Source organism: Sulfuriferula sp. AH1 (assembly GCF_002162035.1).
GTDB lineage: Bacteria > Pseudomonadota > Gammaproteobacteria > Burkholderiales > Sulfuriferulaceae > Sulfuriferula.
Genome location: NZ_CP021138.1, coordinates 1,712,464 through 1,827,806 on the forward strand (window position 1 = coordinate 1,712,464; position 115,343 = coordinate 1,827,806).

At 51.8% G+C, this 115,343-nt stretch carries 104 protein-coding genes, 2 tRNA genes and 9 pseudogenes (2 of these 115 only partly in view); 46 read left to right on the forward strand and 69 right to left on the reverse strand.

What is annotated here, in order from left to right; genetic code table 11:
- From CAP31_RS08755 to CAP31_RS08765, 3 genes are all read left to right on the forward strand, one after another.
- Positions 1-882: the 3' portion of an aspartate kinase gene (locus tag CAP31_RS08755; protein WP_087447187.1), read on the forward strand. Its footprint begins 345 nt before the window's first position; the window shows 882 of its 1,227 coding nt (coding positions 346-1,227); its start codon lies beyond the left edge, outside the window; its stop codon occupies positions 880-882.
- Between the two features lie 67 nt (positions 883-949).
- A tRNA-Ser gene (locus CAP31_RS08760) sits at positions 950-1,042 on the forward strand.
- 76 nt (positions 1,043-1,118) lie between these two features.
- Positions 1,119-1,195: transfer RNA gene (locus tag CAP31_RS08765), tRNA-Arg, on the forward strand.
- 207 nt (positions 1,196-1,402) lie between these two features.
- On the opposite strand, the gene CAP31_RS08770 is transcribed toward CAP31_RS08765, so the two are convergent.
- Both CAP31_RS08770 and CAP31_RS14905 read right to left on the reverse strand, forming a co-directional pair.
- A complete protein-coding gene (locus tag CAP31_RS08770) occupies positions 1,403-1,999 on the reverse strand; it encodes an ATP-binding protein (protein ID WP_157662716.1) in 597 nt (198 codons plus the stop codon).
- Positions 2,000-2,169: 170 nt separating this feature from the next.
- Positions 2,170-2,517, reverse strand: coding sequence for a hypothetical protein (locus CAP31_RS14905; RefSeq protein WP_087447189.1), 348 nt, complete (start codon positions 2,515-2,517; stop codon positions 2,170-2,172).
- A gap of 121 nt (positions 2,518-2,638) precedes the next feature.
- Between CAP31_RS14905 and CAP31_RS15160 the strand changes: the two genes are divergently transcribed.
- On the forward strand, positions 2,639-2,767 hold the full coding sequence (locus tag CAP31_RS15160; protein WP_255377098.1) for a hypothetical protein: 129 nt from the start codon (positions 2,639-2,641) through the stop codon (positions 2,765-2,767).
- Between the two features lie 73 nt (positions 2,768-2,840).
- Here CAP31_RS15160 and CAP31_RS08780 read toward each other — a convergent pair whose 3' ends face one another.
- The 3 genes and pseudogenes from CAP31_RS08780 to CAP31_RS08795 all read right to left on the reverse strand — a co-directional run bounded on the left by CAP31_RS08780 (position 2,841) and on the right by CAP31_RS08795 (position 7,470).
- Positions 2,841-4,589, reverse strand: a complete 1,749-nt coding sequence (locus CAP31_RS08780; RefSeq protein ID WP_087447190.1) for a DUF1998 domain-containing protein — start codon at positions 4,587-4,589, stop codon at positions 2,841-2,843.
- 531 nt (positions 4,590-5,120) lie between these two features.
- A pseudogene (locus tag CAP31_RS08785) lies at positions 5,121-6,271 on the reverse strand (IS3 family transposase); the annotation flags it as partial.
- 26 nt (positions 6,272-6,297) lie between these two features.
- Positions 6,298-7,470 carry a helicase-related protein gene (locus tag CAP31_RS08795; RefSeq protein WP_223247224.1) on the reverse strand — a complete coding sequence of 391 codons (1,173 nt, stop codon included), beginning with the start codon at positions 7,468-7,470 and terminating at the stop codon, positions 6,298-6,300.
- Positions 7,471-7,607: 137 nt separating this feature from the next.
- On the opposite strand from CAP31_RS08795, the pseudogene CAP31_RS08805 reads away from it, so the two are divergent.
- A pseudogene (locus CAP31_RS08805) lies at positions 7,608-8,758 on the forward strand (IS3 family transposase); the annotation flags it as partial.
- A 159-nt stretch (positions 8,759-8,917) separates the two neighbouring features.
- Here CAP31_RS08805 and CAP31_RS08810 read toward each other — a convergent pair.
- The 7 genes from CAP31_RS08810 to CAP31_RS08840 all read right to left on the reverse strand — a co-directional run bounded on the left by CAP31_RS08810 (position 8,918) and on the right by CAP31_RS08840 (position 19,860).
- Positions 8,918-9,946, reverse strand: coding sequence for an STY4851/ECs_5259 family protein (locus CAP31_RS08810; protein ID WP_087447194.1), 1,029 nt, complete (start codon positions 9,944-9,946; stop codon positions 8,918-8,920).
- 35 nt (positions 9,947-9,981) lie between these two features.
- Entirely contained in the window at positions 9,982-10,725 is a 744-nt protein-coding gene (locus tag CAP31_RS08815; protein ID WP_157662717.1) for a hypothetical protein, read from the reverse strand.
- A gap of 371 nt (positions 10,726-11,096) precedes the next feature.
- Positions 11,097-12,098, reverse strand: a complete 1,002-nt coding sequence (locus CAP31_RS08820; RefSeq protein ID WP_223247225.1) for a DUF3644 domain-containing protein — start codon at positions 12,096-12,098, stop codon at positions 11,097-11,099.
- Positions 12,073-13,239 carry a restriction endonuclease subunit S gene (locus CAP31_RS08825; protein ID WP_087447197.1) on the reverse strand — a complete coding sequence of 389 codons (1,167 nt, stop codon included), beginning with the start codon at positions 13,237-13,239 and terminating at the stop codon, positions 12,073-12,075. The genes CAP31_RS08820 and CAP31_RS08825 overlap by 26 nt, the downstream gene beginning before the upstream one ends.
- Entirely contained in the window at positions 13,236-14,786 is a 1,551-nt protein-coding gene (locus CAP31_RS08830) for a class I SAM-dependent DNA methyltransferase (protein ID WP_087447198.1), read from the reverse strand. The genes CAP31_RS08825 and CAP31_RS08830 overlap by 4 nt, the downstream gene beginning before the upstream one ends.
- 70 nt (positions 14,787-14,856) lie before the next feature.
- Complete coding sequence (locus CAP31_RS08835) at positions 14,857-18,291, reverse strand: DEAD/DEAH box helicase family protein (protein ID WP_223247226.1); 3,435 nt, start codon at positions 18,289-18,291, stop codon at positions 14,857-14,859.
- Between the two features lie 63 nt (positions 18,292-18,354).
- Positions 18,355-19,860 carry a sigma-54-dependent Fis family transcriptional regulator gene (locus CAP31_RS08840; protein WP_087447200.1) on the reverse strand — a complete coding sequence of 502 codons (1,506 nt, stop codon included), beginning with the start codon at positions 19,858-19,860 and terminating at the stop codon, positions 18,355-18,357.
- Between the two features lie 408 nt (positions 19,861-20,268).
- Here CAP31_RS08840 and CAP31_RS08845 point away from each other — a divergent pair, with 408 nt between their 5' ends.
- The 3 genes from CAP31_RS08845 (at position 20,269) to CAP31_RS08855 (ending at position 23,443) form a co-directional block, all read left to right on the forward strand.
- Positions 20,269-20,481 (forward strand): hypothetical protein, encoded by a 213-nt coding sequence (locus tag CAP31_RS08845; RefSeq protein WP_223247227.1) that lies wholly within the window; start codon positions 20,269-20,271, stop codon positions 20,479-20,481.
- 923 nt (positions 20,482-21,404) lie between these two features.
- Positions 21,405-21,629: a hypothetical protein gene (locus tag CAP31_RS08850; RefSeq protein ID WP_087447202.1), complete on the forward strand. Its 225-nt coding sequence runs from the start codon at positions 21,405-21,407 to the stop codon at positions 21,627-21,629.
- A 221-nt stretch (positions 21,630-21,850) separates the two neighbouring features.
- Positions 21,851-23,443, forward strand: a complete 1,593-nt coding sequence (locus CAP31_RS08855; protein WP_087447203.1) for an AAA family ATPase — start codon at positions 21,851-21,853, stop codon at positions 23,441-23,443.
- A 564-nt stretch (positions 23,444-24,007) separates the two neighbouring features.
- On the opposite strand, the gene CAP31_RS08860 is transcribed toward CAP31_RS08855, so the two are convergent.
- The 9 genes from CAP31_RS08860 to CAP31_RS08900 form a co-directional block, all read right to left on the reverse strand.
- The gene (locus CAP31_RS08860) at positions 24,008-24,307 is read right to left on the reverse strand and encodes an ATP-binding protein (protein WP_369802387.1); all 300 of its coding nucleotides are present in this window, start codon (positions 24,305-24,307) and stop codon (positions 24,008-24,010) included.
- 229 nt (positions 24,308-24,536) lie between these two features.
- Positions 24,537-26,189, reverse strand: a complete 1,653-nt coding sequence (locus tag CAP31_RS15240) for a methyl-accepting chemotaxis protein (protein WP_087447204.1) — start codon at positions 26,187-26,189, stop codon at positions 24,537-24,539.
- Between the two features lie 573 nt (positions 26,190-26,762).
- A complete protein-coding gene (gene cysG, locus CAP31_RS08870; protein WP_087447205.1) occupies positions 26,763-28,175 on the reverse strand; it encodes a siroheme synthase CysG in 1,413 nt (470 codons plus the stop codon).
- A gap of 34 nt (positions 28,176-28,209) precedes the next feature.
- Entirely contained in the window at positions 28,210-28,536 is a 327-nt protein-coding gene (gene fdxA, locus CAP31_RS08875) for a ferredoxin FdxA (protein ID WP_087447206.1), read from the reverse strand.
- Positions 28,537-28,647: 111 nt separating this feature from the next.
- Positions 28,648-29,961, reverse strand: a complete 1,314-nt coding sequence (cysN, locus tag CAP31_RS08880) for a sulfate adenylyltransferase subunit CysN (RefSeq protein WP_087447207.1) — start codon at positions 29,959-29,961, stop codon at positions 28,648-28,650.
- The gene (gene cysD, locus CAP31_RS08885) at positions 29,961-30,866 is read right to left on the reverse strand and encodes a sulfate adenylyltransferase subunit CysD (RefSeq protein WP_087447208.1); all 906 of its coding nucleotides are present in this window, start codon (positions 30,864-30,866) and stop codon (positions 29,961-29,963) included. Before cysD ends, cysN begins: the two co-directional genes overlap by 1 nt.
- 31 nt (positions 30,867-30,897) lie before the next feature.
- The gene (locus CAP31_RS08890) at positions 30,898-31,629 is read right to left on the reverse strand and encodes a phosphoadenylyl-sulfate reductase (protein ID WP_087447209.1); all 732 of its coding nucleotides are present in this window, start codon (positions 31,627-31,629) and stop codon (positions 30,898-30,900) included.
- Complete coding sequence (locus tag CAP31_RS08895) at positions 31,626-33,953, reverse strand: sulfurtransferase TusA family protein (protein WP_087447210.1); 2,328 nt, start codon at positions 33,951-33,953, stop codon at positions 31,626-31,628. The genes CAP31_RS08890 and CAP31_RS08895 overlap by 4 nt, the downstream gene beginning before the upstream one ends.
- 33 nt (positions 33,954-33,986) lie before the next feature.
- Positions 33,987-34,763, reverse strand: coding sequence for a sulfite exporter TauE/SafE family protein (locus CAP31_RS08900; protein ID WP_087447211.1), 777 nt, complete (start codon positions 34,761-34,763; stop codon positions 33,987-33,989).
- Between the two features lie 103 nt (positions 34,764-34,866).
- Between CAP31_RS08900 and cysB the strand changes: the two genes are divergently transcribed.
- Entirely contained in the window at positions 34,867-35,787 is a 921-nt protein-coding gene (gene cysB, locus CAP31_RS08905; RefSeq protein ID WP_087447212.1) for an HTH-type transcriptional regulator CysB, read from the forward strand.
- A gap of 294 nt (positions 35,788-36,081) precedes the next feature.
- Here the strand turns inward: cysB and CAP31_RS08910 are convergent, their stop codons facing one another.
- From CAP31_RS08910 to CAP31_RS08935, 6 genes are all read right to left on the reverse strand, one after another.
- Positions 36,082-36,834: a ThiF family adenylyltransferase gene (locus CAP31_RS08910; RefSeq protein WP_087447213.1), complete on the reverse strand. Its 753-nt coding sequence runs from the start codon at positions 36,832-36,834 to the stop codon at positions 36,082-36,084.
- Positions 36,835-37,078: 244 nt separating this feature from the next.
- A complete protein-coding gene (locus CAP31_RS08915; protein ID WP_157662718.1) occupies positions 37,079-37,231 on the reverse strand; it encodes a hypothetical protein in 153 nt (50 codons plus the stop codon).
- Positions 37,232-37,785: 554 nt separating this feature from the next.
- Positions 37,786-38,118 (reverse strand): c-type cytochrome, encoded by a 333-nt coding sequence (locus CAP31_RS08920; protein WP_087447215.1) that lies wholly within the window; start codon positions 38,116-38,118, stop codon positions 37,786-37,788.
- Between the two features lie 232 nt (positions 38,119-38,350).
- Positions 38,351-39,445 carry a porin gene (locus tag CAP31_RS08925; RefSeq protein ID WP_223247228.1) on the reverse strand — a complete coding sequence of 365 codons (1,095 nt, stop codon included), beginning with the start codon at positions 39,443-39,445 and terminating at the stop codon, positions 38,351-38,353.
- A 182-nt stretch (positions 39,446-39,627) separates the two neighbouring features.
- On the reverse strand, positions 39,628-42,111 hold the full coding sequence (locus CAP31_RS08930; RefSeq protein WP_087447216.1) for an arsenate reductase (azurin) large subunit: 2,484 nt from the start codon (positions 42,109-42,111) through the stop codon (positions 39,628-39,630).
- A 17-nt stretch (positions 42,112-42,128) separates the two neighbouring features.
- Positions 42,129-42,650: an arsenate reductase (azurin) small subunit gene (locus tag CAP31_RS08935; RefSeq protein WP_087447217.1), complete on the reverse strand. Its 522-nt coding sequence runs from the start codon at positions 42,648-42,650 to the stop codon at positions 42,129-42,131.
- Between the two features lie 320 nt (positions 42,651-42,970).
- Here CAP31_RS08935 and CAP31_RS08940 point away from each other — a divergent pair, with 320 nt between their 5' ends.
- The 25 genes and pseudogenes from CAP31_RS08940 to CAP31_RS09065 all read left to right on the forward strand — a co-directional run bounded on the left by CAP31_RS08940 (position 42,971) and on the right by CAP31_RS09065 (position 67,337).
- The gene (locus CAP31_RS08940) at positions 42,971-43,777 is read left to right on the forward strand and encodes a PhnD/SsuA/transferrin family substrate-binding protein (protein ID WP_223247229.1); all 807 of its coding nucleotides are present in this window, start codon (positions 42,971-42,973) and stop codon (positions 43,775-43,777) included.
- Positions 43,778-43,780: 3 nt separating this feature from the next.
- Positions 43,781-45,214 (forward strand): HAMP domain-containing sensor histidine kinase, encoded by a 1,434-nt coding sequence (locus tag CAP31_RS08945; RefSeq protein ID WP_087447219.1) that lies wholly within the window; start codon positions 43,781-43,783, stop codon positions 45,212-45,214.
- Between the two features lie 119 nt (positions 45,215-45,333).
- Positions 45,334-46,686, forward strand: coding sequence for a sigma-54 dependent transcriptional regulator (locus tag CAP31_RS08950; RefSeq protein ID WP_087447220.1), 1,353 nt, complete (start codon positions 45,334-45,336; stop codon positions 46,684-46,686).
- A gap of 999 nt (positions 46,687-47,685) precedes the next feature.
- On the forward strand, positions 47,686-47,949 hold the full coding sequence (locus tag CAP31_RS08955) for a DUF2282 domain-containing protein (RefSeq protein WP_087448333.1): 264 nt from the start codon (positions 47,686-47,688) through the stop codon (positions 47,947-47,949).
- A 2-nt stretch (positions 47,950-47,951) separates the two neighbouring features.
- Positions 47,952-48,803 (forward strand): DUF692 domain-containing protein, encoded by an 852-nt coding sequence (locus CAP31_RS08960; RefSeq protein ID WP_087447221.1) that lies wholly within the window; start codon positions 47,952-47,954, stop codon positions 48,801-48,803.
- Positions 48,787-49,560: a DUF2063 domain-containing protein gene (locus tag CAP31_RS08965; RefSeq protein ID WP_157662719.1), complete on the forward strand. Its 774-nt coding sequence runs from the start codon at positions 48,787-48,789 to the stop codon at positions 49,558-49,560. Before CAP31_RS08960 ends, CAP31_RS08965 begins: the two co-directional genes overlap by 17 nt.
- 72 nt (positions 49,561-49,632) lie before the next feature.
- Positions 49,633-50,064, forward strand: a complete 432-nt coding sequence (locus tag CAP31_RS08970) for a heavy metal-responsive transcriptional regulator (protein ID WP_087448334.1) — start codon at positions 49,633-49,635, stop codon at positions 50,062-50,064.
- Positions 50,057-50,314, forward strand: a complete 258-nt coding sequence (locus CAP31_RS08975) for a thioredoxin family protein (RefSeq protein ID WP_087447223.1) — start codon at positions 50,057-50,059, stop codon at positions 50,312-50,314. Before CAP31_RS08970 ends, CAP31_RS08975 begins: the two co-directional genes overlap by 8 nt.
- A gap of 54 nt (positions 50,315-50,368) precedes the next feature.
- A complete protein-coding gene (locus CAP31_RS08980) occupies positions 50,369-50,983 on the forward strand; it encodes a hypothetical protein (RefSeq protein WP_087447224.1) in 615 nt (204 codons plus the stop codon).
- 1 nt (position 50,984) lies between these two features.
- Complete coding sequence (locus tag CAP31_RS08985) at positions 50,985-51,680, forward strand: cytochrome c biogenesis CcdA family protein (protein ID WP_087447225.1); 696 nt, start codon at positions 50,985-50,987, stop codon at positions 51,678-51,680.
- Positions 51,681-51,724: 44 nt separating this feature from the next.
- The gene (locus tag CAP31_RS08990; RefSeq protein ID WP_087447226.1) at positions 51,725-52,150 is read left to right on the forward strand and encodes a DsrE family protein; all 426 of its coding nucleotides are present in this window, start codon (positions 51,725-51,727) and stop codon (positions 52,148-52,150) included.
- 93 nt (positions 52,151-52,243) lie between these two features.
- Positions 52,244-52,828: a thioredoxin fold domain-containing protein gene (locus CAP31_RS08995; protein ID WP_087447227.1), complete on the forward strand. Its 585-nt coding sequence runs from the start codon at positions 52,244-52,246 to the stop codon at positions 52,826-52,828.
- Positions 52,829-52,974: 146 nt separating this feature from the next.
- Entirely contained in the window at positions 52,975-54,264 is a 1,290-nt protein-coding gene (locus CAP31_RS09000; protein WP_189836606.1) for a TolC family protein, read from the forward strand.
- Positions 54,261-55,412 (forward strand): efflux RND transporter periplasmic adaptor subunit, encoded by a 1,152-nt coding sequence (locus tag CAP31_RS09005; RefSeq protein WP_087447229.1) that lies wholly within the window; start codon positions 54,261-54,263, stop codon positions 55,410-55,412. Before CAP31_RS09000 ends, CAP31_RS09005 begins: the two co-directional genes overlap by 4 nt.
- A gap of 3 nt (positions 55,413-55,415) precedes the next feature.
- Entirely contained in the window at positions 55,416-58,508 is a 3,093-nt protein-coding gene (locus tag CAP31_RS09010; protein WP_087447230.1) for an efflux RND transporter permease subunit, read from the forward strand.
- 1,065 nt (positions 58,509-59,573) lie between these two features.
- A pseudogene (locus CAP31_RS15305) lies at positions 59,574-60,131 on the forward strand (PstA family ABC transporter permease); the annotation flags it as partial.
- A gap of 109 nt (positions 60,132-60,240) precedes the next feature.
- Positions 60,241-60,612 carry a helix-turn-helix transcriptional regulator gene (locus tag CAP31_RS09025; RefSeq protein ID WP_087447233.1) on the forward strand — a complete coding sequence of 124 codons (372 nt, stop codon included), beginning with the start codon at positions 60,241-60,243 and terminating at the stop codon, positions 60,610-60,612.
- Positions 60,613-60,616: 4 nt separating this feature from the next.
- Complete coding sequence (locus tag CAP31_RS09030) at positions 60,617-61,096, forward strand: arsenate reductase ArsC (protein ID WP_087447234.1); 480 nt, start codon at positions 60,617-60,619, stop codon at positions 61,094-61,096.
- An 86-nt stretch (positions 61,097-61,182) separates the two neighbouring features.
- Positions 61,183-61,557, forward strand: a complete 375-nt coding sequence (gene arsD / locus CAP31_RS09035; protein ID WP_087447235.1) for an arsenite efflux transporter metallochaperone ArsD — start codon at positions 61,183-61,185, stop codon at positions 61,555-61,557.
- 39 nt (positions 61,558-61,596) lie between these two features.
- Complete coding sequence (arsA, locus tag CAP31_RS09040; RefSeq protein WP_157662720.1) at positions 61,597-63,402, forward strand: arsenical pump-driving ATPase; 1,806 nt, start codon at positions 61,597-61,599, stop codon at positions 63,400-63,402.
- Positions 63,399-64,811, forward strand: a complete 1,413-nt coding sequence (locus tag CAP31_RS09045; protein WP_087447237.1) for an FAD-dependent oxidoreductase — start codon at positions 63,399-63,401, stop codon at positions 64,809-64,811. Before arsA ends, CAP31_RS09045 begins: the two co-directional genes overlap by 4 nt.
- Entirely contained in the window at positions 64,808-65,290 is a 483-nt protein-coding gene (locus CAP31_RS09050) for a CBS domain-containing protein (RefSeq protein WP_087447238.1), read from the forward strand. Before CAP31_RS09045 ends, CAP31_RS09050 begins: the two co-directional genes overlap by 4 nt.
- A gap of 4 nt (positions 65,291-65,294) precedes the next feature.
- Positions 65,295-66,581, forward strand: coding sequence for an arsenic transporter (locus tag CAP31_RS09055; RefSeq protein ID WP_087447239.1), 1,287 nt, complete (start codon positions 65,295-65,297; stop codon positions 66,579-66,581).
- A gap of 33 nt (positions 66,582-66,614) precedes the next feature.
- A complete protein-coding gene (locus CAP31_RS09060; RefSeq protein ID WP_087447240.1) occupies positions 66,615-67,046 on the forward strand; it encodes a hypothetical protein in 432 nt (143 codons plus the stop codon).
- Between the two features lie 93 nt (positions 67,047-67,139).
- Positions 67,140-67,337, forward strand: coding sequence for a hypothetical protein (locus CAP31_RS09065; protein ID WP_087447241.1), 198 nt, complete (start codon positions 67,140-67,142; stop codon positions 67,335-67,337).
- 18 nt (positions 67,338-67,355) lie between these two features.
- On the opposite strand, the gene CAP31_RS09070 is transcribed toward CAP31_RS09065, so the two are convergent.
- The 8 genes and pseudogenes from CAP31_RS09070 to moaA all read right to left on the reverse strand — a co-directional run bounded on the left by CAP31_RS09070 (position 67,356) and on the right by moaA (position 71,140).
- The gene (locus tag CAP31_RS09070; RefSeq protein WP_087447242.1) at positions 67,356-67,721 is read right to left on the reverse strand and encodes a PhoU domain-containing protein; all 366 of its coding nucleotides are present in this window, start codon (positions 67,719-67,721) and stop codon (positions 67,356-67,358) included.
- Positions 67,663-67,884, reverse strand: coding sequence for a DUF1289 domain-containing protein (locus tag CAP31_RS15310; RefSeq protein ID WP_087448335.1), 222 nt, complete (start codon positions 67,882-67,884; stop codon positions 67,663-67,665). The genes CAP31_RS09070 and CAP31_RS15310 overlap by 59 nt, the downstream gene beginning before the upstream one ends.
- 208 nt (positions 67,885-68,092) lie before the next feature.
- Positions 68,093-68,206: pseudogene (locus tag CAP31_RS14830) on the reverse strand (Sec-independent protein translocase subunit TatC); the annotation flags it as partial.
- A complete protein-coding gene (gene tatB, locus CAP31_RS09080) occupies positions 68,203-68,634 on the reverse strand; it encodes a Sec-independent protein translocase protein TatB (protein ID WP_087447243.1) in 432 nt (143 codons plus the stop codon). The pseudogene CAP31_RS14830 and the gene tatB, both read right to left, overlap by 4 nt.
- Positions 68,635-68,657: 23 nt before the next feature.
- Positions 68,658-68,870, reverse strand: coding sequence for a Sec-independent protein translocase subunit TatA (gene tatA / locus CAP31_RS09085; RefSeq protein ID WP_087447244.1), 213 nt, complete (start codon positions 68,868-68,870; stop codon positions 68,658-68,660).
- 195 nt (positions 68,871-69,065) lie between these two features.
- Entirely contained in the window at positions 69,066-69,509 is a 444-nt protein-coding gene (locus tag CAP31_RS09090; protein WP_157662723.1) for a phosphate-starvation-inducible PsiE family protein, read from the reverse strand.
- A gap of 74 nt (positions 69,510-69,583) precedes the next feature.
- A complete protein-coding gene (gene moaC, locus CAP31_RS09095) occupies positions 69,584-70,099 on the reverse strand; it encodes a cyclic pyranopterin monophosphate synthase MoaC (RefSeq protein ID WP_087447246.1) in 516 nt (171 codons plus the stop codon).
- 45 nt (positions 70,100-70,144) lie between these two features.
- Positions 70,145-71,140 carry a GTP 3',8-cyclase MoaA gene (gene moaA, locus CAP31_RS09100; protein ID WP_223247230.1) on the reverse strand — a complete coding sequence of 332 codons (996 nt, stop codon included), beginning with the start codon at positions 71,138-71,140 and terminating at the stop codon, positions 70,145-70,147.
- Between the two features lie 881 nt (positions 71,141-72,021).
- Between moaA and mobB the strand changes: the two genes are divergently transcribed.
- The 5 genes from mobB to mobA all read left to right on the forward strand — a co-directional run bounded on the left by mobB (position 72,022) and on the right by mobA (position 75,332).
- A complete protein-coding gene (mobB, locus tag CAP31_RS09105) occupies positions 72,022-72,516 on the forward strand; it encodes a molybdopterin-guanine dinucleotide biosynthesis protein B (RefSeq protein ID WP_087448337.1) in 495 nt (164 codons plus the stop codon).
- Positions 72,513-73,754, forward strand: a complete 1,242-nt coding sequence (gene glp, locus CAP31_RS09110) for a gephyrin-like molybdotransferase Glp (RefSeq protein WP_369802389.1) — start codon at positions 72,513-72,515, stop codon at positions 73,752-73,754. Before mobB ends, glp begins: the two co-directional genes overlap by 4 nt.
- A complete protein-coding gene (gene moaD / locus CAP31_RS09115; RefSeq protein WP_087448339.1) occupies positions 73,754-74,008 on the forward strand; it encodes a molybdopterin converting factor subunit 1 in 255 nt (84 codons plus the stop codon). The genes glp and moaD overlap by 1 nt, the downstream gene beginning before the upstream one ends.
- A gap of 1 nt (position 74,009) precedes the next feature.
- Complete coding sequence (gene moaE / locus CAP31_RS09120; RefSeq protein ID WP_087447247.1) at positions 74,010-74,459, forward strand: molybdopterin synthase catalytic subunit MoaE; 450 nt, start codon at positions 74,010-74,012, stop codon at positions 74,457-74,459.
- 291 nt (positions 74,460-74,750) lie between these two features.
- Entirely contained in the window at positions 74,751-75,332 is a 582-nt protein-coding gene (gene mobA / locus CAP31_RS09125) for a molybdenum cofactor guanylyltransferase MobA (RefSeq protein WP_087447248.1), read from the forward strand.
- A 491-nt stretch (positions 75,333-75,823) separates the two neighbouring features.
- Here the strand turns inward: mobA and CAP31_RS09130 are convergent.
- The 7 genes and pseudogenes from CAP31_RS09130 to CAP31_RS09160 form a co-directional block, all read right to left on the reverse strand.
- Positions 75,824-76,974, reverse strand: a pseudogene (locus CAP31_RS09130) (IS3 family transposase); the annotation flags it as partial.
- A gap of 141 nt (positions 76,975-77,115) precedes the next feature.
- On the reverse strand, positions 77,116-77,817 hold the full coding sequence (locus CAP31_RS09140) for a sulfite exporter TauE/SafE family protein (RefSeq protein ID WP_223247231.1): 702 nt from the start codon (positions 77,815-77,817) through the stop codon (positions 77,116-77,118).
- Positions 77,818-77,962: 145 nt separating this feature from the next.
- A complete protein-coding gene (locus CAP31_RS15165) occupies positions 77,963-78,094 on the reverse strand; it encodes a hypothetical protein (RefSeq protein WP_255377100.1) in 132 nt (43 codons plus the stop codon).
- A gap of 45 nt (positions 78,095-78,139) precedes the next feature.
- Entirely contained in the window at positions 78,140-78,268 is a 129-nt protein-coding gene (locus CAP31_RS15170) for a hypothetical protein (protein ID WP_255377101.1), read from the reverse strand.
- Positions 78,269-78,364: 96 nt separating this feature from the next.
- Entirely contained in the window at positions 78,365-78,814 is a 450-nt protein-coding gene (locus tag CAP31_RS09150; protein ID WP_087447250.1) for an arsenate reductase ArsC, read from the reverse strand.
- Positions 78,815-78,916: 102 nt separating this feature from the next.
- Positions 78,917-79,699: a sulfurtransferase gene (locus CAP31_RS09155; RefSeq protein ID WP_255377103.1), complete on the reverse strand. Its 783-nt coding sequence runs from the start codon at positions 79,697-79,699 to the stop codon at positions 78,917-78,919.
- A gap of 444 nt (positions 79,700-80,143) precedes the next feature.
- On the reverse strand, positions 80,144-81,103 hold the full coding sequence (locus CAP31_RS09160; protein ID WP_087447251.1) for an IS5 family transposase: 960 nt from the start codon (positions 81,101-81,103) through the stop codon (positions 80,144-80,146).
- A 335-nt stretch (positions 81,104-81,438) separates the two neighbouring features.
- Here CAP31_RS09160 and CAP31_RS09165 point away from each other — a divergent pair, with 335 nt between their 5' ends.
- The gene (locus CAP31_RS09165) at positions 81,439-81,657 is read left to right on the forward strand and encodes a hypothetical protein (protein WP_087447252.1); all 219 of its coding nucleotides are present in this window, start codon (positions 81,439-81,441) and stop codon (positions 81,655-81,657) included.
- Positions 81,658-81,923: 266 nt separating this feature from the next.
- Here the strand turns inward: CAP31_RS09165 and CAP31_RS09170 are convergent, their stop codons facing one another.
- The 4 genes from CAP31_RS09170 to CAP31_RS09185 form a co-directional block, all read right to left on the reverse strand.
- On the reverse strand, positions 81,924-84,884 hold the full coding sequence (locus CAP31_RS09170; protein WP_087447253.1) for a relaxase/mobilization nuclease domain-containing protein: 2,961 nt from the start codon (positions 84,882-84,884) through the stop codon (positions 81,924-81,926).
- A 30-nt stretch (positions 84,885-84,914) separates the two neighbouring features.
- The gene (locus CAP31_RS09175) at positions 84,915-85,241 is read right to left on the reverse strand and encodes a hypothetical protein (protein WP_087447254.1); all 327 of its coding nucleotides are present in this window, start codon (positions 85,239-85,241) and stop codon (positions 84,915-84,917) included.
- Positions 85,225-85,884, reverse strand: coding sequence for a relaxase/mobilization nuclease domain-containing protein (locus tag CAP31_RS09180; RefSeq protein ID WP_087447255.1), 660 nt, complete (start codon positions 85,882-85,884; stop codon positions 85,225-85,227). The genes CAP31_RS09175 and CAP31_RS09180 overlap by 17 nt, the downstream gene beginning before the upstream one ends.
- A 90-nt stretch (positions 85,885-85,974) precedes the next feature.
- On the reverse strand, positions 85,975-86,259 hold the full coding sequence (locus tag CAP31_RS09185) for an AlpA family transcriptional regulator (RefSeq protein WP_223247232.1): 285 nt from the start codon (positions 86,257-86,259) through the stop codon (positions 85,975-85,977).
- A 189-nt stretch (positions 86,260-86,448) separates the two neighbouring features.
- On the opposite strand from CAP31_RS09185, the gene CAP31_RS09190 reads away from it, so the two are divergent.
- On the forward strand, positions 86,449-87,387 hold the full coding sequence (locus CAP31_RS09190; protein WP_087447256.1) for a hypothetical protein: 939 nt from the start codon (positions 86,449-86,451) through the stop codon (positions 87,385-87,387).
- Here the strand turns inward: CAP31_RS09190 and CAP31_RS09195 are convergent.
- On the reverse strand, positions 87,384-88,661 hold the full coding sequence (locus CAP31_RS09195) for an integrase arm-type DNA-binding domain-containing protein (RefSeq protein ID WP_087447257.1): 1,278 nt from the start codon (positions 88,659-88,661) through the stop codon (positions 87,384-87,386). The two genes, CAP31_RS09190 and CAP31_RS09195, sit on opposite strands and share 4 nt — an antisense overlap.
- 521 nt (positions 88,662-89,182) lie before the next feature.
- On the opposite strand from CAP31_RS09195, the pseudogene CAP31_RS15315 reads away from it, so the two are divergent.
- The 3 genes and pseudogenes from CAP31_RS15315 (at position 89,183) to CAP31_RS09210 (ending at position 95,821) form a co-directional block, all read left to right on the forward strand.
- A pseudogene (locus tag CAP31_RS15315) lies at positions 89,183-90,107 on the forward strand (helix-turn-helix transcriptional regulator).
- A 23-nt stretch (positions 90,108-90,130) separates the two neighbouring features.
- Positions 90,131-95,593, forward strand: coding sequence for a DUF4011 domain-containing protein (locus CAP31_RS09205; protein ID WP_087447258.1), 5,463 nt, complete (start codon positions 90,131-90,133; stop codon positions 95,591-95,593).
- A 48-nt stretch (positions 95,594-95,641) separates the two neighbouring features.
- A complete protein-coding gene (locus tag CAP31_RS09210) occupies positions 95,642-95,821 on the forward strand; it encodes a DUF262 domain-containing protein (RefSeq protein ID WP_223247236.1) in 180 nt (59 codons plus the stop codon).
- A 39-nt stretch (positions 95,822-95,860) separates the two neighbouring features.
- Here the strand turns inward: CAP31_RS09210 and CAP31_RS09215 are convergent.
- The 19 genes and pseudogenes from CAP31_RS09215 to phnF all read right to left on the reverse strand — a co-directional run.
- Positions 95,861-96,439 (reverse strand): annotated as a pseudogene (locus tag CAP31_RS09215) (integrase core domain-containing protein); the annotation flags it as partial.
- A gap of 87 nt (positions 96,440-96,526) precedes the next feature.
- Positions 96,527-97,315, reverse strand: a complete 789-nt coding sequence (istB, locus tag CAP31_RS09220) for an IS21-like element helper ATPase IstB (RefSeq protein ID WP_087446196.1) — start codon at positions 97,313-97,315, stop codon at positions 96,527-96,529.
- Positions 97,312-98,406: pseudogene (gene istA / locus CAP31_RS09225) on the reverse strand (IS21 family transposase). The gene istB and the pseudogene istA overlap by 4 nt, the downstream one beginning before the upstream one ends.
- 87 nt (positions 98,407-98,493) lie before the next feature.
- Positions 98,494-98,961: pseudogene (locus CAP31_RS09230) on the reverse strand (helix-turn-helix domain-containing protein); the annotation flags it as partial.
- A 179-nt stretch (positions 98,962-99,140) separates the two neighbouring features.
- Entirely contained in the window at positions 99,141-100,001 is an 861-nt protein-coding gene (locus tag CAP31_RS09240) for a DMT family transporter (RefSeq protein WP_087447260.1), read from the reverse strand.
- Positions 99,998-100,759 (reverse strand): phosphonate metabolism protein PhnP, encoded by a 762-nt coding sequence (phnP, locus tag CAP31_RS09245; protein WP_087447261.1) that lies wholly within the window; start codon positions 100,757-100,759, stop codon positions 99,998-100,000. Before phnP ends, CAP31_RS09240 begins: the two co-directional genes overlap by 4 nt.
- Entirely contained in the window at positions 100,750-101,331 is a 582-nt protein-coding gene (gene phnN / locus CAP31_RS09250) for a phosphonate metabolism protein/1,5-bisphosphokinase (PRPP-forming) PhnN (RefSeq protein ID WP_087447262.1), read from the reverse strand. The genes phnP and phnN overlap by 10 nt, the downstream gene beginning before the upstream one ends.
- On the reverse strand, positions 101,321-102,481 hold the full coding sequence (locus tag CAP31_RS09255; RefSeq protein ID WP_087447263.1) for an alpha-D-ribose 1-methylphosphonate 5-triphosphate diphosphatase: 1,161 nt from the start codon (positions 102,479-102,481) through the stop codon (positions 101,321-101,323). The genes phnN and CAP31_RS09255 overlap by 11 nt, the downstream gene beginning before the upstream one ends.
- Position 102,482: 1 nt before the next feature.
- A complete protein-coding gene (gene phnL / locus CAP31_RS09260) occupies positions 102,483-103,199 on the reverse strand; it encodes a phosphonate C-P lyase system protein PhnL (protein WP_087447264.1) in 717 nt (238 codons plus the stop codon).
- A 7-nt stretch (positions 103,200-103,206) separates the two neighbouring features.
- Positions 103,207-104,040 (reverse strand): ATP-binding cassette domain-containing protein, encoded by an 834-nt coding sequence (locus CAP31_RS09265; RefSeq protein WP_087447265.1) that lies wholly within the window; start codon positions 104,038-104,040, stop codon positions 103,207-103,209.
- Positions 104,037-104,930: an alpha-D-ribose 1-methylphosphonate 5-phosphate C-P-lyase PhnJ gene (locus CAP31_RS09270; RefSeq protein WP_087447266.1), complete on the reverse strand. Its 894-nt coding sequence runs from the start codon at positions 104,928-104,930 to the stop codon at positions 104,037-104,039. Before CAP31_RS09270 ends, CAP31_RS09265 begins: the two co-directional genes overlap by 4 nt.
- Positions 104,927-106,033, reverse strand: a complete 1,107-nt coding sequence (locus tag CAP31_RS09275) for a carbon-phosphorus lyase complex subunit PhnI (RefSeq protein WP_087447267.1) — start codon at positions 106,031-106,033, stop codon at positions 104,927-104,929. Before CAP31_RS09275 ends, CAP31_RS09270 begins: the two co-directional genes overlap by 4 nt.
- Positions 106,030-106,620: a phosphonate C-P lyase system protein PhnH gene (phnH, locus tag CAP31_RS09280; RefSeq protein ID WP_087447268.1), complete on the reverse strand. Its 591-nt coding sequence runs from the start codon at positions 106,618-106,620 to the stop codon at positions 106,030-106,032. The genes CAP31_RS09275 and phnH overlap by 4 nt, the downstream gene beginning before the upstream one ends.
- Positions 106,601-107,065 (reverse strand): phosphonate C-P lyase system protein PhnG, encoded by a 465-nt coding sequence (gene phnG, locus CAP31_RS09285; RefSeq protein WP_087447269.1) that lies wholly within the window; start codon positions 107,063-107,065, stop codon positions 106,601-106,603. Before phnG ends, phnH begins: the two co-directional genes overlap by 20 nt.
- Positions 107,065-107,859, reverse strand: coding sequence for a phosphonate ABC transporter, permease protein PhnE (phnE, locus tag CAP31_RS09290; protein WP_087447270.1), 795 nt, complete (start codon positions 107,857-107,859; stop codon positions 107,065-107,067). The genes phnG and phnE (CAP31_RS09290) overlap by 1 nt, the downstream gene beginning before the upstream one ends.
- Complete coding sequence (phnE, locus tag CAP31_RS09295; protein WP_087447271.1) at positions 107,860-108,657, reverse strand: phosphonate ABC transporter, permease protein PhnE; 798 nt, start codon at positions 108,655-108,657, stop codon at positions 107,860-107,862.
- Positions 108,623-109,402 carry a phosphonate ABC transporter ATP-binding protein gene (gene phnC / locus CAP31_RS09300; protein ID WP_087447272.1) on the reverse strand — a complete coding sequence of 260 codons (780 nt, stop codon included), beginning with the start codon at positions 109,400-109,402 and terminating at the stop codon, positions 108,623-108,625. The genes phnE (CAP31_RS09295) and phnC overlap by 35 nt, the downstream gene beginning before the upstream one ends.
- Before the next feature lie 56 nt (positions 109,403-109,458).
- A complete protein-coding gene (gene phnD / locus CAP31_RS09305) occupies positions 109,459-110,328 on the reverse strand; it encodes a phosphonate ABC transporter substrate-binding protein (protein WP_087447273.1) in 870 nt (289 codons plus the stop codon).
- A 43-nt stretch (positions 110,329-110,371) separates the two neighbouring features.
- Entirely contained in the window at positions 110,372-111,097 is a 726-nt protein-coding gene (phnF, locus tag CAP31_RS09310) for a phosphonate metabolism transcriptional regulator PhnF (RefSeq protein WP_087447274.1), read from the reverse strand.
- 240 nt (positions 111,098-111,337) lie between these two features.
- Between phnF and CAP31_RS09315 the strand changes: the two genes are divergently transcribed.
- Both CAP31_RS09315 and CAP31_RS09325 read left to right on the forward strand, forming a co-directional pair.
- A complete protein-coding gene (locus tag CAP31_RS09315; RefSeq protein WP_087446117.1) occupies positions 111,338-112,381 on the forward strand; it encodes an IS481 family transposase in 1,044 nt (347 codons plus the stop codon).
- Between the two features lie 535 nt (positions 112,382-112,916).
- Positions 112,917-113,264 (forward strand): hypothetical protein, encoded by a 348-nt coding sequence (locus CAP31_RS09325; RefSeq protein ID WP_087447276.1) that lies wholly within the window; start codon positions 112,917-112,919, stop codon positions 113,262-113,264.
- A gap of 52 nt (positions 113,265-113,316) precedes the next feature.
- Here CAP31_RS09325 and CAP31_RS09330 read toward each other — a convergent pair whose 3' ends face one another.
- The 3 genes in view from CAP31_RS09330 to CAP31_RS09340 are tightly spaced (at most 51 nt apart) and all read right to left on the reverse strand, a layout consistent with a single transcriptional unit that may run on beyond the window.
- The gene (locus CAP31_RS09330) at positions 113,317-113,853 is read right to left on the reverse strand and encodes a hypothetical protein (RefSeq protein WP_087447277.1); all 537 of its coding nucleotides are present in this window, start codon (positions 113,851-113,853) and stop codon (positions 113,317-113,319) included.
- Positions 113,854-113,904: 51 nt separating this feature from the next.
- Positions 113,905-114,417 carry an outer membrane protein assembly factor BamE gene (gene bamE / locus CAP31_RS09335; RefSeq protein ID WP_087447278.1) on the reverse strand — a complete coding sequence of 171 codons (513 nt, stop codon included), beginning with the start codon at positions 114,415-114,417 and terminating at the stop codon, positions 113,905-113,907.
- 35 nt (positions 114,418-114,452) lie between these two features.
- Positions 114,453-115,343: the 3' portion of a tetratricopeptide repeat protein gene (locus tag CAP31_RS09340; RefSeq protein ID WP_087447279.1), read on the reverse strand. The gene runs 525 nt beyond the window's last position; 891 of the gene's 1,416 nt are visible here — the last part of the coding sequence; the start codon falls outside the window, past its right edge; the stop codon is at positions 114,453-114,455.

Below are 115,343 nucleotides of genomic sequence, written 5' to 3' on the forward strand. Positions count from 1 at the left end.
ATTGACGAAGAAAACATCCGCAACGACCTTGCCGCAGGCAAAGTCATCGTCGTCGCCGGTTTCCAGGGCGTGGACGAACACGGCAACATCACCACGCTCGGCCGTGGCGGCTCCGACACCACCGGCGTTGCGCTGGCCGCCGCACTGAAGGCTGACGAATGCCAGATTTACACGGACGTCGACGGCGTATACACCACCGACCCGCGCATCGTTCCCGAAGCGCGCCGGCTGAAGACCATCACCTTTGAAGAGATGCTGGAAATGGCCAGCCTCGGCTCCAAGGTACTGCAAATCCGTTCGGTCGAATTCGCCGGCAAATACAAAGTCAAACTGCGCGTACTCTCCAGCTTTCAGGAAGAAGGCGAAGGCACACTCATCACTTTTGAGGAAGAAAACAACATGGAACAAGCGATTATCTCTGGCATCGCCTTCAACCGCGACGAAGCCAAGATTACCGTACTCGGTGTACCCGACACCCCAGGCATCGCATACCAGATCCTGGGCCCGGTCGCCGATGCGAACATCGACGTGGACATGATCATCCAGAACGTCGGCGCCAACAACACCACCGATTTCACCTTCACCGTGCATCGCAACGAATACGCCCGCGCCATGCAATTGCTCAACAGCATGCAACCGCAGATCGGCGCCCACAAAATCATCGGCGACGACAAGATCGCCAAGGTTTCCATCATCGGCGTAGGCATGCGCTCGCACGTAGGCATCGCCAGCACCATGTTCAAGACGCTGGCCGAAGAAGGCATCAACATCCAGATGATATCCACTTCGGAAATCAAGATTTCCGTCGTCATCGACGAAAAGTATCTGGAACTGGCGGTACGAGTGCTGCACAAGGCATTTAATCTGGAAAACGCCGGATAAAGTTGACGCCCCAGGCGCGTTAGGCTATCATGGCGCGCTGTTTGAAGTTGCTGAAAACCAGCAATTAGGAGAGATGGCCGAGTGGTCGAAGGTACTCCCCTGCTAAGGGAGCGTAGGGTTTATAGCCTTACCGAGGGTTCGAATCCCTCTCTCTCCGCCAACAACCGTTTAAGCAATTTTTAAACCAGTAGTTGAGTTAAGACAGTGAAGTATGTTACAATTTTGTTCTTACGGATGCGCCCGTAGCTCAGCTGGATAGAGTACTTGGCTACGAACCAAGGGGTCAGGGGTTCGAATCCCTTCGGGCGCACCAATCAATTCAAAGGCTTGCAGAAATGCAGGCATTTTTATTTCCTTAAAATATTCAATTGGTGACACTTTTGGTGACACTTTTGCACAGTTCAAATCAGCCTTACGGCTGATGGCTGCCTGCTTACATAATGAACCCCAAACCCGCCACCCATAATCATCCAAAGTCGACCACCTATTACAATGATATGATTGAACAGCCGAGGTCAATCTATAGCTTGTGAGCCATGAATGACCCTGAACCTATCGCACTCACTGCTCTTTCCAGCAAATGTTCGTGGTGTGTAAAAAACAATACCTGCGTTTTCTTGGACAATTCCGCAAGCACCTTGAAGGTTGCGCTCGCCGATGTGTCGTCGAAATTAATAACGATGTCATCCACCACAACCGGCATTGGTTCCTGATTACAAACATGACTCTCAATTGCGGCCAATCGCAATGCCAAGAAAAGCTGATCCCGTGTACCCGAACTTAGATTACCAACGGTTTCACGCTTGCCATTGGCTCGAACGCCAACGAGGATTGTCATATCTTCATCGAAATCCGTCGCAATTTTGGTGAATCGTCCCCCAGTGATAGTCGCGAACAGTTCTGATGCACGCGCCAACAGGGGGCCTTGATAGCGTTGCTGGTAGGTTTCTATGGCCTCCGAAATAATGGAGGATGAAAGTCGTGCTGATGCATATTCGGCGATCAGATTTGAAAGCCTAGCCGCTGCATCTGCTGCTTTTTGCTCCGCATCCGCATCGCCATCAATCTTGCCAAGTGCCGCCTCTGCCTCGATCAACTTCTCGTGTCGCTTTTCCACTTGCGGTGTGCATGCCTGGAGGTCTCCACCTGCTCGCTCCAGCGAAGCCTTGTCACTGCCGGATGTAAATTGATACAGAGCGCCGATTGAAAACTGATACACCTATTTGGGAAGATGGCCGGATTTTGGATTCGGCCATGATCACAGACGAGGTGTATGTGGAAATTGAATTATTGAGGAAACATGGCATGAGCTTGCGCAAGATTGCCGAAGAAGTGGGGCATTTCGCAACCGGCTGCAGACTTTAAGTTAGCCAACTCCTGATTCGCCAGCCGTATTGTCTGATCTGCCTGAGTAAAAGCTTTTCCTGCCTCCTTAATTCTTTCCTCTAGTGATTTGCGACGCTGTGCAAGTATCTTCCCTTCAGTCAACCGCTCATAAAGTGTTTCAACCACGGCATCGGCTGACCTATTCGCGCGGTCGTATTGTATCGCTTCACAAAGACGTGCCGCGTCCCCCTCAACTAGCATCACTGTTGCTTGTGTCGCAGCGAGTTCAGCGCGAGCCGCATCCTGCATATCAAGCGCATCCTCGAAGTCCTCGAACTGTCCAAGTCTTGCGGTGGCCTCCTTGTTGACGCTAGGTTAAAAATGACCACCTGTGCTGGTTTAAAATTGACCAGGTGCTTATAGCCGTTATATGGTCAAAATTAAGTCAGCGGCAACATGGCAGGTGGCGTGCGTGACAGACCCGCGCTTGCAGCATCGCGCATCCGGCATCCTGTCACACGTAAAGCGTTTGCTGGAACAAAAACGTGGCGACATGTAGTAGTCGCGATCTGATCTGACAGTCCCCCGATTTGACTGATGCTACTGTCAGATCAAGTCGGAACTACTACATTTCATTCGCTCTCAACAAATATATAAGTCGGGAATATCTGCCCTTCAATCCTGACCCGAGCTTCCGAAACTGCCCGCCCCTGTTCCTGAGCTGAGTCATTAAACGGAAATTGCGACGCCTGCCTGGACAATAGATTCCCAGCTAGTTTTGGTACTTGCCAGTACGAGAACCCTTGGTCGAGCCATGCCTTCGTAACATGACCATCCTCGCACTCGATTTCCAGAAGTCGCGCATGTATCACATCCTGTTTAGGCATACTTTGCAAAATGCAGCTCATTCCACAATATTCAAATGCCTCACGAATAGCTTCATCACGCGCTGTTGAGGTAGGCCAATTGTTAAAAAACATGCTTGGCTTCTTAAAGCTATTTACTTCCTCTGCAAATGGCACAACACCGAGCTCTACAGACTGCACAGCCCAGCGTTCCTTATATGCGCGCTTGAATGCTGAAATAAAATCAAGGAGTAAAGCGGCCGGGAGTGGCGAGTTCAAATAGCGATCTCGGTATGCAACTCGAACAATATCGGACGAACCACCTATCAATGATGATCCAAATTTACACTCCAACTCCGTGAGCAAACGCTCACCGAAACCCGATGAAATTCCATCCAAAGCATTTGAAACCTCAACTCTACAAACGCGGCCGGATGTCTCCACTGGCGTGTCAGTAGCGAAATTGAGTGGCTGAACCAGGATACCCGAAAGTTCAGGATTGCCAAACACCAACAAAGCTCCGTTATTAACGCCCCAATTCGCTGCGGGATATGCCGAATAAGACGTCGGATAGGCCCATGCTCGCGATTTACCGGCTGAAATAATCTCAGCCACAACATAACCATTTGGTGAGCAAGCAGGCACATCACCAGACCAAATTGATACATTATCAAGATTCGACATAACATGAAGAGCAAACCGATCAGCCTGTGACAGTTCATTCACAGCTGTCTGGGCCAATATAATCTTGACTATACAAGGTGAAGATGCCCATCTCTGAATCCAGCTACGCAAAGGCGACGATGCAATATCCCATTCGGATACATCACCAAGAAGATACATCCTGAGTTCTTCAATATCTGGGCGTGCCAACTCGCGTGTAATTGCCTCCGGTAAAGACTGAAATTCAGCATTAGTTCGATCTTTACCGAACAATGCATCTCCGGCTTGAAGCTCAAAGTCAGCTAACCAACGTTCAGTGAGGAAATCCAAGGCCACTTGCCGATTGAGATCATCTAGCCTGAAGCGTGTATCGTAGCTGAGCAAGCAATGCTGACACGCACCTTCACATTCTGCACTGCAGTTCAATGCCTCTTTGGCCTGACCCAATACTTCCCGCAACCGATTCGTAACTGACGAACAATACCCCGAAGCACTTCGATCAAAAATCACGATAGCTTGACCACTGACTCCACCATCTAACCGTATCGGCTTAGTGTCGCAGCCGAGCTCATCAACTTCAATACCGAGCATTGAAGCAATTCCACTACGAATTGCAACAGCAAGCGAATATGCTACCTGCCGGTCTGTCAGTGGCTGCCCATCGAACCACCAAAGCATAAGCTCCAAAACATCGGTAGTCATGCTATGCCCGAGTCGAACACCTGGCTTGATAGAAAACTTCCTATTACTCCCTTCACAAATGGAGGTTTCTCCACCTTGAGCACCACGCAAACGGCGATGGGGTGTGGTGAATACCTTTGGAAAGGCGACACCCTCCTTATTAGCGGTTATATCCTCAGGCTCTGTAATCATAGGTTCGGCTCGACCGCACTCCAAACAGATGGCGTAACCATGACCGTTTGTACCAGCCGAATAATTAAACACACTACCAGAAGAACTCGACCTGTAGCTGCCAAGTTTCGGGTTCGCGAGTGGCAACCACTCGCCGCTCGCGTTGATCCATGGCAGTTCCACAGGCACGTACGACTGAGTCGAAATATCGTTATGCGGAGACTCGTAAAGATCGACTGAGAAACCAGCTGGCTCAAGATAGGTAAATCGGCAATCCGGACCAATCGGCAACGAAGTACCGCAATCGGGACAGTGAGATATCTGATCTGCCGAAACTGTTGTACCGCTGGAACCGCAAGCACGACAACGCCATGCTTCACGTATGTTCTATAGTGGACCCCTCAGTCAAGACAATAATGCATCGAGTTTAAGAGGGTAACCTTTTACATGCAGCGGAACAGCGCTGCCCCGGTTTTCTGTTTCTTTTTTCGTTTCTATTTCTGAGTGCGTTTTTTCTGTCTCACTCGGGTGCCCGGACAAGAGTTTTTTGTCGTATTTGTCCACAATCCTTGCGCCGCCTCCGCTTGCTGTACGGTAAACCTGGTCCGGTGTGTCGTAGCCCAGCGATTGGTGCGTTCTTTCCGTGTTGTAAAACACAAAGTATTCCGTCAGTCCAAGCAGTAAATCAGGCATGGTGGCGTAGCCTTTCAGGTACACGTCTTCATGTTTGACGCTACGCCAGAGCCGTTCCACAAAAATATTATCCAGTGCCCGGCCTCGCCCATCCATGCTGATGCTAATGCCGTGCGACTTGAGCACGCCCGTAAAAGCTTCACTGGTGAACTGGCTGCCCTGATCGGTATTGAATATCTCAGGCGCACCATATGTTTGCAATGCCTGCTCCAGGCAGTCCACGCAGAACCCACTATCCATTGTGTTGGATAACCGCCATGACAGTACTTTACGCGAGTACCAGTCAATCACCGCCACCAAATACACAAACCCTCGCGGCAGACGAATGTACGTAATATCTGTGCTCCATACCTGATTGGGACGCGTCACCAGCACGCCCCTGAGCAGGTACGGGTAAACCTTGTGCTGCGGGTGCCGTCGACTGGTGTTAGGCCATGGCGCCATGCCCGCAAGACCCAATATACCCATCAGCCTCTGCACACGCTTGCGGTTGATCTTGTGCCCCAAGCCACGCAGGTATTGCTTGATCTTGCGGCTGCCGTAAAACGGATGCCGCGTGTATTCGGCGTCAATCAGTGCCAGTAACGCCAATTCCTGTTTGTCTGGTTCTGTCGTTAATTGTGGCGCATAAACAGTGGAACGCGCCACACCGGTCAGTGCACATTGCCGTATCAGCGCCAGCGGCTCGATGGTGCTGACCCATTGCTTGCGCACTGCTATTGGCTGATCCCAGACTTTTTTTTGAGCCAGTCCAGTTCCATCTTCAACCGCCCAATCTCGGAATAGAGCCGCTCAGGACTGGCAGATGGGTCGGCAGGTTTCGGGCCACGTTTGGCATCAAACACATTGGCAGCTTGCTCTTGCAGCTCCTTCTTCCATAAACCAACTTGCGTCGGATGTACTCCAAACTCCTGGCCAATTTCGTTCACCGTCCTGATGCCGCGAATTGCCTCAAGTGCCACCTTGGCCTTGAATTCACCACTAAAATTCTTACGCTTCGTTTCACTCACAACCTGCTCCTTTGTTCAGCAGGTTACTATCTTAATTCACTGTCTGAAAATTGGGGTCCACTATAGTTCTGTATTTCCTTGATTGCTTGCACTGAAGCAGGCGCATGCCAATTTAACGTAATGCCTGCAGAACGATAAACAAGACCATCAATAACCACTTCCGCTCCAGGTGCGTACTCCCGTAAAGCTGTCACTGTGCCACGACTTGGCAACTCTCGATGGCGTAAGAGATTATCTATCCGATCATCTTTTTTTCTCGTTTTATTTCGCTCCAACTCGTCACAAGTCATCGTCTCAAATGAAGAGATATCAGTTGGGAAGCCATATCCTGGCAAAAAGCCTTCTGCCGCAAGCTCGCGAAGCAAATATTCCCCGGTAAGTCGCTTTTGTTGTATCTGCAGAGCTTTATATGCTGGCTCCTTCTCTTTAATTGCCCCTTGGAACTTAGCCAACTGTAATTCAACACTATCAAATTCCCCAAACCATTCGTGACTATGTGCCGAGAGCATAGCTGCGGCCTCCGCAGCGAGTCGACCAAGCGATACTGCTCCCTCATAGCAGGTATGACGTAATAACGAGCGCAACCCTGATGCAAGATGCGTTTCCTTCGATTCATCAAAACATTTAGCCCAGGCAATAAACTTATTCGCTGGTGCCACTTCTTTTGGAAGCATCCACCATCCCATATCTAGCTTATCAAGACTGGCCGAATTAGAAAGTTGCGACCGAAGAAAGCTCGCCAACATCATTGAATTTATATGTCGCTGGACAATGATTGGACTTTCCAGCTTAATAGTCGGAGCAGGCAACTGAGTCGTGAATGCCCAAAGAGTATTATCAAATACATGCTGATCGTGAGGGTTGTTTTTGCAAACTGTTAATGCTACGGATCGAGTTTCTGAACGTCGTCCAGCCCGACCTGCACGCTGCAAATAGTTAGTGGGATGAGGTGGCACATTATTCATTGCCACGATGGTGATACCTCCAATATCGACACCCATCTCCATCGTGGTTGAACAACTTAGAAGGTTTATGCGTCCCGACTTGAAATCCCGTTCATACTGCTCTAAACGGCTTCCTGGCTGCTGAGCCGAATGTTCTGCGGTACGGAAATAACCCCCTCCTTCAACAATTCGGTCACTTAAGTCCGACCAAAGCCCCTCGGTACGAAGTGAAATAACGTTGATATCCTCCGTCAACCATTGACGAATCGAAGATAGACGTTCTTCCTCGGAAGAAAAATCCCTGGCAAGTAAACTGCAATTCGGTAATATAGTGGACCCCAATTTTCAGACAGTGAATTAAGATAGTAACCTGCTGAACAAAGGAGCAGGTTGTGAGTGAAACGAAGCGTAAGAATTTTAGTGGTGAATTCAAGGCCAAGGTGGCACTTGAGGCAATTCGCGGCATCAGGACGGTGAACGAAATTGGCCAGGAGTTTGGAGTACATCCGACGCAAGTTGGTTTATGGAAGAAGGAGCTGCAAGAGCAAGCTGCCAATGTGTTTGATGCCAAACGTGGCCCGAAACCTGCCGACCCATCTGCCAGTCCTGAGCGGCTCTATTCCGAGATTGGGCGGTTGAAGATGGAACTGGACTGGCTCAAAAAAAAGTCTGGGATCAGCCAATAGCAGTGCGCAAGCAATGGGTCAGCACCATCGAGCCGCTGGCGCTGATACGGCAATGTGCACTGACCGGTGTGGCGCGTTCCACTGTTTATGCGCCACAATTAACGACAGAACCAGACAAACAGGAATTGGCGTTACTGGCACTGATTGACGCCGAATACACGCGGCATCCGTTTTACGGCAGCCGCAAGATCAAGCAATACCTGCGTGGCTTGGGGCACAAGATCAACCGCAAGCGTGTGCAGAGGCTGATGGGTATATTGGGTCTTGCGGGCATGGCGCCATGGCCTAACACCAGTCGACGGCACCCGCAGCACAAGGTTTACCCGTACCTGCTCAGGGGCGTGCTGGTGACGCGTCCCAATCAGGTATGGAGCACAGATATTACGTACATTCGTCTGCCGCGAGGGTTTGTGTATTTGGTGGCGGTGATTGACTGGTACTCGCGTAAAGTACTGTCATGGCGGTTATCCAACACAATGGATAGTGGGTTCTGCGTGGACTGCCTGGAGCAGGCATTGCAAACATATGGTGCGCCTGAGATATTCAATACCGATCAGGGCAGCCAGTTCACCAGTGAAGCTTTTACGGGCGTGCTCAAGTCGCACGGCATTAGCATCAGCATGGATGGGCGAGGCCGGGCACTGGATAATATTTTTGTGGAACGGCTCTGGCGTAGCGTCAAACATGAAGACGTGTACCTGAAAGGCTACGCCACCATGCCTGATTTACTGCTTGGACTGACGGAATACTTTGTGTTTTACAACACGGAAAGAACGCACCAATCGCTGGGCTACGACACACCGGACCAGGTTTACCGTACAGCAAGCGGAGGCGGCGCAAGGATTGTGGACAAATACGACAAAAAACTCTTGTCCGGGCACCCGAGTGAGACAGAAAAAACGCACTCAGAAATAGAAACGAAAAAAGAAACAGAAAACCGGGGCAGCGCTGTTCCGCTGCATGTAAAAGGTTACCCTCTTAAACTCGATGCATTATTGTCTTGACTGAGGGGTCCACTATAAGTATCGTTTGTTGACGAATAGCGATGCTTTCGCCGTCTCAGCGCCAAGAATCTGCCTTCCATCAGCAAACGGCTCCCGCTCACCGACTTGGGCATCAATTGAAAAATAACGGGGTAGATCTTCATTAGTGTGGAGCCTAAAAAGGTGGACCAAATTCTCGACATGCACCGTTGTCGGACAGTGCAATGATGACATCAACTCATATCGCCCCTCTGCAATCGGTTTCAGAAAACGCTCAACTGCAAACATACTAGATGAAGATACCACAACCTGTTGCGCAGCCTCTTTCACCAAACCAGTCAAAAGCGCCTCCGCAGCGACATCTTCTAGTTGTAGTGGAAAACGCTCACGCCATTGAGGATCCCGCTTATTCAAGATCGCAATCGGGTCGGTTTCGCCAGTCAACTGAAACTCTTTCTTCAGTTCCAAAACCGCCCTCACCATTTGGGCAATCAAAGCATAAATTTCGGGTTTGTGCAGACTGCCCGGCAGCTCATCAGCACGATCAGCAACATCTTGTGCAATTTGTGACTCATCCCAGTGAAAACGGGTTGCCGAGCGAAGCGCGGATGCCATGATCGAGGCAAGTTTGCCGCCACCATTCCCAATAAACTTAAGTGGCAAACCGCCCTGAGCTACTGCGGCACCAAAAAATTTCTTGCCTTCACCGCTGGGCCTATGTCCCCAATATGCGAACCCCTGTTGAACACATTCAGTTCTAGCATTTGTTGCAAGTTGCGTTGCATCTCCACCGAAAGAGCCGATTATTGGAGCCCACTCCCAAGCACCACCCTGATATTCACGCCGCCACCACTCAGCCGCATAAAGAACAAATAAAGCCGGAAAGCTACGAATTTTACGGGCCACTTCACCCAATTGGCCAAACTCAGACGCAAAAGCAAGCGTATCTTTTAAAGACAGGTATTCATCGTCGGTCAGTCGGTAGCCATACAACATACGACCATCTGGTTGATTCAAGCCGTATCTTTTCAGTAAATTACCTAGCCATTTATCTGGGTTCATGCTTTTTCCCGATTACATAAGTAAAAATACTTCTACTAAACAATAAATTGATTATTGGCACTCAGTGCTGCTATAGCCATATCACGCTTCGAAGCCTGCTTACCCTTGGTGGCCTCAAGCCAATCAGGAATATGCCGACCACTTGTACCGGCTGGATGAATCACATGAACGAAAGTGACTTGCTTATTGCCATAAGCGACAGCATTGATACGCTTTAGATCTGGATGCAACTTCCGCATCTGTTCATAGCAGGCATCGACATAATCATCGTCGTTACTTAACATCACCACTGTTTCCAGACGAGGTGGCAAGTTAGCCAAGAACTGTTTTGTACATTTACCAATGAAATCAAGCGGTGCTGAAGCTGAGCAGCTTTTGCGAATCACATCACCCGATTTTTCAAATTTTCCAGTAACGGGATTTTTAGCAGACACACTGCAACGGATAAGTGAGCCAAATGCATAATCTTGCTCATCGGATTTGATTCGGCTATCAATAACCTCATGCAAAGGTAACAACCCAAGCCGATGTAGAATGCGGCTCATGTTCGGGCGTATTCCACTGAATGGAATATCATCGAAGGCACGCGTAGCCAATTTTTGCATCTGGTTAGCACCTTTAGAAAAGCCCAGAACCAGTGTTTTAGGATTTGCGCTCCCCCAAGCACCCGGCGCATATTCAAGCCGCCATCCATCCGTTTCAGTAGCGGTTTTCCCCCAAACCGCTGATTGATTAGCAAAGCAATTAGTACAAGTTAGTTTTCCGTGATTTGGTAGCATTTTTATTCCTTAAGTGTTGTGAAGTAATTATCTATTAGCAGCTACCGTGCCGGTTTTTTATAATCACAACAACTTATTGTTTTTATTTGGTTATTATTAAAATCTCGACCACTAACAACCTAACCAAGCCAAATCAGAAACATAAATTTTTTTATGCATATGTAATTTTTTTATTAAAATCTGTAACTAAATTCAAACAAACCTAAAGCGAACTGTAATAACGCCTCATCTTATTAGCCATCAACTGGCGTCTTTTCACCAGAAACTCATCAAAAGTCATGGCTACCCCTTTAAGCAGTTTCCGGCGGTATGCAATTCTCTGTAAGATTACACTCCAAATCTGACAGCTCTCTAATTCCGCTGACACTGGGTTAAACATATTTACCCCCCTCTGCCTTACAGTGCGCCTTCACCTGCTCTAGCCAAGCATCATACCAATACCATGTTTTAACAACTTGTGACCCAAGACCTTTAGCTGGATTGCGTGCATCGAGCGCTTTCCAGAGCTGCGTATGGTGATGCATATTGAAATTCGGATAGCCCTCATTATGAACATACTCAATAACTTGCTTGGGAGAATACTTCTTTCTTTCGGTTTCCTTGATTACGGTATATTGTGCATTCACATCCTTGGCAAAATCCGAGTCCGCTTTGATAAATTCGATCACTTGGTCAGCCTGCCCCTTGCGATTTGCCGTCTTAGGTACAAACAAGATTCGATATGCATAACTTGGATGATTAAACTCTTCTTCAGTAAGAGCTTCATCGAACTTTGTAATGTAGGCTTGAATGTTTTTAGGCAAATCTTTTTGCGCGGCAAGCGTATCAATTTGATCTTTGTTTAACGAGGAAAACTGCAAGCTAAAAGACAAATGCTTATCAATGCCGAACTCTGGGCCAAAAAGTGATTTAATATATTCGTTATAATTCAAACAGCAGGCTTGGAATCTGGCGCTGAGAAACTCGTCGATGCGGCTAGTCATCTGGTGTTCAATCTCGTGCCGTAACCCAATCAAAAAATTTAAATTATTGGCGGCATCCCGATCAATCGGTGAATTTTCATCGTTTAAGCAGCGCTCAAGTTCCCAGTATTTCTGGGCACCTTTATTTGTTCGATCAAATCGTTTCCGTCCACCAACCATCTTGTGATATCGGTATTCAACCTTCTTTTTACGGTAATAAGCGTGCATCAAATAAGTCCAGGAAATTACGATAAGCACGACGTATATTTCGGACTTGAAGGTAATCGCTGGATTATTGAAGACCTGCACTGCTGCAAGCGCAGCCTCCCTGGATTTCTTTAACAGCTCAGCGGAAACAGATCCAACTGAGCGTATGCGTACCTTCTTATCCATGCCGACCAAAAAATTCATCTTGCGTCGAACCAAATAACCTATCAGCTTCCTCTACCATGCCCTGAAATTTTCCCTTTAACTGTTTTGCCTTAGTAAAAATAATGGAAAAATGTCGCTGTTGCTCTATAGGGGGCAAGGGTATCTCCAATGCCTTCATGATTCCGATATTCAAATTGGGCTGCGTGCCGTCTGGTGCCATGCGCCGAAGCGTTGGTGTCAGGATATTGATGAGTGCCAGTAAATAAAATTGGTCAATTGATTTTGAAAAGTCTTCGAACGCAAGCCAGCCGTCATGGATACAGCCTTCTATTTTGAGTATTCGCGCAAATCCTAGGCTTACCCCGCAGTTTGCAAAAACAAACGCCCCAGGATGGAGTCTTACACTCTTCGCTGCACCCGGTTCCGTTACATGTTTAGCTGTCTCCGTAATGTATAAATCATCACCGGAAGTGGCATCCCCAATTCTTATCCAGGGCACCGTACCACCTAAAAAGTCATTAATCGGTCTTGGCGAAGCGCCACGGCGAATACTGCACAGATCACCAAGCGGGAACATTTCCCACCCCTTTGGATTAGCCACCGGATCACCAAACATATCAAGAAAGACCGCACGAAGGAATTCATCGGCGAGCTGGATGGCTTGCTGGCGTTTGCGGCGCAGGCTGCCGGCTTTGTCGAGGATGGCGGCGATGCGTTTTTGTTCTTCCAGAGGAGGCAGTGGTATTTCGAAGTCTTCCACTATTGACTTTGATACCTCCTTAAACGTCGCTCCATTACCAAGTGCAGCCAAACGTTCAGAATACTTCTTCATACAGAAATACAGATACAGCGAGTCAACACCTACGCCAGGAATCAGGCTTTTAAAACCTTGATTCGTACACATTTCATCACCACAAATTGCTACATTACCTATTGGTGCCCTAGAACTGACCATTACAGTGCCTTTAGGCAACATATTTGTTGAGCAACTGGCAAAACCTTTTAGCGTAATCTTGTCCGGAGTGTCTGTCAAATACGGCACATCAAGCCGCGAAATATCTTTCGGTGTTACCCACTTAATTTCACCATCCCAGAACTCAGGATTTACAGTTTTCGGGGTGGCACCAGACACCACTTTACAGCAGTCTCCAAGTCGTGCCATATGCCATTTTCCGCTCATCTCAATAACCCTTCCAACTCCGCCATCTCCCGTACAATCTCCGCTTCCAGCCCCTGCATCTGTTTCAAAATCTCGCGTGGATCCTGGTGCACAACCACAGCGTGTACCACTTGCTTGTAACGGTTAATCGACAGGTCGTAGTTTTGCGCCCTTAGCTCGTCGGCTGGCACGATAAAGGCTTGCTGGGTGCGGTCGCTAAAGTCACCTTGGCGATCAGACCATTGCTGGTATTTGGCCAACACATCGGGCAGGTTGTTGTCTTGGATAGGCTGACGCTTGTCATCCAGCGAGTAGCCGTCGGCTTGCACGTCATAGAAGAACACGTTGTCGGTGCGGCCGCCTTTGCTGAAAACGACGATAGCGGTGGAGACACCGGCGTAGGGCTTGAACACGCCGCTGGGCAGGCTGATGACGGCTTCGAGCTGGTTGTGGTCGATCAGTTCCTGACGCAGTTGCTGGTGGGCTTTGCTGGAACCGAACAGCACACCGTCCGGCACGATAGTGGCGCTGCGACCACCGGTTTTAAGCATACGCAGGATGAGCGCGATAAACAGCAGCTCAGTTTTTTTGGTTTTGACAGTGCGCAGCAGCTCGGGCGCAATGTCATGCTCATCCAGATTGCCCTTAAATGGTGGGTTAGCAAGGATGAGGTCAAAGCCTTCTTTGGCGGCTTTAGGGAAGCGCTCGACGAAGTTTTGCGACAACGCATCCTGATAGTGAATATCCGGCTCGGCCACGCCATGCATGACAAGGTTCATTGTCGCAATACGCAGCATGGTGGTATCGAAGTCGAAGCCGTGAAACATGTCGTGGTCGATATGCTTGCGATGCGGGCCAAGCAAATCACCGCTATAAACAGTTTGGGTCTCGGTTTCACCTTTTTCATTGACCACCGTTTCAGTATGGCGGCCTGCTTCGCTGGAGTGTTGTGCCAACAGGTAATTATAAGTTTCCACCAGAAAGCCAGCAGTACCACAGGACGGGTCACAGATGCGGTCGGTAGGCTTGGGTTGCATCAGCTCGACCATCAACCGGATGATATGGCGCGGGGTACGGAACTGGCCGTTGATGCCGGCGGTGTTAAGTTTGCCAAGCAGATATTCGTAAAGATCGCCCTTGATATCGCCACTATCCAGCGGCAGGTCATGAATCATGTTGACTGCTTTTACAAGCAGACTGGGCTTCTGGATCATCAGTTGCGCGTCTTTCATAAAATCTGCAAAGGCGCTGTCCTGCTCATTACTGCGTGCAGCCAGATCACGAAAGTGACGGAACACTTTGTCGCGCACATGGGGCAGCATTTGCTCGGCACCGTAATGACGCCAGGTTTCCCAGCGGCAAGTTTGCTCTTCTGGCGTAAAGCGGTGGTTAAACTCTTTGTGGGTGAGTGCGGCGCGCTTTTCGTCCTTGCGCTCTTGCATGTCCAGCAGCCGGGAATACATGAGAAAGGTGATCTGCTCGATAACCGTGAGCGGGTTGGTAATACCGCCGGTCCAGAATTCTGTCCAGAGGCCATCAATACGGTTTTTAAGTTCGCCGGTAATCATTATTTTCCTAATTTATTGGTTTTGCACGCGCATGGGCTGAGTTTAATCAGCCGCTAGTCGCGAATTGTTTTTATGCTTGAGCATTGCCACTTGCCAGTGGTTTGCCAAAACTTTCTACAATGCTGATGAGCTGCTGGTATTGCTGCTCGTTGGTAAATATTTCACCAACACCACCGCTATGAATGGTGTTGAATGGCGCGTCGAACAGATTGTTCAGTTCTATAGCGCCATAGCTCTTGATGTGCTGTCTGAGCAGATCAAGAAAACGTAACTGGTTACTGTTGAGTCGATTATTTTGAATAAACTCGTTAAAACGCGCTGCTACCGCATCGGCATCCATGCCCACTAAACTGCGCAGAATCTGATCCAAGCCAATCGCGGTATCCGGGTAGAAATCGCGCAGCAGTTCCAGATCAACATTGGGGTTTTGTGTGTGCACCAGGCTGTTAAGCTGATGCAGCTCTGTCTCACTAACCGGCACACCCTGACGAATTTTTATGAGTACAGGGTTATTACTAAACAAGGGCTCCAGCGCAGCTTGTACGGATTTTTGATAAATACTGGCATCGACGCTGCGAATTTTACTGGCACGCTGGGTGACATGAATTTCAGCTACATCCTCTTTCAAATCCAGTACAGTCGTAGGCAAAGATGGGGGATACACCATAGCTTCGGCCAAGTGCATAATGTCACGCAAGGCCAAACGCTTGATTTCAAGCGCGGCAAAATCAGCCTGCTGCCAGAAGTCATCGCGACGAATGTCTTTAAGGACATCAGCTTTGGCTTTAACCGGATTAAGGTGTGGCGGCAGCCTATCCAGCAGTTCGAGCACTTCAATTTTGACGGGGTTAGGCTGCCCCGGCTGGCTTAAAGCAATGGCTTGCGCTTTGGTGATTAACAAATCCCAGCGTAGGGCATCGCCCTGACCCCGCACATCCAGCGTATTGAGCAAAGGAGCAACATTTTCTGCAAGTAGCTGCACCAAGGTTGGCGCAAACTGGTCGAGCAGTTTGGCATCTCGCGCTTGCTGTACCGCCAGCCAGTTGCTGCGAACGCTGATGGTGGCGTCTTCCAGTGCGTCAGCATCCCGTTTAAGCAGGTTAACAAGCGCGGTGAAAGCTTCCAACTCTGAACGCTTGAGCGCCAACCCTGCCAGTTGCAACCAGCTTTCATAACGCCGCTGAGTGAGCGACTTGGGCACGGTTGGCTCAGCTTCTTCCTGATTCATTTCGTGGTATTCGAAATTACCCCAATGGTCGAAGATGCGGAATTTTTCTTTATCATACCCCGGGCCAAACAGGTCCTTACATAAGCGCGTACCCCGTCCGATCATTTGCCAGAATTTGACTTTGGATTTGATAGGCTTGGCAAAAACTAGGTTCACCACTTCAGGCACGTCGATACCGGTATCGAGCATATCCACTGAAATGGCGATGTTAAGTTGGTCATTTTTACAATTCTCACCGCCCTTGAAATCATCTATCAGTTGCTCCGCACGCGGCTCCTGCGAGTGAATCACCTGACAGAACTTTCCTGCAAACTGCGGGTACATTTCATTGAAGAGATCGGCCAATAAGCGCGCATGGTCGATATTACGCGCATATATGATGCTCTTGCCGGGCAACTGGCCATCACGATCACGAATACCATGTTCCATGAGGTTTTGCAGGATGATGCGATTGGTGCCTTTATTGAAAATGGCATCATCGATTTCCGTGCCTTCGAAATCCAGCGTATTCGGGTCTATGCCTTCATCTTCTAACTGGGCGATTTGCTCATCGGTAAGATGCTGCGCCTTGATACCATAGCGCAGGAATTTTGTGGTGTGGCTGATGACCTCAAAGGGTACGAGGTTTTTTTCTGCCACAGCTTGTTCCAGCGTGTAATTAGCAGTGGGCAGTTTATAGTCACAACCAAACAGGTTGCAGGTGCTGCGGCTGACCATCTCAACTGGCGTGGCGGTAAGGCCAACTTGCAGAGCATCAAAATATTTGAAGATCTCACCGTATTGGTTGTAAATAGAACGATGGGATTCATCCGCAATAATCAAGTCAAAGAAACCGACATCAAAATCCTCGTAATCATTGATCAGCCCCTGATAGATGCCGATGTAAATACGTGCATTCTGCTTGCTGACATCATTTAGCTGACCGATAACATAGAGAGGTTCGTGCATGAAGTCGCTAAAGGCATTTTTGGCCTGCTTGCGTAGTTCCCGACGGTCACACAGGAACAACACGCGTTTGGCCCACTTGGCATCAATCAGTAATTTGGACAAGGCAATGGCAACACGCGTTTTGCCCGTACCCGTGGCTTGTACGATAAGTGCCTTGCGATGTTTAGAGGCAAAACGTTCAGCTACCCGGGTAAGCGTTTCGATCTGATAGTCACGACCTGCGATATGGGTAGGTAAAGGCACTTTGGTCAGGTCTAGCTTGGCAGTGCGCTGGAAACCGGTGCGATATTGCAGAGTGTCTTTGGAATAGAAACCATAAACTGCGCGAGGCGGGTAACCTGCCGCATCGTCCCACACCCAAATATCATGCCCATTAGTATAGAAAATCATGGGGCGCTGGCCGTACATTTTTTCCAGACCGTCAGCGTAATTCTTGGCTTGCTGTTGCCCCATACGGGCATCTTTGGTGGTTTTTTTAGCCTCTACCACTGCCAGCGGTTTGCCGTTATCATCCCACAGCACATAATCGGCATAACCTAGGCCGGTTTGTGTGGACTGATGTTGCAATTCAACTTCTTGCCATACCTGTTCAGTATTGACACCTTTCTTACCCACTTCCCAGCCAGCCATGCGCAGATCACGATCAACCAGCCATTTACGGGTATTGTCTTCACTGAACTTGAGTTGTGTAACAGCCGCCTGACCAGTGGAGTGAATGGTTTTTAGTACATCCTGACTGACTGGATTATTGGCACGCGCGATTTCCTCAACCAGTGCTTGCTCAGTCGCACGCAGCGCCTCTAATTCAGCCAATGTTTCTGTTAGACGTTGTTCTTTTAAATTGAGTTCTTCTTTAAGCGCCTTTTTTTCGCGCTTCAGTTCGGCCTTGTGGCCAAAGCCTTCTTCGGGTGGCTCGGCATAGTCTGCCAGATCACTGGTCTTACCTTTAAAGAAGGTAACGTGCAGCCAGCGAGTTAATTGCCATGCTTCATGCAATGCACGCAGGGAGTCCATCACTTCGACATTTTCACCATGTGCAGCGCGATTGCCCATGCGACGGAGTAAATGCAGTTTATCCAGCACCAGCTTATCAGCGACCATGGTGAAGCTGGCGTTGCTTAATAAATCCGAGAAGTTTGAATGTGGCGCTCGTGGCAAGCGCAAGTGGTTATAAAGATGATCTACCAGACGTTCAGCAAAACTGCGCAGCTTAACCAGCGCACTTTCCGGATCGGAATGCGCGTATTGCTCAGCGTACGCCCCCATGTTGGCCATTTCCGGCCAATGAGCGCGAAGTATCTCGAAGTTAAGTGATGAGCTGTCCTGCATGTACATTTTCTGGCGCTTCCGCTAAAGGGTATAACACCAACTTAGCGAGAACCGTGCCAGCCCCTATTCCACTTGGTATTTTTTTATCCAGTTGGTTAGCGTTTGATAGCTAGACAACCCCAATAATTCAGCCGCTTTAGTTTTATTTCCCTCTGCCTGCTCGATTGCCCGATGCACATAGTGCCCTGCAACATCCGACATCACAGATTGTATATCAAAGCCATTTCCCAGCGACTTTTCAAGAATCGCATTACTCGATCTTGTGGCTGGTTGTAGGATGGCAGCTTCAATATCTTCAGCTGTAATTGTTTGCCCAATTGACCAGAGCGAAGCTCTTAAAAGCGTATTGTGAAGTTCCCTGATATTACCTGGCCAGGCATAATCAAACATAACCTTTCTTGCTGAGACAGAAATATTCTTATGCAGGTACCCAGGCTGATCATTTGCTTCCCGATTAATCTGTTCCATTGAATGATCAATTAACAGGCCAATATCTTCGCCTCGTTCACGGAGCGCTGGAAGCTGCAAAACACCGATTGCAATTCTGTGAAAAAGGTCTTCCCTGAACCGACTTTCTGCAACTTCCATTATCAGATTACGATTGGTTGCCGCAATGATACGCACGTCGAGCGAAATTTCTTTTGCAGAGCCTAACCGGACAACTTTCTTTTCTTGCAGCACCCGGAGCAACTTAACCTGGGAAGCCAGCGGCAACTCACCAATTTCATCCAAAAAGAGCGTACCACCATTCGCCTCTTCGAAGTAACCTTTGCGTGCTTGTTGTGCACCGGTAAAAGCACCCTTATCATGACCAAAAAATTCAGCATCAACCAAATCCAGAGGAATTGCACCGCAATTAACTGCAACAAAAGGGCCTTCACGCCGCAAACCGGTTTCATGAATTGCTCTAGCCAGTAGCTCTTTACCCGTGCCTGACTCACCCTGAATTAACACAGGCACATTTCTCACTGCCACCCGTTGCGCCTGGGAGACAAGCCGCTGCATCTTTTCGCATTGATGGATGATCGCGTTGAAGGCTGGACCTTTGGGAGGCAAGTCCTGAGCAAGCTTTGCCAGAATTTCATCCTGGCGTTTCAGCAAATCCGGCAAAAAATCTGCGGCCAAATCAAATGGGAAATTTACCAGGCGCGTGCCACGCTCTATGGACGTTTCAAGCAAGCTAGCTTTGAAACGGGTCTTTGAAAGGATAATCCAGATAGCCGCCATAGCAGGAGTGCCCGGACTTAAATGGAAGGTTAGTTCGTATGTATTACGTTCTAGCGGGCCAGTAATTGATTCAAGAACTTCGACTGCCTGTTTGTAGATCTCAGCATATTCGGTGGGCGCTGAAAGGGAAACCACTCGTAAATCAGGATGAATAGCATGTTGAGTTTCAAGCCATTCCACATATTGCTGAGAATCTTCAGCAGAATAATTCGTTAACAACACCAGCCGCTGAAAATGCCTATCTGCCAATGACTGTGCAATAGGCCCAACCCCTGTATTAAGTTGGCCTTTGCTCGCCTTTAGGTCTGTATTTCCAATCCAGCTTATTAGAATTTTCTGCATTTTAGGTGACAGAACAATTTTTATGTTTTAGACAAAAAATTATAACACCGCCATCAACTTAAGATTCATTTCTTGACCTTTTTAGCGTATTGGCCAGGATTAACCAGCTCATTATGCCGCCCAACCCCAATCCCATAAAATTTTTATTATATATTCCTTACAAGTGGCTAAGTAAATAGTCACGTCTGAATCACATCTCTCTCGCTTTTTTTATATCTTGTTCCATCTTCACTCATCCAAGGTAAATGCGTGCCACACATGACTGCCACTTTATGCAAGGAGAAATACCCATGGAGTTCTCATGTCCACTATGTCAATCAACTCATGTAAAAAACCAAGAATTACGGATGCAAAACAGGATGCGCAATTGGCTTATTAGTAGGCGCTACCGCTGGTGCAGCAGGTGCAATGGGTGGCGCAGAAATCGGTGCGACCGCAGGTGCAATAAGTGACCCTGATGGTGTTGTGCTCGGTGGTTCCTTCGGCGCAATTATCGGCGGCTTGATTAGAGCCAGCGCAGGTAGTGCTGTTGATGAAGCGTTTGGTGTCACCGTTGATGACGGCATATTGGATAATTACCATTGCCTAACCCTGCCTGGAATTTGGATTAACTTGAATTAGTGGTGCGGGCCAATAATTTTGTGAATCATATTCGTGATCCATAAAGTCTTTGATATGTCGCGCATTGATTCTGGTAAAACTCCACGTGAAATCGGAGTAGTCAGTTACCAGTTTTTCTCTGAATTCAAAAACGTCCATCGCATTCCTAAGTATTTTGCACTTTGATCCACATTCTACGGGTTATGCATCCATCAATGTAAATCGTCAGCACTGGTTGTCAAAAAAGTTGTCATTTGTAGTGTCCGGCAATTTTGCCAAAACGGTTTACCTACGAGCAACGGGCGTTATGTCAATCCGCATTATTCGTGCAGCTTCCAAGCTAACCCTTTGCAGCATTGATGCTCAAGCCTTACCTCAGCCAACGTTATCTAATCAAAATTCAAAATAGGTTAATTATTACGCCAATGGATTTAATGGAATTCGGGTGTCTTGCGTTCGATGATGGGTCTCGGGGCGGAGCCCTGAGTTGACTGCGACGGGCGCGAAGCGACCTAGCGGGCGAAACATCTGGATGGATCAAGCTTTGTGATACATCCAGCATCCTGCCCTCATCATTGATCCAAAAAGCGCATAGATTTGATACAGAATTGCAGTGAATTTGGACTGGATTTGGAGCAGATATCATATGGTTATTTTCTAAACCGGGAGCTGATTAGTATTAGAACAGAAGGGATTTATTGGTTAATGTGGATGCAATCATCATGCACTTATCAGTTAATTAAATGCCTTTTGTTTGAAATTTGTGGTTCTCGCATTAGTTGCAAATGACAGATGTGAATGCTGGATAAATTGCAAAGGGCGCTAATTAGAAATAATTCCTACCTATCTTGCACCATATCCGGTTATGGTATACAGTGAAGCTATGGAAAAATCACAAATATCAAAACCGCACCGATTTTCGATGAAGACTCAGGGAATAACAAATGTCTAATCGTTATGTAACGGAGGCTGAGAAAGCGGGGACTAAACGTAGGAAAGCCGCCTATTTGACGCGCTTGGCTGAAACCGGGATCAAGCGTCGTCAGTTGCTTTTGACGGATACTGAAACCCAGCGAGTGAAAGATATTGTTGCATGCTGGCGAGATGAGCCATGCGACCTTATCGATGAAGAACTAAGAGCGGCAAAAAAACTTAAACCGAACAAATGATGAACCGCAGTTGATGAAGATGCTGTCTTCGGTGGCTATGAAAAGATATGCGAATGTGTAACGAAAGTAAGGGGGATGAATATGTTCGATGCGGCTGTTGAAGCCGTGATGAAAACTGATTTTCAATATTAAGTAGTTAAAAGCCGAATGGATGGCGGGCATGAACGGGGGGGCAACCCCGTTCATGCCCTGGCCACAACAAATCTGACTGGAGATTTATCATGGTTAATTGTAATAATAACACGCATGATGTAAACGGTTTTGTGATCACCTTAACCGATGGAGGTCGTTCCTTTCTGCTGCCTACAGACTTGTCTGAAGAGATAGAGAACGCCCGTGTTAATGCAGGACAGGCTAAAGCTGAAGAACAACGCCAACGTCTTGTGGCAGCTGCTACCCCTGTTAAACAAGTCGAACCACCACCGAACACAGCAACTGATTTTAGCCCAAGTGAGCTTGACTGCATTCGCCTAAACACCAATGACGATCTTGCGGATGCGGATGCGCTGGCCTCAAAGATACTCAAAAAAGCAAAAACGCCACTGGACGCTGCAACGGCAGAGCTCTCCCACGATTTGCTGGTGGCAGTGTTGCTGCAAGTAGCTTATACGGAAAAGATACGCACACTAAAGGCTGTACTCGATTACCTCGTTGATCCCGACTGGGATTCATCGAAGCAGATGCTGTACTCTTTGTGGAATTCCAAATCTGCTTTCTCGCAAAAAGAAGCCAGACTTTGGCATGGCAGATTCGTAAAACGAATAAAAGTCATTTCCGACGAGAGGGCAGAAAGTCTGGTCAATCGTTGTCATGCTCATTGGCAAGCAGCGTTAACCGGTAACGTCATCAAGAAGTCAGCCAAACCACGTGCCAGTATTCAGATATTTAATCCGGATGCGACCGATAAAGCCATCGAGGCGCTGGGTGATATTAAGGACGACCGCAAAGCAGGCGGTGATCGTGCCCTCGAAAACGCACGTATGAACGATGGATTCCGTTCGGTGCCAGATACCCTTAAAGCCTGTGCACAATTGGAAAAGGCAAAAACCCAATTCGAGAATTTGATTGAGCCCATTGACCGTTTGCAAGTTGATCTTGCGCTGGCTGGTGCCATGCCACCAGAAGAGTTTCGCATCACGCCAATGCTGTTACTGGGTGATCCGGGTATTGGCAAAACCTTTCTGGCGATGCAACTCGCCCAAGCCCTAGGTGTGGGCATGGAAAAAATCAGCGCAGGCGGTGCACAGGGTGGTTTCCAGTTTACGGGTTCGCATTCGAGCTGGACTGGATCAAGGCCCGGTTCGCTGTTCGTCCTGCTTGCGGAAAGCAAGTTTGCCACACCGGTAGTGGTCATAGACGAAGTGGACAAAATCCGCGATTCACAATACCCCGTATTACCGGTATTACTTGATCTGTTTGAGCCGAACACATCCGCGCGTTTTAAAGATGAGTTTTTTGGGATGGAGTTCGATGCCAGCAGGATAATCTTCGTGTTGACTGCGAATAGTTTGGACGGCGTGCCACTCCCTTTGTTGTCGAGGGTAGAAACATTCAACATACCACGGCCAGAACCAGAACAACGACTGCGCATCATCAAACGCGAGGCAGAACAGTTACGGTCTAAAACCAAGTATCAAATCGAACTGGATGAGTGTACTAGCCAAGCTTTAGCCACGCGCACAGACCTTGATCTTAGAAAGACGACCCGGCTGATTAGGGAATCATTCACCAGGGCGATGCAATCAGGTGATGGTATTGCTCGGTTGCTGGTGCCGAAACCTGTTGGTCGACAACCCATCGGGTTCTGCAGTTAGGTATACTGCGGGGCAGGGAACTTTGATCCTATTCCTTGATTTTGACGGAGTACTGCATAACGAAAACGTGCGCCTAAAGCGTTGCCCGCCGTCATCTGTGCGCTGGCTGAAGAATCACGAACTTCGTTTTCTCACCCATACAGGCTTTCTGGTCAAAGGTAAAAAACCTGTTCGAACATACGGAGCGCCTAGCTACGGCGCTTGCGCCATTCTCGGACGTACAGATCGTGCTGACAACAAGCTGACGCGAGCATTTTCGCCCAAGTGCGTTGTTAAAGTATTTGCCATTCTCACTAGCAGATCGCGTAATCGGACAAACGCCGCATTGTGACCGATATAGTGATGAGGGTTGCGGTTACGTGAAGTATTGGCTTTTCTTGTAGGAAATGGCTTTGCTGAGGAGGTGTGGATTGCAATCGATGATCAGGTATGACCGTTTTTAGATGATACAGGCAATCCACCTGCGTATTCTGTTGAACGTGAACACCTATTCTGCTCGAACGTGAACACCTGAACGGCGTGTTGTGCTGGTGGTTGGTTTTTACATCAAGTGTTCACGTTGGGTCAAGTTTTTTTAGTTTTTCGCATGGAATCTCCGGTTAATTCGATAGTGTGAGCGCGGTGGACGATGCGGTCGAGAATCGCGTCCGCCAGAGTGGGTTCGCCGATGACTTCATGCCATGCTTTGACCGGAATCTGGCTGGTAATGAGCGTGGCTTTTTGGGTGCGATCATCAATGAGTTCGAGCAAATCCCGCCGCTCGGATTGGGTCAGGGTGGACAGCCCCCAATCATCGAGAATGAGCATATCCACTTTAGCTATTTGCATCAGCCGTTTGCGGAAACTGCCCTCGCTGTGTGCCACATTAATCCGTGCTCAAAACACTAGCTGTTAAAAACCCACATATTAGTGGGAGGTTCAACTAATGAACCACTTCAAGGAAAGCAACGCATTGAGTTAGCTACTTTAACGGTCTGTTTGATTTGTGCGCCCCCATTTTCTCCTGTTTGTTAATGGCGGTACGCAATTTTGTTTTCCATTCGCTGTGGACGTTTATGGCAGAATTTAGATCAAAAGTGGTTGCAGGTAACTTTTAGTGGCTAGGATGATAGTAAATTCGATGAGGGCGTGCGGTGATGTTTTTTAGTTGATTACTGGGGGAGACAATATGTCGCCCACCATCCAATTGAAATTTATTGACCAACTTTTCAAGATGTCCGGCCCGATCTTGCATGGATTTGGCAGCGGCGGCGGCTTGCTCTACCAGCGCCGCATTCTGTTGCGTGCTTTCATCCATTTGGGTGATGGCGTGATTAACTTCTTCAATACCTTGACTCTGCTCGCGACTGGCAGCACTGATTTCGCTCATGATGTCGGTGACGCGCTGTACGCTGGAAACAACTTCACCCATAGTCGTACCTGCTTGTGCGGCTTGCTTGTTGCCTTGTTCTATCTTCTCGACCGAGTCATCTATCAATAGCTTGATTTCTTTTGCCGCTGCCGCACTGCGTTGCGCCAAACTGCGCACTTCAGTGGCGACCACGGCAAAGCCGCGGCCCTGTTCGCCTGCGCGTGCGGCTTCAACTGCTGCATTGAGTGCGAGTATGTTGGTCTGGAAAGCGATGCCGTCGATAACGCCGATGATGTCAGCGATTTTACGTGCAGAGTCGTTGATTAAACTCATGGTGTTGACAACTTCAGATACTACTACCCCACCCTTAGCGGCGACTTCCGAGGCAATTTCAGCAAGTTGATTGGCCTGATGAGCATTGTCGGCATTCTGTTTGACTGTACTGGTGAGTTCTTCCATCGCTGAGGCGGTTTCTTCCAACGAGCCAGCTTGTGCTTCCGTGCGATTGGATAGATCCAGATTACCTACTGCGATTTGACTGGAAGCAGAAGCTATCGCCTCGGTTCCGACTCGCACTTCACCAACTATATGAGACAAACTGAAATTCATGTCTTTTAATGCAGTCAATAAAACGCCTACTTCATCATGCTGCGTCACGGTGACATCAGCACGTAGATCGCCATCTGCAACACAGCGCGCAACTTCAATTGCATAATTAAGCGGGATGGTAATACTACGAATAATCATCCACCCCATCACCACAGCAGTCATCAATGCTAGCGATATGATAATGATCATGACATAGGTCATTTGTGCCACATTGGCTGTGATCATCATTTCATTTTTAGCAGCACGCTGTTTTAAGTAATCAGTCAAAGCTAACGAATCGACTTTCCCTTGATCATAAACAGGGTTAATTTCTTTAAGCAGGACCGATCCAGCCGCTTCCCATTTATTAGATTGAATAGAAATAACAGCCTGATTGATGTTATCCACCGCAAAATGGTTGGTATCTGCCATCCAGGTATCAAGCAGTTTTTTCTCTTCTTGATCGGTAATACCTACCCGATATTGATCGAACAATTCCTGCAATCTCTTTTGTGAAGTACTTATTTGATCAAAATGTTTGTTAACGGAGTGGTCATGGAATTTGGCAATAGACAATTCTGGATTGTGTTGCAATGCTAACATTAACTGGCTACGTTGCTCTTCCATCAGATATTTAATGCGTATCACATTAGCTTCAGCGGTTTTGTCTTTAAGACTAAGGTTTTCTAGCAGGCCAACATTGTGTTGTGCATTATATATCCCCATGCCACCAACGAAGATAAGTAACAATGCGAATAATGAGAATGTAACAATTAAACGGAATTTAATGCTGATTTGATTGAACATGACGTCCCTTCCTTAAATTTATAGCGCGGCTTCAATTTCGAAACACAGCACGTAATGTTTTGGTTATGCTCAAACCTCTGTCAAGACAATATTGAGTCGAGTTTAAGAGGGTAATCTTTCACATGCAGCGGAACAGCGCTGCCCCGTTTTTCTAGTTGTTGCTTTTGAGCGAAATTCCCCCACAAGAATTACTCCGCCACCGTTCGTGGTATAGCACATTTCATCTGGGGTGCTGTAATCAAGCGACAGGGGTGTTCTTCTCATGTTTTAAAAGCACAAAATATTCTGCCAGCCTTAGCAGCAATTTCGCAGGATGGCATATTCTTTCAGATACACTGCACTGCTATGACAATGCCGTGCCATGAACACCACTGCAAAAGCCTTACTAACCAATTGCCAGCCCAGATCGGTATTGAATATCTAGAGTGCCCCGTATGCCTTTAATACCTATTTAAAACAACTCACACAGAATCTGCTTCCAGTATGTTCAATGATCGCCTTCCCAGCAATTTCTATTATTTACAACAACTTATGAATTAAGCCCCGAAATGAATGGACAAAGCATCTTTACAATCAATTATATTTTTCACTTATTGCACCCGCCTCAATACGAAACCAAGCCATTTTCTCGTGTAACTTCACCACATTGCCCACGATGATGAGCGAGGGTGGCTTGAATTTGGCCTCGGTGGCAAGCGCCGGCAATGTTTCCAGAGTGCCCACCAAAACTCGCTGGTGCACCGTAGTACCATGCTCTACGATGGCGGCAGGTGTTGCAGCGGGTAATCCGTGTGAAACAAGTTCCTTGCACAGAATAGGCAACCCCAGCAGCCCCATGTAAATCACAACAGTCTGATTGGGCCGAGCTAGCGCATCCCAATCCAAGTTGATACTATCGTCTTTAAGATGTCCAGTGACAAACACGCAGGACTGAGCGTAATCCCGGTGAGTAAGCGGAATGCCGGCATAGGACGCTACGCCTGATGCCGCGGTGATGCCCGGCACTACTTGGAACGGAATGCCGTTCTCTGCCAAGGTTTCAATCTCTTCTCCGCCACGGCCGAAAATGAATGGATCGCCGCCCTTAAGGCGTAACACCCGCTTGCCTTCTTGAGCATAACGCACCAGCATCAGGTTGATATCCTCCTGAGGCATGGTATGGTTGGCGCGCTCTTTGCCCACATAAACGCGTTCCGCGTCACGCCGACACATATTGAGCACCGCGTCAGCGACGAGATGATCATAAACCACCACGTCAGCCTGCTGCATCAGATGTAGTGCCCGGAATGTCAAGAGATCCGGGTTGCCTGGGCCGCTGCCCACCAGATAAACCTCACCCTGTAGCAAGCCGTCCGCTGCCTCATCCAATTGCTGCTTGAGCGCTGCTTCAGCGGCCGCATCATTACCAGCGTAAACCAACTCGGCAATTGGCCCTTGGAAAACTTTTTCCCAGAATATGCGTCGGTTGGGTGGCAAGGAAAATTTCTTTTTTACCTCATCGCGGAAGCTGGCGGCGAGCAGTGCCAGCCGTCCATAGCTTGATGGAATCAGGGTTTCCAGCCGTGCACGCAGCAACCGCGCCAGCACTGGCGCGGCACCACCGCTGGACACCGCCACCAACAATGGCGAACGATCAAGGATGGCTGGCAGGATGAAACTGCATAGTTCGAGCCTATCAGCCACGTTTACCGGCAGATGACGTGCACGTGCAGCCTGGGATACTGTACGATCAAGATCGTCGTCTCCGCTAGCACAAATCACCACCGCAACATCGTTGAGTAGCATTGGATCAAATTTGATCTTGTGATGAGCAAGCCGCTCCAGACCCTCAAGCTCGGTAAAGGCAGCCACGAGCCCCAGCGCCGCGACAGTCACCTGAGCACCACACTGAAGCAGCAAAGCCGCCTTGCGCGCGGCAATTTCACCACCGCCCACCACGAGGCAGCGCTGGCCGCGAATATCCATAAAAACAGGGAAAAAATTCATTATGATTCGAAAATCGCCATGTAATAACTATCCCTCATAAAAAGTCCAAATGTTCACGTTTATTCTTGATCTTGGCCCATTCATCGGCGTCTGGTAGGGCGGGTATCTTTTCTGTGATCTGGGACCATTTCTTGGCTAGTTCGGCATTGATGACGATAAATTCCCGTTGGTCATTAGAAACATCACTTTCAGCAAATATCGCCTCTACCGGGCACTCCGCTACGCAGAGCGTGCAATCAATGCAAACCTCCGGGTCAATAGCCAGAAAATCGGGACCCTCAACGAAACAGTCCACAGGACACACTTCCACGCAATCGGTATACTTGCATCGAATACAGGACTCGGTCACCACATAAGTCATTTGAAACTCCAAAAAATATTCAGTTATTTAATTAATCACTGCCAGAAAGTTTTTTACGCCATCATCTAAGCTCAGAAATTCAGTCCATCTCACGAAAAGACTGGGGAAGCCTCAGCAGATCATGCCTGCCGCCACCGTACTATTCGTGTCCTGATCAATAATGATGAAACCTCCCGTTGTACGGTTGTCCTGATAAGTATCGTAAATTAAAGGGCGCTGTGTTTTGATTGATACTCTAGCGATTTCATTCGTCTGAAGATCGCTTGCATTAGCGTTGTGCTCCAAGGTGTTGACGTCCACTTTGTAGTGCATCGCCTGGATCGTCGCTTTTACAGTCTGAGTAGTGTGCTTGATTAAGTAGTTCCGTCCCAAATCCATGGGTTTGTCGTCCAGCCAGCACAAAATTGCTTCAAACTCCTTCTCGACCCAAGGAAGATGGCTCTGGTATACAGTCGTTTCCTCGAACAGCCGGTCGAGCCGATGCACGATCATGTCGCCATGGCAGACATCGATATCATCTTCGAGAGTGAGTATCACCGATTGTGGTGCGTAAGCTTCGGAAAGCTTCTTGTCAAATGAGGCGTAAATCTCCTTCACTTTCGATGTCCGTCCGCTGGGCAGCACCGTAATCTCATCGCCGACCTGAACACAGCCTGATTCGATACGTCCCATGTAGCCGCGAAAATCGTGTAAATCAGGCATTTGTGGTCGACTGACCAATTGCACGGGAAATCGAAAATCACGCAAATTCAAGGTATCGGCGACCACGATATTCTCCAGCAGATTCAGCAACGTGCTGCCCTGATACCAAGGTATGTTGTCACCCCTTTCAACCACCATATCGCCATGGAGTGACGACATCGGGATGAAGTGGATATCGTGTGCATCCAGCTTGATGCAGAACTCGATAAATTCGGCCTTGATCTGCTCAAATACTTCCTCGGAATAGTCCACCAGATCCATCTTGTTGATCGCCACAACCAAATGACGAATACCCAATAGGCTCGCAATATAAGCATGACGGCGGGACTGGGCACGAACCCCTTTGCGCGCATCGATCAGGATCACTACCAGGCTTGCCGTGCTGGCCCCCGTCACCATGTTACGGGTGTATTGTTCATGACCGGGCGTGTCGGCGATGATGAACTTGCGCTTGGGGGTGGCAAAATAACGGTAAGCCACGTCGATGGTGATGCCCTGCTCGCGTTCCGCCGTCAGACCATCGGTCAACAGCGCAAGGTCTGCCCCTTCCATGCCTCGGCGGCGGGTGACGCGCTCGATGGCATCAAGCTGGTCCGTGCAAATAGCCTTACTGTCGTACAGCAGACGACCGATCAGAGTGCTCTTGCCATCATCCACACTGCCTGCGGTTATAAACCTGAGTAGGTCTGTCGCAGGAGCCAAGTTGTGCTTTTCATTTGCCATTAGAAATACCCTTCTCTTTTACGTAATTCCATGGAAGCCTCCGAGGTACGGTCATCCATGCGAGTTGCGCCACGCTCGGTGATAGTAGTTGCCCTTGTTTCCCGTATAATGTCTCCGATAGTTACCGCCGTCGACTCCACCGGACAGGTGCAGCTCATATCACCCACAGTACGGAAACGTACCGAGCGCCTCTCCACAATTTCACCCGACGCTGGTTGCACCAAAGATGAGACCGGGAGCCACTGAGCACCACGCTGGACAACCTTCCGCTCGTGGGCAAAATATAAGCTTGGCACCTCCAGAGACTCTTGGGCGATGTATTGCCAGATATCCAATTCTGTCCAATTGCTGATAGGAAACACCCGCATGTGCTCACCAGGATTGACGCGAGTGTTGTAAAGATTCCACAGTTCGGGACGCTGATTTTTTGGATCCCATTGACCGAACTCGTCCCGAAACGAAAAAATTCGCTCTTTGGCACGCGCTTTTTCCTCGTCCCGACGCGCACCGCCGAAGCACGCATCGAAACCGAATTCACGAATAGCATCCAACAGTGTCACGGTCTGCATCTGGTTGCGCCCCTGATCAAGATTCTTCACCTTAATCTTTCCCTGATCGATTGAATCTTGTACCGTACGCACGATCAACTCCTCGCGAAGTTGGGCGGCGCGATGATCTCGAAACTTGATCACTTCGGGAAAGTTGTGCCCAGTGTCAATGTGCAACATCGGGAACGGAAATTTGCCGGGACGAAATGCTTTCTCTGCCAAGCGCAGCATAACAATAGAGTCCTTACCCCCTGAAAACAGTAATACTGGATTTCGACATTCAGATGCCACCTCCCGCATGATGTGAATCGATTCACTTTCGAGCCAATCTAAATGGCTCAACCGATGGTATGACATAGCACTCCTTAATCTCAGTTCAGGTTATATTTCAATTAGGGTTTTTTTTGCAATGCAAGCCGCACTCTTTGGGTATCGAGTCCTCCCAAGACCAACGCCCTGCGCGAGAGTCCTCTCCGATTGCGACAGCACGAGTACATGGAGCGCAACCAACACTCGGAAACCCCTGATCATGCAAATCGTTATAGGGCACGTCAAATTCATAAAGGTAGGCCCACACATCTGCATGTTTCCACTCCACCAAGGGGTTAAATTTCTGTAACTGATACTCCTGATTCCATTCTGAAAGGAGCAAATCCGCGCGTGTTGCTGCCTGTTGCCGACGCAACCCAGTGAGCCAAGCCTTTTTCTCCTTGAGCGCACGCTGCAACGGTTCCACCTTTCGGATGTAGCAACAAGACTTGCGTAGCTCAACACTCTCATAAAAACCATTGGGACCATGCCGTTGGGTATACTGCTCAACCACTAGATCTTCTGGGAAATAAATGCGTAGCGGAACCTTTTGATGGTGAATAATCTCGTGCATAAGTTGATGGGTCTCTTCTGGCAAACGCCCCGTATCAATACTGAATATTTCGATTCCAGGCGCATGTTTTACGATTAGATCAGTCAGGACCATATCTTCAGCGCCAAAACTGTTGGCAAAAGCTGCAGGCGCATGATCACATTCGATGCTCTTTAGAAGCGCAACAACTTCTTCAATTTTTTGCTCCAAATTCATTTGCTTTTCCTTTTCTTCATTAAATTTACGATCCAGACTCATTTGCTTTTCCCTTCCTTCATCAAATTTTTGACTTCGGCCTTACGAACCAATATCACGGTAATATCGCCATCTTCTTGCTTAGATAAAATGGTGTGCCCAAAACTTTCGAAACTCTCAGGAACCAGCCTAGCTGCGCGACCAGAAGCGACCTTCACGGTTAGCTCATCACCCACCGCGACATTATCCAATGCCAATTTTGCCTTGAGAAAATTGATGGGACATGGATGCTGAGACACATCGATAGTCCAAATGGAAGCATCTGTTCGCAATGGAGTCCTAGGGGACAGAGTGCCAACCAAATCAAGTTGCGGGGCAACATTCGTGCAAATTTGTGCAGCTTCTCTAACCCATATATCGAGCTCCGTTGTTAGGCTGGCAAATGCAGCATCATTGAACTCTGCCCTAAGCTTCTCAAGCTCTCCAATTAAAAAGGTAACTCGCTTCCCAAACAAGGTGGATAGCGAATGAACATCACTCAATGATCCTGCCACATCTGATAATTCGCTCACCTTATGATCCTGCCCAGAGAGGAAAAGAAGTGCTTGACCAACTAAAAGTGCTATCGCCTCTATGCAATCTATGGCCTCCCCATGCTTACGCTGTGCCGCCAAGGCATTACGACAATCTCGTTCATAAGCTGCCTCGGAAAATTTCGCAGACACCACATCTTGGACTGCGCCTGCGCATTCCCCACCACCTAATTGCAGCACTTTAAAGTCCACACCATGACCATGATCCTGAATTACCTTCGGCAAATCCGCCTCAGAAACTTGCGTCAAATCGGCAAGCAACCTATCGAAATAGCCAGACTCCTGCTTCCTCACCCAATGAAAGTACGACTCCCGAGGTTCATCTGCGCTCGCGTATGCTTCCCGTAACCTTTCCACTGCTTTCTCAATGCGAGCCGCCGGCACCGATGGCCCTCTAAGCGCTAATTCACCTCCACCACAACCGTTGCCGCCGAAATACATTTGATAATGAGGAATCAGCTTGCCATGCATGCGCCGACCCTCACCGAAGATGCCGATGTCGCCAGTTTCTGGCTGAGCGCATCCGTTATGGCAGCCGGACACGCGTATCCGTAGATCCAGTTTGCCTCCAACAAGCTTGGGTGCCACTGTCATGGAAGAAGTGATGCCGAGCCGACAAGTCGAGGTGCCGGGGCAGGCCACGACATCATCGCCAGGTCGGGGCGCTTGTAGCCGTAGAACACCGAGCCCTTCACTCACCACCGACAGCAGCAATTCAGGAACATTTGCCAATATCAGGTTCTGGTCCTGAGTCGTGCGTACATCGCTCAGACCTAAATCCCTCATTAGTCCGACGATGCCCCGCAATTGCTCGGCATCAAGATCTCCCAAGGGAACGCTCACCGGAAACACGTATAGATTCGGCTGCTTTTGCTTAAAGATGCGTCGCGGTGCCCCGGGACCAGGAATATCGCCAGATTCGCCGCCCTGCCATTGTCCTTTCGGATAAGCGTGAGCAGCCAAAGCTGCCCGTGTACGCCCAAGCTCTTCTCGGTATCTCGCCACGAAACCCTCAGCCCCAAAGCGGTCGACTAGAAACTTGATGCGCGATTTGGCACGCTTGGTGCGATCGGAATACTTGTTGTGAAGAACAACAATGGCTTCCATAACCGCTAGCAAATCTGCTTCCTCTATGAATGGTTCCACAACGATAGCCTCATGCGGCTTGTGCCCCAATCCCCCACCGGCAAGAATCTTGAAACCGAAACGACCATCGTCCGCTCTCACAGCCACAACCCCTAGATCATGTATCAAGCCTTGCGCGCAATCAGATTCACAACCAGACATACTGATTTTAAATTTGCGCGGCAAATTCTGGGTCAGTGGATGGCGCAGGAAATGCTGGACCACTCCTTGCGAAAATGGTGTCACGTCCACGTGTTCACGTGGGCACACTCCAGCCAAAGGACAAACAGTTACGTTGCGCACCGTATTGCCGCATGCTTCCCGCGTAGTTAAGCCGGACTGTGCCAAGCGACGCAATACAGCAGGGGTGTGCTGAAGCGGCACATAATGTATCTGAATGTCTTGGCGCGTAGTGATATGCACTTTACGCCCAGGTGCATAATTCTCCAGCGCTTCCGCTATCGCCATCAACTGCGCTGGCACGAGTCTGCCACCAGGTACTTTGATGCGCACCATATTCACGCCGTCCTGGCGTTGTCCATAAATGCCTTGTTGGAGACGCACCGCCTGAAAGCGGTCAATATTCATTTCATCATTAAAATAAGACTGAAGTGCCTGATCGAAACGATCAATTTCTTTATCATCAACTAAATTTTCTTCATAATTCATGAGCGATCCCTATCGTAGTTTCTACTACAGTTATTAAATCAATTTGATGCCAAGTAAAATCAACATTGCGCCCAAAATTGGGCGAAGCACCTTCTCCGGAATTGCGGTTCCGACATGTGCGCCAAGCCAAACTCCAGGCAAGGAGCCTAAAAGCAGGCTGGCTAGCACCGTTACGTCCACTGTTCCCAGGTAGTAAAAATGCCCCAGCCCAGCTATCGCAGTGAGCGGAACTGCATGAGCCAGATCGGTGCCGACGATGTGCGCCGTCGGTAAACGTGGATAAAGCAAAAACAGCAGAACAGCTCCCAGCGCTCCTGCGCCGACGGAAGTCAACGTGACCAAAACTCCAAGCGCCACCCCTATCAAGATAGTAATAATGGCTCGCCAACGGCGCATGCTAGAAAGCGCGATCCGCCCTTGTACGACACTAGCTATCAAGCGATCTTTGAATAAAAGCGCCAATGCAGTCAGAATCAGCATCATCCCAAGTGCGCTGGTTATTAGTCCTTGGAGCCGGACAATATCCATAATGAATAACTTGAGAATGGCAATTGTGACCAAAGCCGCCGGAAGACTGCCAGCCGCCAACAAACCGACAATCTTCCAGTTCACTGTTTCCTTTCGACCATGCACCCAAACACCAACGCTCTTGGTAATTGATGCATATAGGAGGTCGGTACCCACTGCAACCGACGGTGAAACGCCGAAACCTAACACTAATAATGGTGTCATCAGCGCACCACCACCCACTCCAGTCAGACCTACGAGAAAACCAACTCCAAGTCCTGCCAATGTATAAAACCATTCCATATTTGCTTAAGCTGATTTTTTGTAGATGAGCACTATCATAATTTGATTTATTTATAATTAAAAAGAATATATAATTATTATTTAATAATTATTAATTATATAAATGAAACTTCAACAATTACGTTATTTTTACGAAATTGCTAAGCAAGGACTCAATGTCTCGTTGGCGGCGGAGAAGCTACATACTTCGCAGCCAGGCATCAGCAAGCAGATTCAATTATTGGAAGAAGAGTTGGGGGTGGACATTCTTGTCCGCCACGGTAAGCGGGTAACTGGAATAACGGAGCCTGGCCAGACTATACTGCTCATCGCAGAACGCATGCTCCACGACATGGAAAACCTGAAACGGGTTGGCGCGGATTTCGTCAACGAAACCGTAGGTAGCCTATCCATCGCCACCACCCACACCCAGGCCCGCTATGCCTTACCGTCAGTTATCAAGACATTCTCCGAACGCTATCCTGGCGTTCAGCTGCGGCTGCACCAAGGCAATCCAACCCAGATCGTGGAGATGGTACTTTCTGGCGAAGCCGATATTGCCATTGCCACTGAAGCAATCGCTTTATGCGATGAATTGGTGATGCTGCCTTGCCACCAGTGGAATCGCTGCGTTATCACTCAGCCAGGACACCCGCTGCTGAGTGAACGTACGCTGACGTTAGAGCGCATTGCCGAATATCCCATCATCACGTACGATTTTGCGTACTCTGGGCGCTCGCTACTCAATAAAGCCTTTACCGAGCACAACCTGAGCCCAAACGTTGTGCTTACAGCCATCGACGCCGATGTGATCAAGACTTATGTGGAATTGGGGCTAGGCATTGGCATTATGGCCAGTCAGGCTTTTGATCCCAAACGTGACCGAAACCTGCGTGCTATAGATGCGGGGCACCTGTTCGAGCCTAGCACGACCAAAATAGGCATTCACCGTGGAACCTATTTGCGTGGTTATACATACGCATTCATAGAGATGTTTGCTCCCCATCTCGACCGCAATACGATAGAAAAAGCGATGAATGCCTAGAAGCCTAGCGTGTGATTTCAACACGGGCTCCTCGTACAGCCACAACGATGACTATCGGGTTGACAGCCATCTACCTCTGCAGCATATTCCGTTTAAGTAGCAAACCTAAAACCTTCCCCATGTGTGTAATCGATAAATTCGTGGATTAACTCGGGCTACGTCTTTCACAGTTATCTCCCCAGAACGAACCACATACTTGCAATGGCAAACCTAATGTAAGGGAACAAAGCTGTAAGTACAGGCCGCACAACGCGGCGCGGGTTTTCTCATGGAGCCTCCTAAAAGCAGCAGGTTTTATCCTCCTAATCGCCCACATACGGGACAGGCGGGATTTTTTGTCAGGCATATCATGTGGGTGCGATTGTCTAAACTATCCAGAAGCATCAACATTCCCTGCATGTTTGGTTTCAGGCCCAATATCTGCTTGAGTACTTCCAGTGCCTGCCAGCAACCAACAAGACCCGCCACCGGGCCGAGAATACCTCCTTCCACACAACTTTGCGCAACCTCACTGTCCGGCGGCTCTGGCACCATGCATTGGTAACAGGAAACAAGGGGTGAAAAGACCGCGAGTTGCCCCGAAAATCGGGACAACGCCGCAAAGACAAGGGTCTTGCCGAGATCCATGCAGGCAGCGTTGACCAGGTAACGGGTAGGAAAATTGTCGCTGCAGTCGGCGACGATATCGTAATCTGCGACAATGCTCCGCACGTTTTGCTCTGTAAGATAGGTGTGTTCGACAACTTCCACGAGGGGATTATTGCCAACAATGTTCGCTTTAAGCTGCGCCGTCTTACGCGCTCCGACATCCTTGTCGGCATAAGCCACTTGCCGCGGAAGATTGGAAAGCGCCACAGTATCGCCGTCCGCGATACCAATGACACCTACGCCAGCTGCGCCCAGATAGCTGGCCACCGGCACGCCTAGCCCCCCCGCACCTACAATTAGAACCCGAGCGTTAGACAGCCGTTCCTGTCCTGCTTCACCGACATCGGGAAGTAAAATTTGTCGCGCGTAACGGATGAGAACATCATCTCTGAATATCATATTTCCCCCAGTTTTGAGCTAGCATGGGAGTTACTAGCCGCCACCTCGTACCAGCCCAGTTCAGCCAAGATTTCGATTCGCACCTCGTATACGTTGGCACGGCACAGCAACATCGCTCAAATTCACTTGTCAGGCCCAAAGTCTTTGTAACATCGAAATCGAAGCTCGATCTGTAAAAGCAATATTTCAAGCGACTCGTCAGGTACCTAAACTTGGTCGTAAATGGGGCTCAGATGAGGAATCATCACAGCACCAAACTTAGCCCTCCCATCACTTTATCGCTCTTTTTCAACCCGCCGATCAACTGGCGCCACACCACAACATCAGCAGAAATTTCTTCAATAATGTTCAAATTATCAGACTGTTTGCGCTCGGCGGTAATTTTATACAGTTGCAATTTGAATAACCTCCCAAGGGACGATATGAACATTTGACTCAGGCATTAAATTTATTTACCGAATCTTGCCAACTACCGGTCAATTATCCCAAAAACTCAAAAGCCACTGAAATATCACAAATAGCAGTTGAGTTTTCGTCTGCAACTAAGCATTTTAGACTCGCTATGAAATCTGGACAGAATTGCACACTGTTTTATTTACAGCCTCTAGATAAAAGCAGGCAAACAACCGATCAGAAGAACGTGTCTCTGGCACGGATGAAATCTGCCAGCTGGAGTTGACTCCTCAGTGATCGCCACTCCTTTTGAGAGCGACGATCCAGTAACCTGCTGGAGTTGACTCCTCAGTTACCGTCACTCGTTTTGAGAGCGACAGCCCAGTAAAAAGAATCAGTAGAAATATCTGAATCAAAAGTTGCATCTGGAATTGCAGATCCAGCGCACTCTACTCATCCCTCATACCCCTTTAAAATCATTGATAGATCAGCCTCCGCTAAAAAACCATCGTTGATATCTTGTTATAGAAGCCGAAGCTTTACATCGTGACAAAGCTCCTAGCTGAGCGTCAAAATCCACCGAACTAACGTTTTTATATCTTTCTTATTCATCTCAGGATGTGCAGGCATCGCCATCGATCCCCACACGCCGCTACCACCATTTCTAACTTTCTGAATTAATTTTGATTCGGCTCCTTTGTCGCCTTTGTACTTGGCTGCCACATCCTTATATGCGGGGCCGACAATTTTGTTGCCGACACCATGACACGCCATGCAGCCATTTTTTTGAGCCATCGCCTGAACCTGCGCATCTGTTAAATCACCAGCGGCATAGACCACTTCTGCAAACAATGACGCCACTACAATACCCAACACAAACAATACCTTCATGCTATTCCTTTCGTCTATATCATTCAAAATTAAAAAGTGACGCCTCCCGCCAGGATGTCTGTCGAAAAGCGTCTGAGTTCACCCTAAGGTTAAAGATTTGGGGTATGAATACTGTCAACGCCAACTTAAAACTGTATCAGTTTTAAGTTGGCGTTGACAGTATTCATACCCCAAGCTGCGAGCGGTGCTTGTATATTAAGCAAATCGCCCGAGCCTTACGCTTTTACTCCAATCAGTGCTTAATCAGTCCAGCGTCAAACTTGTAGATGACGCCCAACGAGATGACCGAGGGGTCACCTCCTGGTGCGATCCCCGGAACCCCTTGGTCGCCATGGCCATAATCATAGGCGCTATATGACGCGCCAGCGCCGTTATTGGTCCTGGCGTAGGCGACGTAAAGCGTGGTGTTTTTGTCCCAGGCGTGATCGTAGCCGACTGCCCACTGGCTGGCGCTGGTATTGGACGTTCCGCTCAAATCACCCGCCCTGGCGTACTGCGCTTTAACCGTTCCGCTGCTGCCCACTTTAGCCGCAGCGCCCAGCGTGTATTTGTCGCGGTCTGCGTTCGATATTCCGCCAATGGCAGTTTCACGCTGCCAGCCGCCACCCAGATTGAAAGCGCCGAAATCGTAACTCGCCGTAATGGCACTGACTTTGCTGTCGGACAAGGTTCCACCGCCATTGCCAAAGTTGCCGTAGGCGCCACCCAGTTTGAGCCCACCGTTCGCATAATCGCCCTTAGCGATATAGGAGTTGGTATTGCTTACACCCTGATTCGGCACATAAGTCAAGCCAAGAGAAAAGCCACCAAAGTCGGGCGTGCGGTAATACGCGGCATGATCGGCACGGCCTGGCAGACCGTCGCCGCCCCAGATATTGCCCAGATCACCCACTTGATCGCCAAACAGGTTGTAGTCGTAGAGCCACTGGTTAAGCGCAGGCAGACGACCCAGCAGAACCGTACCAAAACCCCCTTTTACCCCTATGTACGAATCACGAGCCCGTGTGAAAATCTGCCCGTTGGAGTTTGCGCCTCCGTTGCCGTCACCCGTGCCTTTACCCGTGAGATCTACACCTGATTCGTATTGGAAAAGAACGGAAAGCCCATCACCGAGGTCATGACTACCTTTGAAACCAAGGCGAGAGGAATTGCTGTGAATGTAGTCGCTTTTTTGGGCACCGTTGTCTATACCGTCTGCGGACAGGTGTCCCACGCCGTAGATAGACAGATCCAGCGCCATCGCAGTCGTGCTAAATGCTGTGCCCACTGCCATTGCAACTACCAGTGACTTCATACCAAACATTCGAGTTTTTTTGTTACTAGACATGCCTTTTCTCCCATTAACATTTATCTAAAAATCAAACAAATTCCGGCAAACCGGAGTTATCTCAACTAAATTACCCTTAAAATTACCCTTAAACTTAAAATTTTTGTTCCTTTCAAGCACCCAGCAGACGCAGAGCCAGCTGAGCTTGATCGGAACGCTCCTTCAGATTTCTGCACCGCAGTTCAGGCATTATCAAAACGCCGACGCTTGAAGCTGACGGTTTTCTGGTACTGGGCCATGGGGCCGACGCGGCGGATGTTGGCCCAGGTGTGCTTGTAGTCGGGTACCACGTTGCGATCCACCGCCTCCGTCACCACATCGCCCTCGATGCCATTGAAGTAGCCCATCAGCATGAAGGTCTGCCCCGGTTTGATATCGGCATCGGGATAAGCCATAGCATAGGTGGAGCCATAGTCGTTAAAGACCTCGACCACATCACCGGCGGAAACGCCCAGTTCCAAGGCGTCCTGGAGGTTGAATTCGATATAGGCCATGGGATAACGCCCCTTGACGAATTCGTCGTACTGGTTGTGGTAGCCGGTCTGCCAGACTTCATTGGCACGGCCACTGTTGATCCAGAAGCGGTACTTGTCCTTCTGGGACTGCACCGATGGAAACAAGCCTTTCCACGGTGCGGGCAGGAAGTGCGCCAGGCCGTCGTCGGTGCCGAATTTATCCGTATAGAGCATTTCGGTGCCGACCAGCTTGTCGCCTTCCACTTTTTTAATCGGCAGCTGTACGCCGTTGTTGCCGGCCTTGCTGAGCAGAGCGTAGGTCGCCATGTAGCCGGTGTCGCCGCCCTGGCTGTCAATAGGGCCTGCACCGGGTTGCCCTGCGCGGCGGAAGCCATCGTTGAAGGCATCTTCCTCGGTTTTCCAGTTGAAACCGGCAAAGCGCTCTGCCATTTTACTGTTACCTTCGTTCTGGTACATACCCCCGATGGCGTTGGCGATGTGCGCGGCAATGAGGCAGTCAGGCAGGGCGGAGCCGGGCGCGGCCATGAACTTCTCGGACAGGCGCAGGCGGCGCTCGCCGTTCATGGAGGTCAGATTCATCTCGCCGGGATGCGCTGCAGGTAGAGCCAGGTGGGCGGCTTCCATCATCTTGGTGGGATAGAGGTTGATGGTCGTGACAAACAAGCCGCCCTTGTTGGTGACGGCGTCGTAAATGATGTCCACCATTTGCGCGGGTGTGGCGCCGCGCGCTTTGCTCATGGCGTCCTTGACGATTTGCGAACGACGCAAGACGACTTCGCGTAAAGTCTGAGCGTTGGGGGATGTTTGGAAGTTATTGCATCCCCACCAGGTCATCATTTTGTAGTTGCCTTTGATGATTTCCTGGTCAATGTAGATTTTCTCGCCGGTGGGGTGCGGCGGACGGACGTATCCTTCCTGGTGACCGCCCATGCGCACGCAGCCAGTACCGCGACGACCGCCAACGTTGTGAGTAGCAATCACCAGATCGAGCAAGGCGGACTGGATACGGTAATTATCGTTGCCCCAGATGATACCTTTTTCATAGGCATGCATGGTGCGCGGACGGGTACCATCTGATTTGGGCGCATAGGCCCATTGGGCAGCCTGTTTGAGTTGCGCCACTGGCACACCGGTGACCTGGCTGCATTCATCCAAGCTCATGCGGTTGGCTTGCACTGCCTGATCGAACCCCTTGGTGCGCTTGGCAATAAAGTCCTTGTCATGCCAGCCCTGATCGATTACGTAGGTAAATAGACCGTTGAACAGTGCAGTGTCGGTCCCAGGGTTAATGGCCAGTTGCATGACGCGATCCTTGGCCACGGTTTCCGATATTGCGATGGAAGGCGTACGACGCGGATCAACGAAGATAAACTTGCCCTCTGCGACAGCTTCTTTGCCAAATAATTTTTTCTTTTTATCCACGGTGCTGCCCTGGAGATTGGGCATCCAGTGTTCCAGGAAGTAGTTGGTCTGGGCTTCATAAGGATTGTTGCCAATGGAGACGATACAGTCGGCCACCTCGGCGTCTTCATAGGAATTGTTCAGCTCCATGATGCCCATGTCACGGGTGGCGTGGCATTCGGAGTTGTAGGACGGGCGGTTGTGGATGCGTACCGCCGGAGTCTGGATGGCACTGAACATTAGTTTGCCGCTGCCCCAGGTATTTTCAAAGCCGCCACCGGCACCGCCGTGGTCGAAGGTGGAAAATGCAATCTGGCGCGGGCCATCCTTGTCCAGGATTTTTTTCACCAGGCCACCGTAGATAGCCAGCGCTTCATCCCAGGTGGTGTCCAGCCACTGGTCGCCGGCATACAGACGCGGTTCGGTCAACCGCTGCTGGGTTATGCCATCCGCGGTATACATATAGGAGGCCATCTTGCCGCCGCGTGTGGAAGAATTACCCTTGTTTACCACGCATTGTTTGTCCGGCGTGATCATGATGTTGTAGCGCGTACCGTCACCATCGGTGATCACATTGGTCATGGCCGGGGTCATCACTGTGGCAAAAGCCGGCAACTGTTTGCGGAAATCCAGGCCAAGGGCGTTCTGGTGGGATGCGCGTCCGCCCTCTTGACCCTCTGGCCATTTGTAGACGTGGTAGCCACAGCCGACAATGCAGAAGTGGCAAACCATATTAGTTTTGTGGGCGTTGACTGGGGGCAGCGTCACGCGGTCTTTTATCATGCTCATTTTATTATCCTCCTGGTTTACAGTATGTTGGCTTGGCGGCCATAGATCAGCCCTTCGACACCCACGGCCGAGACAGCATCGGTTTTGGCGTCGTACTTGAGCACGATGCGGGGCAACTCTTCGGTGGCTTGGCCGCACACCATCTGGCCGTTTTTCTCGGGGTCAAACATGCTGTAATGACAGGGACATTTAAAGGTGCGTGCCTGACCGTCATAACTTACTGGGCAGCCCATATGCGTACACAGAGTGGAATAGGCGACAATGTCGCCGTCCGGACCTACGCCGCCGGCCACCACCTTGCCGGTCTTGATGAGCGCACAGGGTGAGGAAGCATCGGGGTAGCTGAAGGCTACCGCCTCATTCACCGGCAGCTTCCTGGCCAAGCCAACCGCCTTGGTCTTGTAAGGTAGACTGACGCGGCCAACTTCAGCCGCTTCGGCTGACCCGGCCTGGGCGAGACCGGATACAGCCATGCCGGTGCCGGCTACTGCGCCCCCGCCCAGCTTCAAAAACCCTCTTCGCGATATCGAACTGCTCATAGAATATTTCTCCTTTTAATGATTGGATGTGACGATAAACTAAAAAACCCAGCAACATCGATTACTTGCACAGCAAACACCATGCCATAATTAAAATTATGTTGAAAAACATAATGATATATTTATTTTATAGTTAGATTTACCAAATAATCCATTACTAAACAGTAACAATTCAATAATCGGGATTACCCATTGGTAACCGACTTGTTTTTTTATTTTATTTATGATTTGATTCGCCGTTAACCAATTAAAATTACACATTCAGCATGCTTAGACGACATTTCCTTTCCGCACTAACCGCAACACTTGCGGGGTTAGCGATGCCAGGCTTCCAGGCACGAGCCCAATCCGAACGCCCCATCCTATTCGGCACGACCCCTGTTTTCCTCGACGACCAGATATTGTTTTTAAACAAATGGCAGCACTATTTAGAAGTGCGACTAAATCGGCCAGTTGTTTTTGTCCAACGCGAAACCTATACTGAAATTACCGACTTGGTGATTAAGGGAAAACTCGATTTTGCCTGGATTTGCGGCTATCCTTACACTCGCTTCAAGCCTTATATGAAGCTTGTCGCGGTTCCAATATTCCAGGGTAAACCCCTATACCGAGCCTACGTGATCGTGCCGCAAACCGACGCTGTTACACACAGCCTTATGGATTTGAAAGATAAGATTTACGCCTTTTCCGACCCGCTCTCCAATTCGGGCTGGCTTGTCGCGCAGGCTGAAATCAAGCGCAACGGATACGTTCCTGCGAATTTCTTCCGCAAGTCTTTTTTTACCTTGGCACACCGCAAGGTCGTTGAGGCGGTAGCTATAAAATTAGCTCAAGGAGGATCCGTGGATGGATATGTCTGGGAGACGCTGAATGTAACTCATCCCGATCTCACGGCACGGACCCGGATTGTGGAGAAATCAGCAGAATACGGTTTTCCTCCAATTGTTGCTTATAAAAACGTAGACCCATCTGAGTATAGTGCTGTACAGGAAATATTAATCGGTATGAAAGAAGATCCGGCAGGACGTGCATTGCTTAAGCAACTTAATCTGGACGGATTTGAACAAGGAAATGACCATATTTTTGACGACATTAAACGCAACATGCAATTCGTAGGCGTAGATTAGGCCATGTTTAATAATTTGAGTTACCGGTACAAAACGCCGTTGAGCCTGAGCATGGTGATTTTGTTCACCGCATCGATTGTGTCAGCGACCCTGATCGTGCAGGCTTATCAGGACACACAAAAGGATCTTATCTGGAACGCACTTAATCTTGGTAAGGTGCTTGCGCGCACAATCAGACCGTTTTTATTACACGACGATCTCTGGCAAGCCTACGAAACGATAAATATCCCATTCGATCAAGCTAACGAAGCGGAGTCTCCTACCCGACTCGCCATAGTTTTGGATGCACAAAATCGAATTTACGTTTCCACTAATCCTTCTCAATTTCCCGTACTCGGCAAACTTTCCGAAACCAAATCCGAGTACGCCGTATTGGAGCATCGGATCGCCGCCCGCAGCGAGAAACCTTTTACGATAGAAAACGTCGACCCGCACCAAATTTTTATGGTTATCCCCATCCTCGCTGACGACAAAACCCCCTTGGGCACGTTAATTTTGAGTTATTCAAAATCAATATTGTTGCAACGTTTCTACCATACCGTCGAGCAGGTCGCCATTGTCACGTTTGCAGTTATCGCGATCCTTCTACCATTCGGCTGGTATTTAGGCAAGCGCATGACTAAACCCTTGATCCACTTAGCCGAGTGTATGGGGAGAATCGGCCACGAGTTGCCCGCCGATATCCAATGCGACTTGCACTTCAGCCGAGACGAAATCGGTTTTTTAGGCGGCCGTTTCAAGATCATGTTAAATGAACTCAGAGAAAAACAGGTATTGGAACGCCGGATGCTTGCCTCGGAACGGCTTGCCGCCATTGGTCGCCTCACGGCCGGTATTGCGCATGAGATTAACAACCCTCTTGGTGGCATGCTCAACGCCATCAACACTTTCAACCGGCACGGAAATCCAGACTTGCTAACTAGCAAGACCATTTCGCTGATTGGGCGGGGATTGCTACAGATCAAACAAACTGTCGCGGCTTTACTGATTGAAGCCAAACTTGAAAACCATGCCCTGACCCCTCAAGACATTGAAGACGCACGTACCTTGATTATGGAAGATGTGAATAAGAAGCAAATCTCGCTTAACTGGCGCAATGAAATTGATGAGCCATTACCCCTCCCTTCTACCCAAGTAAGGCAGATCCTCCTGAACCTATTGCTGAACGCCGTTAAGGCGACGCGAGAACATGGACACCTGGATTGCCAAATCACCAAAGAACTAGATAAATTTAAGCTAGCGGTCAAAAATGATGGCGACTACATCAAACCAGAAAAGATGGAACATCTGTTCGAGCCGTTCTCAGGTTCTGGCTCTGAAGGACACGGACTGGGGCTATGGATCACTTATCAACTAGTGCAGCAAATGAATGGTCAGATCGAGGTGGAAAGCCAGCCGGATCAAACTACTTTTACGATTACCTTACCAATTGAATAACAAAGAGGAGCTCACCCTAAGCAGTCTAACCGCGTTGATATCGAAGTGCCAAAATTATATCCGTGTATACTTATGACGATGGTAAAGTTGAAATGAATGGTACAACAGGAGTTAGCGCAATGCTCCAGAATCAACGGTTTTGCGTGATAGAAGACGATGAAATCATGCGGGAATCTCTACGCGATAGATTTGAGCTGGAAGGGTTCGAGTGCGATTGCTTTGCAACCGCCAAGGGGGCAATGGAACAAATCGGCCGCAAACATTACACGGTAATCATCAGCGATATTCGTTTGCCAGATATGAATGGCGAAGAGTTGTTTAAGCAGCTCATCGCTCGAGAGCCCTTTCTGCCACCTTGGCTGTTCATCACTGCCTACGGTACAGTTGATAGAGCAGTCAGTCTGCTCAAGCTCGGCGCTACCGACTACATCACCAAACCTTTCGACTTGGATGAATTGATCGAAAAATTACAATCCCTTTCCAGCCATCCGAATCAAAATTTCGTCCCTGAAATTGCGCCCATACTCGGCATCTCGTCAACAATGCGCAAAATCACAGAAACACTACCTCGCCTGGCTAAACAGGCAAATCGCATATTGATCACCGGGGAGTCCGGCGTCGGCAAGGAAGTCGTCGCACGAGAGATTCACCGTCTTAACCCCAAGCGGGCGGAGCATCCTTTCGTCGCTGTCAATTGCGGCGCACTCCCCGAAAATCTGCTTGAGGCGGAGCTTTTTGGCTTCGAAAAAGGTGCCTTCACGGGGGCCTTCCGCAACAAGAAGGGCTTATTCGAACAAGCCCACAAGGGAACGCTCTTCCTGGACGAAATCGGAGATATGCCGAAAGCAATGCAAGTAAAACTGCTGCGTGCACTCCAGGAACAACGCGTAACCCGGATCGGCGGAGAAGAGGAGATTCCGGTGGATATCCATCTGATATGCGCCACGCATCAAGACTTGAAGACCATGGTTGAACAAGGAACATTCAGGGAAGATCTGTTTTATCGGATCCATTTAATCCATCTAAGAATCCCACCGTTACGCGAAAGAAAAGAGGATATACTTTGGCTTGCACAACGCTTTCTTGAGGAATATGCATCCCAAGCGTGTGAGTGTCGGAAGCTGATAACAGCTGAAATAGAACAGCTCATGTTGAGCCACCCTTGGCCCGGTAATGTGCGAGAGCTTCGGAATGCTATAGAACGGGCTTGTATTTTAAGCGAAGGCGGCGAGCTAGAGTCCCATGCCTTGTTCGATCAAAGCGCACAACAAACTCAAAGTTTGTTGTGCGCATCGGATAGCTTATCCGGATTTCTTCACACCTGCGAACGAAGTTTTATTCTCCAGGCCATAACGCGCCATAACTGGCACATGGGGCAGACAGCACAACATCTTGGTATCAGCCGCAAAAATCTCTGGGAGAAGATGAAAAAGTTAGACATATCCGCAAATGTCGCAGGAGATTCCGAATAAATTTGTGACCATCTGCGCAACGGCTGATCTTCGCAGAAGGTGAGTTGCGCCCCGTCAGCACCACGCCTGACAGCAAAGGTGGCGCCCTGTTCATATTTGTGCCCTATGCGCCTCATGCGGGTGACTTCATCACCCATCTGAACCAACTGCAGCTTACCGCCAGGGTTCCATTTATGCTTTGCAAGTCTCGTGTCGCGATATAAAACTGCAGTTCTGCCAAGGCAGCGAAATGGGTAATGGCGCATAGCTTCCTGTTAATGCCGCAGTTATACGCGGCGATGCCAATACCGCCAGAGCGGCAAGTTATTATCGGGCCGAGGATCTTAAGATCGATCCGCACTTTACCTATACCCGTGCCTCCGATTCCGCGCGCTTTTGCTGGACCAATACTGGAAACAAAAAAGCACAAAACTACGGGGAAGCATTATGTGGGATTGATCAAGCTCCATTGACGGCATTGGGGTAGATGCCGAATCCGGGCTTGTGCACACGATGGTGGGCGCCACAGCGAAAGTGTTGGACATGGCGCGGTCACGCTATTTGCTCTGTCAAACCTGTTTCGGGCGAGGCGAATATTGTTGATGACGGGAGAGGTGCGTCCCTGATCGAAAGAAAAGCCACTTCCGGGCACCAAAACGCCCGGTGGGGGCAGTCCGGCAAGAGATTTTTACCCGTGTCTAGCACATTTCTTCGCCTATATCCATTTCAGCTCCCATCGGCTGGTTAAAAATGGGCCTGTTCAGATGAACCCTAAAGGTTCGCATTCCACCGTCTTTACCAGAGCGAAGGCGCGCAGTTTTTCCAGGTTACCCTTCACTGACGGCAAGGTTCGGGAATGACTGGCCTTATCGTGCTTGACATTAGAGCTACCTCCAAGGTTTATAATTATTTTTTTGTAAAAATTTGCGTCTGGTTTTACTCTCTGACGGAGTGGAATTGCCAGAGATTCGATGCAATGAGCCATTCGTTATGACACCGTTAATCTACATAGGAGACATCATGAAGAAAGATATTATTTTGCGGTCCGCGATCGCGGGTTTGTTTACGGTGGGGGTAACCGCCACCACTGAACAAGCTGTGGCGGGTGCACCAAAAGGCATGGAAGAATGTTACGGAATCGCCAAAGCTGGTATGAATGATTGTGCTACCAGAAAACATTCATGTGCCGGGCAAGTCCAAAAAGACGGTGACAAGGACGATTACCTTTATGTACCCGTTGGAACTTGCAAAAAAATAGTGGACGGGACGCTGAGTAAGAAGTGAAAATGGTAAGTGGCTGTTTCCTTGTAGGCGAAATTCCCGCACGGGCAGGAATTGGGCTGCGCGCGCAGCATTACCTGGATGTGCTGGAAACTCGGCCCAGTATCGGTTGGCTGGAGGTGCACAGCGAAAACTACTTTGGTGCCGGCGGCCAACCCCATTACTTTCTCGAACAACTCCGCGCCCGATATCCCCTCAGTCTACACGGCGTGGGTTTGTCGCTCGGTTCGACGGACGCGCTGGACTACGCGCATTTGGGCAAGCTCAAGGCGCTGATCGCGCGCTATCAGCCGGGATTGGTTTCGGAGCACTTGTGTTGGGGTTCGGTCGGCGGGCACTACCTGAACGATTTGCTACCCCTGCCCTACACGGAAGAGGCACTGCGTCACATGTGCGAGCAGATTTGCCGGACGCAGGATTTCCTGGGCCGGCAAATTTTGATTGAGAACGTGTCCAGCTATCTGCAATTTGCGCAGTCGACCATTCCGGAATGGGAATTCGTCGCCGCAGTGGCGCAGGCAACCGGCTGCGGCATTCTGCTGGACGTCAACAACATCTACGTCAATGCCGTCAACTGCTCGTTCGACCCTCTCGTCTATTTCCAGGCGATTCCGGTAGAGGCGGTGCAGGAAATCCACCTGGCAGGGTTCGATAGTAACGGAGACTGCCTTATCGACACCCACGGCAAACCGGTTTGTGATGCGGTCTGGGTGATTTACCGGGAAGCGCTAAAGCGCTTCGGCAACGTCCCAACACTGATCGAGTGGGATACCGATATCCCCGAACTTACGGTGCTGCTGGAAGAAGCGCGTAAGGCTGATGTCATTCTGGAGGAAAACCGTGCGCTCCCTGCGTGAACTGCAACTCGGTTTTGCAGAAGCCATATTCGGCCAAGAGGCAAGCGACTTCGCGCAAGAGGTGGCCGTGGACGGATTAAGCAGCGGGCGCCGCCTCGCCATCTATCGCAACAATGTGTTCGGTCGGCTCACCGAGACGTTACAGGCGGTTTACCCCGTGGTTCAGCAGTTGGTCGGGGAAGGCTTTTTCAAATTTGCCGCGGCGGAATATATTTCTCACTACCCGTCGCAAAGCGGTAACCTGCATCATTATGGCCGGCAGTTCGCTGGATTTCTGGCCAATTTTCCACCTGCCGCCGAGCTAAGCTATTTGCCCGACGTGGCGCATCTGGAATGGGCATGCCACGAGGTGTTCCATGGGGCTGATCATGGACCGTTACCGCTTGAACAATTGCAGGCGCTCCCACCCGAGCGATATGGCGATCTGAAATTCAGGCTGCATCCGGCGACGAGATTGATGGCATCCCTTTTTCCCATACATCGTATCTGGGAGGTTAATCAACCTGGCTACAGCGGTGATCAAACGGTGGATCTGGCCATAGGCGAGGTTAGGTTGCTGGTAAAACGCTCCGGGCGCGTAATGGAGCTCAATGTCCTGACTTCGGGCGAATGGTATTTTCTGAGTACGCTCGCAGACGGCTGTAGCTTTGGCGAAGCCTGTGAGTTGGCATTGGCTGCGGAGCCCGGCTTCGATCTGGGGTCTGCTTTGAGGCGTCGAGTCACTGATCTCACACTGGTAGATTTTTTTGATGTTTAGCCAGCAATCTTTCTCCTTGACATTGGTCTTAACTCCAAGGTCTACAATGTGAAAATGATGGAGGAGAGAACCGTGCTTACGATAGGAAAGCTTGCGCTACGCGTTGACGTGACAACCGATACCATCCGCTACTACGAGAAGGAAGGATTGCTTGCGCCGGCCAGGAAAACCGACGCCGGATACCGATTGTACGATGACGCGGCTATTCGGCGCCTGCGTTTTATCAAACAAGCGCAGCATTGTGGTTTCAGCTTGGCGGAAATCCGTGAGTTGTTGGCTTTGAAGCGTAGCGATGCCGCCTGTTGCAAGGACGTGCGCAGTGTTGCCATCGGGAAAAAATTGCATCTGGAACACAAGATAAAAGCGCTACGGGTCATGTCGCAGGCGCTCAGCGAGCTCATCATGATTTGCGATGATGAAACCAAGCCGCTGCAGGAATGCCCGATTCTCGCGGCGCTGGAGAGCAGCATGGAGAAACAATCGAAAGGAGATCGAAATGATTAAAGTGGAAGTATTTTCATCACCGGGCTGCGGCAAGTGCACCCAGGCCAAAAGTATGCTTAAGACCATTGTAGAAGAAATGGGACAAGGCAGGATCACTTGGCGCGACGTGAACATTCTGGAGGAAATGGATTATGCCGTGGAGCTGGGAGTGATGTCGTCGCCCGCGATCGCGATTGATGGCAAGCTGGTGTTTTCGTCGCTACCCAGCTCCGACAAATTGCGAACGGAACTCAGCAAACGGCTGGTATGAACAAGCGCTACATTGCTTAGCCCTTAACAGCCGAACGAATGATAGGAGGGTACGATGAGTATGATATTGTTAATTACCGCCGCGGTGTTGGGTTTTTTGTCATTTTTCGAGCCTTGCACCATTGCCACGCACACCTTGTTTGCGGTACGCGCCAGTCACGATTCGGTGAAGCAGCGATGGCTGGCGCTGGTTCAGCTTACGCTGTCCCGGGCACTGTTGCTGGTGGTGGTATTTAGCGCCGCTGCCGCGATCGGATTGGCAGAGATTTCTGCAAATACGGCGATGCTGATGCTCAGCGTGATTGGCCTTATCTATCTGATCACCCGCAAGATTTATCTGCCCGTTCCGCATCTCGAGTTTTACCGCCTGCTTCCCCGGCATGATGACTTGTCTCAGGGATTCAAGCTGGGCCTGACCTTACCGGCCTGCACGCTGCCGCTGGTGCTCATCGTCGGCATCCTGTCCGCGTTAACGCAACGACCCGACGCCGCAGTGTTGGCAGGGCTGGTGTTTGCAGTCATGTTCACGCTGCCCACGCTCTGGGATAGCACGCACGAACTCGATGCGGCACATCGGGCCTTTCTCAGCAAAGCCGCCAACCTGAGCCCTTACGTCACCACCTTGTTGTTATGGGGCAGTGCGTTTCTGATTTGGAAAACAGGAGTTTGATATGGATTTAGAAACATTGCGCAGCACGCTGGAACAGGCCAGCTTGGCCTCGCTCGGCGTGGGTTTCACGGCGGGGTTCATCTTCAGCTTCAACCCGGTCGCGCTGGCGGCGATCCCTGTGTCGCTCGCCTACGTCACCAAGGCGCATGAGACAAAAAAAGCCGTCCTGTTTGGTGGCATGTTCATTCTCGGCCTGATCGTAACGCATGCGCTCATGGGATTCATCGCCGGGTTCGGCGGACTATGGGTGCAAAAGCTCATGGGGCGTGAGTGGGGCCTGGTACTGGGTCCTCTGCTGATCGTGCTGGGTTTGATGTGGCCAGGATGGATCAAGCTCCCCCTTCCTGCCATCACCTTCCGGGCCAAGCGTGCCACGAGTGGCTGGGGAGCGTTTGCATTGGGGATTCCATTTTCGGTGGCGATATGCCCCTTTTGCACGCCCGCTCTCGTCATCTTGCTGGGCGTCGCGACGGGGATTGGTTCTCCGCTGTTTGGCGCAACCTTGCTGCTGGCGTTTGCCCTGGGGCGTTCAGTGCCCATCATCCTCGGCGCATGGGCAATCGGTTGGCTGGAAAGCTTGAAATCCCTCAGGCATTCACAACGAATATTTGAAATTATCGGGGCGCTGCTGCTTATTTTGTCGGGCTTGTACATGCTCAATGCCTATTTTTACATTATTCCAGAGTTGGCAGCATAGCGCACAGCTTCGGACGCGTAATGATTATTAAACTGGAGTAAACCATGCTTGTTTTGTTACGTTTCTGTCTAGTACTGTTTGTTTCGCTTGGTGTGAGCTTGCATGCTCAAGCTGCCGATACTGGCCCCATTCCGTTTGTCATGCAAATGACCGCGGACGACTCAGATGCACAGCGCCGGGCGTTTTTGCAAATTCAAAAAGTCATGCAAGACCTTGGCCCGCAGAAGGTAAAAATTGAAGTAGTCGCTTATGAATCAGGCATCGCTTCTCTGCTTTCTGACAACAATGACACCGCAACGCTGGTCGCGGCCCTGTCACGCGAGGGAGTCCGTTTCAAGGCGTGTCGCATAAGCATGCGCGGTCATGGATTTTCCGACGCCGACTTTCCTATCGAAGTAGAATTTGTACCCGCCGGGGCACCGGAGATGGTAAGCCTGCAAATGAAAGGTTATCGATATTGGCGGCCATAAGGTCGAGAAGGAAACTGCGGTTTGATGCCAGGTAGGTTTGGACAAAGAGCACATTCGGCTGGCGATTAGGCGATTATATTGAGGAAACTTTCCATGCGATTAAATATAAAACAGATGGTGACAAGCCTCTTGATGCTCGGCCTGTGGTTCGGCCTCACCGACAGCGGAGCGGCTTTGGCTACCAACGACAAACAAAAATCCCGCATCGAAACCGCACTTGCCGCTGCACCGAAGGCAACGTGGATTACGCAGGGTCAAGGGCGCCATGAACTGTACGTCTTCTTCGATCCAAACTGTACATACTGCCCGCTGCTGTACAAGAACTTGCAACCCTTGATTGTGCCCTACGGCCTGCAACTGCGGTGGATTCCTGTGGCTATGTTGGATGCTACGAGTCTCGGCAAGGCGGCGGCGATCATGCAAGCAAAGGACCCAAAGGCTGCGCTCGATTACAACGAAGCGCATTACAACACGGGGTCATACGCAGGCAGCATTGCCGAAGATATACCGACCGGCGGCACCGAGGCGCGCTTGCGCGCGAATGAGGCACTCCTGAATCAGGTTGGGATCCCGGTTGTGCCCACCATGCTGTTTCATGCGAAATCCGGTGAAGCCATGGTGATCCAGGGCGCGCTGTCGCCGATCGCGCTGCGAAAGGTACTGGATCGTGTCCGATAGAACGACGACCAGCAGAGCGCCAATCTTGTAATGGTACACGGCGATTCCAACTATTTTACCGAAGCAGAAAAACAAGTGCATCGAGAAAGCGATTCAGTTTTTGCGGTGAATGCCTCCAGCGTAAAGACAGCATGAAGGGCGATCCGATGCACAGGTTCTCTCAGCTGCATGCGCTGCTGGCGGCGGGGTTGCTGGGTTTTGGTCTCACCAGTACGTCTGGAGCGAGCGAGTTGACCGATCTTCTGCAGCGCACCCTGGATAACCCGTCTATTGCGGCGCGAACTGGGCAAGCAGGGGCGGCGCGTCATGACGTGGGTGCGGCTGACTTGCGCTATTTCGGCCATGCAAGTTTGTTTGCAAGCCGGACGCGTTTTGAGGATGCGCGTGTAGTGGGTATTTTCACCCCTGGTGTCACGCTGCTTCCAGTCCCTGTAGCGCAGGACATCAATCAGTACGGGGTTACTTATACTTTGCCGGTGGATGTGTTTGGCGTGATTGCTGCCGAGCGTGCCCAGGCACGCGCAGGTCGGCAATCAGCCGAGCTTTTGGCACGCCAGGAAATCCTACTGCGGCTGCACCAGACCTTGTCTGTCTATGTGCGGCTGCAGGCGCTGGCGCAGCAGGTAGCCGCGTTGGCTACCCAGAAGCACCAGATGGACGCCAACGCCAGGCGCATACGTGCTGAGGTCAAGCTCGGCAGTGCGGCTGGGCTTGATCTGAGCCTGGTGCAAAGCGATCTGGCGCGGCTGAATGCGCAGCAAACCGTGCTAGATGGTAATCGGCGGGCGGCATTGGCTTCGTTGCAGGCCGCCGCCGGCACCAGCACAGCTGCATTGGCGGCGGCGATGGTCATCCCGCACCTGCTCCAGGCAGAGGCGCAGGCGAGTTTGCCGGTTGCGTTCGCGCGTGTCCAATCAAAAGCAGCTGACGCGGCGGCCGATAATGCCAAGCGCAGTCTGCTGCCTGCCTTTGCCGTTAATGCGCAGTATGCGCAATACAGCGGCGCTGATGTGAATCGTGATGCATGGTCCGTTGGCGTCAACATGACGCTGCCGCTGGATGCAGCAGCTTTTCGCAGCGAGTCGGCGGCAGCTGCGCGTGCCCAGGCCGCGGCCGATCAGGTGCGGGCGGCACAGAACGACAGCGTGGCACAAATCACCGCGCTGGAAGCAGGTTATCAGGCGGCGCTGGCAAACGCCCAGGCGCTTACCACCGAAGTCGAACACCGCACCCAGGTGGTGACGATTGAGCGTGAAAAATGGCGCCTAGGTGCTAGTACGATGGAAGATTTGTTGCGCCAGGAGCGCGACCGCCTGGATGCGCAATTTCAATTGGCGGATGCCGAGGCGCAGGCGGCACTGGCCTGGTCGTCAATCCAGGTGCTGCAAGGAACTGCCCCGGGCATCTACATACAAGCATGGGACACAAAACAATGAATAAAAAAACGCTATGGATTACGGGCGCGGTGGTGGCCGTTCTGGTGCTGGGCGGGGTGATGCTGGTACGCAGCCAGCACAAATCATTGGCTACGGCCAAGCGTCCGCAAAACTGGGCGAGTGTGATTGATGCCAGCACCTTGGCGTTGAGTGATGTGCGCCTCACCCGTCCTGCGGTGGCAGACGTGCAGGCGGTGCAGCAAGCGGTGCTCGCCAGCCGGGTTTCCGGCTATGTGAAGCGTATGCCGCTGTTTGAGGCAGCAAGCTTTAAGCGCGGCGAGGTACTGGTCGAAATTGACACGGCAGACGCGCACGCCAGCCTGCTCAAGAGCCAATCTGATCTGGCGAGGGTCGAGCTTGATGCCGGCATACTGCAAAGTGCACTCGCGGCTGCCCAGGCTGACACCAACGCCGCACAGCAGCGGCTGGAACGGGCGCAAGCGCTATACAAAATTCAGGGTATTGCATTACAGGTATTGCAGTCGGAACAGGCAACTACGGCAGCGGCACAAGCACGGCTACAAGGCGCGCAAGCTGCGCTGGATGGGTATGACAAGGTAAAAGCAGCGGCCAGGTCCGCTGAAATTGCTGCGCAGGCGAATCTGGCATATGCCGCGATGCGTGCGCCATTCGATGGCGTGGTCGCGGCGCGTCTGGTACAGCCCGGCGATCTAGCCACGCCTGGCCGACCGCTGTTGCGTATCGTCGCGCTTGGTCAGCAGCGTGTGCTGGTGGATACGGCCGACAGCGCCTCACTGGTTGCGCTGCGGCTGGGTGGTCGTGATTATCCGGTGCGCCCTTGGCCTGAGGCCACCGCGCAAGGGCAGCGGCGCTGGGAGGCGCGCGTGGACGGGCTGATGCCGGGCGCCAAAGTCGCGGTTGATCTGCTCACTTTTTCTGGCGCTGGCGTATTCCTGCCGGGGCAATGCATGTTGAGCAATGATGGTCACTATGCCTCGGTGATCCGTCTACCAGTCGATGGCCGTGGCCCGGCGCATGCGCAGCGCGTGGAGTTATTAGCCAGTGGTATCGAGGGCGCGGCAGCACAGCCGGCGGGACTGGTCGGTGCGCAGATTGCTTGCGCCAGTCCCGACGTGCTCACTCGCCTGGCGGGCGGCACACCCTATCGCATCGCCGGGAGAAGCTGATCCATGTTCGAGTTCTTCTACAAGCGCCCGTTGCTGCTGGGCGTGATTTTGCTGATCAGCTCGCTGCTCGGAGTGATCGGCTATCTGAACATGCCGCGCAACATGTATCCGGATGTTGACCGGCCCTCGGTGACGGTGATCACCCAGTTGCCGGGGGCGGCGGCGCTGACCGTGGCGCAGCGCGTGACGCGGCCGATCGAACAGCAGCTCTATACGCTGTCGGGTGTACGTGATGTGCAGAGTATCAACAAGAACGAGGTGTCGATAGTCACCGCCGAGTTTGAGTACAACAAGGGACTGGACAGTGCCCTGCTGGATGTGAGCAACGCGCTGACCCAGGCGCGTGCAGCGATGCCACCGGAGGCCAGCGCATCAAGCGAATATGCGGTGGGCGCTTTCATCAACCCGGTGCTCACACTGGCATTGACACCCAAGGCGGGCAGCGGGCTGATGCCGGAGCAGGTGCGGTTGCTGGCCGAGAACGATATCCGCACCGCTTTTCTCACCCAGCCCAATATTGCCAATGTGGAGATCTTCGGCGGCCATCAGCCTGCGGTGCGGGTGGATTTCGATCCAATGAAGCTGGCTCGTTACCATATCGATGCGGCCACGCTGCAGGGCCTGATTGCCCGCATTGACCGCGATTACCCAGTGGGGGTTGCGCAAGGTGGCGGCGCTTTTCATACCCTGACGGTGTATGGCGAACGGGTCAGTGTGGATACGCTACGCGCACTGCCGCTGAGTAGCGGGCTGACACTGGGCGACGTGGCCGGCGTTAGCCTGACTTCGGCTGAGCGTTTTTCTGCTTTCCACAGCAAGGCGGGCGCGGCGATTGCGGTTGCCATCCAGCGCGCGCCCGGCGGCAGTGTGCAGTCCGCCATTGACGCTGCCCAACACATTCTGCCATCTCTGGAGGCGCGCTTTCCCAACATCCAGTTCAGCGTCGCCGATACCCAGGAGCCGCTGATTGAGACCTCCAACAGCAACATGATCGACGCCCTGCGCGACGCGGTGATATTTGTCGCGCTGGTGATGCTGCTGTTCCTCGCTAACTGGCGTGCGGTAGCCACTGCGCTATTCAGTATTCCGCTGGTATTCCTGCTCACGCTGGCGGTGCTCTGGCTCACCGGCAAGGAGCTCAACGTGCTGGTCATGACCGGCATCATTCTGGCGCTGGGAATGCTGGTGGATGATGCCGTGGTGGTGCTGGAAAATATCGAGCGCCATCTGGGCGAGTTGCACGAGGATGTACAGACTGCCATCCGCACCGGCACCCAGGAAGTGCTGTTTCCTGTATTCATCGGTACGATTGCCACTGCCGTGGTGATCGCACCGCTGATGCTGGTTGGCGGCTTTCCGCAGCAGGTGTTCAGTCATCTGGTGTATCCAGTGCTGATTGCTGTGTTCGTGTCGTATTTCCTGGCAGTTACGCTGATTCCGCGCATTTCCCTGTTCTGGTACCGCAACGGCCTGCCCCCCAAAGCGCGCTGGGAACAGGTCATCGAACGCGGATATCAACGCTACATAGGATCGGGAGCAACGCTCTACACCGGGTTGCTACGCTTCGCCTTTGGCGGACGTACCCTGCGGCGCGTGATTTTCTTGCTGCCGGCGCCTCTCTTGCTGGTGTTCAGCGCGCTCACCGTACTGCCGTTGATTGGCCGCGAGGCGCTGCCGCCGATGGATACCGGCATCGTACGGGTACACGTCAAGTTTGGTGGCAACGTCACCGTGCACGAGGCTGAGGCACGCCTCATGGCATTCGAGCACAGGCTCGATCAAAACCCGCAATTGGTGCGTTGGGATGCGGCATACGGCTCGGAGCCCGGCGTGCTCTCGCTCGGCTCGGGTCAATTACCGGCTGAGGTGATCTACACCCTGACTTATGTCGATCGTTTGCAGCGCAAGCAGACCAGCTGGCAGATCGAGGCCGCGCTACGCCAACAGATTGCTGCGATTCCTGGCGTGGTGACCAATGATACCTACGACTCCGGTGCCACTGCGCTGTCAAGTATCAAGGCGCCAGTGGATATTCGCCTCAGTGCAGAGGACTGGCAATTACTGCCCGCAGCAGCGGACAAGGCGCGCGCGGCCATGCTCAGCGTGCCTGGTTTGACCTCCATCTCCTCCACTTGGGACCGCAACAGCGAGGAAGCGGTGCTGGTACTCGACGACGCCAAGCTGCGCACACTGGGTCTGACACCCGATCAGTTTACTGCGCAACTACCGTTGAAAGGCTTGCCGGTGGCCGCGTTCAGCCGCTTGCCGAGCATGAGTAGCATTCCGGTGCGTCTGTATTTCGACACGCCCTATCGCAGCAATGCGCAGGCGCTGATGAATCTGCCCATTCATCTGGCCGATGGACACGACACGACGCTCGCCGAGGTGGCGCATCTGGTGTTGCAGTCGAGCACCGCCGTGCTTACTACAGACGGCATTCGCTACAGCCTGGATCTATATGGCTTCCGTAACAACAGGCCGGTCAGCTTTCTGAGTACCGATGCGATGGCAGCGGTAGTCAAAGTATTGCCGCCCGGTGTCAGTGTTGCGGATTATGGCGACTTCGCCAGCGCGCAGGAGTCGAGCAAACTGATGGTGCTGGGGTTGGGAATGGGCATGATGGTGCTGTTCGGCGTGCTGGTGCCAGCCTATCGCAGTGTCGGGCTGGCGGTGCTGTCCATCCTCATCCTGCCACTGTCGGCGATTGGCGCAATCTGGGGGCTGCTCGCCTTTGGCAAGGCCATGGCGTTGCCTGCCATTCTCGGCATCGTCCTGCTGTTTTCCATCATCATCAAGAACTCGATCCTGATGGTGGACTTCATTCAGGCGCGCACGCGCGAAGGACAGGATGCCTATAGTGCTGCCGAAGGTTCGATCCGCCTGCGCTATCGCCCCATTCTAATGACTGCGTTTGCGACCATCGCCGGCATGGTGCCGATCGCCATGCAACGTGCTATTGGTTTGGAGCGCTTGTCACCACTGGCTGATGCCGCCATCGGTGGTCTGTTGATCGGCACCTTCTTGAGCCTGTTTTATCTGCCGATGTTTTATGTGTGGGTGACTGTGCGGAAAAATACACGCGGGGACTTGCGCTAAAATTCGGCGAAGCCCACATAGCTCAGGTGCGACGCGAATCTTGTCGAGTTCGGACATCGGAATAGTCTTGGGCAGCATGACGACGGCTTAGCAGTTGTATTTATGGAATCTGAGATGCCATATCCGGCTGACCTCGGTCACGTTCTCTTAAGCGGCTGACTGAGCATTCGGAAACAGGGGGAAAGGCGGGACGTGGACGCACCATGGGGTAACGCGCACAGCCATAGAGCGACGCATCAAGGCGTTGGCACTGAGACTGAGCAGGGAAATCGGGATCGAGGGGCTAAATGAACAAGGGCTTGCCTTCGTGCAGCGGCGCAGAACCTGCAGGTCGGCGATTATCGGTGCGCTCGAACGATATGAGCCGCAGGTATCCCAGGAAAAGCGCGTCGAGCGACTATTACAAATAATGAGCCTGTTCATATGATCCCTAACGGTTCGCATTCTACCGTCTTTACCAGAGTGGAGGTGCCAGTTTTCCCGGGTTACCTCACTGACAGCAAGATTCGGGAATAATTGGCCTTATCGCGCTTGACATTGGAGGTACCTACAAGGTTTATAGTTATTTTCGGGAAGTTTGCGTCTGGTTTTACTCCCTGATGGAGTGCTTTTCCTCACGCCGCTGTTTAAAACCCTGATCCCCAAATTGGGAGGTCTCAACCTGCTGGTGCCGGGCATGTGCTCGGCATCGTGCTCGGCATCATGATTCTGCCTACCGTCGTGTCCATCAGCGAGGACGTGATGCGTGCCGTACTGGCATCGCTGAGAGAGGGCGGCTACGCGCTCGGGATGACACGCTGGCAGGTTGCCCTGCGCGTGGTTGTGCCCGGAACGCTCTCCGGCATCATCGCCGCCTACCTTTTGGGCATGTCGCGGGGCATCGAGGAAACCATGGTCCTCGCCATTACCGCGGGCCAGAACCCGAACCTTACGGCCAACCCGCTCGAAGACGTCGCGACCATCACCGCCTACATCGTGCAGATGAGCCTGGGCGACCTGCCGCACGGCAGCATCAAATACCAGAGCATCTTCGCGGTCGGTCTGGCGCTGTTCGTGATCACGCTGTTGTTCAACGTCGCCCCGTTCGTTGACGACGATGTCCGGCGCGCCATCGGGCGCAATCGGAGGATCGACATCGTATTCGCCGCCGGCGGTGTGATCGCCTTTATCATCGCTCTCGGCTTGCTGTTCACGCTACTCGCCGACTTGGCGGCGGACGGGCTCGGTCGCATCGACTACGATTTTTTCACGAATTTCCCGTCGCGCAAACCGTCGGAAGCCGGCATGCTCTCGGCCTGGGTCGGCACGTCACTGGTCATGCTGGTGACCGCGGTGTTGGCGATCCCGCTCGATGTCGCTGCCGGGCTTTATCTCGAGGAGTACGCGCCGAAGAACTGGGTAACCGCCCTCATTGAGATCAGTGTCAGCAACCTCGCGGGCATCCCGTCGATCGTCTACGGGCCCTTGGCGCTCGGCTTTTTCATCTACGGTCTCGGCCAGTCGATCCTCGTTGCCGGCATGGTGCTGGCATTGCTGATCCTGCCCGTGGTGATCGTGGCGACCCGCGAAGCGGTTCGCTCGATTCCTCAGGAGATCAAGGAAAGCGCCTATGCTATCGGTGCCGAGCAATGACAGGTGATGTGGCACTACATCCTGCCGTTCGCCAACAAGGAGATTTGAATGGGACATCTCTTTCTTGACTTTATTTCAATCTTAGTTGTATGATTGAATCATGAAACAGCAAACCGCCACTCAAATCTTCGAGTCCCTGTCCTCTGGCATCCGGCTCGACATCTACCGCCTGCTGGTCAAGCGAGGCTTGGAAGGTATGGTCTCAGGGCAGATTGCCTCGGCACTCGATCTACCGCCGAACAACACCTCGTTTCACCTCAAAGCAATGACGCAGGCAGGCCTGCTTTCGGTCGAGCAGGAAGGTCGTTTCCAACGCTATCGGGCCAACATCCCGCTGATGCTCGACCTGATCGCCTATCTGACCGAAGAGTGTTGCGCCGGTCATCCCGAACAGTGTGTGAGCCTTCGTGCCGCATCGCTTTGTTCAGAGAGCGCGCTTCCTCCCCTTTCTTCAACCCCACAAGAGAACTGACATCGTGAATATCCTGTTTTTGTGCACCGGCAACTCCTGCCGCTCGATCCTGGCCGAAGCCACCTTCAACCACTTGACATCCGAGGGCTGGCACGCCATGAGCGCGGGCAGCCAGCCGACCGGCCAAGTGCATCCGCGCTCGCTGGCCTTGTTGAAACGCGAAGGTATTCCAACTGGGGGGCTATCCAGCAAATCCTGGGACAACTTGCCGGAAACCCCGGATATCGTGATTACAGTCTGCGCCAGCGCCGCCGGCGAGACTTGCCCCGCGTATCTTGGGCCGGTGCTGCGCGCACACTGGGGCGTCGATGACCCAGCCAAGGCGACCGGATCCGAAGAAGAAATAAATGCGGCCTTCGTGCACGCCTACCGCGTCTTGCGCACGCGGATTGAAGCCCTGCTGGCATTACCATTGGACAGTTTGCGTAAAGACCCCGCCGCTCTCAAGGCGGAACTTGAACGCATCGGCTCGCTGATGTCCTAAGGGGCGAAGCTTGCGAGGCGATATCTTAGTCGTGAGGTATGGCCTTTTTTATTGAGCGACATTTCAACTTTCTTAGGAGTATTGTAATGAAAAAGATCGAAATATTTGATCCAGCCATGTGTTGCGGCACCGGCGTGTGCGGTGTGGATGTCGATCAGCAATTGGTGACCTTTGCCGCCGATGTGGATTGGGCCAAGCAACAAGGCGCACGTATCGAACGCTTTAACCTCGGGCAGCAACCGATGGCCTTCGTCAACAACGTCGTTGTCAAGGGCTTCCTGGACCGTTCCGGCCAGGAGGCGCTGCCCTTGATTCTCGTCGATGGGGAGGTTGCATTGGCGGGCCGCTATCCGCAGCGCGCCGAGCTCGCCCGCTGGCTGAGTATCGCGCCGGAAACGTCGTCCGCGGCACCGGCCCAATCGTCTGGCGGCTGCTGCGGTGGCGGCAGCCGTGCCTGCTGACCCGTTCATCATTGGTTCATTATTTAAAAGGACTTCATCATGCTTTTTCTACAAAACCCTCCCGCTTTCCTGTTTTTTACTGGCAAGGGCGGTGTTGGTAAAACGTCGCTGTCCTGCGCCAGCGCCATTCATCTGGCACGACAGGGCAAGAAAATACTGCTGGTCAGCACTGATCCGGCGTCCAACGTCGGTCAGGTATTCAGCCAGGAAATCGGCAACAAAATCACCGCAATTTCCACCGTAGCGGGGCTATCAGCCATGGAAATCGACCCACAGCAGGCGGCGCAGCAGTACCGCGAACGCATCGTTGGCCCGGTGCGCGGCGCTCTGCCGGACGACGTGGTCAAAGGCATCGAAGAACAGCTCTCCGGAGCCTGCACCACCGAAATCGCGGCCTTCGACGAGTTCACCGCGTTGCTGACCGATGCGACACTGATTGCCGACTACGAGCACATCATCTTCGACACGGCGCCGACCGGTCATACCATCCGTCTGTTGCAACTGCCGGGCGCGTGGAGCGGTTTCATCGAAAAGAATCCGGAAGGTGCTTCGTGTCTTGGCCCGCTGGCAGGACTTGAAAAGCAACGCCAGCGTTACGCTGAAGCGGTCAAGGCACTGTCCGATCCTGAGCGCACGCGCCTGATATTGGTCGCCCGCGCGCAGAAAACCACGCTGGACGAGGTCGCACGCACGCACGAGGAACTGGCCGCCATCGGCCTGTCCAGGCAGAACTTGGTCATCAACGGTGTGTTGCCGGAAAGCGAAGTCGTTCACGACGCGCTGGCCGCTGCCATTCATCGCCGTGAACAGGCGGCCATCGCCAATATGCCCGCCGTGCTGCGCGACCTGCCCCTCGATCAACTGCCGCTCAAGGCATTCAACCTGGTCGGTGTCGAGGCGCTGAGCAGCCTGTTCTCCGATCGAGACGAGGCCGCGCCCGTCGTCGCCGATGCGCCTGCCAAACCCGTTGACCTTCCGCCGTTGTCGACGCTGGTTGATGAGATCGCTGAAACGGGCCATGGCTTGATCATGATGATGGGCAAGGGCGGGGTCGGCAAAACCACCCTGGCGGCTGCAGTGGCGGTGGCGCTGGCCGAACGCGGCCTGCCCGTGCATCTGACAACCTCCGATCCGGCCGCACACCTGACCGACACGCTGGCTGGTTCGCTGGACAACCTGGAAGTCAGCCGCATCGACCCCCAGGCGGAGACCGAACGCTATCGCCAGCATGTGCTGGTCACCAAAGGCAAGGATCTCGATGCCGAAGGCCGTGCCATGCTGGAAGAAGACTTGCGCTCGCCCTGCACCGAAGAAATCGCGGTGTTTCAGGCGTTCTCGCGCATCATTAGTGAGGCTGGCAAAAAATTTGTGGTGATGGACACAGCGCCGACCGGGCATACCCTGCTGCTGCTTGATGCCACCGGGGCCTATCACCGCGAAGTGACCCGCCATATCATCAATCCGCATGTGCATTACACCACGCCAATGATGCAGTTGCAGGACCCGGCGCGCACTAAGGTGATGATTGTGACCTTGGCGGAAACCACGCCGGTGCTGGAAGCAGCCAATTTACAGGAAGACCTGCGCCGCGCCGGCATCAAGCCGTGGGCCTGGCTGATCAACAACAGCCTGTCCGCCGCACCAACCTCGTCACCCTTGCTGAAACAGCGTGCCACGTTTGAGTTGACCCAGATCGAGGCGGTTCGCACCCGCTACGCCAAACGCGCCGCCCTGGTGCCGATGCAGGCGGAAGAACCGATTGGCATCGAACCCTTGCTAGCCTTGGTCGAGCCGCGGAACGGGTTCGGCCTTGGCGGCACGAAACCTCGAAAGGTGGCGCTATGACGCGTCTGCTCGTCATCGGCGGCAGCGATGCGGGCATCAGCGCGGCGCTGCGGGCTCACGAGCTCGATCCCCAAGCCGAGGTATCGGTTCTACTGGCCGACGAGTACCCGAATTACAGCATCTGCGGGCTGCCCTTTTACCTCAGCGGCGAGACGCCGGATCATCGGCAACTCGCCCATCGCACCGCGTTCGACGGCATCGAAATCCTGACGAACCATCGGGCCGTATCGGTTCATCCAGCGGCCAAGACGGTCGATGTCGTGCGCAGGGCGAACGGCAGTGTGGAGACGTTGCGCTATGACCACCTGGTCATCGCGACCGGTGCCGTCCCAGTCCGTCCCAAAGCGTTGCCCGGGCTCGATCTCCCCGGCGTTTATCTCCTGCACACCATGGGAGATGGCTTCGCTGTCCATAGCCGTCTCATGGGCGGCGAGACACGCTCGGCCATCATTATTGGCGCTGGCTACATCGGCGTGGAGATGGCCGACGCGCTGCGGCATCGAGGGATCGATGTCACACTCGTAAGCCATACCGATCCCGTGTTCCCAAGCGTCGATCCGTCGTTCGGTAGGCTGATCGGGGAGGAGCTGTCACGGCATGGCGTGCGCGTCGTGGTCGGTTGCACCGTGGAACGAATCGAAGTCGCCGATAACCGGCGTGGTCTCACGGTATCGGGTTCGGGCGGATTTACCGCCTCTGCCGATCTGGTGCTGGTTGCCACCGGCGCGCGACCCGATACCACCCTTGCCGCCGCTGCGGGGATTGCGCTGGGGCCCTCTGGCGCCATCCGCGTCACGCAGCGCATGGAAACCACGCTACCCGGCATTTGGGCCGCCGGCGACTGCGCCGAGACCTGGCATCGGATACTCCAGCGGCCAGCGTACCTGCCACTCGGGACGACCGCGCACAAACAGGGCCGTGTGGCCGGCGAGAACGCGGTAGGCGGGGAGCGTCTGTTCGCGGGCTCGGTCGGCACCCAAACCGTGAAAGTGTTCGAGTTGGCGATCGCACGGACGGGCTTGCGCGAAGCCGAGGCGCGCACGGCCGACTTTGATCCCGTCACCATCGAGACTGAAACCTGGGATCACAAGGCCTACTACCCTGGAGCGCAGAAGCTCCGCGTCCGGGTGACCGGTGATCGCCGGACTGGCCGGCTCCTGGGCGCGCAGATCCTCGGCCACTGGCGCTCGGAGGTGTCGAAACGCATCGACGTGTTCGCAACGGCACTGTTCCACGGCATGGGCGTCGAAGACTTGAACGATCTCGATCTCAGCTATACACCACCCTTCGGCAGCCCGTGGGACGCGGTGCAGATGGGAGCGCAGGCCTGGACGAGCGTGATGAAAAACGAAGTGGCAAGTAGTTCACCGCCTATCGACCCACAAATTTTAGGAAGGAGCACACCATGAAAGTCCGCGACCTGATGACCCCGAACCCCGTACAAATCGCGCCGGAGACGGCTGTGGCAGAAATCGCCCGTATTTTGATTGAGCACCACATCAACGGCGTTCCGGTCGCTGATACCGAGGGATGCCTGCTCGGTATCGTGACCGAGGGGGATTTGGTACATCGCGCGGCCGATGAACGGCTTGAGCCGCGCGAATCGCTATGGAAAGAGAACTTTTACCGCTCCATGTTTCGTCGGCGCACGCCGGCGGAGCCGGACAAGGCGGAGGGCCGCACGGCTGAGCAGGTCATGACGCGGGATGTTCTGACGGTGGCGCCCGACAGCAATGTCATTATGGCCGCCCGTCTGCTGGCGGATCACAACATCAAGTCTTTGCCCGTCATCGAAAACGAGCGGCTGATCGGCATCATCTCGCGCTTCGATTTGATCAAGCGACTGGCCAGCAACGCGGATACCTTCAACCCCATGAGCGAGGACTGAGCTAATGTTGACCGCTTTTTTAATTTTTATCGCCACCATCGTACTGGTCATCTGGCAGCCGAAAGGTTTGGGTGTTGGCTGGAGTGCCCTGCTGGGCGCCGCACTGGCACTGCTAACCGGCGTGGTGCATCTGGGTGATATTCCAACGGTTTGGGGTATCGTCTGGAATGCCACCCTCACCTTCATCGCCGTCATCATCATCAGCCTGCTGCTTGACGAAGCCGGTTTTTTTGAGTGGGCGGCACTGCATGTGGCACGCTGGGGTAACGGTAACGGGCGCAGGCTGTTCGCCTTTCTCATGTTGTTGGGGGCGGCCGTGGCGGCACTGTTCGCCAACGACGGCGCGGCGCTGATTCTCACACCCATCGTGATTGCCATGCTGCTGGCGCTCAGGTTCAGTCCGGCGGCGACGCTGGCCTTTGTGGTGGCGGCCGGCTTTATTGCGGATACCGCCAGCCTGCCACTGGTCGTCTCCAACCTGGTCAACATCGTCTCGGCCGATTTCTTCAAGATTGGCTTCACCGAGTACGCCGCCATCATGGTGCCGGTCAACATCGTCGCCGTCGCTGCCACCCTGGCGATACTGATGTGGTTCTTTCGCCGCGACATTCCGAAAAACTATGATGTTATGCAACTGAAAACTCCGCGTGAAGCGATTCTTGACAGCGCCACCTTCAAGGCCGGTTGGTGGGTATTGGCGCTGCTGCTGGTTGGCTTTTTCGGACTGGAACATGTCGGTGTGCCGATCAGCGCTGTGGCAGTGACCGGGGCGCTGATTCTGTTGGGTGTGGCGGCGCGCGGCCACGTGATCTCCACCCGCAAGGTGCTCAAAGAAGCGCCTTGGCAGATCGTGATTTTTTCACTCGGCATGTACCTGGTGGTCTATGGCCTGCGCAACGAGGGGCTGACCGATTATCTCGCCGAGGTGCTGAACCATTTCGCCGACTATGGCGTATGGGGAGCGACGATAGGAACCGGACTGCTGATTGCGTTCCTGTCCGCGATCATGAACAACATGCCGACAGTGCTGGTCGGCGCGCTGTCCATTGATGCCAGCCATGCCGAAGGTGCCGTGCGCCAGGCGATGATCTACGCCAACGTCATCGGCAGCGACTTGGGCCCGAAATTTACCCCCATCGGTAGCTTGGCCACGCTGCTTTGGCTGCACGTGCTGGCACGCAAAAACATCCGGATTTCCTGGGGTTATTACTTCAAGGTGGGTATCGTGCTGACCGTGCCGGTCCTGCTCGTCACCCTGGCCGCGCTGGCGTTGCGCCTGAGCCTTGCTTGAACTGCTGAACTAGCCAATGAATACAGCCGACCCATCCGCATCCTGCACCTGTTGCTCGCGGCAGGGATCTCAGCGTCACTCGTGCTGAATCTAGTGATGAAAGCGTCCAAGCCTAGAAGAACACTGGATGCGGTCCAGGCCTTCGCATTCGAGGCCCACGAAAATCTAGGGGTGGCACTGCTCGCGGTGCTGGTGCTCCACTGGCTCTTGTTCTTCGCTGGGCACGCCCACCTTGCCATCGGCCACTTCTTCCCGTGGTTTGCCCAGACACGACTTGCAGCACTCATCCAGGAATTAAAAGGGATAGGAAGGCTTGGCCTCGCCGACCCTGAGGCCCAGAACGCCTTCGCCAGCGCAGTCCAGCGTCTCGGTCTCGTGATCGCAAGTCTACTTGCGTCGAGCGGTATGGTGCTTTACCTCGGCATCGCTGCGAACGGCTCATGTCCCCGGCGACGCACGCAGTGAAGAAATTTCACGAACTCTCGGTCCACTTATGTGGGATTATCTCGGGATCCACGTGGACGCCACGGGGAATTTATCCTTCACAATCGCATTGAATTGATCGAGTCCGTTGCCAGCCAGATACGTGACTCCCATATTGTGGTCTTTGCCAAGTTCACGAGATCGGTTGATGAAATCAGCGCGTCGCTGTCCGCAATGGCGCGCCGCGTGGTGTCTTTCGATGAGCGGCTGCTGTTTATGATGGCTGCCTTGCTCATGAGTTTTCTGCTGTGCATCATCAAATCTACGGAGTAGATCCAGCATAACCCGTTTTCAGGAATGATCTTGGGATCCGACGTCGGTTGGAATCATGCTGCTGCCATCATGTGTTACGCGCTCATCAGCGGGTAGCGCCCCGGTTGCAGCAAGGTATGCGGCTTCGGCGATATTGGCGGCGTGGTCGCCAACGCGTTCGATATTCTTGGCGCAGAAAAGAAGATGGACGAAGCCGACCACATGCGCCTGGTCTGCGGTCATGCGTACGAGAATTTTTTTGAATAGCGCAGTATGTAGTTCGTCAATCGCATCGTCCTGTTGGCGGATGATCAGCGCCTGTTCAGCATTACGCGAAACGTAGGCATCAAGATGCTGTCCGAGCATTTGTTGAGCGAGTAATGCGTGTTGACAGTATGGAGTCATTTTTCGTCATGATTTGATTCCTCCACGGTCGCCCACAACCAGCACACCAGCGGGTTCGCGCATCGATCCGGCAAGCATCGATACAGGGCGATTTCAGCGTAATTGGCTTACCACCTTCTGTACCTCTTCGAGGCCTGAAAATAGCTGCCTCGAAGGTGGCCAGACGGTTCTCTTAGCGTACGATTTATACCCTTTCGTAAGTTGCCCCCTCATCAACATGTTGCGTGGTAACCGTCCAGCCGCCCCACCTAGAGGTCCATTCCCTCATTCACTACACTCGCTCGCATTTCATCACCGGGAGCGAGCATGGCAAACGACGCAAAGAAATTGGCGTACTGGATTCAACACCATAACGGCTGGCAAGCCAGTGGGAAGTGAAATAGGCCAAGGAATATCACAATCACGACAATGACCGAACGCAGCAAGCGGTCACGCAATTCGATCAGATGGGAGATGAAGGTTTCCTGCGGACCGGGCGTGCTCATGCTCGGGGTTTGTTTGATTCAGGCGTGACGTGGGGCTGGGGCATACTGACAGGTTCCAGCGCCAACTCGGCCTGAGGCGAATCGATGAAGTGCGTTTCTACTACAGCCGGGTTATGCACAATAGTATCTGGCTGCGGCGCACTTTCAGTCTGCGTCATCGCCTGCAGGGCAGGCTGTGTGCCAGTGACTTCCTCGGTGATCTTGTTTTCCGTTTGTTCCAGGCTCTGCTTGAATTGCTCGCCGGCTTTCTTCAGCTCGTCCAGTTCCACTTCCCGGCTAATGTCGGATTTAATGTTGGATACATAGCGTTGCAAACGTCCGAGCAAATGCCCCGCTGTACGCGCGACCTTGGGCAAACGCTCCGGACCGATCACAATCAGCGCCACCACGCCGATCACCACCAGCTCGGAAAATCCAATATCAAACATGGTTCAGCCTGCGCAAATCGTGCTCACACCTTGGATTGCTCTTTGACTGCACCTTCAATTGTATGGATATTCTTGGCGTCGTCAATCTTGTCCTGCTCGCCTTCCTTCATGGAGTCTTTAAAGCTCTTGATTGCGCCGCCCACATCACCGCCGATGTTGCGCAGTTTTTTGGTGCCAAACACAACCAGCACAATTGCCAGAACGATCAGCCAATGCCAAATGCTAAAGCTGCCCATGATTATCTCCTTGGTTAAATTAAGTGCGGCATCTTACCACCGCCGAATACGTGTAAGTGCAGATGAGGGTAAGACGTTTGCTCGTTTGCCAACCCAGCTCGCCCCGGGCCTTGTCCTCGGTTGCTACGTTTGGTTATTTGTAAGCCATGATGACGATTTGCACGGACATATCGTCATCACGTAACATGCGTTGTGTCAGTCGCCGTCGAGGGACGGCCCCCGCGTTTCCGTATGTATCATCTTCTCCCGTTGAAAAACCAGCACGGAGCCAATGCGCAGCGCCCCCAACACGAACAGGAGAACACTCAGGGCGTAGATTTCCTCCGTCGTGATCTTGACTTCGAACAGTTTGATCATGATCTCGCGCAGCACGAAGACGATGCTCGCGTCTACGATGAAGGTCATGCGCAGCCGCTCCTCAGTGAAAAAACCCACCAGCGACCGGGACAGCTCGATCAGAATGAACAGGGTGAGCACGTCGGAGATGATATGTACGTAGCTACCCATGACATCTGTCTTGACGACAAGATCGCCGAGGATCACGAACAGGCGGACAACACCGATGATGATGCCGAGTGTGATGAAAAACAGCATGACGCCGAACACGAAACGCATCACACGGTTGAATAGCTTCATCATGTTAATTTTTCCGATGCGCAACACTACGATCTCCTCGGTGAAAAGGATGAAATCAGGCCTGAACTATTGCAACCTCATAGAGGTTCCGCAACGATACCTTCCACATTCTGTGTCTCGTTCATATGCCATTGTCCTGATTTTCCGCCTTGTTTCTCTATCAGACGGATACCGCTTATAACCATACCCCGATCCACCGCCTTGCACATATCATAAATGGTGAGCATTCCCACACTGACCGCGCACAATGCCTCCATTTCTACGCCTGTTCGACCTTGAGAAATAGCTGTGACTACGCACTCAATGACTGCGTTTGCTTCATCTGGTGTGAATTCCACACTGACGTGAGAAAGCTGGATCGGATGGCACAAAGGGATTAATTCAGCGGTGCGCTTTGAAGCTTGAATAGACGCAATGCGGGCTATACCCAATACGTCCCCTTTCTTGCTGCCACCTTCGAGGATCAGTTTGAGTGTTGCAGGATGCATGCGAATTGCCCCAGTTGCGCGTGCAACCCGGTGCGTCTCCGGCTTATTCCCAACATTAACCATGTGAGCTTGGCCGGTTTCATCAAAATGATTTAACTGATTCATTATAGTCCTGTCGTAAATTGAAATTTACCGTTACGAGGCGACAAATCACCCTCCCGTCGCCGACATAAAACGCACGATTTTATGCGGCATTTCTAGAAATTCGTGTCGCTCTGGCTTGAGTTCGATCGCATCCCTGAACGCACGTTCGATCTCTACATCCGACACGTCTGCACGTAGCAACGGGCGAAACTCGTATTTGTCTTCCTGCCCCAGACACATGTAGAGCGTTCCGTCAACAGAAAGCCTTACACGGTTACAGGCCGCGCAAAAATGCTGGGAAATGGGGGTGATGAAACCAACATTGAACCCGCCGTCAGGCGTTTTTAAGTACCGTGCCGGTCCACCGCCCGGAAGCACGCCATCCACAAGTCCGAACTGTCGTTGAAGGCGCTGTTTGACGGGTTGCAGATCCAAGTATTCCGCGTTAAGCCCTGTTTCTCCCATGGGCATGGTCTCAATTAGGCGCAAAATGAACGCATGTTCCATGCAAAAGGCAACCATATCATCTATTTCGTCGTCATTGACGCCTCGCATGGCAACCATATTGATTTTAATCGGCGAGAACCCCGCTGCCTTCCCAGCCATGAGTCCTGCAAGAATTTTGTCCAGCACATCGCGTCCGACAATGCGGGTAACACGTTCGCGCCGCAGGGAATCGAGACTCACGTTAATACGGGATACGCCGGCCTGTTTCAGCGCGATGGCATACTTAGTGAGCTGAGTCCCATTGGTGCTGAGGGAGATATCCATAATGCCAGGCAAGGCGTTTAGTCTGCGGACTAATTCCGGAAGATTCCGCCGCAACAGCGGTTCTCCCCCGGTCAGGCGCACGCGGGCTACCCCCATGCGAGCGAGAACACGAACCAGCCGTTCAATTTCATTGAAACTGAGCCAATGCGTAGGTTCCTCAAAATCTTTAAAACCTTCTGGCATACAATAAGTACAGCGCAGGTCGCAACGGTCGGTCACTGAAATCCGCACATATTCAATTTGCCTGCCGAAACGGTCGATCAGTTTCTGACTCAATTCATTTTGACTCAATTCACTTACCCCTTTTTTAAATTCTCAATCTGGGTGATTTGACGCTAGGGATATGAACCCTGACGCTGCTCGACGTTCAGGCTTAAACTACTTGAATGCCCCCTTTACCTCAGCATGGGATTGGGGGCAGGTAGCTCAAGACCACTACAATGTGCCTACCCCCCATTTTGATCTTGTTCATTAATTTGACCTCGACTTCATTATCATTTTTGCATCAGGCCTCGATTTACTTGTAGACGAGGTCAACGATTTTGCACGAGGCTTCTGGACAGTTAAAACAGCTGTTTTTCGCTACTTTTAAATCTTCTGTCACAGGAGTCTGCTCAAAACGAGTCAACTTGAGCAGGCTCATTCAAAACCAAAAAGCTACAAAATACCCCATATACATATAAAAATATTTATTTACCCTAATTCCATTCCCACAATAAATTGAAAATGGATCACTAATATTTATAGCAAAGCAAAAATTATGCCATATTGCAATATAGCCCTATTCACGCCATTAATATGGGTTATTACAGAATAAATATTCTCTTGCAGTGTCACGTAAAAGAAACGTTAATATCTAAAAACGTTACTTTGAAGTAACGTTTTTAGCATTTATTTTTTTAAATAAGCCATATTCTAAGGTTTCTTTAACAACAGGCTGGCTGGCATATGTTTTGCTTGATAACATGAGTTAATTTATTTTTTTCCGCTTTTTATGTACCTCTTGGATAAACTTTTTTTGTGAAAGGTATTACGGCTAGTGCACAAACTGTAACGCGACATTCTGGAATATCTACCCCATGACTATTCTTAATTAGACATGCCATTCATTTTTTTACGATTCAATCATTTCTTTGAATAAATAAATGACGCTTAAAGGGATATTTAAAGATATGCTGATTTTTGGTTTTGCAGGTTTTTCGGGAAGTGGTAAGACAACATTGCTTGAGAAGTTGATTCCGCTCTTTGTAGCTAAGGGCCTGAAGATAGCCCTAATCAAGCATGCTCATCATGATTTCGACGTGGATCAACCGGGAAAGGACTCCTACCGCCATCGCGCCGCTGGGGTAACTGAGGTGCTGGTAACTTCTAGTCGACGCTGGGCGCTAGTGCATGAATTGCGAGGCGAATCAGAGCCAGGATTGGAACAACATATAGCGCGCCTTGCACCATGCGATCTTGTACTCGTGGAAGGTTTCAAACGGGAAGCCATCCCGAAGCTGGAAGTGCATCGATTGGCAACAGGTAAGCCACTTCTGTTTCCAGAAGACCCCCATATCGTTGCCGTTGCTGCTGACACGCCACTGCTGACAAATTTGCCGCAACTGGACATCAATCAGCCGCAGACCGTGGCGGACTTCATACTGCGTTATCTGGAGATTGCGTGAACGAGATTAGCTATTCCCAAAAACCGGGCATGTTATCGATGGATGAGGCGTTGTCCTATTTACTCAAGCAAGCACGGCCGATTTCCGGAACTGAACGAGTAGAAACGAAATCCTCGCTGGGACGAGTCCTGGCGGAGCCGCAGGTGTCTGCAATAGATGTGCCTCCCTTCGACAACAGCGCGATGGATGGCTATGCGCTGGCATGCGCCGATCTCGATCCGGCCGGTACAACCCGCTTGCGAATTTCCCAACGCATCCCCGCAGGAAAGGTGGGTATTTCGCTAGAGTCGGGGACTGCCGCGCGTATCTTTACTGGCGCGCCCATTCCTCCCGGCGCTGACGCCGTGGTGATGCAGGAAGATTGCATCCTGGAAGGCGAGATGATAGTTATCCTCCATCAAGCGATTCCGGGTATGAATATCCGGCGCGCAGGCGAGGATATCACGATCGGCGCCGAGATTCTTGCTAAGGGAACCCGTATTCGCCCTCAAGAAATGGGGTTGGCCGCATCGGTGGGGCTCGCATCGCTATCGGTTTATCGCAAGCTGCGGGTGGTCATATTTTTTACCGGCGACGAAATCGTTATGCCGGGAGAGCCGCTAGGCCCAGGGCAGATATACAATTCCAATCGTTTTAGTCTCAGCGGTCTCTTAGAGACGCTAGGCTGCGAGGTAATTGATTATGGTATCGTTCCCGACAACCTGAATGCAACGGTGGAGACGCTCAAGAGAGCAGCACGTGAAGCCGACCTGATCGTGACCAGCGGCGGCGTGTCTGTAGGTGAGGAAGATCACGTGAAAGCAGCGGTCGAGCGGGTCGGTAAGCTCGATCTGTGGCGCATTGCCATAAAGCCAGGCAAACCACTGGCTTTCGGCAAAGCAGGTGACGCATTCTTCATTGGCCTGCCGGGAAACCCTGTCGCGGCGCTGGTGACCTTTTGTCTATTCGTGCGCCCTTTTATCTTGCGGTGCCAGAATGTTATGGAGGTCACGCCGACATGTTTGCAAGTGCGCGCCGATTTCGTCTGGACCAAGCCAGACAAGCGCCGCCAATTCTTGCGAGCCCATCTCAAAACGGCAGGCGACGGGGCAACAGCTGTGGATATCTATCCCAATCAGAGTTCCGCTGTGCTCACCTCCACCGTGTGGGCGGACGGTCTGGTCGACCTACCTGCCGGGGAAGTGGTCGAGCATGGTGACATGGTGAATTACATTCCATTTTCGGAGGTTCTATGGTGATGCTAAGGTTGCTGTACTTTGCACGACTGCGGGAGCAGTTCGGCATGTCAGCCGAGGAGGTTAATCTGCCAGTTTCTGTGCAGGATGTAAAAGGACTGACGGACTGGCTGCGCGCTCGCGGTGGCGCGTGGGAATCCGAACTGGCATCAGGGCGCCCGGTACGAGTGGCAGTCAATCAAGACATGGCATCACCGGAACAGTCAATTCACCCGGGCGACGAAATTGCCTTCTTTCCGCCCGTCACGGGGGGATAGTATGCCAATTCGTGTACAACTCGAAGATTTCGAGATCAGCAAGGAACTCTCCGCTCTACGGGCTGGCAATCCAAAAATCGGAGCCATCGTCAGCTTCGTTGGATTGGTGCGTGACATTAACGAAAACGTTCCGGTGTCGGAGATGACGTTGGATTACTATCCTGGCATGACGGAAAAAGCGCTCGCCGCCATCGTGGAAGAGGCGGCGCGGCGCTGGGACATTTACGATGCGCTGGTGATCCACCGGGTCGGCACGCTGCATTCCACGGATCAGATCGTCCTGGTGGCGGTTGCCGGGGCCCATCGCGGTGACGCCTTTGCGGCGTGCGAATTCATTATGGATTACCTTAAGACGCGCGCACCGTTCTGGAAGAAGGAGTTGACTGCGGTAGGTGAACACTGGGTGGAAGCCCGCGATAGTGATCTGATTGCGGAAAAACGCTGGATATAAAGCAGCGTCTGGACTTGGCCAGTTTCAGCACCCAATTAATAACCACACCAAAATCCATGTAAACGACTGTCGTAGCTCGTTTTTATATGGGCTTTGGATGGTGAAATTTCAAAGCTATTGTCTGGTCAATTATCCTTGCTGATTTACAATTTGGCTTATGTGTTTTGCAGGAACCTTAATATTTAGCAGAAATCTGCCACATATGAAGCACTCCGGAGATCAGGCTAGGCAATAGCACGCGTATAATTTTATGATTGGTCACCATTGCCATTTTCCGTGAGCACCACACCGATGAAAATCAGCGCTGTCATCCTCGCTGGTGGGCAAGGCCGCCGGTTAGGCAGGGAGGACAAGGGCCTGGTACTCTTGCACGGGCACCCGCTCATTGCCAGGGTGCTAGACCGTATCACGCCGCAGGTCGATGAGATACTGATCAGCGCCAATCGCAATATTGAGACCTATGCAGGGCTCGGCTATCCGGTCCTCGCCGATGGGATTGGCAATTTTGCCGGGCCACTGGCCGGGCTACACAGGACCATGACGGAAGCCACACATCCTCTGGTGCTTGCCGTGCCCTGCGACACCCCCTTCTTGCCTGACCATCTCGCCGCGCGGCTGCTTACAAGCCTGCGCGATGAGGATGCCGATATTGCCATTCCTTTCGCTGGTGGGCGAACACATCAGGCGGTTTGCCTGTGCAGGCGTACCATTCTCATGGATCTCGACCAGTACCTGAGACAGGGTGGCCGCAGGGTCGATGAATGGCAGTGCCGGCACCAGCGCATAGAAGTGCTGTTCGATAACCCTGATGCATTCGCCAACATCAACACGCCGGAGGAGCTTGCGCTGGCGGAACAACGTCTCGGCAACTAGTGTGTCGTCTCACAAATGTCTGTCATGAGTCATGGGCGCGATGCGCGCATCATTGATCTGGCCCAGCTGAGTCAGCCCATGGTACGTGCAGCGAAGGCCGAAACTTGACACTGGAACAGCAGCAAAGCATACGGCGCATCATTTGAGACAAGCGGCTCGAGCAACTCAAGATAGAACGTCCCGCTGTCATACAATTGATTAAGCGTAAGTCGGTATACACCGCAGGGTGCCAATTGTCGTAATCTTCATTTCGGACGCCCCTTTCTCTTTTAGTGGTCATAAATGGATACGCCCGGAAACGTGGGAGCCGGTGCCCAGCGAGCTTTCTATAGTGGACCCCTCAGTCAAGACAATAATGCATCGAGTTTAAGAGGGTAACCTTTTACATGCAGCGGAACAGCGCTGCCCCGGTTTTCTGTTTCTTTTTTCGTTTCTATTTCTGAGTGCGTTTTTTCTGTCTCACTCGGGTGCCCGGACAAGAGTTTTTTGTCGTATTTGTCCACAATCCTTGCGCCGCCTCCGCTTGCTGTACGGTAAACCTGGTCCGGTGTGTCGTAGCCCAGCGATTGGTGCGTTCTTTCCGTGTTGTAAAACACAAAGTATTCCGTCAGTCCAAGCAGTAAATCAGGCATGGTGGCGTAGCCTTTCAGGTACACGTCTTCATGTTTGACGCTACGCCAGAGCCGTTCCACAAAAATATTATCCAGTGCCCGGCCTCGCCCATCCATGCTGATGCTAATGCCGTGCGACTTGAGCACGCCCGTAAAAGCTTCACTGGTGAACTGGCTGCCCTGATCGGTATTGAATATCTCAGGCGCACCATATGTTTGCAATGCCTGCTCCAGGCAGTCCACGCAGAACCCACTATCCATTGTGTTGGATAACCGCCATGACAGTACTTTACGCGAGTACCAGTCAATCACCGCCACCAAATACACAAACCCTCGCGGCAGACGAATGTACGTAATATCTGTGCTCCATACCTGATTGGGACGCGTCACCAGCACGCCCCTGAGCAGGTACGGGTAAACCTTGTGCTGCGGGTGCCGTCGACTGGTGTTAGGCCATGGCGCCATGCCCGCAAGACCCAATATACCCATCAGCCTCTGCACACGCTTGCGGTTGATCTTGTGCCCCAAGCCACGCAGGTATTGCTTGATCTTGCGGCTGCCGTAAAACGGATGCCGCGTGTATTCGGCGTCAATCAGTGCCAGTAACGCCAATTCCTGTTTGTCTGGTTCTGTCGTTAATTGTGGCGCATAAACAGTGGAACGCGCCACACCGGTCAGTGCACATTGCCGTATCAGCGCCAGCGGCTCGATGGTGCTGACCCATTGCTTGCGCACTGCTATTGGCTGATCCCAGACTTTTTTTTGAGCCAGTCCAGTTCCATCTTCAACCGCCCAATCTCGGAATAGAGCCGCTCAGGACTGGCAGATGGGTCGGCAGGTTTCGGGCCACGTTTGGCATCAAACACATTGGCAGCTTGCTCTTGCAGCTCCTTCTTCCATAAACCAACTTGCGTCGGATGTACTCCAAACTCCTGGCCAATTTCGTTCACCGTCCTGATGCCGCGAATTGCCTCAAGTGCCACCTTGGCCTTGAATTCACCACTAAAATTCTTACGCTTCGTTTCACTCACAACCTGCTCCTTTGTTCAGCAGGTTACTATCTTAATTCACTGTCTGAAAATTGGGGTCCACTATATTCATCGGCATAAAAAATATGGATGACCACTTTTTTGAACATAACATTTCCTTATTTGGATAGGATTGAGAACAATTTATATGCCGTCATCACCACAATCAGTACACCAAAGATCTGTTTCAGACGCTTGCCCGAAACGAACAGACTTGTCAGCTGCGCCCACCACTACCAATATAGCGCCAAGTTGCAAATCGACCTGCATGGTGGAAAGATGCGGGATAAGCGATGAGAAGGAAGGCGGTGTCACAGCCACCGAATTAATGGCGGCGGCGCGCTTCGGCTCATAACCCACCAGAATCAGTGCTGGCATCAGCAAGAAGCCGGGGCCCACGCCTAGTAGACCCGCCAGGATCGAAATCGGCGCCGCTAGCATCAACGCGAGTTTGAGATTCGGCGCGACGACGGTTGGGGCTGCCGCATCCTCGGGTTTTTCTTTCTGGAACATACGCCAGGCGAGATAGGCCACGGTGACTAGATAGATGCCCCACAGCCAGGTCGGGGCGATGTACTGGGCAAGCCATGCACCGAAAGGCGCCACCACCGTGGTCACGGCGGCGAGCAGCAGCGCCTCGCGCCACGCCACCAAACCGCTCTTGGCGAATCCGAACACGGCAAACAATGCGGTCACACCATTCAAGAACAAGCTCAAGGGCTGCACCTGATGCACCTGATGCACCAGATCGGCCATGAAAAAGCCGAGAAACGGCACCGCCGCGAAAGCCACACCCAAGCCCAACATGCCTGAGGCGACCGAGAGAACGAACAGCCCGATAGCCATGATGAGGGTTGTTTTCCATGTTCGCTCCTTCAAAAACGGAGAAACCGGTAGCTGGCGCCACCGGGTGCTACTGCGCGAAATTACTTGAGGAAGCCGCGTGCCTTCATGTTGTCACAACCGTAGCCAGAGCCCATCGCTGGGAGGCTCACGTTTTTTTCTTGGCGCGAGTCTCCATCTGCTTGTGTTGTTGTTCTTCCTCCTGGTAGGCCTTGCACTCGTTATAGGTCTTAAAGCTGCGCATCTTGGTCTGGTGCTCGGTGCGTTCCGCCGGGGTCATGAACTGCCAACCCCAGATGTTGCCCTGGTTGGCAGCCCAGTGGCCTCATGCCAGCGCCAGGGCGGATGTGGAGAGGATGGCGCCGGTCAGGGCGGCAGCGAAGACAAATTTGAGTTTCATGTTCTGCTCCTTCTCAAGTGAGATGGAGATACTGCAAACTACATCCGTAGCCATAATCGACTGAGGACGCTTTTAAACTATAATACATGGGCGCGGGGATACCGCGTGGTATAGCAGCCCCCTCGCGCACTGTCACTTTACATTGCGTAGTCATGCCAAGCCTTCATCCCTAAGTTTTTTCCGCATAGCAGGAATCCAGACGTTAAGGCGCTGCCTAATTTCATTACGCACGCGACGAAATACGGCCAATTTTTCTTCTGCTGTCCCTTGTACCTCAGCAGGATCATCATAACCCCAGTGTATGTTCTCGCCATCACGAGGGAAGGAGGGGCAACTATCCCTGGCCCGATCACAGACCGTGATCATGTAATCAAACTGAATTTCCTCGTATTCATTAAGATGTTTGCTGCGCTGGCCGGAAATGTCGATATCAATTTCCGCCATCACCTTTACCGCAAGCGGATTCAATTCCTTGGGTTCAAGTCCCGCGCTGTAGACCTCAAAATCCTTACTGCCAAAGGCTCGCAACAATCCTTCCGCCATTTGAGAACGGGCAGAGTTGGCAGTACATAAAAACATCACACGAATTGGATAGTGCATATAGATTTCCTTCAGCAATAGTCTAATTTTCAAAATATCAGCAAGCTACGACTGCCTGCGTTCAGATACACCAATTTCAGATTTTATAGTTCAAACGCCGCATCATAAGGGTTGCTCACCTTTTACCGTAGGCAAACTCAAGTTAATCCCCCAGTCACTCCAGCCGCCGTTGTACATGCGTGCATCTTGATAACCCAGGCTTTTAAGTTGCAAATAAGCCAGACTGGAACGGAATCCATCATGACAATACACATAAACGGTTTTATCTTTCGGGATGGATTTATACATTTCCGCTAATGCAGCTTCAGATTTCCACGTTTGCGTTTGCCCATCTGCACCATCCAGACTAACGATACTCATCGCGCCAGGGATATGTCCCGCGCTAATCGAATGCGCTACAACCTCCCCTGTGTACATCGCATGTGGTCTGGCATCAAGCAGCACGATACGGAGATCACGACGGGCAACAACATTATTGTAAATATCAGTCCACTCTACTTTTATATTGTCACGCGCCAATTTAAGCGATACATGACCTGCTTTACGCACAACAGCATCTCTGCTCAGATCGTTAAATGCAGACCATTCCATGGTGCCGCCGTTGAGTATTTTTACGCGCTTCATATCGAAGCCATACAAATCCAATAAATAATAAACACGAGAGGCTAACGCTGTGACTGAATCGTCATAAATCACAATGGTGGAATCATTATCTACGCCCCAGCCACGCAAAGTCGCTTGAAATGCTTCACGTGTAGGGAATTTCATCGTCGGCACGCAGGTGTTGCAGCCCAGATCAACAAACCGTTTAACCTGTACTGCGCCAGATATATGCCCAATAGTAAAATAATGATGAGGGTGATAATGCACATCCAATACCACCACTTTCGGATCTTTAATATGTGCAGTCAGCCAATCAGCATCTACCAGAAAATCGCGTGCAGCTTATGCGCCCAGCGCCCAAGTCATTAGCAAGAGGGTTAATGCTAAACGTCGTAACATGGTATGAAGCCTTCTAAGTAATCAAGTGAGTAATATATACGCCATATCGAATATGCGTCAATAAAAATATAACGGCTTTATGAAAAACATGTCACTGGCCAAAATGCAGGTAATAGACGTAGCGAAAGACTCAACTACGATTCCGTAATTCTTGATGTTGCCAGTGATTTTTGCGACTTAAGGATACTCTGAACAACCCCGTCTGCCGCGCAGCGGCAGACGGCACTGCTTTAAATTTCAAATCAGCCACGCGAAACGCTTAATACGTGCCTGTTTTTCTGCTGTTTTTGGCCCAGTTCAGGCCGCTTTTCCGACTTCCGGGCGCACTCATCCCGGTAGGGCCATCAGTTTGTGCCGCACCATCCACAGATTGGATAGCGCAAACAGCGTAACAAGCTGGGCGGTGTTCTTCTTCAAGCCCTTGTAGCGCACCTTGGCGAATCCGAACTGGCGCTTGAGCACCCGGAACGGGTGCTCTACCTTGGCGCGGATGCCTGCCTTGAGCTTCTCCAGCTTGTCGATCAAGGTGTCGCTGGGTTTGTCCTTGTTCAGCGCCCGGCGTTTGCCCGGGCGCATCGCCACGTGCCAGGTGACGCTGGCCTTGGCATCCGGGCGTTTGGCTGCCCCCTGATAACCGGCATCGCCATAGACTTCCGCTTCCTCGCCATGTAACAGCCCATTGGCTTCAATCACGTCGTGGACATGGCCAGCTGTGCCGCGCACGGTGTGGACCAGTCCAGAGTCTGCATCAACACCAATGTGGGCTTTCATGCCGAAGTACCATTGATTGCCTTTCTTGCTCGAGTGCATTTCGGGGTCGCGGGTCTTGTCTTTGTTCCTGGTCGAGGTGGGCGCCGGGATCAGGGTGGCGTCCACTACGCTGCCGACCTTGAGCAGCAGGCCTTGCCGGGTCAACAGCTGGTTGACGGTGGTGAGGATCTGTTCGGCCAGCAGGTGCTGTTCGAGCCGGTGGCGAAAGCGCAGGATGGTGCTCTCGTCAGGCAGGCGGGCGTAGTCTTCAAGCCGGGCAAATTCGCGGTACAGCGGGACGTCGAAGAAGGCTTCTTCCATGCCCGGATCGGACAGGCTGAACCATTGCTGCATGAAGTGGATGCGCAGCATGGTTTCAAGCGGGAACGGTGGGCGTCCGTTGTTGCCTTTGGGGTAGTGCGGGGCGATCAGCTTGACCAGTGCCGCCCACGGTACGACGTGGTTCATCTGTTCGAGGAATTCACGCTTGCGCGTGCGCTTGAGACTGAGGTCTAGATTCAGGGTGGTTTGTTTCATGGGCTCAATGGTGCCACATCAGGCTCAGATGTGGGACGTGAATGTGGGGGTTTTGCAGAGTTTCCCTAGAACGAATTCGTGCTCCATTACTGAATATTGGTGATCAAGACAATCTAGCCGAATGGGTTGGCTTGCTGCCCAAGGCCGTGTGGGCTAATGGGTTCCTTGCCTTGACGAACGAGCTGGCGCCGACTATTGTGCGCATGTTTTCCGGTAGCTACATGTCGGAAGTGCCACCCTACCAGCTTATAATCTGCCCAAACTGGTTGCGCCGGTTGATGTGGCGCAACCATCCGGACAGCTGACTCCTCTACCTGGATCATTCCGGGCAGATTGTGGCCAGGGTAGTTTGGTGGCGCGACGGTGGGCGTGTGGATGTTGAGGACGACGCCATCTGGGGTGAAGACGTCTACGTTAGCGTGACTTCGTCTGGGCTGGCGCAGATCAAGAAGGCTGGCGGTAGTGTGTCTGTGCTAGTTCACGCCCGCCGCAAGGTGGAGCCCGAAAGCGGTGACGGTGAAGCGCTATCCAGCAGCGCATCAGGGCGAGATTGACACATCGCGGCCCGCCGAAAATTTGACGCGGACGCCAGACATCAGTTGGGAGCTGGCTGCACGAATTAATCTTCAGATCAGCCAGGCCCGCGGTATTTCGAACGAACAGCCCCCGACCGCGTTAGCGCAATGACGAGCTCGTTCTAGAGGCGATATAGCCTGAACCCTTGACATCGCTACAGCAGCGTGTGCCGATCTAAGCTCGCTTTCCGATTGGACAGCCGTCGGCCATGAATACACAACTTATTACGAACATCCCTTAAATTTTAGCTGCCGATCCCGGTATTCATGCTTATTTCTGGCACTAGAACCGCCCCCCCTTTTTTTCCTACCCGAACCCGATCTCCAAGTTTTGGAACAAAATCGGTCGGTAGGCGCACGACAAATGAACGCCCCGCATCTTGTATCCAGCGGCCATCAGCAGCGATGTGTAAGATGCGGCCAACGGATGCGATTGACTCGTTCTTATTTTTTGGTTTTTCCTGGTTGGTGAGCAGCCATTCCTCAATCGTGAGCGGTTGTGGAGCTTGTAAGGTTGGCTCGGTTTCGACCATCTGGTTAGTGTCGGCAACAACCGGCGCGATTGGCTCCTGGTGGTCTGCAAGAGATTCCTCTGTCACTTGATTGGCTGCGAGTTGTGTTTGCGGTTTGGGGTTCGATGAAGGGCCAATCTGCTCAATGGCCGAAGCTTTATCAGATGGAAGGGGCACGAACTTTGCGCGCGGGTCGATGGATAAAACCATTGCCCGTAAACGTTCCTGAGGATTTGGTTGAACGATAACCTCCTCGATCTGGGTTTCTTCCTTGTAAGCTTTGGTGCGTTCTTGCGATGGATGTTCCCGCTTCGTGGTTTTGTTGGATGTATTTTCTGTTTCGTTTGATCTGGCCAATATCGATGGTACCAGTATGATGGTTGTGGCCTGGGTGATTTGCAGCGCAAGGGCGTTGCGACGATTTTCAATCGCTAACTGAAGTTCTGGATTGAGGATAGTCATGCCCATATCGTCGGCCAAGCAAGCCATTCTTTCGGCGAATACCGGATCGTCGCCAGTCAAAGTTAAGTGTTTGCCGAATTTTTGTTGTGCGTGCACAAGTGCGAGACGGATTTCTTCGTCGCTCACTCGTGCTCGATCGAAGGTGACGCGGTTTCCTCGATCGGTGAATAGTTGTTCTCCATCTCTGTCCCTGTATTCGATATTACCATTTCCTGTGACACGCCACTGGATACAGCTGTATCTGGCAAGTAGGGCATCGACTTCGTAGGGACGCATGGCGTTTTGTTTAGTGGATCGGATGGCTATTTCTTTTCGTTCTTCTTCGAACAAACGAGCCATTAGTTGGCGATACTGGTGCTCGCTGGCTTCTGGTGTATCTTCTTCGTTTTCCTCTTCTTTTGAGTCCTTTTCGCTTTCGCTACTGTATTTGGCATCGCGTTGCGCTTGGTAGACAATGCCGCGTAATGCGGATAGGGCTGCTTGGTCGCCAAGATTGGCTTGCTCGTGAAGCCATACCCGCCAGCCTAATGGGGGTTGGCGGATGTCTCGCAAGGCTTGACTTCTGGATTGGAAGTCGGATTCTGCTTGCAGTTTTCGGCGCGTGCTTTCTACGTCGATAGCAATGATTACTAGCAGTCTGACAGAGTTATCATAGTTCAGCTTATGACGAGCTTCTAACTTAGCGGCTTTTGTCTCTTCGCGAATTGTTTTGAGCGTTTGATTTCGGTCGGCTTGGATACTTTTTGTGCGTTTCCAATGGTCGGTGTCGTTTTCGCGAACAAAGCGCTGATACTGTGAAAAACGTTGACGGAGATCGACGCGGGCTGCGGCACGTTGTTCATTACGTGCTTCACGCTTCGAGTTGTCGCGGGTCAGACTTCTTTGGCTGCTTTCCGTACTTGTTTTGGGGCGTCGCAAACTCTGATCTTGCCGGGGTTGCCCGTCTCCCAAGTGAAGACGTAGAGCGTCCGGCAGTAGCATTTCACTACTTTTTCCGTCGCCATTCAGACTGCTAGTGGGCAATTCATGCAGGCTACCTCTGCGGTGGGTCGGCGGGAGGGATTTATCTGGTTCACCGTGTAGGAGATGCTGACCAGGATTGGGGGGGATTCCGTTGTCTGGAGCAATTCTGAGGACATGGTTTACTCCTTTGGAAAGTTGGTTGTGAGTGAGATGGGATAAATCTGGGACGATGCAGGGGGTAGTTACGTTTTCCTCTGCTTCGTCTGTTTCCGTTCTGTCGGACGGGAATGATTGGATGAATGGGTTGGGCTCGGTAGCACCATCCGTGAATTTTCCCCAGCGTTTTTCTAGTTCGGGGCATTTTAAAAGGGGCAATCCTTTGCTGGCTGGTAGATCGATGGCCTCGGCAGTTTCGGGTGATGTGGCACGCAATCGCATTCCGCCTCCGCCTGTGTCGTTAAGCGTGACATCGTGCTTTGCGAGCCAGACATGCAGGGCGTTCCAGTCATGTAGTTTTGGGAGCGCTTTTTTAAGTGTTCTTGATACGTCTGTCTTGAGCCAATATTCCAGGCTTTCTGGATCGTGCCATGGAGGTAAGTCTTTTTCATGTTTGAATTCAGAATGGGCGTAAGGCTGGGTGTTAGTGACTGATTTAGATATTTCAGGATTAAGGACTATTCGTTTTTTGCCGTCATTATTGATTTCAATGATGTAGATTCCATTATCATTGGTCCACCCGTGCTTTATTTCGCTTTGGCGCGCGGCCAAGTGCAAGGTTTTTCTTGCCCACTCGATGTTATGTGATCGGTACGTGATTGGGTGAACTCGGTTTACAGCAATGTGGCAATGCCTATTGTCGGTGTTTCCATGAATAGCAATAACGTATTGGTGTTCGGCCAGCCCTAAAGATTTTATGGCATGTTCTGCCGCATCAAAAATTAGGTCAGGAAGAGGATGTTCGTGTTCAGGCCAGCTTAAAATGAAATGAAATGTGGGGTCAACGCATCGAGTGTTTTGAGATGAAACGGCGTTCATCTGGATTGATGCTGTAGAAATGTCAGCGATGCCATGCATACGAATGGCAATGCATTTTTCTTCACTTGTTTGCTTGTCCAAGGAATTAGTTGAATAGTTAAGGATGTCGCTAAATTTATTCGAAAATAAATGTAATTCCTGATGCTTATTTTCAGTGACGTAATTGACGAGATCGTTAAATGGTTTTGTAGCGTTAACTTTTCGTTGACGTTGTGAAGGGATGTGGGGAATCATGGATCAAGGATTTCTTGCTGGAATATTAGCTTACTTGCTTATCCGCTGCATGGCTGCTACCGCTTCATTAATCACGGGCCCCCATTCGGATTCTGGAGGCAGGATTCCCAGCTCAACCACGGCCGCGTGTAGGCCAAGAATGGATTTAACTACGGCATCAAGAGCTAGCACCATCTGGGATTCGTACCGAACATCGGTGCGGCGTCCAAGAGCGGCACGACGCATGTAGTCACACACAGAAAGGTTTCGTGTCTTTGCAGCGGCAGTGATAATTTCAGAATCCCTGACGGACACTCGAATGTGCAGGACTGTATTTTTTCGAACTGCATCTGGCAGGAGTTTAAATAATTTTTTCATGCGGCAGCATCTCCTCGGCAATGTGGTTGGCATGTTTTTGATTCATGACGATACGCTTTTGATTGGTCTTGTCGATTTCGACGATATAGATGCCGTTTTCGTTCGCCCAGCCATGCTTAATTTCGCTTTCCCTTGCCGCTAAATGCAGAGTTGTTATTGACCATTTGATATTGTGCGAGCGGAAAGTTTCAGGGTGGATCCGGTTGATGGTGATGTGGCAATGAGTGTTGAGTATATTGCCATGGACGACGAGAATGTACTGGTGGTCAGCTAAGCCGATTGACTTGATGGCATGTTTGGCGGCGTCGAATATGTCGTCTGGATCAGGGTGTTCGTTCTCAGGCCAACTCAAAGTAAAACGGAATAAGGGATCTAAGCATCGCGTGTTGCGCGATGAAACAACATTCATTTCTATTGTGGCAGTCGTAATATCAATCACGCCATTGGTACTAATGGCAATACACTTTACCTTGTTAGCTGTTTTATAACCTGGGTAGACGTAATTCTGGATCTGGTCAAAGATGCTGGAAAGCCGCTGCATTTTTTTCAGAATTTTATTCCCTGGGATGCCGCAGATAATGTTGTTGAATGGCTGGCTATCGCTGGATCTTTGCTGTCGTTTGGCGGCGATGCGTGGGATCAAAATATTCTCCTTGCGTGTATTAATTCATTATTTACAGAGTGATTCGTAGGGGTGGTAGTGAAAACCGTCTTTATTCCATAAGTAGTTATTTCATAACTCATATGTCGATAGAGATTTGCGCAGTTCCGCTACGTTCCATGCTGATATATGCGGAGTTATTTTACGGGGTGCCGGCAATGTGCCGCGTTTTACCATTCGCCAGACAGTTGCCGCAGAACAACCGAACAACCCCTGAACCACAGCTTGCCGAACATTCGCTGAGTCGGGCAATGAATCGAAGTTTTTGAGAGCATCGGGGATCATGCTCGTGTTCCCGTTTTTATTGCTTAAAGGAATAATATTGCGATTTTTTACTTCAAGTTTTATATGCTTCATTTTTAATCACCTTTGTAATGTCTATATTAATCATAAAATTTACGAGCATTGCCGCAGCACTCCCACTCGGCGGTGATACACTGATCAAAATAGAGTTTAATGATTGTTATTTGAAACAGCATCTCCCGAATTCAGCTAAATTGTACTGATTTCGGCGATTGACAATTCTAACGATAAGTGTTTTGAATCATGGGTAATAAAAAAAATGAAGACAAATGGCTTCCCGCCACCCCTCTGAGGATCAAGGCATTTGCTTGTTCACTTTTGCCTGATGTTGATGATCATCTTGGGCAGGGGGTCAAGACACGGGGTATTCAACAAATTTTGTCGATGCTTAAAAATCCAATAAACAACATATCTGAAACAACAATTAGGAGTTGGCTAGCTGGGGAAAAACAACCCAGCAAGTTATATGTCAATTGGATTAAGCAGGGATTGCCAGAATGCGCAGATTGGCTGGAACCAGATCTTGATTCTTCGTCGTTGCGTCGATTTATTTGTGCATTGGATATTTGGGGCTCCCGGATTGACAGCCCCAGAAGAAAATTGGATACAGCTTCATCGGTCATAACCGTTGGGAAAGGCTTGGCTGTTTTGGCAAAACGTTGGGGCCCTACTCCAATTAAATATAGTTTGTATGACGCCATCATTCCAAGTCTAAAGCGCCTTGTTCCTCACCAAATTTCTCCCACTCTCTATCAATCTTTCAATCCTTTTTCATTAATGGAATTTATGTTTAGATGTGGCCCTTACCTTGAATTAACTAGTGATGAGTTCACAGAATGGGCCATTGATCTTGCGTCATTGACCTTAATAACTGAAGCATTTATTGAGGGAACATCGATGGATGAACGGCGTTATTCTGGGGCAGGAGGGGATTACAGTCGTTTAACCTATCGTATTTTCTTTCTAGGTCATGGGAATTGGCCCAATTTAGAGTCCGTGAAAGAAGAGTTGGAGCTCTTCGCCCCTGTGTTCGAAGATTCTGCAATAGACTACCCCCAATATCTGATGAGAGCACGAAAGGTGATTGAGCATGAATTGCTGTCTATCGGTAGCGACTTGTCGATTGTAAAAGAACTTTCATATCGTATTAAAGATCGCAACAGGATGTGGTCGGAACCCTAGGCACACACGACCGAGGTAAAGCGCACTTCGTCACGCAGAAGTAACTCTAGCCGTTCACCCAGCAAGCGCCATGCTTCGGCCTGTTCGGCTTCTAGCTTTTGGCGCTGGTATATGCGTAAAAGCTTGTTCTGTTCGACATGGTTAAGACATTTTTCAATGACGTCTGGCCTAGTGCCAAGAATCCCCATCATCGTTGCCCCAGTGCGCCGTAAATCGTGGGGAGTCCACTTCCCACCGGGAAATACCAGTGCATTGATATTCAAGCTGCGGCATTTCATAGGCGGTTTGTCACCGCGTTGCCGGTCACCAATCTGCTTTGCTAATGACTTCACGCAAACGTGCTGATCGGTCCATCTTGCAGGTAATACCCATGGGCTTTTGACAGCCAGCGCTTTCAGTACTTCGAATTGGCGAGCGGCAAAGGGGGAAAGATAAATGGTATGTTCTTTTGCATTTTTTGAGTTTTCAGGCGGTATACGCCACATTCCACTATTTTGATCAACATCCTGCCATTTTGCCTGGCTGATTTCACCCACACGGCAGCAGGTAGAAAGCATGACCCATACTGCAGCGGTGCTTGACTCAGTCATCCGAGCAGTCTTCAACTTATGGGGCAGTCCTTTGATTTCCATCTCGGAAAGGATACGATCACGTTCAACTTTTTTTCCAAAACTATCACGCTTAAGTCGGCTAGTCGGATCTTGCTCAACTATGTCACGTTCTATGGCGTAGCCGAACATTTGCCGAATATCCCCCAGCAAATTGCGAGCGACAATAGGAGCGCCGCGTTCCACTACGCTATCCAGCACGGCGACCACCATTGATCGAGTTACTTCCTCAGCTGGCAAAGCACCAAGTGCTGGAAGAACATCTTTTTCGAAGCTACGCCTGACCTCAGCTCCCTTATCTTTTCGATTTTTGAGTTCTCGTTTTTCCCATCCTTCGAAGAGGTCGAGAACAGTCATTCTTGCTTGTTGAGTTGCCATTTCAGCCGCTTTACGTTTGGCTTCATCCTTCTTTTCTCTCACAGGGTCAATGCCGTCCTTGCGCTTAACCTTTTGCTCCGCTGCTTTCAAGCGTGCGTCATTCAAGGAAAGGCCAGGGTATAGCCCTAGGTCAAACCACTGAGTTTTGTTATCTGTGGCTTTGTACCGGTACAACCAAGTTTTGCTGCCAGATAAGCGAACTCGAAGATATAAGCACTTCCCGTCATTAAGGAATAAATCCGCGCGGTCTGTCTTGGCATGTTGAATTTGTCGGTCAGTCAAAGCCAAAGTAACACTCCTCAAAATTGGTGACACTTTTGGTGACACTTTTGCATAAGATTTGACGACATTCTATGCGTCGAGGTGAGACGATGCAATATAAATATAATAATTAAAACATATATATATGATTACTGTCTGATATGGGGTGATACGGCTTGGGGCGGTCTTATACCTAACTACGAACCAAGGGGTCAGGAGTTCGAATCTCTTCGGGCGCACCAATAAATTCAAAGGCCTACAGCTTAGTCACTGTAGGCCTTTTTTATTTTCTTATGGCTATGGGTACACTCATGGGTACACTTGGAAAATCCTACAATACCAATAAAATTAGATCGGACATCAGACGCTGAAAATAGCATTGTCAGCTTTCGTTCCAACGCACCCTAGATGAGATACCATTTGTAATTTGGTCATCACAATACGACGGATAAAAGACGCAAAATAATTAAATTGTCTAACCCTAGAGTGGCTTATACTTACCGCAATAATCAGCTTCTGCCTTTGCTAACTTGGATGAGCACTACAGAATGTCTATAGATCAGCTTGCAGATCTAACCCAGCCACAACGCGACCGGCTCGCGTTCGTAGAGTTGCGCGTGCGCTTCATCGGGGATATCCGTCGCCAGGACCGGGTATGGCGTTTTGGTATTCAGTCAGCCGCAGTCACCCGGGATCTTGCTCTCTACAAGAAGTTGGCGCCGGGCAACATTGATTACGACTCCAAGGGTAAGTCCTACGTCCTCGGACCGGATTTCCATCCCGTCTTCGCCCCCCCACTGATCGAGTGCTTTCTTGGCTAACCCAGGGTTTTGGCGATGGCGAGCCTGTACGGCTCAAGGCGTGGATCGCACGCGAAACCCCGTCGCGGCTAACTCAGCCGGATCTGGATGTGCTCGCTTCGGTAACCCGAGCAATCCATCAGGAGTGTCCGCTGGCGATCGAATATCACTCAATTACCAGTGGGCGCGTACAGATCGAGAAATTGTCCCCTTTGCCCTGCTCAATAACGGCTCGCGTTGGCACGTCCGCGCTTTTGACCGGAAGAGCCAGAATTTTCGTGATTTTCGTCATTACCCGGATCAAAAATCCGATCGTGCCAACGCGCGCCGGTGCAGTCGCATGAGCGAAGTGTTCAGGATATTCAGTGGACCCGTATCGTTGAGCTGGAATTGGTGCCGCACCACGACCAGCCACGACCAGCCACGTCCTGAGATCACGGAAATGGACTACGGCATGGATGGCGGGGGCCTGCGCATGAAGCTGCGTGCCGCCACAGCCGGCTACACCCTGCGCCAGTGGAACGTAGATTGCTCACCTGATCACAGCCTGCGCGGCCATGAGTATCGCTTGTGGCTGAAGGATTGCCTGGCTATCTACGGTGTAAAGAACGCAATTTTAGCTCCTGGTTATAAAACACAAGAACAAAACTCTTTAGACACGGAGATCGACTAAATGATTGGAGCGCTCCGCTCGCCTTGGCCAAAGATAAAAAAATGGCGGCCGTGAAGATGGAATCTACTACGCTCACTTCGGCATTAGAGCAATTGCGGCTAAAGCTCTTAGACCTTACCGGCCGAAACCGTCTGATTAATTTCAAACACACGGCTGGTAAGTCGCTCCAATTTGTCGAGGGACACCCCGCCGCTATATATCAAAAACTAGTCGAAGCAAACAACAAAGCCAGCATAAGTGTTCTAGGCCTACCCGAACCAACCAAACGGGACTGGGTTGAACGTAACGGTCGCCTGCAACGCCCAGAACCTCGAGAGTGGGCAAAGTCCGCAGGTATCTCTACGGGGTACGACATTTCAGGCGCAGAAGAGGGCTCAGATGAGTCGAATGTCCGGGCGTTGATGTACCCAGATGATCTCGCCAAGCACTGCCGAAAAATCGAGCGTGAGGCCACGCTGGCGATTGAAGAAACTGGCGCTAATATGCTGTTCTTGGTGCTGGGGTTCTTGGAGTTTCCCGACCAACGAGGCAGCGACAAGATATTCACGGCGCCCTTGATCAGCATTCCGGTATCGCTGCAAAAGAAAGAAGTTTCAGGCATCCAGCAGTTTTCGCTCCAGTACACTGGCGACGACATCTCGGAGAACCTCTCATTACGAGAAAAGCTGCGAAACGACTTTGGGCTGGTTTTGCCCGAGCTTGCCGAAGAACAGATTGATGTCAACGGCTACTTCACCGAAATTCAGTCGATCATCAAAAAACAACCTGATTTCGCCCTCAAGCACCGCGTTTCCCTGTGCTTGCTCAGTTTCAGCAACATGCTGCTTGTTCGGGATCTGGACCCAAGCAAATGGCCACAAAACGGTGAGGAAAATTCCCTAATTGACCATCCGATCGTCCGTGAGGTGTTCGAGGGTCGAGCAGATGATGGTGGAGTCGGTCTGGGCATTGCCGAAGAACACCTAGTGGAAGAAGGCCCTGGGGCGAGCATTCCACTCGTTTATGACGCCGACAGCTCCCAGCACAGCGCCCTCATTGATGTCCTGTCCCTCAAGAAGAATCTGGTCATCGAAGGCCCACCGGGAACAGGTAAGTCGCAGACCATCACCAACTTGATCGCCGCCTGCCTTGCTGAAGGCAAGAAGGTGCTCTTCGTCGCTGAAAAGTTGGCTGCCCTTGAAGTCGTGAAAAATCGCCTCTCGTTGGCTGGACTTGACCCGTTTGTGCTCGAACTGCACAGCAACAAGACCAACAAGAAACGGGTCTTGGAGGAAATCGCCAAGCGAACCAGCTTCAGGCCTCACCATCTCAATGACCTTCCTCGCCTGCAACAGCAGTTGGAAGCTCACCGTAAAGATCTCAAAGCCTACACAGACCTGATCAACTCCATTGCTCATAACGCGTTTGGATTGACACTTCATCAGATTATGTGGCGTGCTGAAAAGCACCGCCAAGGAATCAGCAATGAAGAAAGCATGTTGAGCCAGATCAACATCGGTGATGCGACTCAGATTTCTGAATTTGAGTTCGGTCGGCGCATGGACTGTCTTAGTTACCTAGGCTCTCAATACAAGTCCGTTGGAGGCTTCGATCCAAGCTGTACCTTCTGGGGATTCTACCCTGATCGCCTGATCCCAGGTGATGAAGTCAAGATCACACAGCTTTTTGAGACTGCTGATGTTTGGGGGCAATCTTTGGTTGATGCTTCGAAGCACTTTTCGCAGGTGCTCGGAGGTCGAGTTCATAACCTCTCATTGGCATTCTGTGGTGAGCAGTTGGCCGTGCTCAACCGCCTGCTTGGGACTACCAATCAGCAATTGCCGCTGCACCTGATCCCCGGATTCTTTGAAAATGATGAGACAGGGGTGAAAGCCGCTCAAGCGATTGATTTATTCGCCAAACAAGTCGAGCAGTTCCACGGCCTTGAGGGAGCCGTCAAAACAGCATTTAAGCTGGAATCCAACGTCACCAAGCCTTGTGCAGATGACATCAAGGGCCTGCAACGACTAGCGGAGAGCCTGGGGGCAGAGCTAGGCACTCTCAATGACCTTCGAATCCTGCATCAACAGCTCGTTGAGACCACAAGCAAGCTCTCGACAGCTAATGCCACCCTGATCAATTTCCTCGGCGGGAAAAATATCCCCTATGACGGGTCGAAGCAGAAGCTGGAGCAGCTGTGCAGTTTCACAGACCTCGTGCTGGATGCCCCAGAAGAGCACTTTCATCTCCAAACGCCCGGAATGACCCGCGATGGCGCAGTCCAAGCCATTGATCAATTGCTCACCCTTCAGGGAGAGTGGACTGGCCTCCAAAAGGAACTAGGCGAATCGCTCTATGTGGACACATTGCCGCACGAAGGAGATATCAAGCAAGCCATCTTGGCGCTACGCGAAGGGGATGCCTGGTATCGCATCTTCCAAGGACGGTGGCGCAAGGCAGTAGGGCTGCACAAAGCGCTCCAGCGCACCAAGCTAAAAATGCCTAGCCAGAAGCGTCTGGAACAGCTCGAGCAAATCATCAAACTGATCGGGCTTAAAGAGCATTGGAAGACATCGCCGACATGGACACAGTTTTTCAGCTTCCCTGCGCCTGCTACTCCGACACCCTTAGAGGGATACCTTACGTTGGCGCGATGGAATCGCGAAATTAAAGTTGCCTCAGAGGATATCCAAGCCGTACTGATTGACCCGATCAGCTTCACAGCCGATCAAGCACGCGCCCTACGCCGTGAGTTCTCAACGGCCAAGCTGGAGATCACAGCTGTAATTGCAGCCTTCAAGGGCATCAACGAGAAACTCAAGCGCCTCTCTGAGTTCAGCGGAAGTCATCTAGTCGAAAAGGTGATCGAGAAGACTGATGAATTTACAGAGGCCCTCGAGGACCGTTTCGAATGGCTGGAATTGGAGGCACGAAGCCGAGCCACCTTCGGCCAGGTCATTGCCGGATGCGATGCGGCCTTGGACCGTTCGGCTCTGAAATCACAGATTCAAGCCAACGCCCACGTCAAGGCACTACTCGGTGATCTCTATCTGGGCGAGGATACCGATTGCTCAACTGTCATCGAGGCACTGTCTTTCGGCCAAAGCATCGACGGCCTCAACTTGTCACCGCAGGTTAAGTACAAGCTGCGATCTGGACACCCGATCGAGGCTTGCCGTGCTCTAGCTTCCGCGATGGAAGACGTTCACAGCGGGCTAGAGCAGGTCGAAAACTTGACCAGTGCTCTTTCCCAGTTCGGCAAGTTTGAACTGGATATGTGGACGGGAGCGCCAGCCGACGAAGACTTGGAACTCTTTGCCATTGCCCTGCATGATGCGATTCAAAAGGCAATCCAAGATCAGGACCTCCTAATTCCATGGTCGCTGTATCTGACCCGTCGCAAGGAGGCCAGTGAGCTGACTTTGACCGAGTTCGTGGAGCTTCAGGAGAAAAAACGCATCAAACCTGACGAGTTGCCCGACGCTTACGCCTATTGCACCTACAGCACGATCACTCGCGAGGCCTTCCGAAACATCCCTCAGCTTGGCCGATTTACAGGACTCAAGCACAACCAGATCCGCGACGAGTTCAAACGACTGGATAAGGAGATCATTGCACTGCGCGGGAAGGCAATTGCCTACGAATGCTCCCGCAAGGCTTCACCACCGCCAGGCAGGAACGGTGCCCGTGTCGACGACCGCACAGAGATGTTTCTCTTGAACCACCTTATGCCCCAGCAGCGTCCACGCATGCCCGTGCGCAAAATCCTCACCCGAGCAGGAGGATCGATCCAAGCGCTCAAGCCCTGCTTCATGATGGGGCCGCAGGCCGTGGCTCAGTACTTGGCTCCAGGCGTTATCAAGTTTGACCTCGTCATCATGGATGAAGCGTCACAGCTGAAACCCGAGGAAGCGATCGGCTCGGTCGCACGTGGTGGTCAGTTAGTGGTAGTTGGCGATCCGAAGCAGTTGCCTCCAACTTCATTCTTCTCGCGAATGACTCAGGACGGAGACGGTGAGGAAGATCATTTCACCACCACGGATGCAGAGAGCATTCTCGATGTCTGCTCGTCACATTTTAGGCCGACGCGATCCCTACGCTGGCACTATCGCTCTCAGCACCATTCCTTGATCGCCTTCTCTAATCACAGCTTCTACAGTGGCAATCTGGTGATCTTTCCCTCGCCGTATGGTCAGGGAGGTAGGCTTGGGGTGCGGGCCGTTTATCTGGCTGATGCCATCTATGAAAACCAGACCAACCTGCGCGAGGCTAAGCGGGTCGTCGATGCTGTCATTGAACACATCGCGGCTCGCTCTAATGAGTCTCTCGGCGTTGTAACGCTGAACATCAAGCAGCGTGACTTGATCGCCGAACTTCTTGATGAGCGACTGAAGTCTGTTCGTAGCGCCGATTCATATCGCGATCACTGGACCACAGAGGGGCAACCTCTGTTCATCAAAAACCTAGAAAACGTGCAAGGAGATGAACGAGACGCCATCATTATTTCGACGACCTTTGGAAAGCCGCCGGGATCGAGTGCTGTACGCCAGAATTTTGGCCCGATCAGTCGGCAAGGCGGCTGGCGTCGCCTGAACGTGCTGTTCACCCGTGCAAAGAAGTCTATCGCTATCTATACATCCCTGCGACCAGAAGACATCGTTATGGACGGGACGACCCCAGATGGCACAAAAGCGCTGCGGAATTACCTTGAATACGTCCGGACTGGCTCTCTGACAACCATTGAAGAAACGGACCGCGAACCAGACAGTGACTTCGAGGTCTCCGTGATGGATATGCTCAAGCTCCGTGGCTACGAAGTTACGCCCCAATTGGGAGTGGCAGGCTATCGTATCGACATTGCCGTCAAGCACCCAGACGCCCCAGGCTCCTACCTGGCCGCGATCGAATGCGATGGCGCCTCCTACCATTCAGCGCTCTCCGTTAGGGATCGCGACCGCATTCGTCAAGAGATACTCGAGTCCCTTGGCTGGCGTGGACGTATGTGGCGAATCTGGTCCACGGACTGGTTCCGTACCCCAAGGCAAGAAACTGAGAAACTCATCAGCTTCCTTGAAGACATTCGACAAAGTTGGAAGCCTGAGCACTCTTCAGGTGATGCGTGGATCGAGGAAGGATTAAGTGCCGGGCAGCCAACGAAAGACTCGACTCAGCCAATTGGGCGGGTTGAAAACGCCATGCAGGCCGAGATAGAGCGGGAAGCAGTTAGCTCTGTACTGATCGACACTGAAGACGACTTGGAAATCGAAGTTGGTGATGTGGTCCGATATGTCGAACTTACCCGTCCTAACGATGTAATGACCATTCAGATCACCAGAGGCAAAGACGACTTTGCCAATGGCGTCGTGAATGAAAGTCGCCCCTTGGCACAGGCGCTACTCGGCGCTGTCATTGGAGATGAGGTGGTTCTGCATCTTGCTGGAAGCGCATCCAAAACATTCCAGATCGTAGAAATCAAGAGACCGAAAACGATGGGTAAGGCTAGTTGAGCTCCTCCAGCGTACGCGAATAAAAATGATAGGGAGAGAACAAACGCAATGGCCAAGACACTTGAAGCGCACGACAAGCTGATCCGGGAAATTTTTGAGGATAGCTACCAGTTCGAGATTCCTGACTACCAGCGTCCTTATGCCTGGACGACCGAGCAAGCCGAGGAATTGTTCAATGACTGTAGTGGTCAAGTATTTTCAGACTGTAGTAGTCGCGATCTGATCTGACAGTTCCCCGGTTTGACAGATGCAGCTGTCAGTTCAGATTCAGTTGTTCAATGTGGTGATTTTATCGTGCCATGCCTCCTTTCCGTCAATAAGTGTTTGCGTCGGAGTGCGGCCGCAGCACATCTTGCCCTGATGGGTGCGGTCATTGTTGTAATAAACCAGCCATTCATCCAGATCCGTTTGCAGCTCCGCGATTGACCGGTAAATCTTGCGCCGGAACGCGACCTGATAGAACTCCTGCAGGATGGTCTTGTGGAAGCGTTCACAGATGCCGTTGGTCTGCGGATGATTGGCTTTGGTCCTGGTATGCTCGATGTCATTCAAGGCCAGATAGAGCAGGTAGTCATGGGATTCCAGTTTGCCGCAATATTCGGTGCCGCGATCCGTCAGGATGCGTATCATCCCCATGTTCTGCTCGGCGAAGAATGGCAGCACCCGGTCATTAAGCAGATCGGCTGCGGTGATCGGCATTTTGGTCGTGTAGAGTTTGGCCGCTGCCCACTTCGAATAGGTGTCAACGAAGGTCTGCTGGTAAATCCGGCCGACGCCTTTGAGGGTGCCCACATAGAACGTATCCTGGCTGCCGAGATAGCCTGGGTGAGCCGTTTCAATCTCGCCATGTGTCAACGCCGATTTAAAATTGATACAGTTTTGTAATGAGCGCCGATTCAAATTTGATACACCCCCATTTAATTTTCCTGGCAATTATTCGGTCGGAGCAGCCGCCCGTTTACCCTTTACCATTCCTGCCGCACGCTGATTTTTGAGGCGGTAGCTCTCGCCGGCAATCGGCACGATACGTGCGTGATGCAGCAGGCGATCAAGCAGCGCAGCGGTCAATGTGGCATCCCCAGCGAAAGTCGCATCCCATAGTCCGAACGGCAGGTTACTGGTAACGATCAAACTGCCTTTTTCGTAGCGTGCCGCGATCACCTGGAAGAACAGGTTGGCCTGCTCGCGAGTCATCGGCAGATACCCGATTTCATCAATGATGAGCAGGCGATGGCTGTTGATGGCCCTATGCATGACGCTTTTGAGCTGATTCTGCATGTGTGCGGTGGTCAGTGTCAGCAGCAGATCAGCCGCAGTGGTAAAGCGCGTCTTGATGCCAGCCTGCGTCGCCCGATAACCCAGCGCCATTGCCAAATGGGTTTTGCCCACGCCCGAGGGGCCGACGAGTACCACATTCTCATTACGCTCTACAAAGCCCAGCCCGGCCAGTTCTTCGATCTGGCTGCGTTTCACGCCTAGTGCAAATTCATAATCGAAGTCATCCAGCGTCTTGATCGCCGGGAAGCCGGCCAGGCGGGTGAGCATGTTCTGCTTTCTCACGTTGCGTCCCGCCGCCTCGGTTTTGAGGAGTCCTTCCAGGAAGTCGCTATAAGCGGTTTCCTGTTGCGCGGCATCCTGCGCGGCGCCTGAGTATGCCTCAGCCACGAACGGCAGATTGAGCAGCTCGCATAGCGTCAACATTCTTTCGTGCTGAAGGTTCATACCGTTACTCCCTGCTCATCGCGGATTTGCTCAAGTAGCCGTTCGTACACCGCCAGTGGGTGTTGCGCAGGCGATGCCTGTGCGATCCGCTCGATGACCACCACCGGTCGTGCTGCCTGCCCGGTAGTCACTATTGGGGTTGCTATCTCACGCTGAGGGCGCGCCGCCCGGATGTCGCCACGCCAGGGGCTGGGTATCGCTTGCAGACATTCTTCCAGTAAACGTTGGGCGGGACGAATTTGTGTCGTGCCATGGATGCGTTCATTGGCGATGTCTTTTAACCAGCGACGGACTTGGGCATTGGCCGTCATTGCATCCAGGGTCAGCCCGGCCTGTTTGAGCTGTGCCACCAGCGGCACGTAAAACGAGCGCCGCAAATAGCCGTTGAAGCGCTCGACCTTGCCCTTGGTCTTGGCCCGATACGGACGGCACAGCTTGATCACGAAGCCACAGTGGTGCGCCTAATCGAGAAACCCGGCGTGGAAGCGATGCGCACCTTCACCCGTAGTATCACGCTCGATCACCACGGTCTTCATGTTGTCGTACAGTATGCGCTTGGTGACGCCGCCAAATGCCTCGAAGGCATGCTGGTGGCACGCGATTAGCGTTTCCACTTTCATGTCGGTGACGAACTCGACAAAGCTCGCCCGGCTGTAGCCCAGCGTCGCGCAGAAGTCGTAGAGCGGGTTTTTACCTTTGCGAAACTCAACCCAATCAACTTGCGTCTGCTCGCCCGGCGCCGTCTCGAACCGAACAACAGAATCGGCCGGCACAGCCGGCTTGAGACCATGCATATACGCGCGTAGCTGGCTGTGGCTGCCGGTATAACCCAGTGCCTTGATCTCGCGCAATAATACCGTTGCCGGTATCCACGCCGGATGGGCTGCTGCCTGGCGTTCCCGCAAGTAGTCATGCAACGGGGACAGCTTTGTTACACCTAATGGGTTGCGCTGGTACCGGGGTTTCATATCCGATTTCAGATGGCTCCGAACGGTGTTCACTGCACACCCAACTTCTTCGGCAATCTTGCGCAAGCTCATGCCATGTTTCCTCAACAATTCAATTTCCACATACACCTCGTCTGTGATCATGGCCGAATCCAAAAATCCGGCCATCTTCTCAAATCGGTGTATCAATTTTCAATCGGCGCTCTGTATCAATTTACATCCGGCAGTGACACCATGCGCCACATCGTCGTCCTGTTTCTTTTCCAGGGCGCCTACTTGCGCTTCGGTCAGCACCTCGCCCGTTTCAGCAACATGCCGTTCCAGTGCAGTCAGGCGCTTCTTGAACGATTCGAGATCACGCCGCAGCCAAACAGAGCGTACACCAGAGGGAGAAACAAAGATGCCGCGTTTGCGCAGCTCATTGGATACGCGCACCTGACCAAATGCCGGTTGTTCCAGGGCGAAGGCGGCAACCGCTAATTCTGTGGCCTCTTCAACCCGGTTCTTGTGGTTCGGCTTTCTGCGATTAGCATCGATCAGGGCGTCGACACCACCGTTTTCCATAGCCGACTGATAACGGTAGAAGGTATCGCGGGAAAAGCCCATCACCTTGCAGGCGCGGGACACATTACCGAGTTCAGCAGCCAGATTCAGCAGGCCAACCTTGTGTTTGATAACGTTTTGGTGAAAACTGTTCATGGGGTTACTCCTTGGCGCTTGCGCGCTTTGTTTGATAAAGATTCGCACCTATATCAAACCGGGTAACCTCACCTTTGGCAAGGCCATACTGTCAGATCAAGTCGGAACTACTACAATTTATATGAACGACGCTCTCCACCTCCCCATTCTGGCCAATCAGTTTTCCATAAGACTGAAATTCAACCGGTCATTAGGCTCACAACTATGACGCTGATCACAACCATACTTGATCCAATAAGGCGTTGTCGCCAGCCTTCATGCTCTTTCAGCCAAACTATGCCGAGCAATACAGTCAACACAATCCCTGCATTGGTCAGGGTTACCGCATAGGCAGCGGGTAGCGCGCGCATTGCATAGATAACAAGTGCATAAGCTGTGCCTACACCAGATGTTCCTATGATCAGCGCATAAACAGGTGGTATCGCTGCGGGTATCCAACGATCAGTACGCCATCTTTGTTCCAGTAGCAGAAAAATCCAACTGATCGCAAAATTTACACAAACATAGCCCAGCGCGGTTCTGAGATTAGGGATATTTACCGCTGCCAGCTTGTCGCTCAAACTATAAATCACCGTCATCAACGCTGCAAACAAAGCATAAGGCCATGCACGACTCAGCCGCACCACCCCTTCCTGCGCGCTGCTTGCAATCATCCATAGACCAGACAAGGCTAGTAGGATGGCGAACCAGGACAACAACGGGAAGCTGTGACCGAAGAACAGCACTTCAACAATTGCAATCAACAATGGGGAACTGCGCACCATCGGATAGACCGCGCTGGCGGGTGCCAATGTGTAGGCGCGCCGAAGTGCTAAAAAATACAGACCATTGCTTGTACCGCTAATGGCCGCACAGAGATAAAGTTCGGGCACCTGTGCTGCGGCACGCAGGTAATCAGGCAAGCTGAATGGCGCGAATATCAGCACATACAGCCCAACAATCCACCATAAAAAATTGGCCTCGCTTGGCGTCCGCCTAGTCAAAAGATTCCAGGAAACATGCAGTAAAACGGACGCCCCCACGGCCATCAGCGGCGTCATGATATTCCCGGAATATCCAGTCTATCGCCATCGCGTGCCAGCGACAGCCGTCCGTTCAATGCAACGGGGTGATTCAACAACCAGAGGTCAAGACTGTGACTGATATGCATCAGCACGATTTCGCTATGCGGATAATTTGCACTCAACGCAAACACTTCAGGCAGATCAAAGTGATTGCGTTTCCCCTCCACGCCGGGCGGATAAGTGCAATCAAGACAAATGGCGTGAGGTTGCCATTGCGTCAAAAATTCTGCGGTAGTGGCCGGAATTTCACGGCTATCTGTCAGATACGCCAATCGATCACCATTGTGTTCGATACAGTAACCCAGCGTCGGCTTGGAATGCACCAGTGGCACCGGCGTAATCCGCACACCGCCCACCTCAAATGTCTCAAATTTGGACAGATGTTTGAATTTCAGCGGGCCGGGATATTTGTACAGATCAGCGCATCCTTCAGCGTCGTGCGGTGCGTATACATCCAACTCACCTACACCCCAGCGCCAGTGAAATAAGCCTTGCACATGGTCGGGGTGAAAGTGTGTAATCAAAATGGCGGATAAGCTGCCAGATGGAAAGCGCTCACAGACATCCATTACACCAGCATCGAGCAGCAATTTGACCCCGCCAGCCTCAATCATCGCGCAGTTTGGACGTCGTATAGCGCTGACATCAATCCGGGCGCGACTGCAAATCGGACAATCACACCCCCATAGTGGCACGCCACCCGCCGCACCCGTACCCAGAAAAGTCAGTTGCATTTAATTACTCGTGTTTTAGAGCGTATCAATTCGACAAATGCGGGGCCTGTCTCATCCAGTGGCGCATCATTACGAAAACGCAGCAAGCTCGGATGCTGCAAGGTTTTGAATTCCTCCGCTCGCATCAGACGAGCGTCAATTTCGCTGCCAGTTTCACGTCCGCGCGACTGAAGCCTGCCACGTAAAACATCAGCCGAAACCTCGATCAATAGCGGCATCAGTTCAGGATAATTTTTGGACGCTTGTTGAAGATAGGCACGGGAGCCATTCATGACCACGATCAACCCCTTTGCCAACCACTGATTGATCTCGCAGCCTATGCCATAACGTACGCCGTGACTGCGCCAATGCATGGGAAACAATTTACGCGCCATTCTTGAATCAAATTCAGCTTCACTTAACGCCACATGATTTTCGCCGCCGGCATCGTGTGGACGGGTAATGTAACGATGTGCGAACACCACGCTGGAATCCTGCTCCAGCGACCTCCTCGCATGCAGCATTAAGCTGTCCTTACCGCTGCCGGACGGGCCAATCACGTAAAGTAAAACCCCGCTCATCTCAGGCACCATGATCGAAAGCCAGCGTCATCACAGCAAGACCCTCTGACCATACGCGCGCAGCTTGGGGCAATCCGCCCAGATTGCGCACCGCAATCAAATCGGCACGCTTGCCAGGCGCAATGGTGCCGCGATCATTCAGACCGGCTGCACGCGCAGGATTCGCACTCACCAGCGCGACAGCTTGATGTAGTTGAATACCTGCCAACACAGGTAACTGCATTATTGCAGGCAATAACGCCGCAGGAGAATAGTCACCGCACAGACAATCGGCCACCCCTTCGATAATGGCATCCAGCGCACGTATCGAGCCTGATTGTGACTTGCCTCGCAATATATTAGGTGCACCGAACAGCGTTGCCAAGCCAGCTGCGCGTGCAGCCTGGGCAGTTTCAAGGTTAATTGGGAACTCGGAAATCCTCACCCCCAAGTCAGTCACAATACTAATCTTTTCAGGTCGATCATCATCGTGACTAGCCAGCGGAATACCTAGATTTCGGGCAACTTTTGCCAGTTCCTGCATGTGAAGAAAGGAACCATCTCCTTGCGCCAGCTTATCTGCCAGCAAGACGTCTATTTCAGCGGCTGATTTCTTATAGGTGCGCGCAAGGTAGTTACGATAGGCTTCGGTATCTTTAAACTGACCCTGCCCTGGCGTGTGATCCATAAAGGACATCAGGTGTATCTCGTTATTTTCCAGTAGTTCATGCAGCACGGCAGGCGCAGTGGGATCGGTAATCTCATAACGCGCGTGCACTCGGTTATCCACCAATGCGTGTTCCTGCCAGCTATGCACCGCACGCGCTAGCGCCGCAGCGGTCTGGTTGTTACGCACACCCAATTCTGCATTAGCAAAGGACAACGCGTGATAAACCGTGGTAATACCCGCCGCCGTATTGCGTTTATCGGCTTGAGCACAGGCAAAATCGAACGGAAAATGCACGCCGGGACGCGGCTCAGCTTCCTTTTCCAAGGCATCGCAATGCAGATCAATCATGCCGGGCATCAGGATATGCCCGGTCAAATCGATTTCCTGCGCACCATTGTTGCTTGCCGGATTGATTGCGACGATCTCGTCGTTTTCGATCAGAACAGCCGCGCTGTTCAGGGTTTCATTTTCAAGTACCACTTGAGCGCCGGTAAGATAGAGTCGATTTTTCATGCTAGTCCTTGCTAAGTTCAGTTACAGCGATTGGGGGAGAAAGTACCGCTACCTCATCAGCCAGACGTTTAACCAGATCAGGGTGATGAAAGATGGCCAGCATAGCGATGCCTGTTTCTTTAAGTGATTGAATATACTCAACTACTCGTTCAGTCGTCGCCGGATCAAGACTCGCAGTGGGTTCATCCAGTAGCAGTAATCGAGGCTGAGCAATCAAGCCGCGCGCCAGATTCACACGTTGTTTCTCGCCACCCGAAAAGGTCGCCGGTGGCACATTCCACAAATGACTAGGCACTGCCAGTTGCGCTAATAATTGCTCAGCTCGACCGCGTGCCTCATGATTGTCGAACCCGCATGCAAACAAGGGTTCAGCCACCACATCAATGGCTGATTTGCGCGGCAGACAATACAAAAACTGCGTCACAAAACCGATTTCCTGTTTACGCAACTCGAGTATCTGATGCTCGCCCGCTTTTGCCAGATCAATGATATTTCCGGCTTTGCTACGAAAAAGAATACGTCCGCTGCTGGGCAAATAAGTGCGGTAAATTCCCTTCAAAACGGAAGATTTACCGGCTCCCGTAGGCCCGACAAGGGCGGTTAAACGTCCCGGATAAACACTCAAATTGACATGCGATGCCGATGGAATAGCTTTATTACGTTCATGTAAATAAAACGTTTTGGCGTAGTTTTCTATAGTTAATATTGCGTGTGTCATATTCATCTCACAGGGCAGAAGCCACCAGCCGCTGGGTATACGCGTACTGAGGGTCTTCGAGAATTTGATCGGTCAGACCGGACTCGATTACGCGGCCATGCTTCATCACTAGCGTGCGTCCGGCCAGCAGCCGAATCACACCCAGATCATGCGTCACCACAATCATCGCCGTATCAAGTTCAGTTTGAATTTCCAGAATCAGATCGAGGATGGCGGCTTGTACAGACAGATCAAGACCCGTGGTCACTTCATCCAGAAACAGCAACGGCGGTCTGGTGGCCAGTGCCTTGGCGATCTGTACGCGCTGTTGCATCCCGCCCGAAAAGGTTTTTGGATTTTTATCCATACGTGCCAGCGACACTTCTGTGCGCGAGAGTAATTCGCCTGCCCTGCGGCGAATTTCAGCGTAATGCTTCAGGTCACTCATCAACAGACGTTCCGCGATATTGCCGCCCGCCGATATCTGAAAATTCAGCCCCAGATGCGGGTTCTGGTACACCATGCCAAAGCGTTTGTTGCGCATGCTGCGCTGCTGAGCTGCATTAAGACTGAACAAATCATGCTGTTCTGCACCATCGAAGAAGGTCGCTTGCCCGGAAGTCGGCGCATCATCGAAATACAGCATTTTGACCGTGCTTGATTTGCCGCTGCCGGACTCGCCGATGATGCCCAGAATTTCGCCGCGATACAGATCGAAATTAATATCATGAGCCGCCACCACGCTGCCGCAAAACGGGCAGATATTGGTATCAAATTCAGGGCCGGTATGTAGTGTGCAAAGCGGACAGCCTTTGCCGTGGATACGCGACAGCCCGCGTACTTCCAGTATTTTGTTGCTCATGCTGCACTCCCGGAATGTGGTTGTTGCTGTTCTTCGCAATACGCTGAATCCGAACATTGATACGCCACCCGTCCTTGATCATCGCTGAATTCATCCAGAAAACTAACGGTTGAAGCGCAGCATCGGCAGGCATGACGCACACCATTCACATCACGGAAATCTTCCACGCGGAAAGCGATATCATCAAAAACAAGGGGTTCAGCCAGCGTATAAGGCGGCACGGCATAAATCTTCTTTTCACGTCCAGCACCCAGTAAAACCAATGCTTTTGACTGATGTAACTTCGGCACATCCCAGCGCGGAATCGGCGAAGGATCAATCACATAATGCCCGTTGATACGAGTCGGATAACGATGCGAGATGGTGATCTCGTTAAAATGCACGATGTCTTCGTAAAGTTTAACCAACAGGCGCGAATAATCCGCCTCGGCATGCATGATTTTTCGCCGCGCTTCTGATGGCTCAACCACCACCAGCGCATCTGGATACGGCACTTGCAAAATCAATATCTGCGCTTCCGTCAGCGGTTTTTCCGGAATACGGTGACGCGACTGTAGCAATGTCGCCTCTTGCGTCTTTTCAGTGACCTCAACGCCCGGGCAAGTCAGTTGCACAAATTGGCGTAAATTCACGGCGTTGACCGAATCATCCGAGCCCTGATCGATCACTTTAAGCGTGTCTTGAGCGCCGATCAACGACAGGGTGATTTGCAAACCACCCGTGCCAAAACCGCGACCCATCGGCATTTCACGCGAGGCATAGGGCGTTTGATAACCGGGAATGGCAATGGCTTTGAGGATGCAGCGACGCACTTCCTTCTTGGCATACTCATCCAGGAATCCAAACGAGTAGCCAGCATCCTCTAGCGGCAGTTCATAATTTGAGTTCATGCGGTTTCTCCTGTCTCGCGCAGCTTGCCTTGCGTGGTGCGCAAGCGATCCATATCAGACTGAAAGGTAACGTAATGCGGCATTTTGTAATGCGAGGCAAAGCCCATTGAATCAACGCCATCCACATGCAACAAGACAAATTCAGGATCTTCCGACGGATTATCAGGCCCGTCGCGCATGCCTTTTTGCAAGGCGCGATCAATGATTGCCATGCTGATTGCCTTGACTTCGTTGTGACCAAAGCACGCACCGTAGCCCAGGGTAAAGACCGGCATATCACCGTCCTTACCACTTTCATACATTGCCACCACTTCGCATTCAGTCATCAACACTTCACCGGCTTCCATCAATTCGCCGGTTACCGGATGCGGCAACATGACCGGCAGATAACCCACGCGCAGCTCGGCCACGGTAGGATGAACGTCGCCATAACCACGCATATTTGAATACGCCATCGCCAGCAAAGAGCCTGTTTCGGCGCGCGCCATCGTCGCGAGTGCTGCCGAGCGAGGCACCGGAAACACCAGCGGATCTCTCGTAATATCAAAGGCTTGCTCGCGTATCGCTCCCACAGGCGGCAGCAAACCTTCGGCACGCAGTGCATCGAGAACCTTCGGAAAGCTATCCGGCAAATCAGCCTCTGGCGTATGACTGAGAAAATTTTTGGCTACTAGTCTAAATGCAGCAGGATCTTCATTTGCCAGATCGAGGCGCAACAGACGCAAGGCATAATCGAACGTCGCACCCAGCATTTGTCCGCCCGGAATATCTTTGAAGGCCGATGAGATGCGGCGAATGCACCGCATCTTCGAGGTGTCTTGCAGCGGCGTTTCCAACAATCTGGGCTTGGTTGAACGATAGGCGCGCAAGGCAAAAGCCGCTTCCAGCGTATCGCCCTGAAATTGCTTGAGCGCGAGTGCGGCCAGTTTCGGATGATACAATCCTCCTTCGGAGACGACCCTCGACGTCAATAAACGCAACTGATCTTCGATGACGGACAACTTGATCGGCTCATCAACTGCATTCATGCAACGCATATAGTCGGTCGCGGCGGCAGCGCCATCGATAGCGGCTTTGCCGCCTTTGATTGCAACGTAACTCATGCTGCGTCTCCCATTTTGATCTGCGTGGTTCGCGGTATCGCCACAAAATGATGCTCATCACACAGCAGTAAATCAACGCCAAGCGGAAAGGCCGAAACCCATTCCTGACGCGCTGTAATCCACGCGGGATGCAGCCCGTCTACACTGATGGAAGTGATAGTTTCGATACCGGGACCACTCAACTGCAAGCGCAGATTGCCACTCGAATCTGGGTGCAGTGCGCCCACGCGTAATAAAATTGTCGCACCCGTTTCAGGTGTTTCCAGTGTGCCTATGCACGGGTTTAAATCAGCTGATTGAGTGCCATCCAGCAGAATGAACGCCGCCTTTTCCGGAATACAGGGACGCGTTTCCAACTTGGCCCACAGTGCTGAATTCAAACATTGTTGAGGATCAGCCAGCGTGGTTTCACCATCAATCAGTGCAATCAGAATGGCAAGGCAAGCGGTTGTTTCGCTATCGGCGCAGGCAACAATACGTCCCGGATAGCTAAAGCCATCAAGCAAGCCACGAAATACCTGCTGTTGCAGCATGGGTTGCCAGATAGCGGGCGAACAGATAATCATTTCATTCAGCATCTTCGTCATCCTCTTGTTCCAGTAGCGAAAAATCGACACGAGTGGCAGCTAACATTTGACGGCGCTCGCTCATGTTCTGGATACGCATCTGATTTCCTCGCTCAACCAGGCTTGCCGCCTGCTCATAGCCCGGCAACTTCCCCGCCAGCACGGCGTCAAGAATGGCAATTGAGCGCGCTAACTGCGCCCTGTCATCAACCAGCACGGTGCCACCTTGAACCTCACGACCATCGGCTATTTTCAGAATCACCTCGGCGCGTGCAACTGGGATTTCACCCAGGTAAAACGGTTCATGAAACGCACCGTCCGTTAAGCTCAACAGCCCTAGTCCAGCTTGTGGCAAGACAACATCACGCACTTCAATGTCACGGCTAAGGGTTGCAGCGACCTGTTTGATTTCAGCCGCGTTTAATTGGCAGAGCGCACTTGGCCAATCATTTCTTGAAATATTCATTAGTTAAGTTTTCCTCTCAGCCAGGTAGACAGATAATCGATCGTTAAAATCGTGACCAGAATCACCACAATCAGCGCGGCTGACTGGTCGTAATTGAACATGCGCAAGGTGTCATGCAGCGCAAGACCAATACCACCCGCACCCACCAGGCCCAACACAGCGGCCATACGCACATTGCGGTCGAAGATATAAAGCATGTAACCCAGTGCTTCGCGTTGAATCGACGGCCAACCGGCATACATCACCAGTTGCACACGCGATGCACCGGTCGCCGTGACGGCTTCATAAATCCCGTTATCTACGCGTTCCAGACTTTCCGCAAAAAACTTACCGAGGAATCCGGCGGTATGTACGCCCAACGCCAATGCGCCCGGCAATGGTCCCAAGCCTAATGCGGCGACAAAAATCAAGGCCAGTAACAAATCCGGCATGGCACGCATAAAGTTGAGCAATTCACGGGCGATGCGATAGGTCACGGCATTGGGTGACAGGTTTCGAGCAGCAAACGGCGCTAGCAGCGCCGCCACTACAATCGCCAGCGTACTTCCCCACAACGCCGTTGCCAGCGTCTGCCCTAACAGTTCTACATATCTAGATAAGTCATCAAAATTAGGACGACTGTAGCGGCTGAAATACTCAAAAATATCCTGCACGCCATACAGCAGCGTCTCAAATGACAACTCAAGATCGACGATGATTAGCCAAATCAGCGCCAGCCAACCCGACAACCATACAGAAGTCGGATTGAACGGCTTTTTGGGTAAGGCAGGACGTTGGATTATTTGCTCAGTCATTTAAATCATCCTCATGCGAAAGTGATCGGATGTGCGATCAAGCAACGTCACCACGATGTAAATTGACAGCGCAATGGGCAGCAGTCTGTTGTAATCGAACATGCGCATTGCCATCACCAGGTCATAACCGATACCACCCGCACCCACCAAACCTAGAATCGCAGCCGCCCGCAGGTTGTGATCCAGCACGTACATCACCGTGCCGACAAAGTCCGGAAACGCCTGGGGAAAATGAGCGAAGGTACGCAGTTGCAACCAACTTGCGCCCTGTGCCACCACCCCTTCCACCTGACGCTGATCGACCACTTCAATACTCTCGGCAAAAAATTTACCCATAAAACCGACCGTCACGAATGACAACGCCATGATTCCCGGCAAAGGTCCTAAGCCGACCGCAGACACGAACACCAACGCCCAGACCAGCTCGGGCAGCGCGCGCATCAAGGACAACAAATTGCGGGTTGCATGAAAAACAGCGGGATGTGGACTGGTATTTTTCGCCGCCAGAACGCCCAATGGCAGACTGATTAGCAGTGCAATACTGGTCGCCAGAAACGTCATTTCGATGGTCTGCAAGATATTTTTAGCCAGTATCGGTAAATATTCCCAATCGGGAAGAACCAGCAGATTTCCGGCAAAAGCCAACATGCGAGGAATTGCAGTTACGATCCTGCCTAAATCAAGCTCAACAGCCGGTGCGCTGATCGCTAAAAGCAAGATACAGCCGAGCAATACGACTGTCGGTACCAGGCCAGGTCGCCCGTTAGGCGTAGGCCAGCATAGTTTCGAGTTGCTCATCGACTTGATCTCCGTTGCGACTATAGATTTGACTCAGCGTTGCGTGATCCAACCCACTGGCCGGGCCATCGTATACAACCCGCCCGTCATTCAACCCGATAATGCGATCAGCAAAACGCTTAGCCAATTCGACCTGATGCAGATTGACGACCACGGTAATACCGTCGCGGGTACAAATTTCGCGCAGCAGTCCCATAATCTCTTCACTGGCAACCGGATCAAGGCTGGCAACCGGTTCATCGGCCAGAATCACACGCGGTTGTTGTGCCAATGCACGGGCAATACCGACGCGCTGTTGTTGTCCGCCTGACAATTTATCGGCGCGATTCCATGCTTTGTCAGTCAATCCCACGCGAATTAAGGCATCGTGCGCAAGATCCAAATCGGTGCGACGAAATAAATACAACAGACTTCCCAGCCACGAGCGATGCGACAAGCGCCCGGTAAGAACATTGGTCATAACTGACAATCGATCCACTAAATTGAAATGCTGAAACACCATACCAACCTGTGAGCGCACTTGACGAAGATTGTCGTGCGTGACGACTTGTTCACCAACCTGAACAGTGCCTGCGGTCGGCGTTTCCAAACCATTGATAGTACGTAATAAAGTTGATTTTCCAGCGCCCGACGGACCGAGAATAACCGTAAAAGAACCCGCTGCAATTTCTGCGCTGACGCCCTTGAGTGCTTCAAACCCATTGGCATACTGTTTGCCGATGTCTTTGATAATGATTTTAGCCATACGACCTCCAAATTAATTCGCGGTCGGCAATTACCTCACCGACCGCGACACTTCAATTACTTCAGTTGCTCTTTCTTGAGGCCAAGTTCTTTAACCATATTGCGGATCATTTGATAATCTTTAGGCTCAACCGCAACGTAATGGCTGATCTTGCCGTAGCCCGTTACTTTGATTTCCTTGTCCGCGTTCAGGATTGCATCGCGAATCTGTGCTTTCAGTTCCTTAGGCAAATCACCGCGATAAACCAGCGGCGAACCTGGCAACGGTGCAGATTCGGCGATGATGCAATTGCTTTCCTTGGTAATCAGACCTTTTTCCAACATCTTTGGATAAGTAATGTCATTGTCAGCCGCCGCATCAACGGTCTTGTTTTTCACAGCCAATTCTGCTGCATCATGTGAGCCGGCATAGGTAAACTTACCGAAGAATTCCTGCGGCATCTTGCCGGTCGCTTGCTTCACCATGTAGCTTGGCATCAAACCGCCAGAGGTAGAGGCTGGATCAACAAACGCAACGCTCTTACCCTTTAAATCCATAATGTTTTTGATACCACTATCACAAGGCGTAACGATGATGCTCTTGTAAGTAGCCGAATTGCTGCCTTCACGAATGCCGACTGCAAAGGCTTCAGCGCCCGCTTCTTGTTCAGCCAGGTAATAAGACAAAGGGCCGAACCAGGCGATATCCACACGCTTCTTTTTCATCGCTTCAATCACGCCGGCGTAGTCGGTTGCAGTGAACATTTTCACTTTTTGGCCCAGCTTCTTTTCCAGATAGGCGCGCATCGGTTCGAAGGTTTTGATCATTTCTTCGTTGTTATCCGCTGGAATTAAGCCCAACACCAATTCGCGAGCCTGTACGGCTGCCGTTGCACTCATCAGCGAAGCGCCGATCAGCATGGAAAGAACAAGTTTGTTAAATTGCATATTGAAACTCCTGTTGGATTCAGTAATGTTTAGTAGGGAGGTCTTAAGGTGTAATACGCAGTTGGATCCGGTCTGCGCGGAACCGTGTAATGGCGTACTCGACCGGGGAGTTATCCCGATCCAGCACGTTCAAACTCTTGACCCGCAACACGGGCCGATTCTGGGTAATCCCCAACAGCTTTGCGTCGTCACCTTGAGGAAGGACGGCGGTTACCAGACTTTCGGTACGATGAAGTGCGCCGTGATTTCGCTCTAAATAGTCATGCAACGACCCGCTGGTATAGCCATCCAGCAACGCGCTGAACGGTTCAACAGGCAGAAAATGGGAGATGACACAGAAGGGCAAGCCATCGGCTAAGCGTAACGTTTCAATCCAAAGAACCGGTTCGTCAGCCAGCAGCGCCAGGTTGCGCGCAACCCCCGCAGGCGCAGGGGTAATCATTTTTCGTATCACGCGTGTATCGGTAGAAATACCGATATCCGCCAGCGTCTGAGTAAATCTAGTATTTGCACCCACGCGATAATCAAGCAACTGATCGGTAATAAAAATCCCTACGCCATGACGCCGCTCAAGTAATCCTTGCACAATCAGCTCATCAACAGCACGGCGCAAGGTGTGACGATTAACGGCAAAACGTGCCGCCAACTCACCTTCAGCAGGCAATCGGTCGCCCGCCGCGCCCTGCCGAACATAGTCGCGCTCCAGCACTTCGGCGATTTGTGCGTAAAGGGTAATTCCGGTATCGCGATCAATTGCGTAAAGACTCATGACGGTAGATGTCTAGATATGTAATGTGACATATCATGAGTTAAAACTATTTCAAGCCAATGAATCTTTTATTAAAGTTTTGTGAATTTTCAAGAATGTGAGATGAAATGGTATTCGGGGAGCTTTGTAGTAGTTCCGACTTGATCTGACAGTATGGCCTTGCCAAAGGTGAGGTTACCCGGTTTGATATAGGTGCGAATCTTTATCAAACAAAGCGCGCAAGCGCCAAGGAGTAACCCCATGAACAGTTTTCACCAAAACGTTATCAAACACAAGGTTGGCCTGCTGAATCTGGCTGCTGAACTCGGTAATGTGTCCCGCGCCTGCAAGGTGATGGGCTTTTCCCGCGATACCTTCTACCGTTATCAGTCGGCTATGGAAAACGGTGGTGTCGACGCCCTGATCGATGCTAATCGCAGAAAGCCGAACCACAAGAACCGGGTTGAAGAGGCCACAGAATTAGCGGTTGCCGCCTTCGCCCTGGAACAACCGGCATTTGGTCAGGTGCGCGTATCCAATGAGCTGCGCAAACGCGGCATCTTTGTTTCTCCCTCTGGTGTACGCTCTGTTTGGCTGCGGCGTGATCTCGAATCGTTCAAGAAGCGCCTGACTGCACTGGAACGGCATGTTGCTGAAACGGGCGAGGTGCTGACCGAAGCGCAAGTAGGCGCCCTGGAAAAGAAACAGGACGACGATGTGGCGCATGGCGAGATTGAAACGGCTCACCCAGGCTATCTCGGCAGCCAGGATACGTTCTATGTGGGCACCCTCAAAGGCGTCGGCCGGATTTACCAGCAGACCTTCGTTGACACCTATTCGAAGTGGGCAGCGGCCAAACTCTACACGACCAAAATGCCGATCACCGCAGCCGATCTGCTTAATGACCGGGTGCTGCCATTCTTCGCCGAGCAGAACATGGGGATGATACGCATCCTGACGGATCGCGGCACCGAATATTGCGGCAAACCGGAATCCCATGACTATCAGCTCTATCTGGCCTTGAATGACATCGAGCATACCAGGACCAAAGCCAATCATCCGCAGACCAACGGCATCTGTGAACGCTTCCACAAGACCATCCTGCAGGAGTTCTATCAGGTCGCGTTCCGGCGCAAGATTTACCGGTCAATCGCGGAGCTGCAAACGGATCTGGATGAATGGCTGGTTTATTACAACAATGACCGCACCCATCAGGGCAAGATGTGCTGCGGCCGCACTCCGACGCAAACACTTATTGACGGAAAGGAGGCATGGCACGATAAAATCACCACATTGAACAACTGAATCTGAACTGACAGCTGCATCTGTCAAACCGGGGAACTGTCAGATCAGATCGCGACTACTACACTTTTTAATGCAACCGATCTGGCGACGGTTCTCACCAAGATTCGCATCGGGTCTCATATTGAAGGTTACACTGAAGGTTACACCTAAATGGCCTATGAAAAATGTTTATTCCGAACGTTCTGCGCACGCGATCGTTATCAAAACGATAACATTCAGTGGCTTATGAATTCATGGATATCTCCCCCTGATTTGCAATACTGGTAATATTCCTTAAGCTAACGACTAGGAGTATTGCTATGGATATGACTCTGACAAACAGGGCAGCATCGTTTTTGTTGGGGTAACTTTCGGGGTAACTAAATAAAATAAAAACAGCATAACGCCTATTTATAAGGATTACAGCGATGTATTCGGTAGACGCCGCCCCAATATTTGATTCAAGATGCACAAAAAAGGTCGTATTCCTAAAAACAAGGGATACGGCTTTTTTTATGTCCATCGATGCCCAAACCACGCATATTCGGGGGATAAATTGGAACTCAAATTAGCGGATTCATTACAGGCATGGGGAACACCTGACTTCAAACGCGTCCTCAAAAACGAGATCGAACAGCTGGATGCCAGTCAGTTACCATTGCAGCAAGCCTTGTCCGTCGGCAACTACGCCCTCGATGACGAACTGGAAGCGGTCATTCTCGATGCAGCTGAGAGGGCGGATTCCATCCGGGTAAAGGCCGGTATCTTTTATACCAGCATCATTGGCGGTTGCAGCTGCGCCGACGACCCTACTCCCATCGACAAGAATACGGAATACTGTGTAGTGCAGCTGGATATAAACCGGGACACGGCTGCAACAACACTGACACTGCTTAATGAATAAGCGCCTTGCCGGATCTGCTGCGCGATCCTTCAGCAAGGCGGAAATTTCGGTCTCACCTGTCCTTCAAATGACGGTAGACCAGCCAGCCCATACTCGTCAGCAGGCCAATCCAGCATAACAGGCGCAACATGCTCGCCAAGACCGTATCGTATTCCAATACACCCCACCGACTGAGGATGTGAAACCAGTCGTGTTCTCCACCGCCTACCAGCGGCAATGCCTGTGCCCGCGCATCTGCCATATAGCGGGCAATATTGAAACCATTTTCGCATAGCCAGCCTACTGCCAGCACAAAGCCCAGACTTTCACGCCGCCACCAGAAACGCCCGATAAACACTAAAGGGAATACCAGCTGGCCGAAGGTTCCGCCATATAACCCCAGCGTTTCGCCAAAAATCCCGAACAGCGGATGCCCTGCCTCATGGAAAGCCAGATTGGCATGATCCAGTACCGGAATAAAGCCGTTTTCCGCCGTTTTGATCAGCCACATCAGCAATACGATCAGCATGATGCCCGCAATCAATTTGCTAGCCGCCACCCGCGACCAGGGGGTCTGAGAACGCTCAAACAGAATATCAAGCATGTTCATGATTCACCTGCTGCGCCGGGCATCGGCGTAACAGAAATTGCATACGTGCACTTAGCACATGCATTCCCGTTCTCCGCACAAGCCTCTTTGCGATTCGGTCATTCCCATGGATGAGCGCACGGTGCCCTTGCTGCCGTTGAACATGACATCGAAACGCGATGGCTGATTCAGCTGATTGCAATAGCGCCATTCCCATACCAATTCGTCGCGCCGCGCATAATAGATCGTCCAGGAAGGTTCGGAAGGCCCCAGGATGCGCAGCACCTGATCTTTGCTCATGCCGGGCCGGACTTGCGCAAAAGTTTTGTCGTCCAGCACATTCTTCAGGCTTTTCAGTTTGCCGGCGCTGTCGATAACTGCCATGAAGGTATGCACCCCCATCGGGCCACGCGAATAAGCGAGCTGTCTGGAACCGTCGCTGTTTTGCCATTGCATCGCCGGCTGCCCCATTACCCGGACTATATCATCGAATCCGGCCTTGCCCGGCTGAAGCCCGCGGCCATCGTATGAGGCGCAGGCACTCAACAATAACAGAATGGGCAGGATATTTAATAAGGCTTTCATGCATGTACCTATCAACAAAAACCGGCAAACCGATATTAACGCACTCGGGGCACAACATTACCAGCGAATTCGCCTTCGCGATGAGTGCGTTCGTTCCTCCAGCACACAAGCGCCTCGACCAGCATGGCAATGACCGATGGCCAGCCGCCTCCGGGAGGCTGGCGAAACAGCCGCATCTGCTTCGGATACCAGGGCGAATCCGTGCGTTCAGCCAGCCAGCGCCAGTCGGGTCGATAATCCGGCAGCAATAGCCAGCACTTCACGCCCATAGCCCCGGCCAGATGGGCGACGGCAGTATCCACAGTGATTATCAGATCCAGATGGCTCATCACCGCAGCAGTATCGGCAAAGTCCGTCATAGCGGAGCCGAGCGCCAGCAAGGACAATCCTGCCGGCGGATTTGTCGCTTTCTCCTCCCCCGCGCCCTTTTGCAGGCTGACGAACTGCAGTTCCGATACGTGTCCAAGGGGGGCAAGCATAGCCAGCGATGGCAGGGAGCGATCTGCATCATTTTCAAAACGCGGATTGCCCTTCCATGCCAATCCGACCCGCAATCCGGACGCAGGTAACAAGGCGGCCCATTTCGCTACCTTTAGCGGATCCGCAGTCAGGTAGGGAATCGGTGCAGGAATATTATCCAGACGTGTATGGCAGTAATGGGGCAGGCTCAGGGGAAGCGTCCACACATCCCACTTTGGGGCTGGCATGTTCTGCAAGGAATGCACTTCATCCACACCGGGCAGCGTTGCAAACAAGCTGGTCAGATCCGGGTGGCAGATCAGGGATATCCACGCCGCCCCCCGCTCCTTCAGCATAACCGCATAACGGCAGAACTGGATCATGTCGCCATGCCCGGCTTCAAAGCCGATGACGACGGATTTGCCGATCAGGGATTCGCCGCACCACTGCGGGCAAGTGAAATATTT

Coding starts and splice junctions, on each gene's coding strand:
- CAP31_RS09090 (WP_157662723.1), bottom strand. CDS start 69,509: ATGATGAAGCTATTCAACCGTGTGATGCGTTTCGTGTTCGGCGTCATG.
- CAP31_RS08815 (WP_157662717.1), bottom strand. CDS start 10,725: ATGCTACCAAATCACGGAAAACTAACTTGTACTAATTGCTTTGCTAAT.
- tatB (WP_087447243.1), bottom strand. CDS start 68,634: ATGTTTGATATTGGATTTTCCGAGCTGGTGGTGATCGGCGTGGTGGCG.
- CAP31_RS15165 (WP_255377100.1), bottom strand. CDS start 78,094: ATGACCCCGGCGGAACGCACCGAGCACCAGACCAAGATGCGCAGCTTT.
- CAP31_RS08950 (WP_087447220.1), top strand. CDS start 45,334: ATGCTCCAGAATCAACGGTTTTGCGTGATAGAAGACGATGAAATCATG.
- CAP31_RS08850 (WP_087447202.1), top strand. CDS start 21,405: ATGTCTAATCGTTATGTAACGGAGGCTGAGAAAGCGGGGACTAAACGT.
- CAP31_RS08895 (WP_087447210.1), bottom strand. CDS start 33,953: ATGAATTATGAAGAAAATTTAGTTGATGATAAAGAAATTGATCGTTTC.
- CAP31_RS09005 (WP_087447229.1), top strand. CDS start 54,261: ATGAATAAAAAAACGCTATGGATTACGGGCGCGGTGGTGGCCGTTCTG.
- phnE (WP_087447270.1), bottom strand. CDS start 107,859: ATGACTGAGCAAATAATCCAACGTCCTGCCTTACCCAAAAAGCCGTTC.
- phnC (WP_087447272.1), bottom strand. CDS start 109,402: ATGGCTAAAATCATTATCAAAGACATCGGCAAACAGTATGCCAATGGG.
- CAP31_RS09150 (WP_087447250.1), bottom strand. CDS start 78,814: ATGCACTATCCAATTCGTGTGATGTTTTTATGTACTGCCAACTCTGCC.
- CAP31_RS08955 (WP_087448333.1), top strand. CDS start 47,686: ATGAAGAAAGATATTATTTTGCGGTCCGCGATCGCGGGTTTGTTTACG.
- phnD (WP_087447273.1), bottom strand. CDS start 110,328: ATGCAATTTAACAAACTTGTTCTTTCCATGCTGATCGGCGCTTCGCTG.
- CAP31_RS09070 (WP_087447242.1), bottom strand. CDS start 67,721: ATGACTCCATACTGTCAACACGCATTACTCGCTCAACAAATGCTCGGA.
- phnF (WP_087447274.1), bottom strand. CDS start 111,097: ATGAGTCTTTACGCAATTGATCGCGATACCGGAATTACCCTTTACGCA.
- CAP31_RS09045 (WP_087447237.1), top strand. CDS start 63,399: ATGACGCGTCTGCTCGTCATCGGCGGCAGCGATGCGGGCATCAGCGCG.
- CAP31_RS08940 (WP_223247229.1), top strand. CDS start 42,971: ATGCCAGGCTTCCAGGCACGAGCCCAATCCGAACGCCCCATCCTATTC.
- CAP31_RS08990 (WP_087447226.1), top strand. CDS start 51,725: ATGCTTGTTTTGTTACGTTTCTGTCTAGTACTGTTTGTTTCGCTTGGT.
- fdxA (WP_087447206.1), bottom strand. CDS start 28,536: ATGACTTATGTGGTGACCGAGTCCTGTATTCGATGCAAGTATACCGAT.
- CAP31_RS08975 (WP_087447223.1), top strand. CDS start 50,057: ATGATTAAAGTGGAAGTATTTTCATCACCGGGCTGCGGCAAGTGCACC.
- CAP31_RS08855 (WP_087447203.1), top strand. CDS start 21,851: ATGGTTAATTGTAATAATAACACGCATGATGTAAACGGTTTTGTGATC.
- CAP31_RS08980 (WP_087447224.1), top strand. CDS start 50,369: ATGAGTATGATATTGTTAATTACCGCCGCGGTGTTGGGTTTTTTGTCA.
- CAP31_RS08840 (WP_087447200.1), bottom strand. CDS start 19,860: ATGCAGAAAATTCTAATAAGCTGGATTGGAAATACAGACCTAAAGGCG.
- arsD (WP_087447235.1), top strand. CDS start 61,183: ATGAAAAAGATCGAAATATTTGATCCAGCCATGTGTTGCGGCACCGGC.
- phnL (WP_087447264.1), bottom strand. CDS start 103,199: ATGACACACGCAATATTAACTATAGAAAACTACGCCAAAACGTTTTAT.
- CAP31_RS14905 (WP_087447189.1), bottom strand. CDS start 2,517: ATGCAGGATGCGGCTCGCGCTGAACTCGCTGCGACACAAGCAACAGTG.
- CAP31_RS08920 (WP_087447215.1), bottom strand. CDS start 38,118: ATGAAGGTATTGTTTGTGTTGGGTATTGTAGTGGCGTCATTGTTTGCA.
- CAP31_RS08845 (WP_223247227.1), top strand. CDS start 20,269: ATGGGTGGCGCAGAAATCGGTGCGACCGCAGGTGCAATAAGTGACCCT.
- CAP31_RS09140 (WP_223247231.1), bottom strand. CDS start 77,817: ATGGCTATCGGGCTGTTCGTTCTCTCGGTCGCCTCAGGCATGTTGGGC.
- CAP31_RS08985 (WP_087447225.1), top strand. CDS start 50,985: ATGGATTTAGAAACATTGCGCAGCACGCTGGAACAGGCCAGCTTGGCC.
- CAP31_RS09190 (WP_087447256.1), top strand. CDS start 86,449: ATGGGTAATAAAAAAAATGAAGACAAATGGCTTCCCGCCACCCCTCTG.
- CAP31_RS08995 (WP_087447227.1), top strand. CDS start 52,244: ATGCGATTAAATATAAAACAGATGGTGACAAGCCTCTTGATGCTCGGC.
- istB (WP_087446196.1), bottom strand. CDS start 97,315: ATGAACCTTCAGCACGAAAGAATGTTGACGCTATGCGAGCTGCTCAAT.
- arsA (WP_157662720.1), top strand. CDS start 61,597: ATGCTTTTTCTACAAAACCCTCCCGCTTTCCTGTTTTTTACTGGCAAG.
- CAP31_RS08945 (WP_087447219.1), top strand. CDS start 43,781: ATGTTTAATAATTTGAGTTACCGGTACAAAACGCCGTTGAGCCTGAGC.
- moaC (WP_087447246.1), bottom strand. CDS start 70,099: ATGAATCAGTTAAATCATTTTGATGAAACCGGCCAAGCTCACATGGTT.
- CAP31_RS09255 (WP_087447263.1), bottom strand. CDS start 102,481: ATGAAAAATCGACTCTATCTTACCGGCGCTCAAGTGGTACTTGAAAAT.
- phnE (WP_087447271.1), bottom strand. CDS start 108,657: ATGAGCAACTCGAAACTATGCTGGCCTACGCCTAACGGGCGACCTGGC.
- phnP (WP_087447261.1), bottom strand. CDS start 100,759: ATGCAACTGACTTTTCTGGGTACGGGTGCGGCGGGTGGCGTGCCACTA.
- cysN (WP_087447207.1), bottom strand. CDS start 29,961: ATGGCAAATGAAAAGCACAACTTGGCTCCTGCGACAGACCTACTCAGG.
- CAP31_RS08825 (WP_087447197.1), bottom strand. CDS start 13,239: ATGAGCGGAAAATGGCATATGGCACGACTTGGAGACTGCTGTAAAGTG.
- CAP31_RS09000 (WP_189836606.1), top strand. CDS start 52,975: ATGCACAGGTTCTCTCAGCTGCATGCGCTGCTGGCGGCGGGGTTGCTG.
- mobB (WP_087448337.1), top strand. CDS start 72,022: ATGCTGATTTTTGGTTTTGCAGGTTTTTCGGGAAGTGGTAAGACAACA.
- cysD (WP_087447208.1), bottom strand. CDS start 30,866: ATGTCATACCATCGGTTGAGCCATTTAGATTGGCTCGAAAGTGAATCG.
- CAP31_RS08820 (WP_223247225.1), bottom strand. CDS start 12,098: ATGAATTTTTTGGTCGGCATGGATAAGAAGGTACGCATACGCTCAGTT.
- CAP31_RS08935 (WP_087447217.1), bottom strand. CDS start 42,650: ATGAGCAGTTCGATATCGCGAAGAGGGTTTTTGAAGCTGGGCGGGGGC.
- CAP31_RS08910 (WP_087447213.1), bottom strand. CDS start 36,834: ATGATATTCAGAGATGATGTTCTCATCCGTTACGCGCGACAAATTTTA.
- CAP31_RS15170 (WP_255377101.1), bottom strand. CDS start 78,268: ATGGCTACGGATGTAGTTTGCAGTATCTCCATCTCACTTGAGAAGGAG.
- phnH (WP_087447268.1), bottom strand. CDS start 106,620: ATGACGAAGATGCTGAATGAAATGATTATCTGTTCGCCCGCTATCTGG.
- CAP31_RS09025 (WP_087447233.1), top strand. CDS start 60,241: ATGAAACAGCAAACCGCCACTCAAATCTTCGAGTCCCTGTCCTCTGGC.
- moaD (WP_087448339.1), top strand. CDS start 73,754: ATGCTAAGGTTGCTGTACTTTGCACGACTGCGGGAGCAGTTCGGCATG.
- CAP31_RS08960 (WP_087447221.1), top strand. CDS start 47,952: ATGGTAAGTGGCTGTTTCCTTGTAGGCGAAATTCCCGCACGGGCAGGA.
- mobA (WP_087447248.1), top strand. CDS start 74,751: ATGAAAATCAGCGCTGTCATCCTCGCTGGTGGGCAAGGCCGCCGGTTA.
- CAP31_RS15240 (WP_087447204.1), bottom strand. CDS start 26,189: ATGTTCAATCAAATCAGCATTAAATTCCGTTTAATTGTTACATTCTCA.
- CAP31_RS08925 (WP_223247228.1), bottom strand. CDS start 39,445: ATGTCTAGTAACAAAAAAACTCGAATGTTTGGTATGAAGTCACTGGTA.
- CAP31_RS09275 (WP_087447267.1), bottom strand. CDS start 106,033: ATGAGTTACGTTGCAATCAAAGGCGGCAAAGCCGCTATCGATGGCGCT.
- tatA (WP_087447244.1), bottom strand. CDS start 68,870: ATGGGCAGCTTTAGCATTTGGCATTGGCTGATCGTTCTGGCAATTGTG.
- CAP31_RS09170 (WP_087447253.1), bottom strand. CDS start 84,884: ATGATTCCCCACATCCCTTCACAACGTCAACGAAAAGTTAACGCTACA.
- cysG (WP_087447205.1), bottom strand. CDS start 28,175: ATGAATTTTTTCCCTGTTTTTATGGATATTCGCGGCCAGCGCTGCCTC.
- CAP31_RS09160 (WP_087447251.1), bottom strand. CDS start 81,103: ATGAAACAAACCACCCTGAATCTAGACCTCAGTCTCAAGCGCACGCGC.
- phnG (WP_087447269.1), bottom strand. CDS start 107,065: ATGAATATTTCAAGAAATGATTGGCCAAGTGCGCTCTGCCAATTAAAC.
- CAP31_RS08835 (WP_223247226.1), bottom strand. CDS start 18,291: ATGCAGGACAGCTCATCACTTAACTTCGAGATACTTCGCGCTCATTGG.
- cysB (WP_087447212.1), top strand. CDS start 34,867: ATGAAACTTCAACAATTACGTTATTTTTACGAAATTGCTAAGCAAGGA.
- CAP31_RS08900 (WP_087447211.1), bottom strand. CDS start 34,763: ATGGAATGGTTTTATACATTGGCAGGACTTGGAGTTGGTTTTCTCGTA.
- bamE (WP_087447278.1), bottom strand. CDS start 114,417: ATGAAAGCCTTATTAAATATCCTGCCCATTCTGTTATTGTTGAGTGCC.
- moaE (WP_087447247.1), top strand. CDS start 74,010: ATGCCAATTCGTGTACAACTCGAAGATTTCGAGATCAGCAAGGAACTC.
- phnN (WP_087447262.1), bottom strand. CDS start 101,331: ATGGTGCCTGAGATGAGCGGGGTTTTACTTTACGTGATTGGCCCGTCC.
- CAP31_RS09265 (WP_087447265.1), bottom strand. CDS start 104,040: ATGAGCAACAAAATACTGGAAGTACGCGGGCTGTCGCGTATCCACGGC.
- CAP31_RS15160 (WP_255377098.1), top strand. CDS start 2,639: ATGGTCAAAATTAAGTCAGCGGCAACATGGCAGGTGGCGTGCGTGACA.
- CAP31_RS09210 (WP_223247236.1), top strand. CDS start 95,642: ATGGCCAAGACACTTGAAGCGCACGACAAGCTGATCCGGGAAATTTTT.
- CAP31_RS09010 (WP_087447230.1), top strand. CDS start 55,416: ATGTTCGAGTTCTTCTACAAGCGCCCGTTGCTGCTGGGCGTGATTTTG.
- CAP31_RS09240 (WP_087447260.1), bottom strand. CDS start 100,001: ATGACGCCGCTGATGGCCGTGGGGGCGTCCGTTTTACTGCATGTTTCC.
- CAP31_RS09270 (WP_087447266.1), bottom strand. CDS start 104,930: ATGAACTCAAATTATGAACTGCCGCTAGAGGATGCTGGCTACTCGTTT.
- CAP31_RS09055 (WP_087447239.1), top strand. CDS start 65,295: ATGTTGACCGCTTTTTTAATTTTTATCGCCACCATCGTACTGGTCATC.
- CAP31_RS09185 (WP_223247232.1), bottom strand. CDS start 86,259: ATGAAGCATATAAAACTTGAAGTAAAAAATCGCAATATTATTCCTTTA.
- CAP31_RS09050 (WP_087447238.1), top strand. CDS start 64,808: ATGAAAGTCCGCGACCTGATGACCCCGAACCCCGTACAAATCGCGCCG.
- CAP31_RS09175 (WP_087447254.1), bottom strand. CDS start 85,241: ATGAAAAAATTATTTAAACTCCTGCCAGATGCAGTTCGAAAAAATACA.
- CAP31_RS08810 (WP_087447194.1), bottom strand. CDS start 9,946: ATGAACCCAGATAAATGGCTAGGTAATTTACTGAAAAGATACGGCTTG.
- CAP31_RS08890 (WP_087447209.1), bottom strand. CDS start 31,629: ATGAGTCTGGATCGTAAATTTAATGAAGAAAAGGAAAAGCAAATGAAT.
- CAP31_RS09315 (WP_087446117.1), top strand. CDS start 111,338: ATGAACAGTTTTCACCAAAACGTTATCAAACACAAGGTTGGCCTGCTG.
- CAP31_RS08830 (WP_087447198.1), bottom strand. CDS start 14,786: ATGATTACCGGCGAACTTAAAAACCGTATTGATGGCCTCTGGACAGAA.
- CAP31_RS08780 (WP_087447190.1), bottom strand. CDS start 4,589: ATGATTACAGAGCCTGAGGATATAACCGCTAATAAGGAGGGTGTCGCC.
- CAP31_RS08930 (WP_087447216.1), bottom strand. CDS start 42,111: ATGAGCATGATAAAAGACCGCGTGACGCTGCCCCCAGTCAACGCCCAC.
- CAP31_RS09330 (WP_087447277.1), bottom strand. CDS start 113,853: ATGAACATGCTTGATATTCTGTTTGAGCGTTCTCAGACCCCCTGGTCG.